This is a genomic window from Bacteroides sp. 3_2_5 (assembly GCF_000159855.2).
Lineage (GTDB): Bacteria > Bacteroidota > Bacteroidia > Bacteroidales > Bacteroidaceae > Bacteroides > Bacteroides fragilis.
Map to the genome: position 1 here is coordinate 1682426 of NZ_JH636044.1, position 115343 is coordinate 1797768.

At 43.2% G+C, this 115343-nt stretch carries 104 protein-coding genes, 1 tRNA gene and 1 pseudogene (1 of these 106 cut by a window edge); 78 read left to right on the forward strand and 28 right to left on the reverse strand.

Translation table 11 applies throughout. From position 1 onward, the window contains the following. A partial coding sequence (locus tag BSHG_RS11145) for a sugar transferase (RefSeq protein WP_008659167.1) occupies window positions 1-217 on the forward strand: 217 nt, incomplete at its 5' end. A 151-nt stretch (window positions 218-368) separates the two neighbouring features. Here BSHG_RS11145 and BSHG_RS11140 read toward each other — a convergent pair. After that, window positions 369-442 (reverse strand) — tRNA-Thr (locus BSHG_RS11140). 140 nt (window positions 443-582) lie between these two features. Between BSHG_RS11140 and BSHG_RS11135 the strand changes: the two genes are divergently transcribed. Together BSHG_RS11135 and BSHG_RS11130 are read left to right on the forward strand one after the other, a co-directional pair. Beyond that, window positions 583-1179 (forward strand): TlpA family protein disulfide reductase, encoded by a 597-nt coding sequence (locus tag BSHG_RS11135; RefSeq protein WP_008659169.1) that lies wholly within the window; start codon window positions 583-585, stop codon window positions 1177-1179. Between the two features lie 59 nt (window positions 1180-1238). Continuing rightward, window positions 1239-3104 (forward strand): SLC13 family permease, encoded by a 1866-nt coding sequence (locus BSHG_RS11130; protein WP_005795334.1) that lies wholly within the window; start codon window positions 1239-1241, stop codon window positions 3102-3104. 42 nt (window positions 3105-3146) lie between these two features. Here BSHG_RS11130 and BSHG_RS11125 read toward each other — a convergent pair whose 3' ends face one another. Continuing rightward, a complete protein-coding gene (locus BSHG_RS11125; protein ID WP_008659171.1) occupies window positions 3147-3881 on the reverse strand; it encodes a class I SAM-dependent methyltransferase in 735 nt (244 codons plus the stop codon). A 97-nt stretch (window positions 3882-3978) separates the two neighbouring features. On the opposite strand from BSHG_RS11125, the gene BSHG_RS23250 reads away from it, so the two are divergent. Then, window positions 3979-4167: a hypothetical protein gene (locus BSHG_RS23250; protein WP_005776115.1), complete on the forward strand. Its 189-nt coding sequence runs from the start codon at window positions 3979-3981 to the stop codon at window positions 4165-4167. A gap of 75 nt (window positions 4168-4242) precedes the next feature. Here BSHG_RS23250 and BSHG_RS11115 read toward each other — a convergent pair whose 3' ends face one another. The 5 genes from BSHG_RS11115 to BSHG_RS11095 all read right to left on the reverse strand — a co-directional run bounded on the left by BSHG_RS11115 (window position 4243) and on the right by BSHG_RS11095 (window position 8067). After that, window positions 4243-4623 (reverse strand): VOC family protein, encoded by a 381-nt coding sequence (locus BSHG_RS11115; protein WP_005786184.1) that lies wholly within the window; start codon window positions 4621-4623, stop codon window positions 4243-4245. A gap of 121 nt (window positions 4624-4744) precedes the next feature. Then, the gene (locus BSHG_RS11110) at window positions 4745-5821 is read right to left on the reverse strand and encodes a DUF4468 domain-containing protein (RefSeq protein ID WP_005786186.1); all 1077 of its coding nucleotides are present in this window, start codon (window positions 5819-5821) and stop codon (window positions 4745-4747) included. Between the two features lie 19 nt (window positions 5822-5840). Continuing rightward, entirely contained in the window at window positions 5841-6566 is a 726-nt protein-coding gene (locus BSHG_RS11105; protein ID WP_005816586.1) for an MBL fold metallo-hydrolase, read from the reverse strand. Between the two features lie 71 nt (window positions 6567-6637). Continuing rightward, window positions 6638-7345 carry a pyridoxamine 5'-phosphate oxidase gene (gene pdxH, locus BSHG_RS11100; RefSeq protein WP_008659177.1) on the reverse strand — a complete coding sequence of 236 codons (708 nt, stop codon included), beginning with the start codon at window positions 7343-7345 and terminating at the stop codon, window positions 6638-6640. Between the two features lie 17 nt (window positions 7346-7362). Continuing rightward, window positions 7363-8067 carry a pirin family protein gene (locus BSHG_RS11095; protein ID WP_005795331.1) on the reverse strand — a complete coding sequence of 235 codons (705 nt, stop codon included), beginning with the start codon at window positions 8065-8067 and terminating at the stop codon, window positions 7363-7365. Between the two features lie 252 nt (window positions 8068-8319). Between BSHG_RS11095 and BSHG_RS11090 the strand changes: the two genes are divergently transcribed. After that, a complete protein-coding gene (locus BSHG_RS11090) occupies window positions 8320-10137 on the forward strand; it encodes a helix-turn-helix domain-containing protein (protein WP_008659179.1) in 1818 nt (605 codons plus the stop codon). Between the two features lie 236 nt (window positions 10138-10373). Next, window positions 10374-10916 (forward strand): protease inhibitor I42 family protein, encoded by a 543-nt coding sequence (locus BSHG_RS11085; protein ID WP_005795329.1) that lies wholly within the window; start codon window positions 10374-10376, stop codon window positions 10914-10916. A gap of 218 nt (window positions 10917-11134) precedes the next feature. Here BSHG_RS11085 and BSHG_RS11080 read toward each other — a convergent pair whose 3' ends face one another. Next, entirely contained in the window at window positions 11135-12145 is a 1011-nt protein-coding gene (locus BSHG_RS11080) for a 2-hydroxyacid dehydrogenase (RefSeq protein WP_005795327.1), read from the reverse strand. 220 nt (window positions 12146-12365) lie between these two features. Between BSHG_RS11080 and BSHG_RS11075 the strand changes: the two genes are divergently transcribed. Next, window positions 12366-13871, forward strand: coding sequence for an OmpP1/FadL family transporter (locus tag BSHG_RS11075; RefSeq protein WP_005795325.1), 1506 nt, complete (start codon window positions 12366-12368; stop codon window positions 13869-13871). A gap of 130 nt (window positions 13872-14001) precedes the next feature. Next, the gene (locus tag BSHG_RS11070) at window positions 14002-15153 is read left to right on the forward strand and encodes a 6-bladed beta-propeller (RefSeq protein ID WP_005816589.1); all 1152 of its coding nucleotides are present in this window, start codon (window positions 14002-14004) and stop codon (window positions 15151-15153) included. Between the two features lie 88 nt (window positions 15154-15241). On the opposite strand, the gene BSHG_RS11065 is transcribed toward BSHG_RS11070, so the two are convergent. Next, complete coding sequence (locus BSHG_RS11065) at window positions 15242-16531, reverse strand: DcaP family trimeric outer membrane transporter (RefSeq protein WP_005786201.1); 1290 nt, start codon at window positions 16529-16531, stop codon at window positions 15242-15244. Window positions 16532-16694: 163 nt separating this feature from the next. Here BSHG_RS11065 and BSHG_RS11060 point away from each other — a divergent pair, with 163 nt between their 5' ends. From BSHG_RS11060 to queF, 4 genes are all read left to right on the forward strand, one after another. Next, window positions 16695-17198, forward strand: coding sequence for an RNA polymerase sigma factor (locus tag BSHG_RS11060; protein ID WP_005786203.1), 504 nt, complete (start codon window positions 16695-16697; stop codon window positions 17196-17198). 219 nt (window positions 17199-17417) lie between these two features. Beyond that, window positions 17418-18098, forward strand: coding sequence for a queuosine precursor transporter (locus tag BSHG_RS11055; protein WP_005786205.1), 681 nt, complete (start codon window positions 17418-17420; stop codon window positions 18096-18098). 38 nt (window positions 18099-18136) lie between these two features. Further along, a complete protein-coding gene (gene queC / locus BSHG_RS11050; RefSeq protein ID WP_005786207.1) occupies window positions 18137-18796 on the forward strand; it encodes a 7-cyano-7-deazaguanine synthase QueC in 660 nt (219 codons plus the stop codon). Between the two features lie 13 nt (window positions 18797-18809). Beyond that, on the forward strand, window positions 18810-19265 hold the full coding sequence (gene queF / locus BSHG_RS11045) for a preQ(1) synthase (RefSeq protein WP_005786209.1): 456 nt from the start codon (window positions 18810-18812) through the stop codon (window positions 19263-19265). A gap of 9 nt (window positions 19266-19274) precedes the next feature. Here the strand turns inward: queF and rlmH are convergent, their stop codons facing one another. Continuing rightward, window positions 19275-19748: a 23S rRNA (pseudouridine(1915)-N(3))-methyltransferase RlmH gene (gene rlmH / locus BSHG_RS11040; RefSeq protein ID WP_005786211.1), complete on the reverse strand. Its 474-nt coding sequence runs from the start codon at window positions 19746-19748 to the stop codon at window positions 19275-19277. A 96-nt stretch (window positions 19749-19844) separates the two neighbouring features. Here rlmH and BSHG_RS11035 point away from each other — a divergent pair, with 96 nt between their 5' ends. The 7 genes from BSHG_RS11035 (at window position 19845) to BSHG_RS11005 (ending at window position 25184) form a co-directional block, all read left to right on the forward strand. Further along, entirely contained in the window at window positions 19845-20237 is a 393-nt protein-coding gene (locus BSHG_RS11035; RefSeq protein ID WP_008659187.1) for a DUF4783 domain-containing protein, read from the forward strand. Then, window positions 20230-21069: a carboxylating nicotinate-nucleotide diphosphorylase gene (gene nadC, locus BSHG_RS11030; RefSeq protein ID WP_005786213.1), complete on the forward strand. Its 840-nt coding sequence runs from the start codon at window positions 20230-20232 to the stop codon at window positions 21067-21069. Before BSHG_RS11035 ends, nadC begins: the two co-directional genes overlap by 8 nt. Window positions 21070-21339: 270 nt before the next feature. Beyond that, the gene (locus BSHG_RS11025; protein ID WP_005786214.1) at window positions 21340-21891 is read left to right on the forward strand and encodes an RNA polymerase sigma factor; all 552 of its coding nucleotides are present in this window, start codon (window positions 21340-21342) and stop codon (window positions 21889-21891) included. Next, window positions 21875-22915, forward strand: a complete 1041-nt coding sequence (locus BSHG_RS11020; protein WP_008659189.1) for an outer membrane beta-barrel protein — start codon at window positions 21875-21877, stop codon at window positions 22913-22915. Before BSHG_RS11025 ends, BSHG_RS11020 begins: the two co-directional genes overlap by 17 nt. Window positions 22916-22951: 36 nt before the next feature. Continuing rightward, complete coding sequence (locus BSHG_RS11015) at window positions 22952-23464, forward strand: DUF4943 family protein (RefSeq protein WP_005795312.1); 513 nt, start codon at window positions 22952-22954, stop codon at window positions 23462-23464. Window positions 23465-23477: 13 nt separating this feature from the next. Beyond that, complete coding sequence (locus tag BSHG_RS11010) at window positions 23478-24182, forward strand: DUF4858 domain-containing protein (RefSeq protein WP_005786220.1); 705 nt, start codon at window positions 23478-23480, stop codon at window positions 24180-24182. 57 nt (window positions 24183-24239) lie between these two features. Next, the gene (locus BSHG_RS11005) at window positions 24240-25184 is read left to right on the forward strand and encodes an NAD(P)H-dependent flavin oxidoreductase (protein ID WP_008659193.1); all 945 of its coding nucleotides are present in this window, start codon (window positions 24240-24242) and stop codon (window positions 25182-25184) included. Between the two features lie 95 nt (window positions 25185-25279). Here BSHG_RS11005 and ald read toward each other — a convergent pair whose 3' ends face one another. Continuing rightward, window positions 25280-26389, reverse strand: a complete 1110-nt coding sequence (gene ald, locus BSHG_RS11000; RefSeq protein WP_005795308.1) for an alanine dehydrogenase — start codon at window positions 26387-26389, stop codon at window positions 25280-25282. Window positions 26390-26576: 187 nt separating this feature from the next. Here ald and BSHG_RS10995 point away from each other — a divergent pair, with 187 nt between their 5' ends. The 10 genes from BSHG_RS10995 (at window position 26577) to BSHG_RS10950 (ending at window position 43025) form a co-directional block, all read left to right on the forward strand. Continuing rightward, window positions 26577-28229 carry a M23 family metallopeptidase gene (locus BSHG_RS10995; RefSeq protein ID WP_008659194.1) on the forward strand — a complete coding sequence of 551 codons (1653 nt, stop codon included), beginning with the start codon at window positions 26577-26579 and terminating at the stop codon, window positions 28227-28229. A 48-nt stretch (window positions 28230-28277) separates the two neighbouring features. Beyond that, the gene (locus BSHG_RS10990; protein ID WP_008659196.1) at window positions 28278-29915 is read left to right on the forward strand and encodes a C69 family dipeptidase; all 1638 of its coding nucleotides are present in this window, start codon (window positions 28278-28280) and stop codon (window positions 29913-29915) included. Window positions 29916-30022: 107 nt separating this feature from the next. Continuing rightward, the gene (locus BSHG_RS10985) at window positions 30023-31768 is read left to right on the forward strand and encodes a phospho-sugar mutase (RefSeq protein ID WP_005786230.1); all 1746 of its coding nucleotides are present in this window, start codon (window positions 30023-30025) and stop codon (window positions 31766-31768) included. Between the two features lie 890 nt (window positions 31769-32658). Further along, window positions 32659-33237: an RNA polymerase sigma-70 factor gene (locus BSHG_RS10980; protein ID WP_005795301.1), complete on the forward strand. Its 579-nt coding sequence runs from the start codon at window positions 32659-32661 to the stop codon at window positions 33235-33237. Window positions 33238-33289: 52 nt separating this feature from the next. Then, on the forward strand, window positions 33290-34225 hold the full coding sequence (locus tag BSHG_RS10975; RefSeq protein WP_032497378.1) for a FecR family protein: 936 nt from the start codon (window positions 33290-33292) through the stop codon (window positions 34223-34225). 148 nt (window positions 34226-34373) lie between these two features. Beyond that, the gene (locus BSHG_RS10970; protein WP_008659202.1) at window positions 34374-37769 is read left to right on the forward strand and encodes a TonB-dependent receptor; all 3396 of its coding nucleotides are present in this window, start codon (window positions 34374-34376) and stop codon (window positions 37767-37769) included. 15 nt (window positions 37770-37784) lie between these two features. Beyond that, window positions 37785-39482, forward strand: a complete 1698-nt coding sequence (locus tag BSHG_RS10965) for a RagB/SusD family nutrient uptake outer membrane protein (protein WP_008659205.1) — start codon at window positions 37785-37787, stop codon at window positions 39480-39482. Between the two features lie 41 nt (window positions 39483-39523). Then, window positions 39524-39982, forward strand: a complete 459-nt coding sequence (locus BSHG_RS10960) for a DUF5018-related domain-containing protein (RefSeq protein ID WP_005800770.1) — start codon at window positions 39524-39526, stop codon at window positions 39980-39982. Between the two features lie 114 nt (window positions 39983-40096). Next, window positions 40097-41599: a putative Ig domain-containing protein gene (locus BSHG_RS10955; RefSeq protein ID WP_008659207.1), complete on the forward strand. Its 1503-nt coding sequence runs from the start codon at window positions 40097-40099 to the stop codon at window positions 41597-41599. A 529-nt stretch (window positions 41600-42128) separates the two neighbouring features. Continuing rightward, window positions 42129-43025, forward strand: a complete 897-nt coding sequence (locus tag BSHG_RS10950) for a histidine decarboxylase, pyruvoyl type (protein ID WP_008659210.1) — start codon at window positions 42129-42131, stop codon at window positions 43023-43025. Window positions 43026-43152: 127 nt separating this feature from the next. Here BSHG_RS10950 and nudC read toward each other — a convergent pair whose 3' ends face one another. The 6 genes from nudC to cdd all read right to left on the reverse strand — a co-directional run bounded on the left by nudC (window position 43153) and on the right by cdd (window position 49320). Next, window positions 43153-43935: an NAD(+) diphosphatase gene (nudC, locus tag BSHG_RS10945; RefSeq protein WP_005800766.1), complete on the reverse strand. Its 783-nt coding sequence runs from the start codon at window positions 43933-43935 to the stop codon at window positions 43153-43155. Window positions 43936-43966: 31 nt separating this feature from the next. Beyond that, window positions 43967-45556 (reverse strand): ABC-F family ATP-binding cassette domain-containing protein, encoded by a 1590-nt coding sequence (locus BSHG_RS10940; RefSeq protein ID WP_008659212.1) that lies wholly within the window; start codon window positions 45554-45556, stop codon window positions 43967-43969. A 316-nt stretch (window positions 45557-45872) separates the two neighbouring features. Next, window positions 45873-47249 carry an FAD-dependent oxidoreductase gene (locus BSHG_RS10935; protein WP_008659213.1) on the reverse strand — a complete coding sequence of 459 codons (1377 nt, stop codon included), beginning with the start codon at window positions 47247-47249 and terminating at the stop codon, window positions 45873-45875. Between the two features lie 56 nt (window positions 47250-47305). Beyond that, window positions 47306-47908, reverse strand: a complete 603-nt coding sequence (locus BSHG_RS10930; RefSeq protein ID WP_005786253.1) for a DUF417 family protein — start codon at window positions 47906-47908, stop codon at window positions 47306-47308. Between the two features lie 87 nt (window positions 47909-47995). Continuing rightward, a complete protein-coding gene (locus BSHG_RS10925; protein ID WP_008768221.1) occupies window positions 47996-48835 on the reverse strand; it encodes an AraC family transcriptional regulator in 840 nt (279 codons plus the stop codon). A gap of 2 nt (window positions 48836-48837) precedes the next feature. After that, window positions 48838-49320: a cytidine deaminase gene (gene cdd / locus BSHG_RS10920; protein WP_005786257.1), complete on the reverse strand. Its 483-nt coding sequence runs from the start codon at window positions 49318-49320 to the stop codon at window positions 48838-48840. Between the two features lie 115 nt (window positions 49321-49435). On the opposite strand from cdd, the gene BSHG_RS10915 reads away from it, so the two are divergent. From BSHG_RS10915 to BSHG_RS10880, 8 genes are all read left to right on the forward strand, one after another. Beyond that, entirely contained in the window at window positions 49436-50335 is a 900-nt protein-coding gene (locus BSHG_RS10915) for a glucosaminidase domain-containing protein (protein WP_005786259.1), read from the forward strand. A 324-nt stretch (window positions 50336-50659) separates the two neighbouring features. Further along, window positions 50660-51907: an efflux RND transporter periplasmic adaptor subunit gene (locus BSHG_RS10910; protein ID WP_008659217.1), complete on the forward strand. Its 1248-nt coding sequence runs from the start codon at window positions 50660-50662 to the stop codon at window positions 51905-51907. 120 nt (window positions 51908-52027) lie between these two features. Next, entirely contained in the window at window positions 52028-53293 is a 1266-nt protein-coding gene (locus BSHG_RS10905) for an ABC transporter permease (protein ID WP_008659218.1), read from the forward strand. 19 nt (window positions 53294-53312) lie between these two features. Further along, window positions 53313-54581, forward strand: a complete 1269-nt coding sequence (locus BSHG_RS10900; protein WP_005795282.1) for an ABC transporter permease — start codon at window positions 53313-53315, stop codon at window positions 54579-54581. Window positions 54582-54599: 18 nt separating this feature from the next. Further along, a complete protein-coding gene (locus BSHG_RS10895; protein WP_005816631.1) occupies window positions 54600-55907 on the forward strand; it encodes an ABC transporter permease in 1308 nt (435 codons plus the stop codon). 3 nt (window positions 55908-55910) lie between these two features. Beyond that, a complete protein-coding gene (locus tag BSHG_RS10890) occupies window positions 55911-57197 on the forward strand; it encodes an ABC transporter permease (protein WP_005786271.1) in 1287 nt (428 codons plus the stop codon). Window positions 57198-57221: 24 nt separating this feature from the next. Next, window positions 57222-58529 carry an ABC transporter permease gene (locus BSHG_RS10885; RefSeq protein ID WP_008659219.1) on the forward strand — a complete coding sequence of 436 codons (1308 nt, stop codon included), beginning with the start codon at window positions 57222-57224 and terminating at the stop codon, window positions 58527-58529. 6 nt (window positions 58530-58535) lie between these two features. Further along, window positions 58536-59807 (forward strand): ABC transporter permease, encoded by a 1272-nt coding sequence (locus tag BSHG_RS10880; RefSeq protein WP_008659220.1) that lies wholly within the window; start codon window positions 58536-58538, stop codon window positions 59805-59807. 147 nt (window positions 59808-59954) lie between these two features. Here BSHG_RS10880 and BSHG_RS10875 read toward each other — a convergent pair whose 3' ends face one another. Beyond that, window positions 59955-60854, reverse strand: a complete 900-nt coding sequence (locus BSHG_RS10875; RefSeq protein WP_005786279.1) for a helix-turn-helix domain-containing protein — start codon at window positions 60852-60854, stop codon at window positions 59955-59957. 316 nt (window positions 60855-61170) lie between these two features. Between BSHG_RS10875 and BSHG_RS10870 the strand changes: the two genes are divergently transcribed. The 11 genes from BSHG_RS10870 to BSHG_RS10820 all read left to right on the forward strand — a co-directional run bounded on the left by BSHG_RS10870 (window position 61171) and on the right by BSHG_RS10820 (window position 75937). Beyond that, a complete protein-coding gene (locus tag BSHG_RS10870) occupies window positions 61171-61836 on the forward strand; it encodes an ABC transporter ATP-binding protein (RefSeq protein ID WP_005786282.1) in 666 nt (221 codons plus the stop codon). Between the two features lie 41 nt (window positions 61837-61877). Further along, window positions 61878-63152, forward strand: a complete 1275-nt coding sequence (locus tag BSHG_RS10865; protein WP_008659224.1) for an ABC transporter permease — start codon at window positions 61878-61880, stop codon at window positions 63150-63152. Window positions 63153-63160: 8 nt separating this feature from the next. Continuing rightward, window positions 63161-64411 (forward strand): FtsX-like permease family protein, encoded by a 1251-nt coding sequence (locus tag BSHG_RS10860; protein ID WP_005795277.1) that lies wholly within the window; start codon window positions 63161-63163, stop codon window positions 64409-64411. Window positions 64412-64570: 159 nt separating this feature from the next. Continuing rightward, window positions 64571-65236, forward strand: a complete 666-nt coding sequence (locus BSHG_RS10855; RefSeq protein WP_005786290.1) for an ABC transporter ATP-binding protein — start codon at window positions 64571-64573, stop codon at window positions 65234-65236. A gap of 15 nt (window positions 65237-65251) precedes the next feature. Beyond that, complete coding sequence (locus BSHG_RS10850; protein WP_008659227.1) at window positions 65252-65896, forward strand: head GIN domain-containing protein; 645 nt, start codon at window positions 65252-65254, stop codon at window positions 65894-65896. 13 nt (window positions 65897-65909) lie between these two features. Next, a complete protein-coding gene (locus tag BSHG_RS10845) occupies window positions 65910-67208 on the forward strand; it encodes an ABC transporter permease (RefSeq protein WP_005816640.1) in 1299 nt (432 codons plus the stop codon). A 14-nt stretch (window positions 67209-67222) separates the two neighbouring features. Next, the gene (locus BSHG_RS10840; protein ID WP_005816642.1) at window positions 67223-68467 is read left to right on the forward strand and encodes an FtsX-like permease family protein; all 1245 of its coding nucleotides are present in this window, start codon (window positions 67223-67225) and stop codon (window positions 68465-68467) included. A gap of 95 nt (window positions 68468-68562) precedes the next feature. Further along, window positions 68563-71175, forward strand: coding sequence for an ATP-binding protein (locus tag BSHG_RS10835; RefSeq protein WP_005795272.1), 2613 nt, complete (start codon window positions 68563-68565; stop codon window positions 71173-71175). 454 nt (window positions 71176-71629) lie between these two features. Continuing rightward, window positions 71630-73102, forward strand: coding sequence for a TolC family protein (locus BSHG_RS10830; RefSeq protein ID WP_005795271.1), 1473 nt, complete (start codon window positions 71630-71632; stop codon window positions 73100-73102). A 149-nt stretch (window positions 73103-73251) separates the two neighbouring features. Next, window positions 73252-74601: a sigma-54-dependent transcriptional regulator gene (locus BSHG_RS10825; protein ID WP_005786303.1), complete on the forward strand. Its 1350-nt coding sequence runs from the start codon at window positions 73252-73254 to the stop codon at window positions 74599-74601. Between the two features lie 43 nt (window positions 74602-74644). Then, window positions 74645-75937, forward strand: a complete 1293-nt coding sequence (locus BSHG_RS10820) for a sensor histidine kinase (RefSeq protein WP_005786305.1) — start codon at window positions 74645-74647, stop codon at window positions 75935-75937. On the opposite strand, the gene aspD is transcribed toward BSHG_RS10820, so the two are convergent. Both aspD and aspT read right to left on the reverse strand, forming a co-directional pair. Continuing rightward, window positions 75926-77572, reverse strand: coding sequence for an aspartate 4-decarboxylase (gene aspD / locus BSHG_RS10815; RefSeq protein WP_005795269.1), 1647 nt, complete (start codon window positions 77570-77572; stop codon window positions 75926-75928). The two genes, BSHG_RS10820 and aspD, sit on opposite strands and share 12 nt — an antisense overlap. A 41-nt stretch (window positions 77573-77613) precedes the next feature. After that, window positions 77614-79311, reverse strand: coding sequence for an aspartate-alanine antiporter (gene aspT / locus BSHG_RS10810; protein ID WP_008659241.1), 1698 nt, complete (start codon window positions 79309-79311; stop codon window positions 77614-77616). Window positions 79312-79442: 131 nt separating this feature from the next. Between aspT and BSHG_RS10805 the strand changes: the two genes are divergently transcribed. After that, window positions 79443-80432: a lysylphosphatidylglycerol synthase transmembrane domain-containing protein gene (locus tag BSHG_RS10805; RefSeq protein WP_005786309.1), complete on the forward strand. Its 990-nt coding sequence runs from the start codon at window positions 79443-79445 to the stop codon at window positions 80430-80432. 330 nt (window positions 80433-80762) lie between these two features. After that, window positions 80763-81164, forward strand: a complete 402-nt coding sequence (locus BSHG_RS10800) for a helix-turn-helix domain-containing protein (protein ID WP_008659243.1) — start codon at window positions 80763-80765, stop codon at window positions 81162-81164. Window positions 81165-81362: 198 nt separating this feature from the next. Here the strand turns inward: BSHG_RS10800 and BSHG_RS10795 are convergent, their stop codons facing one another. The 4 genes from BSHG_RS10795 to BSHG_RS10785 form a co-directional block, all read right to left on the reverse strand. Next, window positions 81363-81815, reverse strand: a complete 453-nt coding sequence (locus BSHG_RS10795; protein WP_032496531.1) for a hypothetical protein — start codon at window positions 81813-81815, stop codon at window positions 81363-81365. Further along, window positions 81781-82779 carry a DUF6973 domain-containing protein gene (locus tag BSHG_RS23465; protein WP_008659247.1) on the reverse strand — a complete coding sequence of 333 codons (999 nt, stop codon included), beginning with the start codon at window positions 82777-82779 and terminating at the stop codon, window positions 81781-81783. The genes BSHG_RS10795 and BSHG_RS23465 overlap by 35 nt, the downstream gene beginning before the upstream one ends. Before the next feature lie 466 nt (window positions 82780-83245). Further along, entirely contained in the window at window positions 83246-84160 is a 915-nt protein-coding gene (locus BSHG_RS10790; protein ID WP_008659249.1) for a DUF4373 domain-containing protein, read from the reverse strand. Window positions 84161-84302: 142 nt separating this feature from the next. Next, a complete protein-coding gene (locus BSHG_RS10785; RefSeq protein WP_008659252.1) occupies window positions 84303-84650 on the reverse strand; it encodes an SH3 beta-barrel fold-containing protein in 348 nt (115 codons plus the stop codon). Window positions 84651-85738: 1088 nt separating this feature from the next. Here BSHG_RS10785 and upfY point away from each other — a divergent pair. From upfY to BSHG_RS10690, 21 genes and pseudogenes are all read left to right on the forward strand, one after another. Beyond that, window positions 85739-86299 (forward strand): capsular polysaccharide transcription antiterminator UpfY, encoded by a 561-nt coding sequence (upfY, locus tag BSHG_RS10780; RefSeq protein ID WP_080690151.1) that lies wholly within the window; start codon window positions 85739-85741, stop codon window positions 86297-86299. 11 nt (window positions 86300-86310) lie between these two features. Continuing rightward, on the forward strand, window positions 86311-86793 hold the full coding sequence (locus BSHG_RS10775) for a UpxZ family transcription anti-terminator antagonist (protein ID WP_008659255.1): 483 nt from the start codon (window positions 86311-86313) through the stop codon (window positions 86791-86793). A 36-nt stretch (window positions 86794-86829) separates the two neighbouring features. Continuing rightward, the gene (gene rfbA, locus BSHG_RS10770) at window positions 86830-87720 is read left to right on the forward strand and encodes a glucose-1-phosphate thymidylyltransferase RfbA (protein WP_008659257.1); all 891 of its coding nucleotides are present in this window, start codon (window positions 86830-86832) and stop codon (window positions 87718-87720) included. Next, window positions 87720-88295 (forward strand): dTDP-4-dehydrorhamnose 3,5-epimerase, encoded by a 576-nt coding sequence (gene rfbC, locus BSHG_RS10765; protein ID WP_005809399.1) that lies wholly within the window; start codon window positions 87720-87722, stop codon window positions 88293-88295. The genes rfbA and rfbC overlap by 1 nt, the downstream gene beginning before the upstream one ends. Window positions 88296-88315: 20 nt before the next feature. Then, window positions 88316-88705, forward strand: a complete 390-nt coding sequence (locus BSHG_RS10760; RefSeq protein WP_008659260.1) for a hypothetical protein — start codon at window positions 88316-88318, stop codon at window positions 88703-88705. A gap of 19 nt (window positions 88706-88724) precedes the next feature. Next, a complete protein-coding gene (locus tag BSHG_RS10755; RefSeq protein ID WP_008659262.1) occupies window positions 88725-90041 on the forward strand; it encodes a UDP-glucose dehydrogenase family protein in 1317 nt (438 codons plus the stop codon). 7 nt (window positions 90042-90048) lie between these two features. Beyond that, window positions 90049-90984, forward strand: coding sequence for a UDP-glucuronic acid decarboxylase family protein (locus BSHG_RS10750; protein WP_008659264.1), 936 nt, complete (start codon window positions 90049-90051; stop codon window positions 90982-90984). Window positions 90985-92065: 1081 nt separating this feature from the next. Then, window positions 92066-92912: pseudogene (locus BSHG_RS23470) on the forward strand (oligosaccharide flippase family protein); the annotation flags it as partial. A gap of 105 nt (window positions 92913-93017) precedes the next feature. Continuing rightward, entirely contained in the window at window positions 93018-93434 is a 417-nt protein-coding gene (locus BSHG_RS23475; RefSeq protein ID WP_229065562.1) for a polysaccharide biosynthesis C-terminal domain-containing protein, read from the forward strand. A gap of 4 nt (window positions 93435-93438) precedes the next feature. Further along, window positions 93439-94371 (forward strand): glycosyltransferase family 8 protein, encoded by a 933-nt coding sequence (locus BSHG_RS10745; RefSeq protein WP_008659269.1) that lies wholly within the window; start codon window positions 93439-93441, stop codon window positions 94369-94371. Continuing rightward, on the forward strand, window positions 94359-95219 hold the full coding sequence (locus BSHG_RS10740; protein WP_008659272.1) for an alpha-1,2-fucosyltransferase: 861 nt from the start codon (window positions 94359-94361) through the stop codon (window positions 95217-95219). The genes BSHG_RS10745 and BSHG_RS10740 overlap by 13 nt, the downstream gene beginning before the upstream one ends. A gap of 13 nt (window positions 95220-95232) precedes the next feature. Then, window positions 95233-95661: a hypothetical protein gene (locus tag BSHG_RS10735; RefSeq protein ID WP_008659273.1), complete on the forward strand. Its 429-nt coding sequence runs from the start codon at window positions 95233-95235 to the stop codon at window positions 95659-95661. Beyond that, complete coding sequence (locus BSHG_RS10730) at window positions 95658-96167, forward strand: hypothetical protein (RefSeq protein ID WP_008659274.1); 510 nt, start codon at window positions 95658-95660, stop codon at window positions 96165-96167. Before BSHG_RS10735 ends, BSHG_RS10730 begins: the two co-directional genes overlap by 4 nt. Then, the gene (locus BSHG_RS10725; protein ID WP_008659275.1) at window positions 96164-97180 is read left to right on the forward strand and encodes a glycosyltransferase family 10 domain-containing protein; all 1017 of its coding nucleotides are present in this window, start codon (window positions 96164-96166) and stop codon (window positions 97178-97180) included. The genes BSHG_RS10730 and BSHG_RS10725 overlap by 4 nt, the downstream gene beginning before the upstream one ends. A gap of 26 nt (window positions 97181-97206) precedes the next feature. Beyond that, on the forward strand, window positions 97207-98244 hold the full coding sequence (locus tag BSHG_RS10720; RefSeq protein WP_008659276.1) for a glycosyltransferase family 2 protein: 1038 nt from the start codon (window positions 97207-97209) through the stop codon (window positions 98242-98244). A 16-nt stretch (window positions 98245-98260) separates the two neighbouring features. Next, the gene (locus tag BSHG_RS10715) at window positions 98261-98980 is read left to right on the forward strand and encodes a glycosyltransferase family 32 protein (protein WP_008659277.1); all 720 of its coding nucleotides are present in this window, start codon (window positions 98261-98263) and stop codon (window positions 98978-98980) included. A gap of 4 nt (window positions 98981-98984) precedes the next feature. Further along, complete coding sequence (locus tag BSHG_RS10710; protein WP_008659278.1) at window positions 98985-100040, forward strand: EpsG family protein; 1056 nt, start codon at window positions 98985-98987, stop codon at window positions 100038-100040. Next, window positions 100040-101095, forward strand: coding sequence for a glycosyltransferase family 4 protein (locus BSHG_RS10705; protein WP_225550609.1), 1056 nt, complete (start codon window positions 100040-100042; stop codon window positions 101093-101095). Before BSHG_RS10710 ends, BSHG_RS10705 begins: the two co-directional genes overlap by 1 nt. Before the next feature lie 12 nt (window positions 101096-101107). Then, on the forward strand, window positions 101108-101929 hold the full coding sequence (locus BSHG_RS10700) for a glycosyltransferase family 2 protein (protein WP_008659280.1): 822 nt from the start codon (window positions 101108-101110) through the stop codon (window positions 101927-101929). An 11-nt stretch (window positions 101930-101940) separates the two neighbouring features. Beyond that, window positions 101941-102837, forward strand: coding sequence for an NAD-dependent epimerase/dehydratase family protein (locus BSHG_RS10695; RefSeq protein WP_008659283.1), 897 nt, complete (start codon window positions 101941-101943; stop codon window positions 102835-102837). A 118-nt stretch (window positions 102838-102955) separates the two neighbouring features. Further along, a complete protein-coding gene (locus BSHG_RS10690) occupies window positions 102956-103903 on the forward strand; it encodes an MraY family glycosyltransferase (RefSeq protein ID WP_008659284.1) in 948 nt (315 codons plus the stop codon). 58 nt (window positions 103904-103961) lie between these two features. Here the strand turns inward: BSHG_RS10690 and BSHG_RS10685 are convergent, their stop codons facing one another. Further along, window positions 103962-105536 (reverse strand): ribonuclease E/G, encoded by a 1575-nt coding sequence (locus BSHG_RS10685; protein ID WP_005786352.1) that lies wholly within the window; start codon window positions 105534-105536, stop codon window positions 103962-103964. A gap of 278 nt (window positions 105537-105814) precedes the next feature. Beyond that, a complete protein-coding gene (locus tag BSHG_RS10680; protein WP_005776335.1) occupies window positions 105815-106090 on the reverse strand; it encodes an HU family DNA-binding protein in 276 nt (91 codons plus the stop codon). 205 nt (window positions 106091-106295) lie between these two features. Here BSHG_RS10680 and mutY point away from each other — a divergent pair, with 205 nt between their 5' ends. The 6 genes from mutY (at window position 106296) to BSHG_RS10650 (ending at window position 113997) form a co-directional block, all read left to right on the forward strand. After that, window positions 106296-107342, forward strand: a complete 1047-nt coding sequence (gene mutY / locus BSHG_RS10675; protein WP_008659285.1) for an A/G-specific adenine glycosylase — start codon at window positions 106296-106298, stop codon at window positions 107340-107342. Between the two features lie 45 nt (window positions 107343-107387). After that, on the forward strand, window positions 107388-108956 hold the full coding sequence (locus BSHG_RS10670; RefSeq protein ID WP_005795196.1) for a sulfatase family protein: 1569 nt from the start codon (window positions 107388-107390) through the stop codon (window positions 108954-108956). An 87-nt stretch (window positions 108957-109043) separates the two neighbouring features. Then, window positions 109044-109502 (forward strand): single-stranded DNA-binding protein, encoded by a 459-nt coding sequence (locus BSHG_RS10665; RefSeq protein ID WP_008659286.1) that lies wholly within the window; start codon window positions 109044-109046, stop codon window positions 109500-109502. A gap of 135 nt (window positions 109503-109637) precedes the next feature. Continuing rightward, window positions 109638-110984, forward strand: coding sequence for a gliding motility-associated protein GldE (locus BSHG_RS10660; protein ID WP_005786361.1), 1347 nt, complete (start codon window positions 109638-109640; stop codon window positions 110982-110984). A 14-nt stretch (window positions 110985-110998) separates the two neighbouring features. Then, window positions 110999-111673, forward strand: coding sequence for a 4'-phosphopantetheinyl transferase family protein (locus BSHG_RS10655; RefSeq protein WP_008659288.1), 675 nt, complete (start codon window positions 110999-111001; stop codon window positions 111671-111673). Next, window positions 111670-113997 (forward strand): hypothetical protein, encoded by a 2328-nt coding sequence (locus tag BSHG_RS10650; protein WP_008659289.1) that lies wholly within the window; start codon window positions 111670-111672, stop codon window positions 113995-113997. Before BSHG_RS10655 ends, BSHG_RS10650 begins: the two co-directional genes overlap by 4 nt. Before the next feature lie 84 nt (window positions 113998-114081). Here the strand turns inward: BSHG_RS10650 and BSHG_RS10645 are convergent, their stop codons facing one another. After that, on the reverse strand, window positions 114082-114297 hold the full coding sequence (locus tag BSHG_RS10645; protein ID WP_008659290.1) for a (4Fe-4S)-binding protein: 216 nt from the start codon (window positions 114295-114297) through the stop codon (window positions 114082-114084). A 13-nt stretch (window positions 114298-114310) separates the two neighbouring features. Next, window positions 114311-114613 carry a GNAT family N-acetyltransferase gene (locus BSHG_RS10640; protein WP_005786368.1) on the reverse strand — a complete coding sequence of 101 codons (303 nt, stop codon included), beginning with the start codon at window positions 114611-114613 and terminating at the stop codon, window positions 114311-114313. A gap of 289 nt (window positions 114614-114902) precedes the next feature. Between BSHG_RS10640 and BSHG_RS10635 the strand changes: the two genes are divergently transcribed. Further along, window positions 114903-115343 carry the 5' portion of a FimB/Mfa2 family fimbrial subunit gene (locus BSHG_RS10635; protein WP_008659291.1) on the forward strand. 423 nt of this gene lie beyond the right edge of the window, so 441 of the gene's 864 nt are visible here — the first part of the coding sequence; it begins with the start codon at window positions 114903-114905; its stop codon lies beyond the right edge, outside the window.

Below are 115343 nucleotides of genomic sequence, written 5' to 3' on the forward strand. Positions count from 1 at the left end.
AAAAGTATTGAGTGTACGTCCGGGGATTACGGATTATGCTTCTATTGAGTATGTAGATGAAAATATGATTCTTGGAGAGGCTTCGGATCCTGACAGAGCATATATAGAACAGATTATGCCCGATAAGATACGGTATAATATGAAATATATCTGTAATCGTTCGGTGAAGGAATATTTTAAAATTATATTTCTGACATTTTGGAGCATCATTCGTTAGGTATGTTTTTAAGGAAACTGGGGGAAGTTCTTCTTTTTGTTTTCGTACCCTATTATGTGAGAAAGAATAAGGAGTAGACGGAAGTTTCGAAGAGAAGTTAATTCAATAAAAAAGAAAGGATCGGCAATTGCCGATCCTTTCTTTTTTATTGAGCCTCTTGTCGGATTCGAACCAACGACCCCGAGATTACAAATCACGTGCTCTGGCCAACTGAGCTAAAGAGGCGTCATTTCTGTTTTGCGGGTGCAAAGGTAGGAAAAACTTTTAAACTTGCAAATACTTTGAAAAAAAATGCTTCATAAAAATAGTGTTTGATAAGTCGGATTCTTTGTTTACTTTTGCAAATCAATTAATTATAGGAAAGTATGAAGAAAAACTTTTTTTATGCAGGTGGTCTGTCATTGCTTCTTTGGGGTATGGCAGCATGTTCCGGACAAGGAAAAGCGGATAAAGCAGCTGTTGTTGCGGATAGTGTAGTGGTGAAAACGGATAGTGTTGCGGCAGACAGCACAGGATATATTGTGAAAGTAGGAGAGTCAGCTCCCGATTTTACCATTACTCTGACCGACGGAAAGCAGATGAAACTCTCCGAACTTCGCGGTAAAGTGGTGATGTTGCAGTTCACAGCCAGCTGGTGCGGAGTATGCCGTAAAGAGATGCCTTTTATAGAGAAAGATATCTGGCTGAAGCATAAAAACAATCCTGAGTTTGCTTTGATAGGCATTGACCGTGACGAACCTCTCGATAAGGTGATCGCATTTGGAAAGTCGGTAGGGGTGACGTATCCGTTGGGATTGGATCCGGGAGCGGATATCTTTGCGAAGTATGCATTGCGTGAATCGGGCATCACCCGGAATGTCCTGATAGACCGGGAGGGTAAGATTGTGAAGCTGACTCGTTTATATAACGAAGAGGAGTTTGCCTCACTGGTGGATCAAATAGATGAAATGCTGAAAAAATAAGTTGAACAAGCAGGGGTGATTTTCTGTTTTTAACATAGATCACCCCATCTTTTTATTTTATGGCTATAACGATTATCATTCTCGTACTGTCGGCTGTCTTTTTTATGAGTGGAAAGGTACGTTCCGACTTAGTGGCGTTGTGTGCGCTGGTATTATTAATCCTTTTCAATATCCTCACTCCGGAGGAGGCGCTTTCAGGATTTTCTAATTCTGTTGTTATTATGATGGTCGGCCTGTTTGTTGTAGGTGGTGCCATCTTTCAGACGGGGCTGGCAAAGATGATCAGCAGCCGTATCCTGAAATTTGCCGGGACAAGCGAACTAAAACTTTTTATCCTGATTATATTGGTGACGGCTGCCATCGGCGCTTTTGTCAGCAATACGGGAACGGTGGCGTTGATGCTGCCTATTGTGGTCAGTATGGCCATGAGTGCCAATATCAATGTAAGCCGTTTGCTGATGCCTCTTGCTTTTGCCAGTAGTATGGGTGGGATGATGACATTGATTGGTACACCGCCCAACCTTGTGATACAAAATGCCTTGATTGAAGCCGGCTATGAACGTCTCTCTTTCTTCACTTTTACTCCTGTAGGCTTGGTGTGTGTCACTGTCGGGCTGATTGTGCTGATTCCGCTGAGTAAGATCTTCCTGACGAAGAAAAGTGATAAAGAGGCACGGGGAAAGCGCAAGAATAAGTCGCTTCAGGAGTTGGCGGGTGAATACCAGTTATCACAGAACCTTTATCGGGTGGAGGTTGAAGAGTCTTCCGGTTTTGTAGGTAAGACCATACAGGAGCTAGGGATTCCGCAGAGGTATCATGTGACGATTTTGGAGGTTCGCCGCCGTTCGGTTTCGTCCCGGCACTTCTTCAAGACAAAAAAGCAGGAGATGGCAGAAGCCGGAACCCTGATTGAGGCGGAAGATATTCTTTATGTATTAGGAGAATTTGAAAATGTGAAACGCTTTGCAGGTGAGAACCGTCTGTCTTTATTGGATACACATAAGACCGAGGGGAGTCTGCATGATACGGACGAGGGATTCGATTTTCAGGAGATAGGCATTGCTGAAATTCTGTTACTGCCTACCGCCAATCTGATAAACAAACCGGTGAAAGCTTCCGGATTCAGGGAGAATTATAGCATCAATATATTGGGTATTCAGCGTAAGCGTGACTATCTGCTGAAGAATCTGAAGGATGAAAAGATGCATTCGGGAGATATCTTGCTGGTGCAGGGAAGTTGGGCAAACATAGCCAGGCTTGGTGAGGATCAGTCACAGTGGGTCGTTCTGGGGCAGCCGTTGGCTGAAGCGGCCAAAGTAACCCTGAATCATAAAGCACCGGTAGCGGCACTGATCATGTTGGGTATGATTGTAACCATGATGTTTGACTTTATTCCGGTGGCTCCTGTGACGGCCGTAATTATAGCGGCACTGCTGATGGTACTGACCGGATGTTTCCGCAATGTGGAAGAAGCTTATAAAACAATCAACTGGGAGAGTATTGTGCTGATAGCGGGTATGCTGCCCATGTCATTGGCATTGGAGAAAACCGGAGCTTCGGAGGTGGTGTCGCAATCGTTGGTGAATGGGCTGGGGGCCTATGGGCCTTTTGCTTTGTTGGCAGGTATTTACTTCACAACTTCGCTGATGACAATGTTTATCAGCAATACGGCCACTGCTGTGCTGCTTGCTCCTATCGCTCTTCACTCGGCCGTACAGTTGGGGCTGAGCCCTTATCCGTTCCTGTTTGCCGTGACAGTGGCGGCAAGTATGTGTTTTGCTTCACCTTTCTCCACGCCGCCTAATGCGTTGGTGATGCCGGCAGGACGCTATACGTTTATGGATTACGTAAAAGTAGGTCTGCCGCTTCAGATCATTATGGGCGTGGTAATGGTGTTCGTATTGCCGCTACTGTTTCCGTTTTAGTCTTTTAGGGAGGGACGGTTTGTTGGAAACATTCCCTCCTGTTTATAAGGCAACAGTCAGCCGGGCCAGATAGTCATAGTGCTTACCCTCTTTTATCATTTCGGCCTTGAAGCCATTGTCGGCAGCATAGGCGCTGAGGGTCTGGAAGTCGATATACAGCCAGTCGAAGGGATCGCCTTGAATATCTTTATATTGCATGCGGAAGTCGATTTCTCCATAATAATCTCCTGCCAGGTCGATCAGGAAGCTGCCGTCTTCATCTTCGAACAGATAGCGGAGGTCACTCGAATCCATCAGGATGCAACCATCCGGGCGGAGTAATTGTTTCATCTTGCGGAAGAAGAGAGGCATATTCTCCAAACGTCCGATAATGCCGGAACCGTTCATCAACATAAGGATGGTATCGAAAGTCTCGGCAAAGCGTTCGTCGAACAGATTGACTTGGCGGGCATCTTTCACTCCCCGCAGTTTCATCACTTCGACGGATAAAGGGGAGATGTCGATGGCGGAAACTTCTTTACCGCTCTCTTGAAGGGCAAGAGCGTGGCAACCGCTTCCGGCACCTACGTCGAGTATTGTTCCGGTAGCCATTGCGAGGGCTGTGCGTTCGAGTAGAGGCATTTGTCCGGCTTTGCGGAAAAGTTGCTTGATGGGTATTTCGTCTTCATCGAACTGAGAAGAAAATACGCGTAATCTGTCTGCTTTTTGGCGATGATAAAAATCGGCTATGGCAGCACCCATCGGGTCTTTTTCTGCCGGGAGCAGGGATGTATTCATTGATTGGTTTTTAGTTGTTACAGCGGGCAAAGATAGGGAATTCACAGAAAAAGAGTATCTTTGTCCACGGAAAATATAGAATAAGAAAGGAAAGATTATGAGCTTAGAAGATGCGATTATGGGTGGGATTGTCTTTAAAGGAAAGAAAGAAGGCCCGAAGAAAGATGAAAATAAAGTGAAAACAAAAGCGAAGAAAACAACCTATATAAAGGGAACTCACGGTTCCGGAGCTGCCAAGATGAAAGCTGAGATCCGGAGAAAGAGGGCGAACAGACATAAACGGTAAATAACGAATAACGATGAACGATAAACTCACTGCGATATCAACGCACAGCCTGTTTATCGTTCATCGTTATTCGTTTTAAAGTCGTTCCGGTAATATTTCAATCCAGTAGTCATCCGGATCATTGATGAAATAGAGCCCCATGGAAGTATTCTCAAAGCATACGCAGTCCATTTCTTTGTGATATTGGCGTACGGCATCATAATCTCCCGCTACACGGAAGCAAAGATGACTTTCGTTCTCTCCCAATTCATAGGCTTCGGTATGGTCTCGCAGCCAGGTGAGTTCCAATAAAAAACCGGTGGTGTTATCTGTGAGATATACCAGGATAAAAGAGCCGTCGGCTGCCTCTTTCCGGTGATGTTCTTTCAATCCCAATGCTTTTTCGTAGAAAGCAATGCTACGTTCCAGATCAGTCACATTGATATTGAAGTGGTCAAATCTACTTTTTATTTCCATTGTTTCTAAGTTTGTTTTTTAGATTAAAATAGAGCTTATAAAGTTTACACCACAGGTTACACGGATGATTTATGGCAATGATCCGGTCAAAACTCAATCTGTATAACCTGTGGTGACTGATTTATTTCATAAATGCTTTGGTTATTTTACCTGCATAAGTTCTGGGCTGTCCTTCCATAGGTGTCGGGGCCGGTAGTTTCTGACATTCCAGTATGACGGACGGTTCTTTTTGTCCGGTAGGATAGAAGCGTATGCTGTATGTTTCTGCTTTCTCCAACTGTTCGTAAGGCTGGTCGGGAGAAAGGATACTGAATACAACAGGACTTCCCGAAATTTTTCCTATGGATCCTCCGGCGTTGGCTGTCATCATGGTCATATTGAAAGGATCGGAACCGATAGCAATCACCAGTCGGCCTGCACCCATCTGAATGGCATTGGCAGGAACCTGGTCGGGGGCTACTTCTTTATAACCCGGCATCGTGCTTGGAGAGGTAACGGGAATTGCAGGGGTAAGTTCTGCTGCTTTTTCTACTTTTCCAGTCTCTTGATTATCACCGATAACCACGACTTTCGGAGCGGTTACCACGGCAGGCTTTTTCGGAGTGGCTTCTGCTTTTGCTTCCATAGGTTTCTGACTCAGTGCCTTTGCAGCTTCTTCAAAGAGGTTGTCGGCAAAGTTGACTGTCTTTCTGCGCCATTTGGCTAGGCCACGTACCATTTTCGTTTTCGCTTTGTTTAGAGCGTATTTATCGGTGATCCATTCTTCGGCCGCATATTTTTCTTTTTCACGATAGGTGTACCGGATTTTCTCTACCTCCATTGTACACTTTTGGGGCTGGCAGTTTACGGTGACTTGGTATGTCAGCCAGGTGCGGTCCAGAGAAAGGGCGGTAGAACTGAATACCAACCACTCTTCACCGGCTGCGGCGATGACTCCTTTTTCTTTATATACCACCCGGCTATTGTTTTTGTTCTGGGCCATGCGTCCGTCAAGCCACTTGAGCATCCGTTCATAGATTTCGTCTTGCGACATACCGGGGATACTGAATTCGCGGCTGAAAACTACCCGTCCGTCAACTTCGGGCACGGCGCCCGCAAGGTATCTGCTGTCATCATCATCTTTGTCATTGTCTGCCCAAAGTGTCACGGGCAGGCAAATCATAAATAACACGAGGAAAATTTGTGTCAGTTTGTTCATAATTGTATGTTTTATTTAGTTATATATCAAAGCTTTCGCCCCGGTGGGTGATGGTTATGAAACGGCATCCGCCGGCTTCGGCTATAGATCGGAAGGCATTGCCTCCTTCGTAGTCTTCGCTAAAGTGCATGGGTACAAATATAGTAGTTTTTATTCGTTCGATGAATTGTTGGGCTCCTTTCATGTAATCTTTTCCCATTCGGCGGTCTACGGGAAACATTACCAGGTCGATGGCCGGAACTGCTGCCTGAAGATATTTTATCTCTGCCAGGAAGTCTCCTTCTGCTTTGCGTATCTCCTGTTCGGTAGATTCTTCGCTCCAATGCCAGTTGTTCAGGTCACCGGCATGAAAAATGCTCTTGCCTTGCAGATGGATCAGAAAGGAGATGCCCACATCCGTAGAACCGAATGCCTGAATACGTAGCATATCATCTTCGTATTCCTCACCTTTATTAATATAGATCGCATCTTCTTTCTGTGCCCGATGGTGTTTCAGAATGTCTTTTGAGAAGATATAGATGATATCCGGACGTTGCTCTTTCCATGTCAGCACTTCCCGGTTGAAGTGGTCGGGATGGAAATGTGAGGCAAGCACATACAGTTTTCCGGGACGTTGGAGCAGACGGTCGTGCACGATTCCTTTATTCAGTTCCGTTTCTGAAGAGTCTTTGTAATAATCAATGATAAGGGTTACACCTTCTGCTTCGATGGCGAACCCACTGTGGTATATATAATCCAGAATCATAGGCGGATGTATTTTATGGATGCAATATTACGTATTATTTGTTGGTTGCGCAAGTACAATAACCGGAAATATCAGGGAGCAAGCCTCTCTTTCTGCCAGCTTCCGTCCGGTTGAAGGGAATATAGAAAGCGATCGTGAAGCCGGTTTGCCCTACCTTGCCAGAACTCGATCCGATGCGGAGTGACGGTATATCCTCCCCAGTGTGCGGGGCGCTCTACTTCTCTGCCTACCCATCGGGCTGCTTCTGCAACGAAATTGCGAATCAGTTGCATCCGGCTTTTCAACGGACGGCTTTGAGGAGAGATGCGTGCTCCTATACGGCTTTTGTAGGGACGTTGGCGGAAATAGGTATCAGACTCTCCGGCAGGAACTTTTGAGGCAATGCCTTCAATGTGTACCTGCCTTTCCAGCGCGTGCCAAACGAAAGAGAGGGAAATATACGGATTCTTTGCCAGATGGGTACCTTTCCGGCTTTCGTAATTGGTATAAAAGATAAACTTTCCATCATGCAAATCCTTTAGCAGTACGGTACGGGTCGATGGTTGCCCTTCGGGAGATACGGTGCCTACCAGCATGGCAGTAGGTTCGTCTACCTGTGCATCGATAGCTTCGTGGAGCCATCGGTTGAAAAGAGAAAGCGGGTTGTCGGGAAGATCTCCTTCCTTCAGCCCGCCTTTGGTGTACTCCTGCCGGATGGCAGCGAGGTTGATAGCCTCACTCCCGATCCCGTTTCCGTGAAGAGGGGAGTCGGGATGTGTGGATATATGATCGGTTGACATAAGCGATTACTTTAAATTTACATCGGTACTTCTATCAGTAGTATTTTAGAGTCTTTCAGAGTTTCTATCTCAAAATTCTTGATTTCGGATATTCCCAATCCGTCGCGGCGAGTCAGGATCACATCATCTATCTTTACTTCTCCTTCGATCAGGAAAACGTAGACTCCCATATCCGTCCCATGCAGTGTATATTCAACTGTCTTTCCGGCTCCTATCTCACCCATCGAGAACCAGGTGTCCTGCAATAGTTTGGCAGGTGTACTTCCGTCAGGTGATAGTATGAAGGCCAGTTCGTCTTTTTTCAGTAATCCCCGGATGTCATAATCCTGATAGAGGGGATGAGTGTTCCGTTCTTTCGGTATGATCCATATTTGCAGAAATTCCACCGGTTCCGATTTGCTGCCGTTCATCTCGCTATGATAAATGCCTGTACCGGCACTCATCACCTGAATATCGCCTACTGTAATGGTACGACTGTTCTTTTTACTGTCGCCATGTGCCAGAAGACCCTTTAAAGGTATGGAGACGATTTCCATATTTTTATGGGGATGGGTCTGAAAACCTTCACCCGGGGCTACCCGGTCATCGTTCAGTACCCTCAGAGCACCGAAATGAACCCGTTCGGGATTGTAATATTCGTCAAAGCTGAAACTGTGATGGCTGTCGAGCCAGTCATATACGGATCGTCCGCGGGTATCTGAGCGGTGAACTACTTTTTTCATGATGTATATCCTTTCTTTTATAAATAGATTTTATAAATCAAACAATCGGGGGATGTAAATGGTTTGAGACGTTCACTTTTTATAGGAATCAGAAGCTATAATAAGGAAATAGAAAAGAAATGGACAACTCTCTGAAAGCCGGCAAACAGAAAAGAGTTGAATACGTTCGGTAAATAAGAGATAGGAAAAATTTTGTTGTCAATATCATTGTCTTATTTTTGTGCTTCTAAAATTAGCCAATAGATAAGAGATATGAGAAAGTTATTGTATGTTATTCTGTTACTACTTTTCCGTTTATTGATGTTTCCGGGGGCTGTTTGTGCCGAAATACTCTCTTTGCCGGACAGCTTGATAACGGATGATAACGTATATAAATATACTTTCTCCGATTTTGATAAGGCACAGCAGGTTATGGAACAATTGAGAAAGCGGAAATCTCTTTCCATGTTCCGGATGGATGTGGTGGAAGGTGATTTATATTTCAATGTCGGCCAATATTATAAGGCGTTGAAGTTCTATAAGCGTGCTTTGGACAGTGACTCGGTGCGCAATAATGATAAGAACTATATGGAACAGGTGCATCGCATGATCTCTTGTTACGACTGTTTGCATAATGAAAATAAAAAATCGCTGTATGTCTATTTACTTTTAAAAAGGGCAGAGCAGTGCGGGGATAAAGCCATGCAGTCCGTTGCTTTGTTCAATATGGGTAAAATGCTGTATTATCAGGGTAATAAGGAGAAGGGATATGAATATCTGGAACAGGCGATTGAAATGATGTCAAAGACGGACTATCGGTATAAATACGATAATCTGCGTTATGATTACAACACTTTACTGATATTCCAGAAGTCGGACAGGCGTAATGAGGAGGCTCTCAGGACACTGGCTGCGTTGGAAAAGGTGGTGACCGAAGAGACCGGCAGTGAAACTCCGATGGAGGGGTTGAGTGCAAAGGAGAAAAAAGCAATGTATGCCCATTATGCTGTCGTTCTTTTTCGGTTGGGGCAGGCGGAAGAGGCCGAACGTTACTACCGGAAATTCCTGGCGGCAAGTGAGGAATATGACCGTGACGATTACCTGATTATGCCTTATTTGTTCGACAGGAAGATGTATGACCAAGTGATCCGGATGAATGCCGCCCGTGAGAAGATGTATATCATGCGGGGGGATACGGTGAACTATTACATGACTACGATAAAGAGATCTCTTGGATGGGCTTATCGTGATAAGGGCGATTACCGTACTGCTGCAAGATATTTTGAGCAGTTGGCTGTGTTGCGCGACAGCATTAAGAATCGTGAACAAAAAAGTGCGGCATTGGAATTGGCAGCTGTTTATGAAACGAATGAAAAGGATTTGTTCATCCAGCAACAGGCGGCTGATATGCAAAAGAGGAACCTCTTATTGGCATTTATCCTCTGTATCGTTTTTCTGTTAGGTGTGCTTTTGTGGCGGACGATACGGCATAACCGGATTATACGTCGCAAAAATAAGGCGATGGTAGGTACTATAGAAGATTTGCTGATACATAAAGAAGAATTGTATCGGAAAAAGGAGGAGAATCTTATTCTAAAAGAGCAATTGGAGAGGGAGCAGAATTTAAGGATGTCCGCAGGTGGGGGATCGCTATCAACCGATAAGGACGGGAAAGCGGAAACAACTGTTGTTCCGGCACCTGAAGCCGGAGATGGAAATGACATACACGATAGGATATTGTTCGACAAGTTGGAACATGAGATCATTAGCCGTCAGCTCTATCTTCAGCCGGACTTTTCGAGGGAGGAACTGATCAAGACAATCTATATTCCCAAAAATAAATTTGCTCCTCTTTTCAAGCAGTATGCGGGAATGAGCTTTTCGAAGTATATTAATAATCTTCGTTTGGAGTATGCGGCTAAGATGTTAAAGAACCACCCCGATTATACAGTAGATACGATAGCCCAGGAGTGTGGCATGTCGACTCAATCTCTTTATCGCCTCTTTTCGGGAAAGTATGGAGTGACTCCGACAGATTTTCAGGTGGGGGTACAACATATTAATAATAAGAATATTACTGAGGATAAGTGAAAAAATGAGAGACTCAAAGTGAAAAAATGAGAGAATAACCTACTCGAAATGTTTTGATTTGAAAATCCTTCCTTCTACCTTTGAACCACATCAACGAAACTGGTTTAGGTGATGTACAGTACCCAATCTGCCGGGAGGTCTCTCTCGGCAGATTATTCTCGATAAGGCTGATCGGCATATCAGACCATTAGAAAACCTTTCTTAATGAATTAATCTTTCAAAAAACACGTATTGTTATGATTGAAAAAGTATTCAAAGTGGGTGATACAATCACCATCAAACGTACCTCACAAGCAGGTACTGGTTATCGTTACGCTTTAGTACGCCTGACCGGCGGAGTTGCCCTTGTAGAGGAATTGTCAGAAGATGCTGATACTCCGGGAGGAACGTCTGTACAGTCTTTTATCTTCCGGTTTTTACAGCCGGGGCAGGTAGAGATTCAGTTTGCCTATTACCGTGACTCTGAAGAAGTGCTTTACGAAGATATATTCTCTTATGGGGTGGTTACTTCGGAGAAAGCGAACCCGATAATAGGGGGCTTTGGAGAATTCAGACCGTTGACGGATCAGGAGAAAGAGATATTCCGTACTTGCATGACATTGAAGGGTGTGGACTATACTCCGCTTCTGGTTGCCGAGCAATTGGTAAGCGGATATAACTACCGCTTCATCTGTATGACTGAATCACTAATCCGCGAGCCCAAGTATGGTTTTGCCAAAGTCACTATTTATGCTCCGCTGAGAGGAGAACCCATATTAGAGAGTATTATAGAGTGTTGACTCTGAACAGAGGAACCGAAAATTCATAATAGAGTAGGAACTTGATTTAAAAAGAAATAGTTATGAGTCAATTATATTTTTCGTCTAAGAAAAGGAATGATTGATGAACAGCCATCCCGGATATTATACGTTAAAGTCCGGGCAAACCTAATAAGGTCTGCCGCTTCTTTCGCAGGAAGCGGTGGCACTATTGCAACCGAAGCTTCTTTTTGATGCCTTTAGGCATTGCTCAACTTGACTTCGTTCACCAAAGGCTTCTGATTTTTGAAATCCCGTATATTCTCCAGAGTCGTTGCTGCGATGTTGGCCAGCGCTTCACGGGTAAAGAAAGCCTGATGGGAGGTTACGATTACATTATTGAACGACAGCAAGCGTGCCAGTACATCGTCGTCGATGATACGGTCCGATTTGTCTTCATAGAAGTACTCGCTCTCCTCTTCATATACATCCAGTCCGGCCGAACCGATCTTTTTATTTTTCAGTCCCTCGATCAGTGCATTGGTGTGGATCAGTTGTCCACGGCCGGTGTTGATGATCATTACGCCGTCTTTCATCTTACTGATGGAGTAGTCGTTGATCAGATACTTGGTCTGCTCCGTGAGGGGGCAGTGTAGTGAGATGATGTCCGAACTGTGATACAACTCGTCGAGTGTGGTGTATACTATTTGATTCTCTCTGGCAAAGTTGTAATCCGGATAAAGGTCATACGCCAGTATGTTCATGCCGAACCCTTTTAATATATGTATCAGTATTTTGGCTATCTTTCCCGTACCGATGATACCGGCTGTCTTTCCATGCATATCGAAGCCTAACAGTCCGTGCAGTGAAAAGTTTCCATCCCGGGTGCGCCATGATGCCCGTGGAATTTTCCGGTTGAGCGAGAGCATCAGTGCCACTGTATATTCGGCTACTGCGTATGGAGAATAGGCAGGAACACGAACAACGGTTACACCGTTGTCGGCTGCAGCTTTCAAGTCTACATTATTATAACCAGCACAACGAAGGGCGAGTAGTTTTACTCCGTTGGCAGCCATTGTTCTGATTACTTCGGCATCTGCGGTATCGTTGACAAAGATGCAGACGGCATCCACTCCCTGAGTCAGCAATACGTTGTGTCGGTTCAGATGACCTTTGAAAAATCGGAGTTCGAATCCGAATTCCTTGTTTTTCTCGTTGAAGGAAGCTTCATCATAAGGTTTGGTACCAAAAAATGCGATTGTATATGCCATAATTTTCTTATTTACATTCTATAATAATAGAACGTTTATGGGGGGAGTAATGTTTGTGTCCGGGGGGGCATTTCTTTCTCCGGATTCTTATTCGTTTCAGTAGAAACAGTTTGTGTTTTCAATTAATTTGTTTGTGAAATGGAAATTAGGTGCACAAAAATATTCGTCATGTGCAATATTATTGTACCTTTGCGCCCGAAATAACTTAAAAAAGATTTAGATGAGAAAATTATTCTTGATTAGCATCGGGTTGCTAATCGTTTCAACTTCAACTTTTGCGGGAGGTCTCCTGACGAATACCAATCAGCACGTATTGTTTTTGAGAATGTTGGCTCGTGATGCTTCTACACAAATTGACGCGGTATATTCCAATCCGGCGGGTGTAGCTTTCATGGAAAACGGCTTTCACTTGTCACTCAACGGACAGAGTGCGTTCCAGACAAGAACTATCACTTCTACTTTCGCTCCGTTTGCAGGGTTTGGAGGAAACGCTACCAAAGTATATAAAGGAGAAGCTTCGGCTCCGTTCATTCCCAGTGTATTTGCAGTATATAAGAAGGATAAGTGGGCATTTTCGGGGAATTTTGCGGTAACCGGTGGTGGCGGTAAGGCTACTTTTAATGAAGGGCTGGGTTCATTTGAGTCATTGGTATCTGTAGTACCCGGCATGTTGGTAGCTGCGGGCAATGAAATGGTGGATAAAGGTGTTCTGCCGATTAACATTTTTAATGGAACCAATAAATACTCTGTTGACAGCTACATGCGTGGTAAGCAAATGATTTTTGGCCTTCAGCTGGGTGCCACATATAGAATCACAGATTACTTGTCTGCATTTGCCGGTGTGCGTATGAACTACGTAAGCAATGGTTACGAAGGACACATTCGTAACATTGAGGCTAACATCGGTGGTGGAGAAATGGTAAACGTGAATAAGTATTTCAGTGATTATGCCAAGCAGGCCAGAACAGCCGCAGATGCTTATCTGGCTGCAAATGATCTGGCTAATTATGCAAAATATGATGCCATTGCAAAAGAAGCAACCAAGGTTGCCGGACTGACGGCCGATAAAGAATTGGATTGTGACCAAACCGGTTGGGGAGTAACTCCTATTCTGGGTCTGGACTTTAAGATGAATAAATGGAACATCGGTGTGAAATACGAGTTTAACACCAAATTGAATGTAGAGAACAAGACCCGTATAGATAATACAGGACTGTTTGCGAATGGGGTAAATACTCCGCATGACATTCCGGCTCTGCTGACAGTAGGTGTTTCTTATGAAATTCTTCCTGTACTTCGTGCTTCAGTTGGCTATCATCATTTCTTCGATACCAATGCACGTATGGCCGATGCTAAAGATCCTGTGACCGGTCAGACTATGGGCAAACAGCATTTCATCAAACAGGGTACCAACGAGTATCTGGGAGGTATCGAATGGGATGTGTGTAAATGGGCTCAGGTAAGTGCCGGTATGCAACGTACCAAATATGGTGTGGGTGATAATTATCAGAGTGATATGAGTTTTGCAGTCAGCTCTTATTCATACGGTTTCGGTGCCGGATTCGATATTGCGAAGAACCTGAAATTGAATGTCGCTTATTTCTGGACCGATTACGATAAATATACAAAAGAGACTCCTAACTATGGGGGTACCGGAATCGCCGGAAAAGATGTCTTCACCCGTACCAACAAAGTGTTCGGTATCGGTCTCGACTATAAGTTCTGATGCAACCCTTATAGGCTAATCTTTATTTATATAAACCTCAAAAAGGGATCGGATAGACTAAATTATCCGGTCCCTTTTTTTGATATACTGCTTAATTAAATTTATCTTTGTTTTTCTAATCCCGCAAGATATGAAAAACACATTTATTCTTTTCCTCGTTGCTCTGAGCTTTGTTTGCAGCTCTTGTAATCGGACTCCCTCTGTGGAAGAGCCCGATGTTCTGAAAGTAGAGTTGAAGGAAACTCCTGTTTCTGTTTCCGATTTCTTTTCTAAAGTTGAAGTGATTCCGTTGGAAACTTCGGACAGTTGTCTGCTGGCCAGAATCTTGAGAGTACGGGTTTCCGGGGATACTACTTATATATTGACTCAGGATTATCCCACCTTCAGGCATATCACGTTGATGGCTTTTGACAAGAAGGGGAACTACCTTCGTTCTATCGGGCGAGTAGGACAGGGTCCCGGTGAATATTCACAGGTTTATGATGCCGTTATCAGTGAGCAGCGGAACCGGGTATATATGTTATCTCCTTTCGGATCGATGTATACCTATCGTTTGGATGGTTCGTTTATAGACAGAAAGATATTGCCGCAGAAAATGAACTTTCAGGAGATTGGACTGACTCCGGATGGCGATCTGCTGACGTGGTCGGCGCAGAACAAGGATGACGGGGCTTGTATCATGCGGTTGGATGCCGATTCGGCGAAGTTGATCAATGAGTTCTGGTCCGATGATTTCTGGTTGAACTGGGCTTGTAGGGATATGTTCTATTCCTATCAGGGCAAAGCTTACTTTGCTCCCGCTTTTTATGAAGAGGTCTACGAACTTACGAGCGATAGCTTCCGTGTAGCCTATCGCTGGGATATGGGAGAACAGAATATAAATATAGCACAATATCATTTCAATTCGAATCCGGACACACGCAGGGAGGAGGACAGGCGGCTGAACGAATATCGTGAAACCGGTAAAATAGCCTTTAATTTCACCAATCAGTACCAAAACGGAAAGTACTATTATGCTCAATTGCTCAGCTTGGCATCCAAGCCCAAATGGAAATACACAAATCTTTTTTATCGCAAAAAGGATGGAGCTGTCTTCTATTTTGAGAAGACACGAGAGGGTATCCGAATCGATCCGGAAGTGTTAACCGAGGATTTTATGCTTTGCATCGTTCCGACAGAAGAGCTGGAGAATTATAAGAGTATCCTTCCCGAGGAAGAATATCGGGTGCTGAGTAAAAGGGTGGAAGATGATAATCCCTGTGTGGTGAAATTTTATTTTTAGCCCCATCTCCGTAGGGTAACAACAGAGACGGGGCAGGGTTCGTCCTTAGACTTTTTTTACGTTAGAGTTCGGAGAGATTTATAAAAAGTTAGAACGAATATTGTACCAATGCATTCATACGGTTGGCATGGCGGGTATTGCTGCTGAAGTCTGTGCGCCAGCCCCTTAGATATTCGGCACCTACCTGCAAGTTGCTGGTTACATTCCAGAACAGGTTGGCTACCAGGTATTGGCCTTTCCGGTACATATCGGGCTCGTCGCTCGGATAGGTATGTTCCGAGTAAAGACGTGACAGACTGTAAGTGCCCGATACAAAGACGTTTTTGCTGATGTTATATTGCAGCCCGGCGAACCATCCCAACATGGGGAGCGTCTGCATACGTCCTTCTTTCTCCGGGTTGGGAACGATATCCACATTCAGGTTACTCAAATCATTCAGATATTGTCCGATTCCTTTTCCGTAATTCACCTGTCCGTATACCTGCCATTTCGGAGTTACGTTGAAGGAAGTCGAAGCCTGAAGGCCGTATCCGGCTTTTGAATGTGCCTTGTTGTCCACAGAACTCGAGTAAGTCATGCTGCGTACGATAGCAGCCAGTTTCAAGTGGCTGTTGGCATTCCAGTTATACTGTGCTGAAGCGGTAAAGTCCGGCATACGCTGGGTGTTGATGGTAAGATACTGGTTCGTGGTACCGTCTACCGAAGGCATTTCGACACCGACGCCGAATTTCCAATTTTTCAGTTTGTCACACATGTAGCTCAATTGGGTGGTACGATAGAAAGCTGAGCCGTTAGGGCCGGCGAAGTCGATGGTGGGCGGTAGGGCGGCCAGGTCCATAAAGTTACCATAACTGTATCCCAGGGTAAAGCCGAGGAAGGTGGCATAAGCATTTTGCAGTTCGAAGGTTTTTCCGTCTCCACGGAAGTTTGCAGCGGTGTAAACAACGAAATCCCCTAAACGTTTGGTATGTCCCACCAGCTTCAGGAAGAGGGTGGAAGTGCTGATATCCATCTGGAACTGGTTGCGGGCACGGTCGGCAGAACCTTTGTTGGGGATCAGTGCCGGATAGAAATCCACATCCTTCACAATACCTCCGAAGTCATATTCGGCAGTTGCCCGGACATATCCACCAATACCCAGTGCGAATTTTCCTTGTCGGTCGGTCAGTACAAAGCGTGGAGCCTTCGGTTCGTGGAAACGCGGGAGGCGTGTTTCGTTCATTATCCGGATAATCTCGTCTCCGGCTTTGTTTGTCGATACAAACATCACGGAGTTCGGTTCTTCATCTTCGATGATTACTTTTTTCTGGGCATGTGCCGCTACAGGCAAGAGTCCCAGTCCGAGTAGCATAGCTACAGATCTAAAAAATGTTTTCATTATAAGTTAAGTTTTAGGTGAATTGCCCTATTGAACAACTTAAATGGGAAATGGTTGAGGGGGCGAGGGAAAAATCGCCAAATTATGCGGAAGAATTGCTATAGCATAGACCGTTTAAAATGCGAATCTTTGCATATTCGATAATTAGAAAGGAAAAAGAGCAATGGAAAAGATGAATATTACCCATAAGATAGTGGCTATGCAGCCCGAACTGGAGCATTTTGCGTATAAATTGACTGCCGACAGGGAGTCGGCCAATGATCTGGTACAGGATTGTCTGTTGAAGGCATTGGACAACAAAGAGAAATTTGTGCATACCCAGAATTTCAAGGGATGGATGTACACCATCATGCGCAATATCTTTATCAATAATTACCGTAAGTCATTGCGCGAAGTAGACATGACCGACTCTACTTATAATCTCTATGCGCAAACCATGACGGAAGGCGAGGAGGGGAACCGGTTTGAGACGATCTACGACCTGAAGGAGCTCTACAAAGTGATCAATGCCGTTCCCGAAGACCTGAAGAAGCCTTTTATGATGTTCGTGGCCGGGTTCAAGTATCGTGAGATAGCCGAGAAGATGGATTTACCGGTAGGGACTATCAAGAGCCGTCTGTTCCTGATCCGTAAAAGATTGCAGCAGGATTTGAAAGATTTCTCGTAAAGGATAACGGTTTAGGCACGTTAAGTGATCATTGTATGATGTCCTATTCTGACGGGGCATTACATTATATGTTATTCCGATAACAATATATGTAATGCCCCGTTACATATATTGTTATTTTGTCGATTAAAAAAGAATTGTTACCTTTGCCGCCCGAAAACGTATGATGCCGTGAATAACGGTCGTGTATTCTAGAACACCACGTAAAAAACAGGAATTATGAAAGAAAAAGTATCCGTACCCTTCATGTTGCTCGGCATTCTGTTCAATGTTTGCCTGATTGCAGCCAATCTTCTTGAAACCAAAGTTATTCAGGTAGGCAGTATCACTGTTACTGCCGGATTATTGGTATTTCCCATCTCTTACATTATCAACGACTGTATAGCCGAAGTATGGGGGTTCAAAAAAGCCCGTTTGATTATCTGGAGTGGCTTTGCCATGAACTTCTTTGTAGTAGCCCTCGGACTGATCGCCGTGGCATTGCCGGCGGCCCCTTTCTGGGAAGGCGAACAGCATTTTGATTTTGTATTCGGCATGGCCCCCCGTATCGTAGTAGCCAGTCTGCTGGCTTTTCTGGTCGGTTCGTTCCTCAATGCCTACGTCATGAGTAAAATGAAAGTGGCCAGTGGCGGACGTAACTTTTCCGCCCGTGCCATTTGGTCGACGGTGGTGGGAGAAACTGCCGACTCACTGATTTTCTTCCCCATAGCATTCGGAGGGCTGATTGCCTGGCCGGAACTGCTGGTGATGATGGGTACTCAAATCGTACTGAAGTCTCTCTACGAAGTGATTATTCTTCCGATTACCATCCGTGTCGTGAAAGCCGTTAAGCGAATTGACGGAAGCGATGTCTACGATACGGACATCTCCTACAATGTACTGAAGGTAAAGGATATCTGATAGGAGAATTTAAAACAACATTTTCAAGAATATAAATGATGAAAAATGATTCAGCAGTAGTCCTGTTCAGTGGTGGACAGGATTCGACAACGTGTCTCTTCTGGGCGAAGAAACACTTTAAGAAAGTATATGCGCTCAGTTTCCTGTACGGGCAGAAGCATGCACACGAAGTGGAGTTGGCCCGGGGAATAGCCGAAAGGGCAGGAGTGGAATTTCATGTAATGGATACCTCTTTTATCGGAAGCCTTGGCAGCAATTCATTGACAGATACCAGTATCTCGATGGACGAAGACAAGCCCAAAGATTCATTTCCGAATACTTTTGTGCCGGGACGCAACCTGTTTTTCCTGAGCATTGCCGCTGTCTTTGCCCGTGAGCAGGGAGCTTTCCATCTGGTTACGGGAGTTTCACAGACCGATTATAGCGGTTATCCCGATTGCCGGGATTCGTTCATCAAGTCGCTGAATGTCACCTTGAACCTGGCGATGGATGAACAGTTCGTCATTCACACTCCGTTGATGTGGATCGATAAAGCCGAAACCTGGGCGCTGGCGGACGAACTCGGTGTGTTCGATCTTGTGCGGAACGAGACACTGACCTGTTACAACGGGATTCCCGCCGACGGATGCGGACATTGTCCGGCATGTAAGTTACGCAAGCAGGGACTGGAAGAGTATTTAAGTAAAAGAAACCGTTAATTATTAATAGATTATGACCGAATTGAAAGAGCAGCTTTCTTTGTTGGGAAGAAAGACCGAATATAAGCAGGATTATGCTCCCGAGGTATTGGAAGCCTTCGATAACAAACATCCTGAGAATGATTACTGGGTACGTTTCAACTGTCCGGAGTTTACCAGCCTATGCCCCATAACCGGACAGCCGGATTTTGCGGAAATACGTATCAGCTACCTGCCCGATGTGAAGATGGTGGAGAGTAAGAGCCTCAAACTTTATCTGTTCAGTTTCCGCAATCACGGTGCCTTTCACGAAGACTGCGTAAACATAATCATGAAAGATCTGATCCGCCTGATGGATCCTAAATACATTGAAGTGACCGGCATCTTCACCCCTCGTGGCGGCATTTCGATTTATCCGTATGCCAATTACGGTCGTCCGGGGACGAAATACGAAGAGATGGCAACCCACCGGTTGATGAATCATGAATAGGGGATGACCCTATTCATGGTGATAGGGTCCGCCGTTCAGTATGGTCATGGCCCTGTATATCTGTTCTACAAAGATCAGGCGGATCATCTGGTGCGAAAAAGTCATTTTCGACATGGATATCTTTTCGTGTGCCGCGTCATATACCTTTTGTGAAAAGCCATAAGGTCCTCCTATAATAAATACCAGGCGTTTGTTGACGTTTACCAACTTTTTCTCCATCCAGCGGGCAAACTCCACCGACCGCATCTCTTTTCCGTGTTCGTCCAGCAACACAACCACGTCTCCCGGCTGAAGGGCTTTGGCTATCAGTTCGCCTTCCTTCTCTTTCTGTTGCTCGGGTGTCAGGCTTTTCGTATTTTTCAATTCTGGAATCACCTCCATATCGAAAGAAATGAAGTGTTTGGTACGCTCTATGTAATCGTTGATTGCAGTGATATAATGCTGCTCTACAGTCCGTCCTACGACGATAAGGGTTGTTTTCATTCAAGTGCAAACTCTTGTTTATTGCACAAAAATAAGAAAAAAATATTGTTTTTAGCATTAAATACTTACCTTTGCGTATCGATAATACTTGTGATTATGAAAAAACGGGTACTTTTATGGATGGCCGGACTCGTATTCGCTGTAACTTCGCTCTTCGCACAGGACATACCGGTGGGCGTGGTCGTTGCGTTTAAGAAAGGAAACTCCCAAGAGCTGAACAGGTATTTGGGAGAGAAGGTGAATCTGGTGATTCAGAATCACTCGGAGAGTGTAGACAGGCAGGCAGCTGAAGGAACACTTGCCGCTTTTTTCAGTAGCAATAAGGTCAGTGGTTTTAATGTAAACCATGAAGGTAAGCGGGATGAATCGAGTTTTATTATCGGTACCCTGACCACTGCCAACGGCAATTTCCGGATAAACTGCTTCTTCCGCAGAGTACAGAACAAATATTTAATAAATCAAATAAGAATAGATAAAACCAATGAATGAGTTAATAGACAGACTGATCGATCTGGCCTTTGCCGAAGACATAGGTGATGGCGACCACACAACACTTTCCTGTATTCCCGCCACTGCAATGGGAAAATCGAAACTTTTAATCAAAGAAGCAGGCGTGTTGGCCGGCATCGAAATTGCCAAAGAAATATTCCACCGTTTCGACCCGACGATGAAAGTCGAGGTATTTATTAACGATGGTGCCGAAGTGAAACCGGGTGATGTGGCAATGATTGTGGAAGGTAAGATTCAGTCTCTGCTCCAGACAGAACGTCTGATGCTGAACGTGATGCAGCGCATGAGCGGTATTGCCACTATGACACGCAAATACGTGAAGCAGTTGGAAGGCACGAAAACACGTGTGCTGGATACCCGCAAGACTACTCCCGGACTCCGTATGCTTGAAAAAGCGGCGGTAAAGATTGGCGGCGGCGTGAATCACCGTATCGGACTTTTCGATATGATTCTCTTGAAAGACAATCATGTGGACTTTGCCGGTGGCATTGACAAAGCTATCAACCGTGCCAAAGAGTATTGCAAGGAGAAAGGAAAAGATCTCAAGATCGAAATCGAGGTGCGCAACTTCGATGAACTCCGGCAAGTATTGAGCATCGGCGGAGTAGACCGCATCATGCTCGATAACTTTACTCCCGAAAATACAAAGAAGGCTGTTGAGATGATCGGCGGAAAGTATGAAACCGAATCGTCGGGCGGCATCACGTTCGATACGCTTCGCGACTATGCCGAGTGTGGTGTAGACTTTATTTCAGTTGGTGCCCTTACCCATTCGGTGAAAGGACTCGATATGAGTTTCAAGGCATGCTGATTTCCAAACGATGAATGATCTTTAACAAGTAATGATGAACGGTGGACAATTTGTGCGTTGAGGCTGCAAGTTGTTCATCGTTTATTCTTTGAAGAAAACACTTCATCGCAGATCACATTCATCGTTCACGGTCGATCGTTTGAGGACCTTGATCGTTAAAACGATTATTTTAACTTCTTTTTTCATTTTCGTTTGCAGCATTCGCTGCATCCTTGCGTCTAATAGACAAACGACGCAGACATACGTTCGATTTTAAAAAGGCAATTGACATTGGAAAACGAGATAGAACTGATAAAGGGCTGTCGGGCAGGAAAGGATTCGGCTCGGAAGGAACTTTATACCCTATACTCGAGGCAAATGCTGGCGGTATGTTTCCGCTATACGGGCGATATGGAAGCGGCGCACGATGTACTGCATGACGGTTTCATCAAAATATTCACCAACTTTTCGTTTCGTGGCGAGGCTTCTCTCGGAACGTGGGTGACCCGGGTGATGGTGACTCAGGCACTGGATTACCTGCGAAGGCAAAAGCGGGTTAGTCAGTTGGAGGTACACGAGGAACAGCTACCTGACATCCCCGACCTTCCGGAAGGAGGGGAGGCAGGGCGAATTTCCGAAGAACAGTTGATGAAGTTTGTCGCAGATCTGCCCGATGGGTGCCGGACGGTTTTCAACCTTTATGTGTTTGAAGAGAAGTCGCACAAAGAGATAGCCGATATGCTGGGTATCAAAGAGCATTCATCCACTTCGCAGTTGCACCGGGCCAAGTTTTTATTAGCAAAAAGGATTAAAGAATATAGAAACCATGAAGAAAGAAAATGATGAAATAACCGATCTGTTCCGTTCCCGTCTGGGAAATGCCGAAATGACCGTGCGGGACGGTTTCTGGGAAGAACTGAATTCTGAGATGATGGTGCGCAGCCATCACCGGAAAGTAGTTTTCTTTCGTGTAGCGGCAGCAGCTTCCGTACTGCTGGTATTGGCTGCTTCGTCGGCTGCTTTCTGGTTCTTCTCTCCGAAAGCGGAGATAGAAGAAGCTTTTACCCAAGTGGCGGTTGTCAGCGGAAATACAACACATCTGGATGGAGACGTGGTGAAACAGGATTTTACCCCTATGCGCTCCGAACCGGTTTTGGGTAAACCGGCTCCCAAGCGTTCCGGTGTTTTGGCACAATCATCGGGAGAGGAAGATGATTCGGTATCGGTTACAGTCTCCATGTCATTCAGTTTCTCTTCTACGACTACACGCAGGAGACAAAATAATTATCCGGACAAAAGTTATTGGCAAGCTGGTGGAGAAGGTGGGGCTTTGGCAAGTTCTGCTGATGGACCCCGGCCGGACGATCACACAGTTGTGGCGGACAAATCGAGGACATGGGCTGTGAAAGCTGCTGTGGGTACCGCTTTGCCTGCCGCTAACGGTAAGTACAAGATGCCCGTAACTGCCGGACTGACGGTAGAGAAAAAAATAAATAAACATTTAGCTGTCGAAACCGGTTTATTGTATTCAAACCTGCGTGCCGAACAGAATCTGCATTATCTGGGAATTCCCGTAAAACTGAATGTGATGCTGGCGGAAACTCCCAAATTTGATCTATATGCTTCGGTAGGCGGAGTTGCAGATAAGTGCATAGCGGGAGCGCCGGATAACAGTTTTAAGAATGAACCTGTGCAGCTGGCTCTGACTGCGGGCGTAGGAATGAATTATAAGATTAATGATAAACTGGCTTTATTTGCCGAACCGGGAGTAACGCACCATTTCAAGACAGACTCCAAACTGGAAACAGTACGTTCGGCGAGGCCTACGAATTTTAACCTGATTTGCGGTCTGCGTATGACCTATTAACCATTTAGTACGGATGTTATGAAAAAAACATTTTTAATGCTGCTCACACTTGTTCTGTCATTGCTTACTTGCGTAAGTTGCAGCGAAGAGACATTAGATTACAACAACCCCGATGTAGACCTTTTCGTAAGGCAACTCAAAGCGGGAAATTATAATACCAAGAGTCCGAAGGGCTTTGTAGAAGTACCTAAATTTACGGAGAAGGATATTCCGACATTGCTCAATTATGCCGAAGATCTGACTTTGATCACTTCTTTTCCGCTGCCGCCGGTGTCTGCTTATTATAGTGGCAAGGTCCGCTTGGGTGAATGTATGTTGTGGGTTGTGGAAACCATCCGGTTAGGTCATTATGCTTCGTTTGGCTGCAAAATGGTGAGAGCCAATGCCGAGAACTATGAAGGTATCTATTTCCTGACTGATGAAGAGTTGCTCGATGCTGCTGCCCGATACCGTCGCTGGTGGGAAAACAGACAGTATCCTCGTACGGCATGGACCATCGACGCATGCTTTGACGAGCCCCTTTGCGGAAGCGGATACCGTTGGTGGTAAAAAATTAAATCAGATGAAACGTATTGTCTTTCTGATGCTGTCTTTAGGGATGGCAGTGACCCTTCATGCCCAATGGACCGCGAAAGATTCGGTGAATCTGCAGCGCATCCTGAATGGCAAAGAGGATATTAAGCTGAATATGGATGCTGTGAAACAGATTGATTTCAACAGTTCGCCGACTGTTCCTAAAATGTCGAAGGAACGGCCCGGTCTGAGATTGGATGAAACGCTTCCGCAGGTACTTGAAAAGAAGAAGGTGGTGCTGACCCTCCGTCCCTATACGGCCAATACCAAATATAATTGGGATCCTATTTATCAAAAGAAGATTCGGGTAGATGCCGATACATGGAGGGGAGATCCGTTTGTCGAGTTGTATCAGACGGTTCCTTCCAACTGGGCTAAGAATGTATATGATAAAGGTATACGCAGTTCATACGAAGAGATACGTTCCAGTGGATTGAGGCATAATCTGTTTGGCGAACGTGCCAATGGAATGATGGTGCCTACGCAGAGCATGGTACATACCTCTGCCATGAAACTTGGAAAAAGCGGCGTGACCGTGAATGGAGGTACGATTGGCGGACTTGATTTAATGACCATTTTTACAAAGGACTTCTGGGACAAGAAGGGACGCAACCGGAGATCGCGCACGTTGGAGGTGCTGAAGGCTTATGGCGATTCAACAACAGTGCTGCTTCCTGAACCGATTGTGCACTGAATTTGTTAAAAGATAAACAAAGACATCCTTGTTCCTTTTTCAAAAAACGATATAACTATGAACAGAATTTCTTCTCTTTTCGGTATTCAGTATCCCATTATTCAGGGAGGTATGGTGTGGTGTAGCGGCTGGAAACTTGCTTCGGCTGTCAGTAATGCCGGTGGTCTGGGACTGATAGGCTCCGGTTCGATGTATCCCGACGTTTTGCGTGAACATATTCGTAAATGCCGGGCGGCTACCGACAAACCTTTCGGGGTAAATATTCCGTTGATGTACCCACAGATAGAGGAAATCATGAACATCGTGGTGGAGGAAGGCGTCAAAATCGTATTTACCTCCGCCGGAAATCCGAAAACGTGGACCGGATGGCTGAAAGAGCGCGGCATCACAGTGGCACATGTCGTTTCTTCCTCCAAATTTGCCATGAAATGTGAAGAGGCGGGAGTCGATGCCATAGTGGCTGAAGGATTTGAAGCCGGCGGACATAACGGGCGGGAAGAGACTACAACTCTTTGCCTGATTCCGGCAGTGCGTGAAGCCACCACTTTACCTTTGATTGCAGCCGGAGGCATTGGTACGGGAGAGGCGATTTTTGCCCTGATGGCGTTGGGAGCCGAAGGAGTTCAGATGGGCACCCGCTTTGCTTTGACGGATGAAAGTTCGGCAAGCGACATTTTTAAAGAGTATTGCTTGCGGCTGAACGAAGGCGATACCAAATTATTGCTCAAAAAACTCGCACCGACCCGGCTTGTGACCAATTCGTTTCGTGATAGGGTAGAGTCCGCTGAAGGACGGGGGGCTTCTGCCGAGGAACTTCGTGAACTGTTGGGTAGAGGTCGTGCCAAGAAAGGAATCTTTGAAGGAGACCTGGAGGAAGGAGAACTCGAGATAGGACAGGTTGCTGCCCTGTTCCGCCGTAGACAAAGTGTGGACGAAGTGATGAAAGAACTTTTAGAAGGATACCGGAGGGCTTCGGACAAGATACGTTCTGCCGGGCTATAAACAGTGCCGGGAGAAGCACTGCGGATTTCACCACGGGGTAATCACAGGGTAGAATAATGACGCTTAACCCTCTGTTACTCCGTGGTGAAACTCTTTTATTCTAAGTTCAATTGCTCGTATTTCAGGCCGAATACATCGGCTATCGCTCGATATACCACTTTCCCTTCTACCACATTCAGACCTAAAGCCAGCGCCGGATCTTCCTTGCATGCCTTTCTCCATCCTTTGTTTGCCAATGCTATGACATAGGGCAGAGTGGCGTTGGTCAATGCCAATGTAGAGGTGTAAGGCACTGCCCCCGGAATATTGGCTACAGCATAATGTACGATTCCATCGACTACATACGTCGGTTCGCTATGAGTTGTGGGATGCGAAGTCTCGAAACATCCTCCCTGGTCGATGGCTACATCTACCAATACCGTACCCGGTTGCATCATTTTCAGCATATCACGGGTGATCAGGTGCGGAGCCTTGTCTCCCGGAATCAGTACCGAACCTACTACAAGATCCACGTCCGGCAACTCTTTTTTCAGCCTCACTTCCGAGGCATATAGTGTTTTTACATTTTTCGGTAACGTCTCGCTCAGGTAGCGAAGACGGCTCAGGTTGATGTCTGCAATTGTGACATCGGCTCCCAATCCGGCTGCCATCTGGGCCGCATTACTACCTACGATCCCTCCACCCAGGATTAACACTTTTGCCGGCTTTACCCCCGGTACACCACCCGGCAAAATGCCTTTTCCACCTTGTGGCTTTTCCAGAAAACGGGCACCTTCCTGTATGGCCATGCGTCCTGCTACTTCACTCATAGGTATCAGCAGCGGGAGAGAATGGTCGGCTTTTTCCACTGTTTCGTAAGCCAGGCAGACCGAGCCGTTCTCTATCATGGCAAGAGTCAACTCTCTATCGGAAGCGAAATGGAAATAAGTGAACAACAACTGTCCTTTGCGGATCAGTCTGTACTCCGGTGCGATAGGTTCTTTTACTTTTACTATCATCTGGGCCATAGCGTATGTCTCTTCCATGGTGGGCAGTATTTGTGCTCCTACGGCTGTATATGCCTCGTCCTGAAAACCACTGTTCTCTCCTGCGGTGTGCTGTATGTATACAGTATGCCCGCGTTTCACTAACTCGGCGACTCCCGAGGGCGTCATGCCCACACGGTTCTCGTTGTTCTTAATCTCCTTAGGTACTCCGATAATCATAACGTTCTCTATTAAGGGTTAAACATGGCACAATGTAGGAAAATTCTGCTTACGTTGTTATCCATGTAGGGATGTTTTACAGCAGAATGATAGTAGGGTGGCGGATAGGAATAAAATCCACCCTTCTGTTTTCTAATATGGCAGGAATGATGTATTTTTGCAAAGATTCCATTTTTAAGCAAACTACATGAAACAGTATATAGTTGCCTTGATGCTTGCCTGCAGCATTCAGGGACATTCACAAGATGTGAAGCAGGCTACTTTTGTTCCTCCATTTGACTTTACACTGACTCTGAGCGGCAACTTCGGAGAAATCCGGGCTAACCATTTTCATGGAGGGCTCGATTTCAAGACTCAGGGTGTCATTGGCAAACCGGTACGTGCGCTCGCCGACGGATATATTTCCCGTATTCGCGTCACCAATGGGTCGGGACATGTACTCGATGTGGTGTATAACAACGGTTATACGACAATCAACCGGCACTTGAGCGGTTTCATGCCCGATATTGCCCGGAGAGTGGAGAAACTGCAATATGAAAAAGAAGATTGGGAAGTCGAGATTGTTCCCGAGCCGGGTGAATATCCGGTGAAGGCCGGGCAGCAAATAGCCTGGAGCGGTAATACCGGTTATTCATTCGGTCCGCATCTGCATCTGGATGTGATGGAGACCGCTACCGGTGAATCGATTGATCCGATGCCCTTTTTCAAGTCGAAAATAAAAGATAACACTGCTCCCCGGGCAGAAGGAATCATGCTGTTTCCACAGCCGGGAAGTGGGGTAGTGGGAGGGAGCCCGGAACGGCAGAGCTTCCCGATAAACACAGCGCGTCCCATCGAGGCATGGGGGGTGATCGGGTCGGGCATCAAGGCCTACGATTATATGGATGGTGTGCACAACCGTTATGGAGTGCATACCGTTGTGCTTAGAGTGGACGGTACGGAAGTGTTCCGCAGTGTGGTCGACCGTTTTTCACAGGATGAAAACCGGATGATAAACTCTTGGACCTGCGGACAATATATGAAGTCGTTTATTGATCCGGGCAATACGCTCCGCATGCTTCGGGCTTCGAACGACAACCGGGGACTGATCACCATTGATGAAGAGCGGGATTATAAGTTTGAATACGAATTGAAGGATGCTTTCGGCAATACTTCCCGCTACCGTTTTACGGTGCGTGGAAAGAGACAGCCGATTCAGCCGCTCGGGCATCGGGAGAAATATTTTTTTGCCTGGGATAAGACGAACTTTCTGCAAGAACCCGGATTGACCCTTACCGTTCCCCGGGGAATGTTATACGATAATGTGCCTCTCAACTACGAAGTGCATTCCGATAGTGGGGCGATAGCCTATACTTATCAGTTGAATGACGAGAAAGTGCCGTTGCACGGGGAATGTGAGTTGCGTATTGGTCTCCGACGTCAGCCGGTTGCCGACAGCACCAAGTATTATGTGGCACGTGTCACTCCCAAAGGAAGTATGTACAGTGTCGGAGGTACTTACGAGGATGGATTTATGAAGACCCGAATCCGTGAATTGGGAACTTATACGGTTGCTGTAGACACAGTGCCCCCCGAAATTACCCCGGTAGGTAAGAATACCTGGGGCCGTAATGGGAAGGTCGTTTACAGGTTGAAGGACAAAGAAACCGGCATCCGTGCCTATCGTGGAACTATCGATGGAAAATTTGCCTTGTTCGGACGTCCCAACTTGACCAAATCCCATTGGGAGTGTAAGCTCGATCCTAAGCATGTCAAAAAAGGGGTACGTCACACCGTAGTAATGACTACGACAGACGATTGCGGAAACGAAACAACGGTTCGAGACACCTTTGTCTGGTAGCTTTCCGGATAAAGACAGAATAAAGACAATGTATTAATAATTTATTATATGAAAAGAATCTTTCTCTTTGCCGCTCTTCTGACTGCGGCAGTGGCGGAAACCTTCGCCTGTACTAACTTAATTGTCGGCAAGAATGCATCTACTGACGGTTCAACCATCGTTTCCTATTCGGCCGACTCGTACGGACTCTTTGGCGAGCTGTATCACTATCCGGCAGCCACATATCCCAAAGGCACCATGATGGATATTCACGAATGGGATACCGGCAAGTATCTGGGACAGATCGAACAGGCACGCCAGACTTATAATGTAATCGGTAATATGAACGAGTTTCAGGTAACCATCGGTGAGACGACTTTTGGAGGCCGTCCCGAATTGGTGGATACGTTGGGAATTATCGATTACGGAAGCCTGATTTACGTGGGTTTGCAACGTTCGCGTACTGCCCGTGAAGCCATCAAGGTGATGACTGAACTGGTGCAGGAATACGGATATTACAGCAGTGGCGAGTCGTTCACCATTGCCGATCCCAATGAAATATGGATTATGGAGATGATAGGTAAAGGTCCCGGCATCCGGGGAGCCGTATGGGTAGCTGTCCGAGTGCCGGACGACTGCATTTCGGCACATGCCAACCAGTCGCGCATCCATCAGTTCGATATGGCTGACAAGGCCAACTGCATGTATTCTAATGACGTTATTTCTTTTGCCCGCGAAAAAGGATATTTCAGCGGTGTGAACAAAGACTTCAGCTTTGCCGATGCTTATGCACCGCTCGATTTCGGTGCCCGCCGTTTCTGTGAAGCCCGTGTGTGGAGCTACTTCAATATGTTTACCGACCAAGGTGAAGCCTATCTGCCTTATATCCAAGGAAAGACCAATGACCCTATGCCTCTGTTCGTAAAGCCGAAACGCAAACTCTCCGTTCAGGATGTAAAGAATGCCATGCGCGACCATTATGAAGGAACTGCCCTCGACATCAGCAATGATTTTGGTGCCGGGCCTTATAAAACACCTTACCGTCTCTCTCCGCTGACTTTCAAGGTAGGCGACCAGGAGTATTTCAATGAGCGTCCCATCTCTACACAACAGAGCGGTTTCGTTTTTGTGGCTCAGATGCGTGCCAATCTTCCCGATGCTGTAGGCGGTGTGCTTTGGTTTGGTACGGATGATGCCAACATGACTGTTTTCACTCCCGTATATTGTTGTACTACCAAAGCTCCGGTATGCTATACGCGTGTAGACGGTGCCGATTACATCACCTTCTCCTGGAACTCCGCTTTTTGGATTTTCAACTGGGTGGCCAACATGGTATATCCCCGCTACGATTTGATGATCGGCGATGTACGTGCTACGCAGAACGAACTTGAAACCACCTTCAACGAGGCACAGGAAGGTATTGAAGCAGTTGCTGTTAAGTTGTACGAGAAGAATCCGGAAACGGCTGTGAAGTTTCTGACCAACTATACCGACATGACAGCGCAAAGCACTTTCGATACTTGGAAACGTTTGGGCGAATTTATCATTGTGAAGTACAATGATGGTGTCATCCGTAAGATGAAGGACGGCAAGTTCGAGCGTAATGCCATTGGTCAACCTGCAGGCGTGGTACGTCCGGGCTATTCAAAGGAATTCCTCGAAGAGTATGTGAAGCAAACAGGAGAACGCTATAAGGTAACCGAATAATCGCTTCCAAAGAGTTTTCTGACTAAAAGATAGGAATTTCAAACTTATTCTTTTACATTTGTATTTTAAATAAACTAATTATTAATCTCTAAAATATAGATAGAACCATGGGGAATGAAGAACTAATCAAACAGGTGACTGAGAAAGCCGAAAAGTGGCTGACCCCGGCGTATGATGCCGAAACTCAGGCTGAAGTGAAACGCATGCTGGAGAACGAAGATAAGACAGAATTGATCGAGGCCTTTTACAAAGATCTCGAGTTTGGTACGGGCGGACTCCGTGGGATCATGGGCGTAGGTACCAATCGTATGAACATCTATACTGTCGGAGCTGCTACCCAGGGACTCTCTAACTATCTGAACGCAAACTTTAAAGATATGAAACAGATTTCGGTTGTAGTCGGATACGATTGTCGTAACAACAGTTCTCTGTTTGCCAAGATCTCTGCGGATATTTTCTCGGCCAATGGCATTAAGGTATATTTGTTCGAAGAGATGCGTCCCACTCCGGAGATGTCTTTTGCCATCCGTCATCTCGGTTGCCAGAGCGGCATTATCCTGACTGCTTCACACAACCCGAAAGAATACAACGGTTATAAGGCTTATTGGGACGACGGTGCGCAAGTACTGGCTCCGCACGATAAGGGCATTATCGATGAAGTGAATAAGATTGCTTCTGCTGCCGATATCAAGTTCCAAGGTAACCCGGATCTGATTCAGATCATCGGAGAAGATGTCGATAAGATATATCTGGATATGGTGAAGACTGTTTCTATCGATCCTGAAGCGATCGCCCGCCATAAAGATATGAAGATTGTATACACTCCGATCCACGGTACAGGCATGATGCTGATTCCGCGTGCACTGAAGATGTGGGGATTCGAGAACGTATATACCGTGCCCGAGCAGATGATTAAGGACGGTAACTTCCCGACAGTTGTCTCTCCGAATCCGGAGAATGCGGAAGCTTTGACGATGGCTCTTAATCTGGCTAAAGAAATTGATGCCGACCTTGTAATGGCTTCCGACCCGGATGCCGACCGCGTAGGTATCGCTTGTAAGAACGATAAAGGCGAATGGGTATTGATTAATGGTAACCAGACTTGTCTGATGTATCTTTATTACATCATCACTCAATATAACAAACTGGGCAAAATGACCGGTAATGAATTTTGTGTGAAAACTATCGTTACTACCGAACTGATCAAGAAGATTGCCGATAAGAATCACATTGAGATGCTCGATTGCTACACCGGTTTCAAATGGATTGCCCGTGAAATTCGTTTGCGTGAAGGCAAGAAGAAATACATCGGCGGTGGTGAAGAAAGCTATGGCTTCCTGGCTGAGGACTTTGTTCGTGATAAAGACGCTGTTTCTGCTTGCTGCCTGATTGCCGAAGTGGCTGCTTGGGCCAAGGATAACGGAAAGACTCTGTATCAGTTGCTGATGGACATCTACGTTGAATATGGATTCTCTAAGGAATTTACTGTAAACGTTGTGAAACCGGGTAAGAGCGGTGCGGAAGAGATTAAAGCCATGATGGAGAATTTCCGTGCTAACCCTCCGAAAGAGTTGGGTGGTTCGAAAGTGGTTCTGTCGAAAGATTACAAGACTCTGAAACAAACCGACGCAGCGGGCCATGTGACTGACATCGATATGCCGGAACCATCGAATGTACTGCAATATTTCACAGAAGACGGTGGAAAAGTATCTGTTCGTCCGTCAGGAACGGAGCCGAAGATCAAATTCTATATCGAAGTGAAAGGTGAGATGGGATGCCGCAACTGTTTTGCTACTGCCGATGCAGAAGCTACTGAAAAAGTAGAAGCAGTGAAGAAGTCACTGGGTATTTAAAGGAGCTATTTTAAATACTCTTTTGACGGATACTTAGCATCGTATAAATGTATCCATAATATTATTGGAATGCCTTGTCCTTCATTGGATGGGGCATTTCTTTTGGGACTATTCTCTAAAAAGCCGAGGACTTGTGCAGTGCCTTCCACTCGGACAATGTCTCCTATCCGCGTGCTGATTTTTCCCGTTTCTACAATGATAGGGAGAGTGACAGGGAAACGATCACTGTCGTTTTCCTGGATAAATAGTTCTCAGGACCTGGCGAGAACTTATTTTTTCCATCGAATGCAAACCGACAGTCAATTACTTGGGTACTGTCATAGAGGGATGTGCTGTGAATTGTTTTTTAATTATACTTTCTTCTTTGTATTTTATTTATTCGGCTGAAGTTCTATTTCTATATTTTTACGGTACTTTTAGTCGTAGTCCAAAGGTCTTTAACTTAGAGATATTGCCTGAGACACTTATATAACTTTGCGACTTGAGGTGCTGATATATTCATAACATTACTTTAGAATATGAACTCTTATTTGCACTTTATCCTTGATGCTGAATCAGTCTAGGTTCAGAAGATCTATTAGAATATAACTAATAGAAGTATGGCCTTCTCCGTCAGTGAGTATAAATCTGTTTTTTCACGAGTATGTATCCTCCATCCTAAAAAAGTGGTTAATGTGTTGATAGTATATAAGTAAAGTTTTTTTGCAAATTATAAATGATAATTAGCCATTTTACTATCATAATATATAATATTATATATTAAAATCCTTTTAAATGTTCTTTGTTTAATAATTAATTTGTGACCTTCGCACGTCAAAGATACACAACGAAATGAAGAAGTCTTGTGCGATGTTTATGAAAATATTTTTAGAACCTTTTAATCCTATGTAATGCATATTAAGACTAATCCGAAAGATAAAATATCTTTTAATCAGCTATATAATGATTATCAGACACGTTTTTTGAATTTTGCTAATACCTATGTCAGAGATTGGGATGTAGCGGAAGATATAACAACAGAGGCGTTAATTTATTATTGGGAAAACAGAAATACTTTATCTGAAGTATCCAATATTCCTGCATATATACTTACCATCATAAAAAACAAAAGTCTTAATTATCTTCGTCATTTGCAGATACGGGAAGAACATTCTGAAAATATTAGAAAATATATTGAGTGGGAACTCAATGCACGTATCGTTTCTTTAGATGCTTGCGAACCTTATGAACTTTTAGTCAAAGAGATGCAAGAGCTGATTCAGCAAACTTTGGATAAACTGCCGGAGCGTACACGCAAAATATTTATTTTAAGCCGTTATGAAAACAAATCGTATAAGGAGATTGCTGCTCTAATGAATATGACAACCAAAGGTGTAGACTTTCATATTTGTAAAGCTTTAAAGGCATTACAGATTAACCTAAAAGATTATTTTCCATTATTTCTTTATTTTTTGATGAAATTTCACTAGGATACCTTTCCCATGAAGTGCCTTATACATAAAGGGACATTAATACATTGTCATGGACAAAGATTTACTATATAATTTTTATAAAGGAAAGGTTTCCATGGAAGAAGGACAAAGGGTCAAGGCTTGGGTAGAAGCATCAGACGAAAACGAGCGCGCTTTCTATAGGGAACGTAAAATTTTTGATGCCTTGATGCTTAATAATCCGCTTCCGGTAAAGAAAACCTCTTTTTTCAATTTTACACATTATAAAAAAATAGAGTGGCTGAAAATTGCCATGGCTGTAATATTAACATTTCTGCTTAGTTATTTCTATCAGGAGTATAAAGCCGGTCTGGATTCAGTGGCAATGAGTACGATTTCTGTTCCTGAAGGACAAAGAACCAATGTCACATTACCCGATGGTAGTAATGTTTGGTTAAATGCATGTACAACGATACAATATCCGACTTCTTTTAACAGCCGGGAGCGTTTCGTTATACTAAAAGGAGAAGCTTATTTTGATGTGAAAAAGAATAAAAGCAGACCGTTTATAGTGCACACAGATGCTTATAGCATCGAAGTATTAGGTACGAAGTTTAATGTGGATGCATATCCGGAAACAGAAAAATTTGAAACTACATTGATGCATGGCAGTGTTAAGGTCACTTTGAAAGCAGATTCATCGCAAACAGTAATATTAAAGCCTGATCATAAATTGTCATTAGAAAAAGGACGGTTTGTAATGACTAAAGTGGAAGATTATAATCCTTATCGATGGAAAGAAGGGCTTATCTGTTTCTCTGACGAATCTTTTCCTAATATTATGAAAGACTTTGAAAAGTATTACGGAGTGAAAATAGTGATAGAGAATAAAAATGTATTGCAGATTAATTTTACGGGGAAATTCAGACAAACCGACGGAATAGATTATGCGCTTCGTATCTTACAAAAAAATATAGATTTCCAATATGAGAAAGATAATGAAAAACAAATTATCTATATAAAATAAAGTATTAATTCTTAAAAGCGAAATGCCTATGAAAAATGATCTAAGTTAACCTATTGAGAATGCCGATAGGTGTTCCCGCACCTACCGGCATAAGAAATCAACACAATTTTTTATTAAAAATGTATCAATTTAAAATCTATACAAAGGTATGAAAAATAACACTTTGTCGGGGTCATATTACCCTAAAAATCCCCAAATAAAACATTTTTTTAGAATTATGAGAATTACATTGTTCCTATTGATGGCATGTGTTTTTTCTTTATATGCCGGAAATTCCTATTCTCAAAATACAAGAGTTAGTTTTGCCGTGGATAATGTAGGACTCAATAAGGTCCTAGAGGAGATAGAGAGTCAGACGGATTATCTTTTTATTTATAATAGTCAGATAAATGTAAATAAGCTAGTTACTATTAAGGCAAATAAGCAGACGGTTTCAAAGGTATTGGATCAAATATTACAGAACACTGGTATTGAATATAAATTGGAAGGCTCGCATATTATATTAGAAAAAAAAGTAGAAGAAGTTCACAATAGCTCGTCCGCCGTTCAGCAACAGCAAACTAAAAAGATAACCGGAAAAGTTGTCGATAAGACAGGAGAGGCTATTATTGGAGCGAATGTCAAAATACAAGGTACAGATAAAGGAACTATTACTGATCTCGATGGTAATTTTATCTTGGAGGTTGCTCCAAAGGATGTGCTTGCTATCAGTTACATAGGCTATTTGGATACGAAAGTTCCCATGACCGGGCAAAAACAGATCCATGTGGTGTTGTCTGAGGATAATAAAATGTTGGACGAAGTCGTTGTAATTGGTTATGGTACTACTTCTACACGCAAGATGGCGTCTGCTGTTACAGCCGTGAAAGGTGAGAAACTACAGGACTTGCCATTTAATAGTGTAGCAGCTTCACTGGCCGGACGTGCAACAGGTGTTATTGTACAATCATCAGGTGGTGAACCGGGATCTGCCCCTTCCATCTCGATCCGTGGCGGTGGCGCACCTGTCTATGTCATAGATGGTGTTATTTCCGATGCTTGGGATTTCAATACGTTGAATCCGAATGATATCGAAAGCCTTTCAATTCTAAAGGATGCAGCATCTCTGGCTGTTTATGGTTCACGGGCTGCCAATGGTATCGTGATGGTGAAAACCAAACAGGGAGGTAAGGGAAAGACAGCGGTGAATTATACGTTTAATGCTGAATTCAGCCAACCTACCAAATTACTGAAAAAGACTCGTGGTTATGACTATGCTTACAACCAAATGCTTGCCGGTATCAATGATGGTTTGGACGAGGCAGATTTACCTTTTAATCAGGAAGTATTGGATATCATTAAAAATCAGTCAGATCCTTATACATCCGGACACGCCGATACAGATTGGCTGGGAGAAGGATTGAAAACTGTTGCTCCTCAATACAAGCATACGGTATCATTGAGTGGAAGTGGCAATAAGGTGAATTACTATATTTCTCTGGGTATGCTCAATCAAGGTAGTATCTATACTTCGAATGCATTGAACTATGACCGTTATACAGTTCGCAGTAATGTTAACACGACTTTTGATAAGATTGGTTTGAAGGTCAGCCTGAATCTGAACGGAGCTTATGAAAAAAAGGAATACCCCTCTTTCTCAGCGGCAAAGATCTGGGAAGATCTTTATAACCAGTCTCCGCTGAATCCGGCTTACAATAAGGATGGTACTTATGCCGCAGTTACCGACCATCCGTTGGCGGAAATGGACAAGCGTTCGGGATATAACAGGAACTATGGCAAATTCATAAATACCCAAGTGGCTGCAGACTGGACATTGCCTTGGTTAAAGGAGTTAACCTTGGGTGCTATGTTCAACTATCGTCTGAACGACTCACATGTGAAGAAATTCAGTACCAAGGCTCCTCAGTATTACGCAGATGGAGCTGTATATCCAATAGGTAAACCGACATTGAATGAAGAAGGCTATTGGGGAGAGTCCTACAATTTCGAAGTAAGTGCCGCTTATGTGAAAACTTTTGCCGAAAAGCATACGATTGATGCTAAATTCGTTTATAATGTTGCAGAAAATACTGGATGGAATTTTAATGCATATCGTGGGGAATACTTATCTACGGTTGTGGACCAGCTATTTGCCGGTGCAGCAGATACGCAGCAGAATGGCGGCAATTCGGATGAAGGAGGACGTATGGGATTGGTAGGCCGTTTGAAATATGACTTTATGAATCGGTATATCGTGGAAGGTAGTTTCCGTTACGATGGATCGGATAACTTCACTCCAGGACATCGTTGGGGATTCTTCCCCTCCGGAGCGGTGGCGTGGGCCATCAGTGAAGAACCTTTCTTCAAAGAGTGGGATCAACATGTATTCGATTTGCTCAAGCTACGCGCTTCTTATGGACAGACCGGTACGGAAAATGGAGTAAATCGTTTCGGCTATCTTTCTACCTATAGTCTGGATGAGAAAAAAATAGTGATCGGGGGAAAACTGCAATCAGGATTTAGTGAAGGGGCTTTGGTGTCTCCGGAACTGCTGAGCTGGTATCAGGTGAATTCCTTTAACCTGGGATTGGATATGGCTTTCTTCAACAATCGCTTGAAAGGTACCTTTGATTATTTCTATTACGTAACCAAAGGTGGTTTGATGAGTCCGGGAGACCGTTATACAACTCCTTTGGGTAAACCTTTACCACAAATAAAATCGAATAGCGAACAACGTCGCGAAGGTGTGGAGTTGACAATGCGCTGGTCAGATACGACTCCGCGTAAATTCACTTATGAAGTAGGGTTCAATATGACCTACTTTAATAGCCTGTGGAAAGTGAAAGCGGATGAAGCATTATCTGACTTGATGAATCCTTACAAACGTCAAACACATCAGACCGATTACTATGGGTTGGGATACATAGATACAGGACTTTATCAAAACAAAGAGGATATCCTGAACTCTCCCCGAAGATTGGGATCTACCCAAACTAAGCTCGGAGACATTGGTTATACGGATGTGAACGGTGATGGTAAAATAGACGGTGAAGACCAGGTACGTATCGGAAAGCCGACAATGCCTCACTTTACTTATGCCTTTGATTTTTCTTTGGGTTATGAAGGATTCACTTTGTCCGGTTTACTTTATGGGACAGGTGAACGCTACATGACTTTTGGCAATCGTTATCAGTCAGGTGAAGGAAAATACCTGTATTATGAAAACCAGTTGAATTATTGGAGACCGGACAATACAGGTGCGGATTTTCCTAGAATTTCGATCAGTTCCGGTGTAAACGGAAATAATAATAAGGCAGGATCGACTTTCTGGATGCGGAATGCATCATATCTTCGTCTGAAGGATTTGCAGTTGAGCTATGACTTTAAATATAAATACCTGAAAAAATGTGACTGGTTGCAGACGTGTCGTGTGAATCTGAGTGGTAGTAATCTTTTCACTATTTCAGGTGTTAGCAAATTTTTCGATCCGGAAACATCAAGTACCAGCGGCGACGGCTATCCTGTACAAAGAGTTTATTCAATTGGTGTAACAATAGGTTTTTAATAGGGAGGAATACATATGAATAAGATAAAGAATTTATTTGTAATTATACTATTTGCCTTGGTCGCCTTTTCCTGCAGTGATATATTGGACAAGGGACCGCTTGACAAATATTCGGAAAATGATGTGTGGAAAAGTACTGACCTGACACAAGCATTCATTTATACTGCGTTGGCAAATGCTACGAATATGATGGTTTGGAAAGACAATTGGACGGATAATGAAGCTATCATGGAAGATGGGCGGGATGTGAATGCAGAATTGATAGACCGTTATTATGATGCCGGATGGAATAAGTATGAAGATATCCGTCGTTGCAATATGGTGTTGGCACGTGTTCCGGAAGCACCCTTTACGAATGCGGAAAAGGCTAATTTTATAGCACAGGCTAAGACGATACGTGCTATGATTTATTTTACGCGTGCCCGCTTGTTCGGTAAACTAATGTTAGTAAAAGAACTTATTGATCCGGAAGCGGATATGAAATTCCCTCGTACGGCTACAGTGAAAGAAACTTATGATTTCATACTGAACGACCTCAGGGAGGCTGCTCCTGATCTGCCTGTAGATGCTCCGTCCGGTGCATTGTCACGCGGTGTTGCCTACGCATTGTTGGGAGAAGCAGCTTTGCATGGGGCTGCATATATTGAGAATGGACAGGAGGAGTATTACCGGATAGCGGCAAAGGCCTGTGAAGATCTGTTTGCACTGGACAAATACTCACTGGATGGTAACTACGCCGGTATGTTCAATGATTACGATCATTCATTGGCTTCGAGCGAGATAATCCTGGCACAATGGAGAAGTGCTGAAAATACGAACTTTTCAGATACGTGGATGCAGAGATTGGTACCTAATATTGATCCCTCTAAATTGATTGCCAATGTGCAGGCAAAGTATCCCTTGGTAGAGGAGATGGCAGGTTGGCCGCAAAGATTTCCTTCTGTTGATTTGGTAAATGATTATCTTGTAGTTGATGAGGATGGAAAAGCCAAAGAGTGGGACCAGACTTCTTATTATAAGAAATTCCTGGTTGACGGAGGGACGGTTGAAGATGCTATTTACAAGAATCGTGATAAACGATTCAAAGCTTCTATCGTTTACGACGGATGTTCTTATTTCGCTAATAGGGTGTGGCTTCGTGAGGGAGGTAATCTTTATTATACTTCTAAAACGACAGAATTCTGGGGAATGCCGGTATCAGGATATGTTTATCGGAAATGCGTTTATGAAGCCAAACGTTTGCTGAACTCGGAAAAAACGGATTATCATTATACTTTGTTACGTTTGGGACGCTCTTATCTGAATTATGCGGAAATAAAGTTGCGCCAAGGTGATAAGGAAACGGCTATTGACTATATCAATAGGACGAGGGTAACTCATGGCGGTTTGCCGGAATTGCCAAAATCCTTATCACTGGAAGATACCTGGAAAGAGTATAAACGTGAACGCCGTATAGAACTGGTCAGTGAAGGCGACCGATACTGGAGTGTACTTCGTTGGGGTAAGGCCGACGGTCTGGAGGTTGTTCCGGAACTGACAGTTGAACAGAAGTTCATGAAAATAGCTCCTGATGGAAAATCTTTTGAGATAATTCCGATACCCATTTACCAAAGTGATAATGAGCGTACTTTTACCAAGAAACATTATTTGTTCCCTGTACCTCAAGGACAACGTGATCTGAATCCAAATCTGGACCAGAACGAGGGGTGGTAGTAGAAAAATGCTGGACGTCTAATAATTAAAGTATTACGAATATGAAGAAACTTATAAATACTGTTTTGTTACTATTTCTAATAGGTACCGTTTCATCGTGCCTGAAATCAGGATTGGATGATTTAGAGGCCTATAATGAGGCTGAAATTACTAATTTGAACTTTGAATACCGTTGGTGGGATGAGGCTAAGGATCAGATGGCTGTTAAAACACTCAACATTGAAAAACAAATTTCGAAAGACGACAATCTGATTACCTGTAAGCTGACGGTTCCAACGGCCAGTGGCAGTTTTACAGATGCTGTCAGGCAAAATGTATCATTAAGTAATCTTATTGCTTATATAGATCTTTCTACTGCTGCTAGAATTATGCCCTTAAACGGAGCGCCTAAGTTGGGTAGTCCTGGCGATTTTTCAGCTAAGGAGTTTAAATATCAGGTGACTGCTGCCGACGGTACGAAAAGAGAGTGGACAATAAAGATTACGGATTTTGTGAAATAAGAATAACGATTGAGGTTATTCGGATTACTGATTGAAATGATGAAGGAAGATATTTGAGAATATTTTCCTTCATCTGTTATTATATTATTTAGTGAAATTAATAAAAGAAGAACTATGAACAAACCCTATTTTATTGCATTTTTACTCTCTTTAGCTTTATGGACAGTCATTCCTTCTGTTTTTGCCGGAGATGTTGTTTTAAAAGTATTTGAAGGGAAACCACGTATCAATTCTCCTCATATCATAGGTAATTATCCTTCAACTCCATTTATCTTTTATATTCCGACTTCCGGTCAGCGACCGATGCAGTGGAGTGCGGAAAAACTCCCCGAAGGACTGGAATTGGATTCCAAGACTGGCATTATTAGTGGAGTCATGACTTCCAAAGGAGATTATACTGTAACCCTGAAGGCTGAGAATGCATTAGGTGTAAGTGTGAAACAATTGGTCATCCGCATTGGTGATGAATTATTATTAACTCCTCCAATGGGCTGGAACAGTTGGAATACTTTCGGACAGCATCTGACTGAAGAATTGGTCTTGCAAACCGCGGATGCGATGATAACGAACGGAATGCGTGATTTAGGATATTCCTATATCAATATAGATGACTTTTGGCAGTTGCCGGAACGGGGGGCTGACGGACATCTGCAGATTGATAAAACTAAGTTTCCACGTGGGATAAAATATGTAGCTGATTATCTGCACGAGCGTGGGTTTAAATTGGGAATTTATTCGGATGCCGCCGAAAAAACTTGTGGCGGCGTTTGCGGTAGCTACGGATATGAAGAAACAGATGCAAAAGATTTTGCCTCTTGGGGAGTTGACTTGTTGAAATATGACTATTGCAATGCTCCTGTAGATAGGGTAGAAGCCATGGAGCGATATGCGAAAATGGGAAGGGCACTACGGGCTACCAATCGTTCGATTGTCTATTCAGTGTGTGAGTGGGGACAGCGTGAACCTTGGAAATGGGCGAAGCAAGTGGGTGGACATTTATGGAGAGTATCAGGAGATATCGGTGACATTTGGTATCGAGATGGAAATCGTGTTGGTGGATTACATGGTATATTGAATATCCTTGAAATCAATGCTCCTCTGAGTGAATATGCCGGTCCATCCGGTTGGAATGATCCGGATATGTTAGTGGTCGGAATAGATGGAAAGAGTATGAGTATTGGTTATGAGTCGGAAGGATGTACTCAGGAACAATATAAATCCCATTTTAGCCTGTGGTGTATGATGGCTTCTCCTTTACTTTCCGGAAACGATGTACGGAATATGAATGATAGTACATTAAAAATCTTGTTGGATCCTGATTTAATAGCCATTAATCAGGATGTGTTAGGTAGGCAGGCAGAACGCAGCATTCGTTCGGATCATTATGATATTTGGGTAAAGCCGTTGGCAGATGGACGTAAAGCTGTGGCTTGCTTTAACCGGACAAGCTCTCCGCAAACTGTGATATTGAATGAAAATACGATTGCCGATTTATCATTCGAGCAGATATACTGTTTGGACAGCCATTTGACAAAGAGTGGTAGTGATTCAAAGGAACTGATAGTAAAACTGGCCCCATATCAATGTAAGGTCTATATTTTCGGTAAAACAGATTGAAATTATCCTGGTTCATTAAATATTTAACAGGCACTTATGCCGCAAATTTAATTCTGTCTTTCCATTGCTTTCGATTTATTTCCTAAACAGGGCTGAATGTCCAATACGGAAATAAATCGTTGCAGGAGAAAGCAGTTGTGCAAAAGTTCTTTCACAGAAACTTTTTAATTCCGTGTCGGTTGAGAAATACAACTTGCGCATTTTCTCCTTTTTACCTTTCCCTGATCCATAATGATAAAGAACGATTTGAACCGGATGGTCCCGATTTGTTTGCTTTTTAATCAGCTTCAATCTTAATGTGATATTATCTATAGGACAAACTATCGGTTTTTAAGCTGATCATTGCGTGGAACGTACTCTTTGAATAACAGACAGGTTAATGGGATATCTGTTTGCACTTGCCCAATTGGTAACCTCACCTCTTTTAACATTTTATCTTCTTCGTCTTCTTTTGCTTTCTTTAGGGAGTAGGGGTCAATCATTCTTGAGGATATATTGTTCTTACTGCAACATCTAAACTTAAAAACGTATGAAAGATCTTGTGTCCGGCATCCGGTATGATGCCTCTAATGTGATTAGTCAGGCTGTAGGGCCAAGTAAAGAATTTTGCATGGGATATTTAAATCCCGGCGTTGTGGGTGGTGAAGGATATATTTCGACTATGAAATTGTCAGTCGGCACAGTCGACGTGAAAGACCTCGATGCAATAACCGAAAGGATTGTAGCGAAGGATCGTTGTGAGAAGAACGATGCGTATCTCGGGCAAGTCAACCTGATGAAAGCCTCGTCTTTTTGCGGACAGAATGGAGCCATCTGGGGATTTGACCTGGCGATGCACGATGACATTGCCAAAAGGAAAGAGATGCCTATCTACATGCAGGCGCAACCCGAAGGAGCGGACATCCCTGTTTATAATATCCGTCCGTTGCTGGAGGCAACCGAACGTCTGTTCGGCCGTGCCAAGGAGCGCCGTTTCCCTGTGCTTCCGGGAGCTTACGTACCGGGAGGTAGCAGAAAAGTTGTGGCATGCGGTCCTGTATGGGTATGGTCTGTAATCGGCCTGGCCATTCTGAAAGACCGTAGTAAAGGAGCTTGCCTGTTTGTAAAGGATGCAGGTACTTATGGAGACGATTCGACAACAGAAGGTGAAGCCATCGGTTTTCTGGAAGGTATACTTCGCAAAGCGACCAACAGTATTGCCCTTTGCGGTGAAGATCAGGATGTGATCTACGACCGTATTTACATCGGTTATAAATATACATTTGTAGAACCCGGTCAGGTAGGTTGTGCCCTGTCGTGCACTCCTGCCGTTTATATGGCGCAAAATGCTATTCCTGCCGATATGAAACCGGCCGATCTTTGCCAGATGACTATCAGTGACTGGGAAGAGAAGCTGGGGCTGGAAGAGTTGACGATCTTTGAATAGAAGTTTTGTAATCAAATACAAGCTACGGACAGGTACACAGGTTTATGATCCTGAGGACGGGTTTCTTTTCGATTCGTCCCTGGTTGTTCGTTTGTGGTAGGTGTACCTTCCGTAGCTTGTTCTGTTTTTACTGTTGTGCGATCCACCAGTCGATCATCTTACGTGCCAGGCTGAGTTTGCGGGGAAGTTCCGGCAAGTGATCCCTGGTATAGAAGTTCCCGGAGCTGAGTTCGTCATCTTGCAGGTGGATGTCACCACCGGCGTAGTCGGCGATAAATCCCACCATCAGTCCGCTCGGATAAGGCCAGGGCTGACTGCCGAAATAACGGATGTTTTTCACATCGAGCCCGGTTTCTTCTTTTACTTCCCTTGCCACACACTCTTCCAATGTCTCGCCTGTTTCGAGGAATCCGGCTACCAGGCTATTGAAAGTACCTTTAAAGTTGCGGGCATGTACCAATAACAGGGAGTCTTCTTTCCGCACCAATACCAGGATGGCTGTTGAGATGACCGGATAGATTTCTCTGCCACAATTCGGGCATTTCTTCATAATGGGTTCTTTCTGTACCAGCGGAGTTCCACAAGTGGGGCAGAAACGGTTGCTGCGGTCCCAGTAGAGAATTTCGTGAACCTTGCCTGCGGCCTGATAGTGTTCCGGCGACAAGTAATCATAAGAAGCGCGCAATCCTATCTGCACGTATTCCGGAGTTTCGGCTATCGGAGAGTCTGTGTAGAAAGCTTTGCATACCATGCCCGTTGCCGTGGTGATGGTGTGTACAGTTATTCCTTCCGAAGTGGTGACAGGGGCATTCTTGCCCGTGGGGATGGAAAAAGCATTGTCGTTCTTTTCCAACAGTAACTGATCTTGGTAAAAGATGAACCACCGGTAGTTGGTTTCTGTATTTATCATTTTGGGATTATTCTTTTTAAACGGTGCAAAATTATAAAAAGATACTCTTTCTGATGCCGGTTTCCTTTACAAAATATTCATCATGTGATACAAGCAGTACACTGCCCGTATAGTTCCGAACGGTAGCTGTGATGATTTCGATACTTTGTATATCCAGATTGTTGGTAGGCTCGTCCAGGATAAAGAGGTCGGGCGTGTTGTTACTAATCATCAGGCAGCAGAAAGCGAGTCGCATTTTTTCGCCTCCACTGAGTTGGATGCAAGGTTGATCCCAGCTCGTTGCCGGGAAGAGAAATCGATTCAACCTGATTTTTATTTCGTGCTCCGGCAGGGCACGTACATTGAATGATTCTGCTTGTTGAAGCACCGTCAGCTGGTTGCAGATGATGGAATATTCCTGATTCAGATAGACATAACTGAACCCGGCGCGTTCCAGTGTACCCGATGTTGGCAATAGGTCACCCGTAACCAATTTCAATAAAGTCGTTTTGCCGCTTCCATTGTCTCCTTCGATTCGTATCCGGTCGCCACTCTTCAGTTGAAAGCAGAGTGGAACCTCCCATAAAGGCGAATTTCCATAAGAAAAGTTTATTTCATGGGCAGTCAGCAATGTTTTTCCCGTATGTAAGGCGGAAGCATGGAAGTCGGTTTTAAGCAAAGTATTTTCGGCCAGCCTGTTGCGTATCAGGCTACGTTCGCTGGTCAGTTTCTCTGACTTATTCTGATGGATGTCCGCCAGTTTGGTGGTGCTTTTTTCTGCCCGGTCCTTCAGGGTGTGAACCGCCATGCGGGAGATGCCTTTTTTAGGCACTGCTTTTTCGCTCCGTATATTCTGCTTTTCTTTTCGTTCGGCTACTTCGCGTGCCAGTTTTCGTATTTGGCGGAGTTCTTTTTCTTTCTCGTCCAGTTGTTGTTGCAGGGCGTTCTGTTGCAGTTCTTTCTGCTGCTTGTAGAATTCGTAATTGCCTCCGTAACACACAAGTGCGTTCCGGCTCAGTTCACAGGTTTCGGGAAACCTGTTGAGCAGAGTGCGGTCGTGACTGACAACGATCAGGGTGGAACGGCATTTCTTTACCCATTCGTACAGTCGGTTGCGTCCTTGGTTGTCAAGGTGATTGGTCGGTTCGTCCATCAATACGGCGGAAGGCTCTTGCAGTTCCAGGCCAGCCAGGAAGACCCGCGTCTTTTCTCCACCGCTCAGTGTGTGCATGGATTCGGAAAGGGACCTGTTTCCGAGTCCCCAGCCGTTGAGGGCGGCTAAGGCTTTTTCTTCGATATTCCAGTCGTCATCGAGGATGTTGAAATGATCGATGGAGGCATTTCCGTTCAAAATTTCATGAAGTGCTTTCTGCTTCCGGTCTATTCCGAGGGCTTGGGCAATGCTCATTTCATCATATTGCCCGAAGTGTTGAGGCACATAATAGAGGTCGTCGGGGCGGAGCACGTTCCCCGAAGACGGTTGTAATTTTCCGGCCATGATTTGCAGCAATGTCGATTTGCCGCACCCATTGTTGCCGATCAGGGCCAATTGCCGGCCTTTACCGACGGTGAAACTGAGATTCCGGAAGAGAACTTCTTTGTCTGGATGGATATAGGTGATTTGTTGTACTTGAATACACATAACGGTCTATTGTTTTGAAAGTAAATACTTGCTGTTGATTTTGTGGGAAGCAGGGAGGGGACAGACAAACACAATAGAGGCTGAACAACACGGATTCGTGATGCTTAACAGTGAATGAAAAGAAGCATATTGAGAAAAGTGATGTTTACCGGAAGTGTTGTCTTACTTAGATATTCTCATGGGTATAAGTATGAAATTAGGTCGCAAAGATAGAGGATATTCCGGTAACTGCAAAAAAGAGAGGGAAGAAATCGGATATTTCTCCCCTCTCCAAATGAAAAGGTTGTCCTGAATCGTGTAAAACAGAGGTTTTAAACTAATCTATTGAAAACAAATCGTTCAGTCCCTCGCCCATACTCGGATGGGTAAAGATGAAATCGCGAAGGAAAGTATAATGCTGTCCTGTCTTCATTGCCATGTTTACCACATTGATGACTTCGGAAGATTCGGCACAGAACAGTGTACAACCCATAATACGTCCCGAATGGCTGTCGACGATGGCTTTCAGTATGCCGTCAGTCTGTTGCAGCGTGCGTGCACGCGGCAGTGCGGAGGCCGGAAGGCGTGACACCTTGAAGGAATATCCTCGTTTGATGGCTTCTTCCTCAGTCAGTCCGACGTGTGAGAGAGGCGGGTCTATAAATACCGAGTATGCCACCGGATTGCGGTCGTCGGCCGTGCGTTCTTTGTTGCCGAAAAGGTCATCCCGGATAATCCGGTAATCATCCAGCGAAATATAAGTAAACTGCAATCCGCCTTTTACATCACCCATTGCCCAGATGTTCGGGGCAGTGGTATGCAGATAACCGTTTACGACGATAGCTCCGTGACTGTCTACTTCGACTCCGGCCGCCTGAAGATTCAGACCTTCGGTCATCGGTTTGCGTCCTGTGGCTACCAGGATGGCGTCGCCTTCTATAGTGACGGGGTTTCCGTCGGCTGTATCCGTGTAAGTCAGCGTCACGCCGTCGGCTGTGTCTTGTATGGATTGGGCACGGGCATTGAGGCGGATTTCTATCCCTTTCTTTTCGAGTGTCTCCTTAACGGCATCCGCTATATCACGGTCTTCGCGGGCAATAAACTTATTGCCTCCTTCGAGTACGGTCACTTTACTGCCGAAGCTTGCGTACATCGAGGCAAACTCCAGGCCGATGTAGCCGCCGCCCACAATGATCAGATGGCGTGGCAATACGTCCAGTTCCATCAGTGAGGTGCTGGTATATACCCGCTTGCTGTCTTTCAGCCCGTCAATGGCCGGTATAATGCTGGTAGAGCCGGTATTAATGAAAATCTTCTTTCCCTGAAGTTCGATCACTTCGTCGGGGAGGGTTACTTTCACTACATCCTTTGAAACGAACGATGCCATTCCGGTATAGATGGTCACGTTGGGAAGGCTGCTCAGTTTATTGAACATATTGGCCCTTGAAGCTGCTGTCATCTCGTTCTTGCGTGCTATGGCAGCTTTGTAAGCCTCAGCCTGCTTCTCGTAATCGGTAGGATAGAGCCAACTCACCTTTTCGGCTTCGTGGATAAGCCGCTTGGTGGGTACGCAAGCTATATTGGGACAAGTACCTCCATACATCATGGCGGAACGTTCAATCAGTGCGACCTTCCAGCCGCGTTTGGCTAATTCGGCAGTCAGCGTTTTGCCTCCTTTGCCGAAACCGATAATAATGGCATCATATTGTTTCATAATTCTTATTACTTTTAGGATGTATCTTTATGTAAGTTTATAACATTCCGCAACCCTTATTTGTTTCGCTTTTCCCAGTCGGCTTTCTTCAATGAATTCAGTACACGCTGTGAGGAGTCGGAGAGTAGGGTAACGGCGCTCGCCAGAATTACGATATCTTTAATAACCAGACGTCCGGCACCGGACAGCAAGGGGAAGCCGTATTCTCCGCTTCCCAGGTTCGGAACCCAGACTTCGGGAGTAGTCACCAGGAAGGAGAGAGTGCCAAGCGTCATGATGATGGCCAGTGTGTCGCCTACAAGTGCCACTTTGGGGAAGAAGATGCCTAAGAAAACCAGAATTCCGATGGACATAATCAGAGCTCCCAGTCCGTAAGAGAACGTGTAGGTCCTGTTCGCTTCGTGCCATTCACGGTTGGCGGGGACATAGGCGCCTTCGGGGTTTTTGTGCTCTTTATACTCGGGTGCGTCTTTGGCATAGAAGAAACTCATAAACGGACTGTTGGCTACGAACGGAACAATGCCGTCGGCTTCGTAATGAAAATACTTCAAACCGCCGATCCATACGAAAACAACGAGGATGGCTACGCGGATAAACTTTAGTCCGAAACCTTTCAGACCGGATGCTACTGTGAGCAGAGTGATAAATTTCTCTTTCATGCTATTTCTTTTTATGGGTTTAACTTTCTGATGCAAAGATCAGGGTTTTCCCATCGGTGCGAAATAGCAATATCGCCGTATGAATTGTCAATTCTTCCCTTCTACCGAATTTCGGTATTGTACGGGGCTTTCTCCGGTCATATTTTTAAAGAAACGGCTGAAGGAAGATTGGTCTTCGAATCCCAGGATGTCGGCAATCTCCTTCGAACTCTTATTACTATATAAAAGGAGTCGCTTGGCTTCCGCTTCCACCCGTTCGTGGATGACTCGCAGAGGTGACGGCAATTTGCAGGAAGAAAAGATGTTTGAAAGGGTTTTGGGCGATTTGTGCAACAAGTCGGCATAGTCCTGTACCTGCTTCTTGGTCCGGAAGTGTTCGTCCACCAGGTTATAATACTGGCGGATGATTTCGAAGCTGTATTCTTTTTCCTGGGTAATGTTCAGTCGTTGGCGGGCAATACGCGTGCTTTGGATAATGAAACGTTTGAGCAGGATGCGGAGCATTTCTTCCTGAAGGTTGTCCGATACGGTGAATTCACGGTCCAGCAATCCCACTACGTCTTCCATCGACCTCCGTTCCGATTCGTTGAGCATGAAACGAACGACATGCGAAGAACCGTTGAACAGGAATCCGCTGCATGACACTTCGTGGTCATTGCCGTAAATGCAATAGAAGTTACTGTTGAACAGAACCGTCAGGTACTCTCCGTCGATCGAAAGAAATTCCAGGTGCTGGAGGTTGGAAAGGGAGATGACCTCGTTCTCGGCCAGTATCACTTCCTGATGGTCTATCTCGAGGGTGATGCTTCCTTTGCGTACCCAGATGAATTTATATAAACTCTTTTCTTTCTGCAGGCTCTTTTCGGTGTGATAGCTGGTAGTCAGTGCCAGCATACCTTTCAGTTTGGTCTGGTAAGTTCTTATCATAATCAATCCTCCATGGCTGATGCGTCAAATGACAGGGGTAATAAATGTCCGATGCTTTGTACTTCGTAGATACACTTCTTGCCATAAAGCAATATACGGATGGGCTGTTTATATCGTTTCTCTGTTTCCAGAATCACTTGGCGACAAGCACCGCAGGGCGGGATAGGAGTGTCGATAAAGTCCTTCTCGGTACGTGCAGCGATGGCAAGTGTCATCACAGCTTGGTCGGGATACTGCGAGTTGGCATAAAATAGCGTGGTGCGTTCGGCACAGAGTCCGGACGGATAGGCCGCATTCTCCTGATTGGTTCCTGTCACTACCACACCGTTGGCCAGCAGTGCTGCCGCTCCTACCGAAAAGTGCGAGTAAGGTGCGTAGCTGCGCCGGGTTGCCTCGATGGCGTCATCCAATAAGGCACGGTCTGTATCATTGAGTTCATCATATTCATATACTTTGATTACAGAGGTAATAGTCAGGTCTTTCATGTGCGTAGGTGGTTTATAGTTCTACAAATCATGTTACAAAGTTAGAAAAGAGATTGATAATCCCAATTATTTTTATGATTTTTGTGCCGCATAACTTAAGATACACAAATAATAGATGAATAGTAAACTCCTCAGGCTGATTGCCATAGTTACAGTCCTTGCTTTTGCTGCAGGTGCCCAGGCGCAGCGCAGGAATTCCCGTTACGTAGATTATATAAATAAGTATAGTGCCCTGGCCGTGCAGCAAATGAAAGAGCATAAGATACCTGCCAGTATCACACTGGCTCAGGGATTGCTTGAGAGTGGTGCGGGCATGAGTACGTTGGCTCGTAAAAGTAATAATCACTTCGGCATCAAGTGTGGCAGCAATTGGAATGGGCGTACCGTTCGTCATGACGACGATGCCCGTAACGAGTGTTTTCGTGCGTACCGCAATCCCCGCGACTCGTACGAGGACCATTCTGCATTCCTGAAGCGCGGAGCCCGCTATGCATTCCTTTTTAAACTGAAGATAACCGATTATAAGGGGTGGGCGCGTGGTTTGAAAAAGGCCGGATATGCCACCGATCCTTCGTATGCCAACCGTCTGATAACGATCATTGAAGATTACGACCTCTATAAATATGACCGTAAGGGGGGATGGAGTTCGTCGAAGAGTGAACCGACGGTGCTCAATCCGCATCAGGTTTACATAGCAAACGGCATCGCTTATATCGTAGCCCGTGACGGGGATACCTTTAAGTCGCTGGCCAAAGAGTTCGATATCCGCTGGAAGAAGCTGGTGAAGTACAACGATCTGCAGCGTGACTATACTTTGATGAGCGGTGACATTATCTATCTGAAAGAGAAGAAAAAGCGGGCATCCAAACCTTATACGGTCTATATCGTAAAAGACGGAGACTCCATGCATACCATTTCGCAGAAATTTGCCATCCGGCTGAAGAACCTGTACAAGATGAACCGCAAGGACGGAGATTATATTCCTGAAGTGGGAGACAGGCTGAGGCTGAGATAGGCTTCACTTCCGGCTGCGGAGCATATCGGAAATGCGTTGACAATAAAAGGGTGTAGCCTTCCCTCACGGATGGTTACACCCTTTTGCCGTTGGGGCTACACCCTTTCCGTCGGATGGCTACACCCGGATCATGGTCTTTTCTTGCCGGACTTACAATCGGTTATCGGAAAAAGGGAGTACTGCTTTGTTACGAAACTGTACAGGGTGTTCATTATCGGACACCCTCTTTCTTTTTTTTCCCTTGAAACTCAATGCTTTCCTTTTTTGGCACAAGGTTTGAATATAGAGGCATAAAGAACAGTGCAAATTTATAATTAACTATATATGGACAGAGAAATTCCTAAAGAGGTGCGCAATAAAGAGCGTAATAAAAAGATTATCCGTTTTTCGGCTATCGGTATCGTCGGGATAATAGGTATCAGCGTGCTGATTTCGTTGTTGCGTACAGGCGTGCAGAAAAAGGACCTTGTGTTTTCTACCGTCGATAAGGGTACGATTGAAGTCAGTGTCAGTGCTTCGGGCAAAGTGGTGCCTGCTTTTGAAGAGATCATCAATTCACCGATCAATACCCGCATCGTGGAGGTGTATAGAAAAGGCGGTGATAGTGTAGATGTAGGTACGCCCATCTTGAAACTCGACTTGCAGAGTACGGAAACTGACTATAAAAAGCTGTTGGACGAAGAAGAAATGAAACGTTATAAGCTCGATCAGGCAAAAGTGAACAGCCAGACCAAACTGAGCGATATGGCGATGCAGATCAAAGTGTCGGAAATGAAACTTGCCCGGATGAAAGTGGAACTTCGCAATGAACAGTATCTGGACAGCCTTGGAGCCGGTACGACCGACAAGGTGCGCCAGGCCGAACTGAGCTACAATACTTCCCGCCTTGAACTGGAACAGCTTAAACAGCAATATGCCAACGAAAAGCAAATAGCAGCCGCTGACCTGAAGGTTCTTGAACTCGATCTCAATATGTTCCGTAAAGGACTTGCCGAAATGAAGCGTACCCTGGACGATGCCCAGATTCGTTCGCCGCGCAAAGCCATCCTTACTTACATCAACAACCAGATCGGAGCCCAGATTCCGCAAGGCGGACAGGTAGCCATTATTTCCGACCTGAGCCATTTCAAAGTGGATGGTGAAATAGCCGATACTTATGGTGACCGTGTGGCAGCCGGTGGCAAAGCCATTGTAAAGATAGGCAGCGAGAAACTCGAGGGAATCGTGAGCAGTGTCACCCCGCTTTCGAAGAATGGGGTTATTTCATTCTCCGTGCAATTGAAAGAGGACAACAACAAGCGGTTGCGTTCGGGACTTAAGACCGATGTATACGTGATGAATGCCGTGAAGGAAGATGTGCTGCGCATAGCCAATGCTTCTTATTACGTAGGCCGGGGCGAGTACGATCTGTTTGTGATGACTTCGGATGATGAAATCGTAAAACGTAAAATCCAGTTGGGCGACTCCAACTTTGAATTTGTAGAAGTGGTGAGCGGATTGAACCCGGGCGACAAGGTAGTGGTCAGCGACATGACGAACTACAAAAATAAGAATAAACTGAAAGTGAAATAATACTCCTGAAATATCTTTTGAATGAAGCCCCCTTAGATTTTAAACTAAAGGCCTGTTGGTTTTAAACCAACGAGGTCTTGGTTTAAAAGGTAAGCCGTGTGCCTTTTAATATGCAAAATTATGATAACAATTTATCTCAAACAATCCTATAACTTGCTGAAGGAGAACCGTTTCGTAAATGGTATCTCTATTGCGGGTACAGCTTTGTCGGTGGCGGCCGTGATGCTTATTTATCTTGTCTACCAAGTAAATTTTTCTGCGTATGCACCCGAGTCTAACCGATATCGGATTCTGTTTGTGAGCAGTCTGCAGGCATGTGGGAGTGACGGTCATCCCATCAACAACGGTGGTATGAGCCATAAGGTTGTGCGCGAATGCCTTTATCCTTTGCAGACTCCCGAGGCAGTGACTGCTTTTACTTCCGGAGATCTTCCGGTCAACGTACACGGACAGCAGTTTTACGATAAATATGCTATCAAGTTTACCGATGACGGTTTTTGGAAGGTTTTCGATTTTACTTTCTTGGCCGGCGGTCCTTTTACACATACCGATTGGGAGTCGGGCATACGCAAGGCAGTCATTTCTGACAAGCTGGCGCGCAGACTGTTCGGTACTGTTGAGGCAGTGGGACAAACTTTGCGTATGAATTATGCCGATTACCGAATATGTGGTGTGGTGAAAGAGGTCAGTCAGGCTGCCGAAAGTTCCTATGGTGATGTGTGGATACCCTATACCGCCAACGCTTCTTTATTGAAAGACAATATCTCTTATTGTGAAGGTACTACCGGAGAGTTTCAGGCTTGCATTCTATCGCGTTCCCGGTCCGACTTTGAGGCCATCCGCCGTGAGATGTTGAAGTTACAGTCAACTTTCAATGCTTCGCTCACCGGTACGAAGCTGGATTATATGCATTCTCCTTTCACTCAATGGCAGGCTGTATTGGGCACGAATGGCTTCAGTGAGGGAACCGTGGGCGAATGGTTGAAATCGACCGGTGCGGTGATCCTTTTTCTTTTGTTGTTGCCAGCCCTTAATATAATAGGTATAACCCTGACACAGTTTCGCAAACGCCGTAGCGAGATTGGAGTTCGTAAAGCGTTTGGCGCATGTTCGTTCTCGTTGGTAGAACAAGTGGTGATCGAAAATTTACTGACCTCTTGCATGGGTGGCCTGATCGGGTTGCTGCTGTCATTCGGCTTGCTGTCACTCTGCAAATCGCTTTTCTTTTCGGGAGATGTTTCGCTGACGCACGACATGCTGATACAGCCTCTCACTTTTGTGGCAGCTTTCTTTTTTACGTTGATATTGAATCTGCTGAGTGCTGCGATTCCTGCCTGGCGAGCTTCGCGGATGCCTATTACGGAAGCGTTGCATGATATGGAATAATTTTTAAAAGCAAAGACCCATGATGATAAAGCAAATATTTAAAATGATATGGAACCAACGTCGCTTGAACGGCTGGATATGGATGGAACTTCTGGTCGTATTCGTGGCACTGTGGTACCTGGTAGATATGTTTGTGGTACAGTTGTATTCTTATACCCGTCCGATGGGATATGATATCACGAACTGCTGGAAGCTTTCGTTCGATGTGTATCCCGAGGATGCCGACGAGTATGTCAATGACACCACCCGGACCCAAACCGAAGGGGAGGCATTGGCCAAAATCCTTGAACGCCTGCGTCGTGCACCGGAGGTGGATAATGCTTGCGTTGCTTTCTACTCTTCACCCTATTCCGGTGGCAACTCCTGGACACAGATCATGCCCTGTACAGCCGACAGCAGCAAGTTCAAAGAGCAATCTTATCATCAATATATCGTTTCTGCCGAATTCTATGATGTATTCCGCATCAAGAGCCGTGAGGGGAAACCGCTTAGCGAACTGCTGACTCAGAAACAGTTGTCGTATTTTATAACTCCTGCGTTGGAGAAAGATTTTTTCGGCTCACAATCGGCAGTAGGACAGAAGGTGCGTTATCCGGGCAGTACGCGGGAGATTCATATTGCGGCGGTAACAGCTCCGGTGCGCATTACAGAATTTGTAAAGCCGGAACCCGAACTTTTCTTTACGATGTGGCCCAAGGAACTGGAACGCCAGGTAAATGCTACCGGAGCATCTAATATGGAGGTTACCGTCCGAATGAAAGAAGAACTGACATCGGAACAGATGGGACATTTTCTCAACCGTATGAAGAATCAGTTGACGGAAAACAATCTCTACATAACCGGCATGGAAGATATGAAGCAACAGCGCAGTGATCGTCTGCAATACGAATGGCGAAAGATCAGTATCAACCTCCTGCTGTCTGTCTTCATCCTGCTCAATGTACTTTTCGGTATAACGGGAACATTCTGGCTGCGCATCGAGCAACGGCGCTGCGAGACCGGCCTGCGGATGGCACTCGGCAGTACGCGCCGGCGGGTAGGGTGGTTCTTTACTGCCGAGGGGTGGCTATTGCTCACCACGGTGGTTCCGTTGGTATTGGTTGTCATATTCAATATGGTACACATGGAGATTCCCGATTTATACAATCTCTCTTTCACTTGGTGGCGCTTTGCGGTCAGTTTTGGTGGGGTGCTGCTGCTTATGGGACTGATCATTGCACTGGGCACCTGGTTGCCTGCCCGCCGGGCCATGAAGTTGCAGCCGGCCGAAGCGTTGCATTATGAATAATTGTTAAAATTACATATTATGATAAAACTTTATTTAAAACAATCGTGGATGCTGATCCGGCAGAACAAACTGTTCAGTAGCCTCTATGTGCTGGGCACGGGGCTTGCCATTGCCATGACAATGATCATTGCCATCGTGTATTATATTAAAATAGCTCCTATCTATCCGGAAGTGAACCGTTCGCTGACGATGCGGATGAAAGGGGTAAGCGCCATGCATGTCAAAGGAGGGGGAAATTCATATTCCTGTTCTTATGAAATGCTGAAAGACTGGTTCTATCCATTGCAATCGGCGGAGCTGGTTACCGCTGTAAACGAACACTTTCTGACCCGGAAGGGATCTTATATACAACCGGCCGGGGGAGGCGAGCAAATACCGGCTCTGGTAAAGTATACCGATCCTAATTTTTTTCGGTTGTTCGAGTTTGAATTTCTGGATGGGAAGCCTTTCTCGGAGGCCGATTTAGCCAGTGGGATTCGTAATGTAGTACTTTCTGACCGGATGGCCCGCCGCATTTTCGGCAGGACCGATGTGGTAGGGCAGACGTTTAAGCAAGACTTTAAGGAATCCAAAGTGGTCGGTGTGGTACGTGAGGGTAGTTATCTGTTGCCGGCATCTTACGGACAAATCTATATGCCGTATTCTTGTTTGCCGGGATACGACAAAAACAATGATGGAAGTCATAAGGTCGGTACTTATGTCGTTTACTTCAAGGTTCGTCAGAAAGAAGATATGCCGAAACTTTATGCGGAAGTCAACGAACTGGTGCGTAAATACAATACTTCCCAGAAAGAGTATACAGTAGATATCTTTCATCAACCGGATCCGTATTGGCAGACATGGTTCAGAGAGGGCAATACGAACGAGATTGACTGGGCATCGGTCATTAAACTGTATGGAGGGGCGCTTTTGGCGTTGTTGCTGGTGCCTGCCATCAACCTGAGTGGCATGATATCCAGCCGTATGGACGATCGCCTGGCGGAAATGGGGATACGAAAAGCGTTTGGAGCCAACCGGAAACAATTGTTGAACCAGGTGTTATGGGAGAATCTGCTTCTTACCTGTATCGGTGGATTGATGGGACTTATTGTTTCGTGGGGACTGCTTGTGCTGGGGCGCAATTGGGTGTTTAGTCTGTTTGACAAATATCCGACAGTCATATCCGACGGAGTCGATGTGGCTATCAATCCGCAAATGCTGTTCAGTCCTTTGATGTTTTGCGTAACGTTTGCTTTTTGTTTGATACTGAACCTGCTTTCCGCATGGTGGCCCACATGGCGTTCGTTACACAAAGATATTATTGATTCACTAAACGAAAAGAAATAAAACATGATACGACTAATAATGAAAAACCTCTGGGCCCGCCGCCGGAAGAACGGATGGTTGCTGGCCGAATTAATATTGGTATCGATTGTCACATGGGTGATTGTTGATCCGTTGGTGGTGCTGACACATGACCGGAATTTGCCGGAAGGCTATCGTCCCGATCACCTTTTCCTGCTTCAGTTGGCTTCATACCCTGCCGGGTCGGAGCAATTCCGTGCCGAAGAGAATGATACATTGGCGCGTAAAGCCAATTTCGAACGGTTGCTCAATAAACTCAAACACTACGAGGGAGTCAAGTATACTACTTTCATCTTGAACGAACAGTATCCTTCGGCACTTTCCATAAGCAACGGCAACACGATGTTCGATACCATTCCGGTCCGCACTCTCCGTCTTGCCTTTATACCTCATACCGATTATTTCCGGACCATGGGGATGGAGGGAGCCGAGGGTATGACGGCCGAACAATTGGATAACCGTGATTTCCTGTGGACCGAATCGGTGCTGACAGCGGATATCTCACAACGGCTGAAAGACGGAAAACCGCTTTACGGACGCCGCCTTGGAAACGGGGACGAGGAAGACTACCGGGTGGGGGGAGTGATAGCTCCTGTTCGCTACCGGAGTTATATGCAGCCCATGCCCATAGAGTTATATGTGTATGAAGAGTTTCCTGATTATATGTACTATTATATTCCGCTGATAGCTTTGCGTATAGACGATCATTTGTCGGAGAAGGTTTTCTTGCATCACTTCCGTGAGTGGATGAATAAGGAGTTGACAGTCGGTAACTATTATGTGAAGTCAGTGCAGTCGTTTAGCGACATTCAGGAGCAGCATGAATTTTCCGAGGGTATCACCAATCAGTATCGTCTGAACCTGGCTTTGGGTATCTTCTTTTTAGTGAACCTTTGCCTGGGAGTAGCAGGAACTTTCTGGATGCAGACCCGTTCACGCCGTGAAGAGGTGGGCATCATGCTTTCTTTCGGCGGTACTCCTTCACACATCACCCGCCTGCTGTTATACGAGGGTTGGATACTGACCACATTGGGTACGTTGACCGGCTGTTTACTCTATTTGCAATACGCATTGAGGGACGGACTTTATACTACCTGTAACAGTGCGGAAGAGGCAATGCCTGCTTACTGGATCAACCACTTCGGCCTGCATTTTACGGCAGTTACTCTGATCGTATATCTCTTGCTGCTGATTGTAGTTTCCATCGGAATCTGGATGCCGGCACATAAACTTAGCCGTATCAGTCCGGTAGATGCGCTGCGTGACGAATGATCACTCGTTAAACCCATAGACAGTATGATTAAACTTTATTTCAAACAAGCCTGGCAACTGCTGAAACAAAATCCTTTGTTCAGCAGTGTGTACGTGCTTGGTACAGGATTAGGCATTGCCATGACCATGAGCTTGGTGATCATTTATTACATCAAGATGGCACCGGTCTACCCCGAAGAGAACCGGAACCGAATCCTGGTGAGTAAAGGGATGACTGCGATAGAGCAAGGCAATGAAAATAACTGGTTCAGTTCGAATGTATCTTTTCAGACGGTGAAACGCTTCTATTATCCGCTGAAGAGTGCCGAGGCTGTGGGGTGTTCTTTGGACGGGCATACTACATCGCTGCTTGAACTGCCGGAGAGTAAAGATCTGAAAGAGGTACAGGTGAAACTGGTAGATGCCGGATTCTGGAAAGTTTTCAGCTTCGCTTTTGTAGACGGTAAGCCGTTCACCCGGGCTGATTTTGATTCCGGATTGCGCAAAGCCGTTATTTCCGTAACGTTGGCTCGCCGGCTTTACGGAGATAATGCTCCGGTGGGCCGTACCTTTGTTCTCGACTCGGACGAATATCAAGTGTGTGGCGTGGTTAAAGATGTGTCCTTCATTACTCCTGCTACGTATGCCGACATCTGGTTGCCGCTGACGGTAGATGCTGAGGTCGTAGAGGAGCAAGAGGGCAGTTATGAGTTGATTGGAAATCTGAGTGTTTATATGTTGGCACCCTCTGTCGGTTCGAAAGATAAGGTTGCCGGGGAAGTGCGGGATGCGTTCCGTAAATACAATTTCTCTCAGAAAAAATACAAGGTCGATTTATATGGACAGCCCGTATCTTATTGGAAAAGCACTTTTTATGAATATTGTAATTCGGCACCCGATTGGGGAAAACTGATACGGACGTATGGGACTATCCTGCTGGCTTTGCTTTTTGTTCCTGCACTGAATCTGGCAGGAATGATCGCTTCGCGGATGAAACGTCAGCTTTCTGAAATGGGTATACGTAAGGCTTTCGGGGCCTCCAAAGCTTCGCTCCTGATGCAGGTCTTTTGGGAGAATCTGTTTCTTACGGGGCTTGGAGGGTTGTTGGGCTTATTACTTTCGTATCTGATTGTCTATTGCGGGCGTAATTGGTTACCCGACCTGCTAAGTGCATATTCGGATGTGATACCCGAGGGAGTTGACAGTTTCTTAACTCCCGGTATGTTGCTGAATCCTGTGGTGATAGGCATTACATTTCTGGTCAGCTTGATACTGAATGTGCTGTCGGCTTTGATTCCGGCCCTGCATGCTTTGAAGAAAGATATTGTATATTCGCTTAACGATAAAAGATAAATAGCTATGAACCTGATGATGATACTCCGCCAACTGTGGAACCAGCGTGCTGCCAACGGATGGATTCTGGGCGAACTGGTGGTTGTGACTTATTTCTTATGGGGAGTAGTCGACCCTGTGTACGTATTATTGTCCGACAAGGCATTGCCCGACAATTACGACCTCACTGATACTTACTTGCTGAGCATAGGTGCATACTCTGCCAATCATACCAGATATAATCCGGAGTTGGATTCGGACTCATTGAAACAGGTTGATTTTATGCGTATTGTAGATCAGGTACGCCGCTATCCGGGAGTCTCTGATGTGACTGTCAGCTTTTTCAATTCATATCCGCAAAGCGGTACCTGGAATGGAGGACAGCTTTTCAATGATACGATCTTTGCAAATATACAGCAGATGACATTTCTGTCCGGCACCGACTATTTTGGAGTCTTCCGGATACATGATGCCCGGACGGGAGAAATACCTCCGGTGCTTGCGGAAGGAGAACAGGGAATCTATCTGACTCCTGACGTTGCCGAAAAACTGTTCGGTGAAAAGTATCCGCAGAACAAATGGATACATTGGGGAGACAGTACCCGTAAATCTCCGTTGACTGCTGTAATCGATCCCTTGCAAATCAGGAGTATCAGTCAGCCCGGTCCGTTGGTATTCAAAGCTACTTCTGAATTAATCCATCTTCCGGGAGCGGCCCGCATCTGCTTCCGCGTACGTGACGGACTGGCATCACCAGCTTTCACCGAGACTTTTAAGCGTGAGATGCGTCCGCGGATGCAGATTGGAAACTATTATCTGGTGTCACTCACGGATTTTAAAACGGTGAGTAAACACTTTGAGTATTATATGGGAACTACGGGCACTATCCGTTTGCAGATCATCCTTGCTGCATTTTTTCTACTCTGTGTGTTCTTGGGGATGGGCGGCACTTTTTGGTTACGTTGCAACTCACGGCGGGAGGAAATGGGAATTTACATGACGATGGGGTCTACTCACCATCGGTTGATCCGGCAATTTCTTCTGGAGGCCTGGTGGATGGTTACTATTGCATTTGTAATAGGAGCCTTGGCGCAATTCCAAATTGTATATCTCAATGGTTTTGCATTTGCGCCGGATGATCCGAATCCGGATTATATACAGAATCGTCCGGTGTTACACTTCCTTATTGTATCAGCCATTTCATATATTTTGATCCTGGCTGTTTCGTTTGTGGCTACTTACATCCCGGTGTCGAAAGCTGCCCGGATGAATCCTGCGGATGCTTTGCGGGACGAGTAATCAAACTTAAAATTCACCACGGATCGGCAGATTGCACCGATATATCATGTAGACGATCTATCATTTCTTCTCCGTGCAATCTGCCGATCCGTAGTGAAAGACGTTTTCGGTATATTTAGAAATACGTTTCATAGCCCGGTGGAGTTGTCATACCTGAATGACCCTATATTCTGTCGGTGTACAGCCGACCACCTTTTTAAATATCCGTGTGAAATGTTGCGGATATTGGAATCCCAGTTCATAAGCGATTTCACTGACAGTTTTTTCCGAAGCCAATATCCTTTCTTTGGCTATATTGATTATTTTTCCCTGAATGTATTCCTGAGCGGTCTTTCCGGTTTCCTTTTTAATCAGATCGCCGAAATAGTTGGATGACAGGTTTACCTTGTCTGCGAAATATTTAACTGTGGGCAATTTTTCGTTTGGCGATTGTTCGCTTTGGAAATAGACATCGAGTAGGTCTTCGAACTTCATCAATACATCTTTGTTCACTTTCGAACGTGTCACGAACTGACGTTCGTAGAAACGCATGCAATAATCCAATAACAATTCGATATTTCTTGCGATCAGGCGCTTGCTATGCTTGTCTATCGGACGGGACAACTCCTGTTGTACCTTGTCAAGGCAATCCTGAAAAATCTTTTTCTCGTCGTCCGAAAGATGCAGGGCTTCATTCGATGCGTATGAAAAGAACGAGTAGTGCTTGATTTCCTGTCCCAAAGATGTGCCGCGGATAAGGTCGGGATGGAAAAGTATCCCGTGTGACATCGGGCGTACACCATCGTTTAGCTTTACTTCGACTACTTGTCCCGGTGCGAAACTTGTCACTGTGCCTTCCTGATAGTCATACATTTGCCGTCCGTAACGCAGATCGCCACACTTTGTCTGTTTCAGGAACAGAGCGTATAATCCATAATTGAGAGTGAAATGTGTGGGAAACACTGTGGCTTTCGACAAGTCGACTACCGTTACCAAAGGGTGCAATGTCTCGAGACCATACATTTTATTATACTGGTCTACCGAGTTGAGCTTGATTACTTCTTCCATAGGACATCTGGTTGTTTATTCTGTGACAAATGTAAGAATTTTCATTATATGTAGTATGGGTGAGGAGATTAAAACAGGAATAGGGGTAAAAATATCCGTAATTAGGGTTGTATCGTCGGCGTTTTTCCTGCCAATGTACCCGAGATTAATAGAACTTTTAGTTCACCAACGGGCAGTATGTTCATTTTCGGACACCCAACTCTCCGCTTAATATACGATTTATGAGGAAGTTATCTGTTTGGCATACCATTTGATTCTATCTCGTCTGTGTGGAATCGATATAGAACAAAATGAAACATCTAAATAAACTAAAGTTATGATTACATTAACCTCTCTTTCTAAAATCTATCGTACAAACGAGATTGAAACAGTAGCCCTTGAGAATGTCAACCTGAAAGTTGATCGTGGTGAATTCCTTAGCATTATGGGACCTTCCGGTTGTGGCAAATCGACTTTACTGAACATTATGGGTTTGCTTGATGCCCCTACCGCAGGGACAATAGAGATAAACGGTACACATACAGAGGGTATGAAAGATAAAGAGCTGGCCGCTTTCCGTAATAAAACGCTTGGTTTTGTATTCCAGTCCTTCCATCTGATAAATTCACTTAACGTAATGGATAATGTGGAACTTCCCTTGTTGTATCGCCATATAGCTTCTTCCGAACGTCGTAAACTGGCACAAGAGGTTCTTGAGAAGGTCGGTTTGAGTCATCGCATGCGTCATTTTCCGACACAGCTTTCCGGCGGTCAGTGCCAGCGCGTTGCCATTGCCCGTGCCATTATCGGTAATCCTGAGATCATCCTTGCCGACGAACCTACCGGTAACCTGGACTCTAAGATGGGTGCCGAGGTGATGGAATTGCTTCATCGCCTGAATAAAGAAGACGGACGTACCATCGTAATGGTAACTCACAATGAGGAACAGGCCGGACAGACTTCACGTACCGTCCGGTTTTTCGACGGACGTCAGGTACAGTAAGCAATAAAGGAATGCAAAATACAATCTAATAAAAAGAGCTTATGATTAAGCAATACTTTAAGCAGTCACTTGTTCTTCTTCAGCAGAATAAGTTGCTGAGTGTTATTGCCATTATTGGTACGGCACTGGCCATTGCCATGATAATGTGCATTGTACTTATCTATCAGGCAAGAACAGCCAACTATGAACCGGAGATAAATCGCGACCGTACCTTATCGATCGAGATGACGATTGCTCAGAAAATTGATGATAAAGGATGGAATATGGGGAATCAGTTATCACTGCGTACCATTAAAGAATGTTTCTATCCAATGACTACGGCGGAAGCGGTGAGCGCCGTGCACTACAGCATGACGTCTTTGGCGGCTACTCCCGACGGAACCCGGGAAGTGAAGTGTGCGGTCAGTTATACGGATGATAATTTTTGGCGTGTATTTGGTTTCCGCTTTTTGCATGGTAAACCTTACGGGCAGGAATTTGTGTCCGGCGAGAAGAAACTGGTAGTGACCCGCTCGTTGGCTCGTCGTCTGTTTGGCATCGACAATGCGGTGGGACGTATCATTTCATTAGGATTTGTCGATTATACCGTCTGTGGAGTAGTGACCGATGTGTCGGTACTGGCCGAGGCTGCTTATGCCGAGGCTTGGGCTCCTTATACGGCATTGCCGGATTATGAACGTAGTGTCAGCGAGGGTCTGCAAGGAGGATATTCATGTTATATCCTGGTACCCAAGGGGGGCGATCCGGATGTAGTTCGAGCCGAGGCACAACAGAATGTAGACCGTATGAACGCCAATCAGAAAGAACTGAAATTGCTGCTTGGAGGTGCGCCCGACACCCGCCTGATGTCTTTGGCCCGTGATAATCCGTTTGATGATCCGGATACATCGCGGTTGGTTCTGATTTATATCGTAGTGATTACCATCCTGTTGTTGGTGCCTGCCATTAACCTGAGCGGTATCACACTTTCGCGTATGCGCCGGCGGATGGAAGAGATCGGTGTGCGACGTGCTTTCGGTGCCACTCGTGGAGAACTTCTCCGGCAGGTGCTCGCCGAGAATTTGGTTGTTACATTGATGGGAGGTGTATTGGGACTGATCTTGTCGTACATAGCCGTGCTATGCATGCGTGACTGGTTACTCAATACTTCTATGTCGGGGTATTATGGAGTGGACACTCAGGTATCCGCAGGTATGGTCATTCAACCGTTTGTATTTGTTTGTGCGTTATTGTTCTGCTTGTTGATGAATCTGCTGAGTGCGGGAATTCCAGCCATTCGTGTATCGCGCACCAACATTGTCAATGCCATTAAATAGAAGAAATCATGATAAAACATTTATTGAAACAGATATGGGCCCAGCGCTCTGTCAACGCTTGGTTGTGGTTTGAACTGATGATTGTCTCAGTCTGCCTGTTCTATGTAATGGACTATCTGTACGTAACCGGAAGATTATATGCCACTCCGCTCGGTTTTGATACCGAACACGTTTATCGGGTAAAACTAGCTTCGATACCTCCCGGAGGAAAGGAATATAAACCCGGTGATACTGATAGCTTGAAGATAGAACAATGGTTCTCCATCCTTTCGCGCCTCAGGGCTTATCCGGGAGTAGAGGCCGTATCGCTGAGTATTGGTTCGCATCCTTACAATCAAAGCAGTTCCAGCGGTTCAAGGGGGATAGATACCACTTGGGTACACGGATATGTGTATAATGTATCACCCGATTATTTCCGGGTATTCCGCATCACTGACAAGCAGGGAAAAACCGAGTCACTTGTACAGGCGGCTACTCAGGAAAACACATGGATCATTTCTGCCGAAACCGAACGTGAGTTTTCCGCTAAGGGAACCGATGCACTGGGTAAAGGAGTGAAGAATTGGGGCGAGACAGAACCGACACATACCATTCGCGGTATATGCAATACCATCCGCTTTGATGATTTTTATCCGCTTTACCCTACTTATATCGAATGTCATTCGGAGGCTGCTTTGTTAGGGTGGAGGGGGAATAATGCGGAGTTTTGTGTGCGTGTCCGTCCGGATGCGGATGGTGTGGACTTTCCGTCCCGTTTCCGTAAAGATATGAAGGTACAGCTTCGGGTCGGTAATTTTTATCTTCTGGATATTACCTCTTTTGACGATCTTCGTGAGAACTATTACCGCAGCAACGGGAAGATAAATGATGTGAAAACCCGGATTGCCGCTTTAGGCTTCTTCTTGCTGAACATTCTGATGGGAGTGATCGGTACATTTTGGATACGGACACAGCAACGGCGTTCGGAGATGGGACTTCGGCTGGCTTTGGGATCTACCCGTGCGAACCTCAGAAGTTTGCTGATCGGTGAAGGGGTTTTATTATTAATACTGGCCACGGTGCCGGCTGCTGTCATAAGTCTGAATCTTGCCTTTATGGATTTGCTGACCGATACGATGCCGGTTGTTACCGTCACCCGTTTCCTGATTGTGCAGGCTATGACGTTTGTGTCGATAGTTGTCATGATCGTCATCGGGATTTGTATACCTGCCCGTCAGGTCATGCGCATTCAGCCTGCAGAAGCATTGCACGAAGAATAAGCATGTCTGTTGGGGGACACTCCCGAGTTCATTTACGGGCAGAGTGTTCATTATCGGACACCTTGTTTGGAACATAAGCGGTTGTATTTAAAGGAATTAATTTTTTGGCATATCATTTGAACAAGAATCTAATAAAAGAAATATTTAAAACTATAAGTGATGATTACATTAACTTCTCTTTCTAAAATCTATCGTACAAACGAGATTGAAACAGTAGCGCTCGAAAACGTGAATCTGACAGTCGACCGTGGTGAGTTTCTGAGTATCATGGGCCCTTCGGGTTGTGGTAAATCTACTTTGTTGAACATCATGGGATTGCTGGATGCTCCTACGACGGGTACGATCGAAATAAACGGTACACATACAGAAGGCATGAAAGATAAAGAATTGGCTGCTTTCCGTAATAAGACACTGGGTTTCGTTTTCCAGTCTTTCCACTTGATCAACTCACTCAACGTACTGGATAATGTGGAGCTTCCGTTACTCTACCGTCGTGTCAGTTCGTCCGAGCGTAGAAAGTTGGCGCAGGAGGTTCTCGAGAAGGTGGGGTTGAGCCATCGTATGCGTCATTTCCCGACACAGCTTTCCGGTGGTCAGTGCCAGCGTGTTGCCATTGCCCGTGCCATCATCGGTAATCCCGAGATTATCCTTGCCGACGAACCTACCGGTAACCTGGATTCTAAGATGGGTGCCGAAGTAATGGAACTGCTTCATCGCCTGAATAAGGAAGACGGACGTACCATCGTAATGGTTACTCACAATGAAGAACAGGCCAAACAAACCTCTCGCACCATCCGCTTCTTCGACGGACGTCAAGTGCAATAAATAATACAAAGTACAATGAAAGCAAAAATTATACTCGTAGCTTTGGCTCTTTTCCTGGGAGCCATCGGTTATACGGTGCAAGCTCAATGCAGTGCCGATTGCCAATGTGGTAAAACTACCGAAGATAAAACCTTGGCTGTCGGTAACCGTAAAGTTGCCGATTTCTCCATGATCCGGCTGGAGGCTGTCGGAGATATTTTTTTCACTCAGTCCGACCGTTGTTCCGTCCGGATAGAGGGGCCGCAAGAATACGTATCCAAAACTACTACAGTTGTGAAAAATGGTGTTTTAGTGATCGGATATCAAAAAAACAACAATAATTCCAAACACATAAAATTGTATATTACGGCTCCCAATTTGGACAATGTGAAGTTGCAAGGCGTGGGTAGCTTTAATTGCCGGGAACCACTTCGGTCAAGGCGCTTCGACCTGATCCTTTCAGGAGTGGGAGATGTTAATATCGACAATTTGAAGTGTAAGGATTTCACGGTGAAACTGGATGGAGTGGGCTGTGTAAATGTCAAGGTTGATTGTGACGCATTGGAAGCCCAAGCCAATGGAGTGGGAAGCATGACCCTGAATGGTAAAGCCGGTACCGCAAAAATATCAAGAAACGGGGTTGGCGGTGTCAATACCGATGGACTGAAAATAGGAAAATAGTAACAAGCACAAAATGATTAAACAATATTTCAAGCAGGCCCTTGCACAACTCAGACAGCAGCCCTTGCTGACTACGATTAGTGTGTTGGGCACTGCTTTGACCATTTGCCTGATTATGGTAGTGGTCATGCAACAGCAAATAAAAACCACCCCTTTTGCTCCGGAGAGTAACCGTAACCGGCTATTGCATGTCAAACAGATGAGCACGAGCAACAAAAACTGGAGTGATGACGGATCGAGTAACGGTCCGATGGGGCTGCAGACAGCAAAAGGATGTTTTGAAGGATTAACGACGGCCGAGGAAGTCAGTATCTATACGATACCCGAAACTATGCAGGTAGCTTTGCCCCGTGGTGTACGTACGGGGATCGATGCCCTCGAGACCGATGGAGCTTTCTGGAGGATATTCGACTTTTCGTTTATAGACGGTAAGCCTTATTCGGATGCGGAAGTAAAATCCGGGCTTCCGGTAGCTGTTATAACAGAGAGTGTCGCACGTCTTCTTTTCGGTACGTCCCATCAGGTGTCCGGTAAGGAGATCTTGGTGAATGATGCGGTCTACCGGATAAGCGGAGTGGTGAAAGATGTGTCTTCAATGGCTTCGACAGCCTATGCACAGATTTGGGTTCCATATTCATCGACCCATATTACGGGAGGAGACAATACCTGGTGTGACGGGATTATGGGAGTGATGCGGGTTGTGATCCTGGCCCGCAGTTCTTCCGACTTCGAAGCTATCCGTGCAGAGTGCGAACGTCGCCGCTTGGCTTATAACGCCGGGTTGGGTGATTATTTTGTTTTCTACCGTGGGCAGCCGGATGACCAACTGACGATGTCGCAGCATAAGTGGGCAAATGTGCAGCCGGATATGGCAGCCTATTTTCGTCAGCAAGTCATTATATTTTTGATTCTGTTACTGGTACCTGCCATCAATCTGAGCTCGATGACCCATAGCCGTTTGAGACAACGCGTTGCCGAGATCGGTGTACGGCGTTCGTTCGGAGCTACCCGTGGGGGAGTGATGGGGCAAATTGTTGCCGAGAATCTGGTACTGACTTTGATGGCCGGAGTGGTCGGACTGTTGTTCTGTCTGATCATATCTTATTGTTGGGGAGGTACGCTTTTTGCCGATAGCAGATTGATGTACCTTAACACGGCTCCGGTTATCGAGTGGAAAATGCTTTTTAAATTTTCTACTTTTATTTATGCATTACTTTTCTGTTTGGCACTGAATCTGCTGAGTAGTGGATGGCCGGCCTGGAGGGCATCGCGGATGTCTATTATAAATGCTCTTAGCGGAAAGCTTAACTAAACACTACACAAACGATGAATAAGAAACTGTTGAAACAAATAGTAAACGAACGGCGCTCTAACTCCTGGCTGTTCATAGAACTGCTGCTGGTAAGCATTGTGCTTTGGTATGTAGTCGATTATATGTTTGTCACCCTTTATACCTATTTTGAACCTCGCGGGTTCGATATTGAGAATACCTATCGGGTGGAGTTCGATTACCTGACAGAGAAAAGTCCCGACTACATAGCCAACCGTACGGATGAGGAAGCACATGCAGATATGCGTGAGTTACTGGATCGCCTTCGTCGTCGTCCCGGAGTCGAGGCGGTGAGTATGTCGCAAAATTCTTTCCCGTACAACGGAAGTAACAGTGGGATGGACGTACGCCTGGATACCATGGAGAGCAAGTACAACATCCGTCGTTGGGTGACGCCCGACTTCTTCCGTGTTTTCCGTTATCAGGGAGCTAACGGAGAAACTCCGGAACAATTAGCTGCTCTGTTGAAGGAAGGTACTTTTATGGTATCGCGTAATGTGTTCGAGTCACGTTATAAGATCGATTTGAAAGACTATGTAGGCAAAGAGTTTTGTCTGGATCAGGACACTGCCCATTTATCCAAATTGGTGGCAGCGCTCCAAGTGGTCCGTTATGATGATTTTTCCTCCGGTGCTTATAGCCGGTCCGCAGTCATCTTGTTACCGGAGAATCGGTTGGCTTCGGGCAATGAAATCTGTTTGCGTACGAACAAAAACGAATCTGCCGCTTTTGCCGAACAACTGATGAAGGATGCCCCGTCCCAATATCGGGTAGGCAATCTTTTTCTGACCAAGGTAAGTTCATTCCGGGACATACGGCATACGTTCCAGTTGGACGATATGAATACTTTACGTAACTATCTGGTAGGTATGGGCTTTTTGCTGCTCAATATTTTTCTGGGGCTATTGGGAACATTCTGGTTCCGCACCCAGCAGCGTAAAGGTGAGATGGCGCTGATGATGGCAGTAGGAGGGAGTAAGCAAAGCGTATTCTTTCGTTTGCTGAGCGAAGGTTGGCTGATGCTTCTTCTGGTTACTCCGTTGGCTATTGGTGTCGATTTCTATATCGCAAAGAGTGAACTGACACCTTCGTGGTACTTTTCTACTTTTTCTGTCGGTCGCTTTATGTTGTGCGAAGGCATCACGTTACTGTTGATGGCACTGATGATCTTGGCAGGTATCTGGTTCCCGGCCCGTCAGTCTATGAAAATCCAGCCGGCGGAGGCATTGCACGAAGAATAAAAGCTTATCGCAATATTTTATCATCTATCTGCGTTGTTTTCAAGATTATAACGTATATTTGCGTTCACAATCCTGATACAACGCAGATTTTTGCTATGAACAAACGATTATATACTATATTTCTTATATCTGTCTTCTTATTACTCCCGGGATTTTCCACTGCTGCGGAACGTATTTATAATGTTCTCTTCGTTCAGTCGTATGCTCCGGAGACACCTTGGCATAATGACTTGGTTCGGGGGTTGAAAGACGGTTTCGGTGAATCGGGATTGAAAGTGAATATTACAACCGAATTTCTGGATGCCAATTTCTGGACTTATCAATCCGAAAAGCTGATTATGCGTCGTTTTTGCGAACGGGCCCGTGAAAGGGGAACAGACTTGATTGTTACCGTCAGTGACGAGGCTTTTCATACTTTGCTGACATGCGGAGACTCGTTAGCCTTGCAGTTGCCCGTTGTCTTTTTTAATATAAAATATCCGGAAGGCAGCCTGATCGATTCGTTACCCAATGTGTGTGGATATACGGCGAATCCCGATTTCGGAGAATTACTGAGGCAGGCGAGTCGCCTTTTCCCTACCCGGACGGAGGTGGTCTGTATCTCCGACAATAGCCTGTTGAGTTCGAAAGGGAAAGATGATTTTATGAACGAATGGGAAGGCTTTGTGGAGGAGCATCCGGAATATACGGTGACCTTTTATAATTCGCAGACCGATACAACCAATAAAATTATTGCTTCTACCTGCTATCCCCGCAATACACATAAGACATTGATCATCGCTCCTAAGTGGTCGTCTTTTATGTCCTTTATCGGTCGTAACTCAAAAGCGCCTTTCTTTTCGTGCGAGAACCTTGCGTTGACTAATGGTGCCTTTGGCGCGTATGATGCCGATTCGTATGCTTCGGCGCATGAAGTAGGGCGGACGGCCGCCGATGTGCTGCGTGGCAAATCTCCCTCGGAAGTGGGAATCATTGAATCTCCTTTGAAGTTTATGTACGATTTCAAGCAGCTTGTGTTTTTTAAGGTAGATCCCAAGCAGGCGAGTGCTATCGGCGGAACCATTATTAACGAGCCATATATGGAGAAATACCGTATGCTGTACATCTTGTTGTATAGTTCGATATTGGCTTTACTGGTGTTCCTGATAGTGTGGCTGTATCGTATAAACCGTCGTGAATCCCGCCGTCGCATCCATGCCCAGACCCGCCTGCTGATACAAAACCGGTTGGTGGCCCAACGTGATGAATTTGATAATGTGTTTCATTCCATCCGTGATGGTGTGATCACTTACGACACCGATTTCCGTATTCATTTTACCAATCGTTCTTTATTGAAGATGCTGCATTTGCCCAAAGATGAAGCCGCTCGACCTTACGAAGGCTTGCCGGCAGGCAGTATTTTTAAGATCTACAATAATGGTAAAGAGATTCTCCGTCCTATGCTCAAGCAGGTGGTGACTGAAGAAAGCAGCGTAGTCATTCCGGAAAATTCATTTATGCAAGAGGTGCACAGTGGGAGTTATTTTCCGGTTTCAGGAGAGGTTGTTCCTATCCGTGCACATGGAAAAATTACGGGAATGGCTCTCTCTGCCCGTAATATATCGGATGAAGAGATGCAGAAGCGTTTTTTCAGTATGGCGGTAGACGAGAGTTCTATCTACCCTTGGCAATATAATATCCGCACCGGCCTGTTTACTTTCCCTGCGGGCTTTCTGACACGTTTTGGTTTTGCGGAAAATAAGACTACCATTTCACGTGGCGAGATGGACCGGATGATTCATCCGGACGATCAGGAATCGGCATACGAGATTTTCAACCGGGCACTGGCGGGCCTCAGTCAGAGTACGCGTATGAGTTTCCGTCAGCTTAGTGGTGACGGTAATTATGAGTGGTGGGAATATCGGACGTCGGTGCTTGCAGGATTGACAACAGACACGCCCTACAGTATTTTGGGAGTATGCCAGAGTATACAACGCTATAAGACAACCGAAGAGGAATTAACCGCAGCGCGTGATAAAGCACTTCAGGCGGATAAATTGAAATCGGCTTTCCTTGCCAATATGAGTCATGAGATACGTACGCCGCTGAATGCGATTGTAGGTTTCTCTGATTTGTTGAGCGATACCAGCGGGTTTACCGAAGAAGAGGTTAAGCTATTTATAGAGACTATCAATAAGAATTGCGGACTGTTGCTGGCACTTATCAATGATATTCTCGATTTGTCCCGTATAGAATCCGGCACAATGGATTTTCAGTTTGCCGGTCACAATCTTCCGTTATTGATGAAGAATGTATACGATTCACAGCGTTTGAATATGCCTCCGGGAGTGCAGTTGGTGCTGAAGTTGCCGGAGAATAGCAAAAAGTATCTGGTGACGGATAATGTCCGCCTCCAACAAGTGGTAAACAACTTGATCAACAATGCCGTTAAGTTTACGACTCAAGGTTCGATTACATTCGGATATACCGAAGAAGAACCCGGCTACACTTCTCTTTTTGTCGAAGACACCGGAAAAGGTATTTCGGAAGATGGATTGAGGCATATCTTTGAACGTTTCTATAAGGTAGATAGCTTTACCCAGGGTGCGGGGCTCGGACTGAGTATTTGCCAGACTATCGTAGGACGTCTGAACGGGACGATTACCGTCACTTCAGAAGAAGGGCACGGAACCCGTTTCACTGTCCGCCTTCCGGATATTTGCGAATAATGATACCGGAGGACGTCCGTCTCCGAACAAACTGTTCATTTTCGGACAGCAGAAAGAACGATGGACGATAAGCGGTGAACGATAAACAGTGAATGATGAGTGGTGAACGATAAGCGATGAACGATGAATGAAGAGCGGTGAACGGAGGGAACGGACGGTGGATGTTCCTGATGCTAAAAGATCAGTAGCCGCGACCTTTCACCAGAGGGTGTATCCCTCTCTTTTCTGTTCATTTACAGCGTGGTTACCCGTCCGAAAGAGGCTGCTCCATTATCGTTTTTCCTATTTTGCATCCATCGTTTCTTTCCCTATACCCTTTCTCTTTTCCCGTTTATTTTCCCTTTTACTCCCTCAACCTCCCTTACTCATTGCTCTTTGTTTCGTGTTCCCGTTTCCCCGGTATTCACTTTTGGCACGGGGTTTGCTTTTCAGCCGGTAAATAAACGAATATTATATGAAACGATACTTTCTACTTTCTGCTTTTGCATTTTGCTCGTTGGCGCTGAGTGCGCAGGAAACGCAGGAAATCACCTTGAATGAAGCCATTGCACTGGCACGAACACAGTCTGTAGATGCAGCAGTAGCTCTGAATGAGCTGAAGACAGCTTATTGGGAGTACCGCACGTTTCGCGCCGATCTTCTTCCGGAAGTAAATTTCAGCGGTACATTGCCCAGTTACAGCAAGCAGTATAACAGTTATCAGAATGAAGACGGCTCTTACTCGTTTGTCCGCAGTAATAAGTTAGGATTGAACGGTGCTTTGTCTATCGACCAGAACATCTGGTTTACGGGAGGTAAAGTTTCATTGTCCTCTTCACTCGACTTTATGAAACAGTTAGGTTCCGGAGGAAGCCGGCAGTTCATGTCTGTCCCTATCGCCCTTCAACTGACTCAGCCCATTTTCGGAGTAAACAACCTGAAGTGGAACCGCCGTATCGAACCGGTGCGTTACGAAGAGGCGAAAGCCGCTTTTATTACTGCGACGGAGACGGTGACCATGAATGCGATCACTTACTTCTTCAATTTGCTGTCGGCAAAGGAGACACTGGGCACTGCCCGACAGAATCAGGTGAATGCCGACCGTTTGTACGAGGTGGCCGGGGCTAAACGAAAAATGGGTCAAATCTCAGAAAATGAACTTCTGCAACTGAAGCTTGCCGCCCTGAAAGCCCGGGCTGCCGTGACGGATGCAGAAAGCAATCTCAATGCCCATATGTTCCGTTTGCGCTCTTTCCTGGCCATAGGAAACGACCTGATACTGGAACCTGTGGTACCGGAATCGGCTCCCAACCTAAAGATGGAATACAACCAAGTGCTGAACAAAGCACTGGAACGCAATTCGTTTGCCCACAATATTCGTCGTCGTCAGTTAGAGGCCGAATATGAAGTTGCAACAGCCCGGGGAAATCTCAGGAGCGTCGATCTTTTTGCCAATGTAGGTTATACGGGACTGAATAAAGACTTATCTCCTGCCTATCACAATTTGCTAGACAATCAGGTGGTTGAGGTCGGTGTTAAAATTCCAATCCTCGACTGGGGCAAACGCCGTGGAAAAGTGAGGGTAGCCAAGAGTAACCGGGACGTTACCCTGTCCAAGATAAAGAAGGAACAGATGGATTTCGATCAGGACATCTTCCTGCTGGTCGAGCATTTCAACAATCAGGCACAGCAGCTTTCCATAGCCAATGAGGCCGATAAGATTGCGCAACAGCGCTATAAGACGAGTGTCGAAACATTCCTGATCGGTAAGATCAATACACTCGATCTGAACGACGCCCAGAACTCGAAAGACGATGCGCGCCAAAAACATATCAACGAACTGTACTGGTATTGGTATTACTATTATCAACTCCGTAGCCTGACGTTGTGGGATTTCCAAAACAATACTCCCCTGGAAGCTGATTTTGAAGATATTGTAAAAAAATAATTGTGTGTTTGTTCTTTTTAAACAGGAGGGCTGTTGGTTTCAGACCAACGCCTCTTTGGTTTTAAACCAAGAGGTCTTACCTTTTAAACCAACGTACCTTTGGTTTTAAACCAAAAAAGAGTAGTTTTGCAACTCAAAAATTGATGCCTATGCTTTTAATTATAGATGATGATAGCGGGGTCCGCTCTTCCCTGAGTTTTATGCTGAAACGCGCCGGTTATCAGGTAATTGCAGTGACCGGCCCGCGTGAGGCGATGGAAGTAGTTCGTTCGGAAGCTCCTTCTCTGATCCTGATGGATATGAATTTTACACTTTCCACTTCCGGTGAAGAAGGATTGACGCTTTTAAAACAAGTAAAGGTTTTTCGTCCCGATGTCCCGGTCATTCTGATGACTGCCTGGGGCAGTATACAGTTGGCTGTACAAGGGATGCAGGCCGGTGCATTCGACTTTATCACGAAACCCTGGAATAACGCTGCTCTGTTGCAGCGCATCGAGACGGCACTCGAACTGACTGCCACTCCCAAAGACACTCCGCAAGAGCAAAGCGGAACACTCAACCGGAGCCATATCATAGGCAAAAGCCGTGGGTTGATGGAGGTATTGAATACGGTAGCACGTATTGCTCCTACCAATGCTCCCGTATTGATCACGGGTGAAAGCGGAACGGGTAAAGAACTGATAGCCGAAGCCATCCATATCAATAGCCAACGTGTCCGCCAGCCTTTTGTAAAAGTCAATCTGGGAGGAATTTCACAGAGCCTTTTCGAAAGTGAAATGTTCGGTCATAAAAAAGGTGCGTTTACAGATGCCACTGCCGACCGTATGGGGCGTTTTGAAATGGCGAACAAAGGAACTATTTTTTTGGATGAAATCGGGGATCTCGATCCGTCGTGCCAGGTAAAGCTGCTGCGGGTATTGCAGGACCAGACCTTTGAGGTGTTGGGAGACAGTCGCCCGCGTAAGACGGATATCCGGGTGGTTTCGGCTACGAATGCCGACCTGAGTAAGATGGTGAGCGAACACACTTTTCGTGAAGACCTGTTCTATCGTATCAATCTGATAACCGTAAAACTGCCTGCACTGAGAGAACGCAGAGAAGATATACCATTGCTTGCCAGACACTTTGCCGACCGTCAGGCGGAGATTAACAATCTGCCCCGTACAGAATTCTCGTCGGATGCGTTGAACTTCCTGAGCCGTTTACCTTTTCCGGGCAATATCCGTGAATTGAAGAACCTGGTAGAACGTACGATTTTGGTCAGCGGGAAGGAAGTGTTGGATGCAATCGATTTCGAGAACCAATACCAACGTCATGACGAAAGTGTGGCAACTTCTTCTTCATTTGCGGGAATGACCTTGGATGAAATTGAAAAGCAAACGATTCTTCAGGCACTGGAACGCTATAAAGGAAATCTCAGCCAGGTGGCTACCGCATTGGGCATCAGTCGTGCAGCATTGTATCGCCGTTTGGAGAAATATGATATCGGTGATAAGTAACCCGTTGCTTATCATGGTCCGTTAATCGTTAATCATCAATCACATGTCAGTAAAGGGATTCTTCTTCATACTTGTTTTCTTCTTGGTCGCTATCATGGGTTTTCTGATTTATATATCCGAAACCGTTGTCGTGAAGTATCTCTATATTGCCGAAGCATTGATGCTGCTCCTGATGCTGTATCTTATTTTGTTTTACCGGAAAATCGTGAAACCGATGAACACCATCGGCAGTGGTATGGAACTTCTCAGAGAACAGGACTTCAGTAGCCGGTTAAGCCATGTGGGGCAGCAGGAGGCCGACCGTGTGGTAAATGTTTTCAATCGCATGATGGAACAACTGAAAAACGAACGGCTGCGCTTGCGAGAACAGAATCATTTTCTCGACCTGATGATTAATGCTTCCCCCATGGGCGTTATTATCATGACGCTGGACGAAGAGGTATCTCAACTCAACCCCATGGCGATGAAGATGATGGGAGTCCGTCCGGAAGAAGCCGAGGGCAGGAAATTGTCGGAAATCGATTCTCCGCTTGCCCTGGAATTGGCCGCCATTCCGAATGGAGAAACCAGCACCGTCCGGCTGAACGACTCGAGTATCTATAAATGCACCCACTCTTCATTTGTGGACCGCGGCTTCCAGCATCCTTTCTATCTGATGGAAGGATTGACCGATGAAGTGATGAAAGCTGAAAAGAAGGCATACGAGAAAGTGATCCGTATGATTGCGCATGAGGTGAATAATACAACAGCGGGCATCACTTCCACATTGGATACGGTAGAGCAGGCATTGTCCGAGTCGGAAGGTATGGAGGATATTTGCGATGTGATGCGCGTATGTACCGAGCGTTGTTTTTCTATGAGTCATTTCATTACCCGCTTTGCCGATGTGGTGAAGATTCCCGAGCCCCGTTTTACTCCGACCAACCTGAATGACCTTGCATTTACCTGCAAGCGTTTTATGGAAGGGATGTGCAATGACCGGAACATCCGGTTGCAACTGATATGTGACGAATCTCTGGACGATGTGAAGCTGGATGCGTCTCTGTTTGAACAAGTATTGGTAAATATTATTAAGAATGCGGCCGAGAGTATCGGACAGGACGGGCAGATCATCATTCGTACTTCATTGCCTACAGCTATCGAAGTGGTGGATAACGGACCCGGTATATCAAAAGAGACTGAAGCAAAACTCTTCAGTCCCTTCTTTTCTACCAAACCCAACGGACAAGGTATCGGTTTGATTTTTATTCGCGAAGTTCTGAGCCGTCATGGCTGCACGTTTTCATTGCGTACATACGCCGACGGACTGACAAGATTCAGGATTCTATTTCCGTGATTCTTGCCATTTCACGGCATATTCATCCAGTATCCGTTTGATTCCCTGACCTATTTTCACATAATCCTTTTCATTCAGGTTAGCCAGTGATACACGTACGCTCCATTCCGGTCCGGCAAAACCCCCTCCGTTAAGCAATACTAGTGAGGTTTCGTTGGCCAGGCGGAAAACAACATCCAGCGGGCTGTAAGTTTTCTTCAGATAACTGACAAATTCTTCTCCATAGAATATCTTGGCCCATACCAGCATATCTATTTCGCTGTAGTAACCTACACGCAGCGGATCGTCTACGAGTGAGAATCCGGTGTTATCCCACAGGGCTTTCAAGCGACGCCGGATAATCTCCTGCATTTTGTTTTTATACCGGTTTTCCTTATCCAGAATGGCGAAAGAAGCAAACAGGCTCATTTGCGTCTGTTGTGGCAGTGATAATCCGGCGGTGTGGTTCAGAGCTACCTGGCGGCTGTCAGCCACCATGCGGTCGATGAATTTCAGTTTCTCGGGTGTAAGAGTCAGACTGGAGTAACGCTTATTGAGAATTGTCTTCTGCTCTTCCGGCAGGTGGGCTATCATCCGGTCGAAGATATTCTCTTCGTGCAGAGCGATCACGGCATCCCTCCATCCCGTGGCTCCGAAATATTTGGAGAAAGAGTAGACACACAAAGTGTTTTGTGGTAATTCGGCCATCAGTGAGCGGAAATGCGGACTGAATGTCCCGTATACGTCATCTGTAATAATCATCAGGTTCGGATTGTCTTTTTTCACGATATCTACAATCCGTGCGGCAGTCTCGGGACTCAGTGTATAACTGGGCGGGTTACTGGGATTGGTAATGAAGAGTGCCTTGATCTGCGGGTTCCTCAGGCGGTCTATATCTTCGTCTTTGTATTGCCAGGTGTGCAATCCGTCTGTCGTCATCTGATCCGCAGATATTTCCGTAACGTTAAATTCATAGCGTCTCAATTGAGGAATTTCAATATAAGGAGTGAAGACAGGTACCATCAAGGCGATTCCATCCCCTTTATTGAGCAGGAAGTTTTCTTGCAGAGAGTCGAAAACGTAGCACATGGCTGCTGTTCCGCCTTCGGTGGCAAACAAATCGTATTTGCCTTTCGGCGGACGACGGTCGCACATCTCCTGTGCCAGATAGTCTTGCACAATCATTTCGGTAAATTGCAGAATGCGGTCCGGCACCGGATACTGATCGCCTACCACTCCTTCCGCCCATTCGTGGACAAGGGTATCCGGGTCGGCGGCATGTTCCAGCAACATGTATTGATAAGTCCCTTTCAACAGCTCTGCCCCCGGCTGGCTGTGGTTGGTCTTGAGGAAAGTCTCAAAGCGGGCGGCAATTCCGTCTTTTTGCGGAATACCGGCTATTCCTTCCGGCAGGTACATCACACGCCTACACTCTTCCAATCCGAATTTACCTAAAAGGAAGAACGCTTCGCGCGGAGTGGTAGCAATCCAGTTCGGATTTCCACGTCCGGCATTCAGCATGGTGTGGGCTATCTTCTTGATGCTCTCGTCAGCCATTTCAATCAGTTTGTTCTTCAATTCGAAAGGACTGATGCTCTCCATCTTTTTAGCAAAACTTTTAGTTACTGCTCCGTTGTTTTCATTACTTTTCATCATTATATCAAGAGTTATGTTTAATTAATATTAAAAATCTGTTTCTACATAAGTAATACGATCACTACTCCCCAGATAATCAGAAGAGTATTCCCGACAGCATACGTCACAGTATATCCCAAAGCAGGAGTTTCGCTTTCAACGGCTTCCTGGATGGCTCCTAATGCAGCCGTAGTGGTACGTGCGCCGGCTGTGCATCCCAATACCAGTGCCGGATGGAATTTAAAGATATATTTTGCCATCAGTATGCCTGCTATCAGAGGAATGGAAGTGGCCAGTGCGCCTACGATGAACAGGCTTAAACCCACTTCCTTGAACCCTTGCACGAAGCTGGGACCTGCAGCAATGCCCACAACGGCAATAAACATGTTCAGCCCCACGTTATCCAGTATCCAGAGAGCGGGTTCGGGAATACGTCCGAAAGTAGGGTGTTTGCTGCGTAGCCATCCGAAGAATAATCCGCCGATCAAGGCTCCTCCGCTAGTGCTGAGGCTGATGGGGACTCCTCCCATGTGAATGCTGAGTGCGCCGATCAGTCCTCCTATCAAAATACCCAGTCCGACAAAGATCATGTCTGTCTGGTTGGTCGGCCGGTCGGCATATCCCAGCTGCTTGGCTGCCGCATCCACTTCATGTTTGGTACCCACCAGTTCTACCATGTCACCGGCGTCGACCACGGTCTGGGCCAATACCGGTATGTCGATACCTGCCCGTTTGATGCGGCGAATGCTGACACCGTGCATAAATTTCAGGGCCCGGATGGTGCTGACTTTTTCTCCGGCAACCGTTTTGCGGGTGACCATAACGGGTAATACCTCGGCAGGGAAGTCCAGCAACTGCGGGTCCAATACTTCAGGACCGATCCAGTCCTCTTCACCGATCACATACTCGCGCCGGCCGCTCAGTACCACTTCGTCGCCTTTCTTCAGTACAAAAGTCGGACTAACCTCTTTTACGATGATTCCTGCCTGGCGCACCCGTTCCACAAACAGGCGTTTATCGTTTTCCTGAAAATAACTTTCAAGATCTGACACCCGTTTGCCGTCACCAAACCAGTCGTTGGCTATTTTATAAGCACGGAAAGTGACGGGGCGGGCGGCTGCCATGAATCCGGGTTGATCCGCTTCGTTATTTCCCATTTTGGCTTCCAGTTCTTTGCAGGCAGCTTTCACTTTATCGAGTCCCCCCAGCAGTCGCGGGCCGAGTGAACCCAATACCCATGCAGAGCCGGCCGTACCGAAGATGTAAGTTACGGCATACGACACCGGGATAATGTTATTATATGCTTCTTTGGTTTCCGGAGAGATGTTCAGTTCGTTAATCGTGTCTCCGGCCACGCCGATTACGGCAGAGATGGTTTGCGATCCGGCCAGTAATCCGGCAGCCTCACCTACATTATACCCCATAATCTTAGCCAGTATCCAAGGGATGATCAGGCAGAATACACACATGATGGCGGCAAACCCCATTTGAGGGAGTCCGTCCTTTTTCAGTCCGCGGAAAAACTGAGGACCGACCTTATAGCCGATAGCGAAAAGAAAAAGCAGAAAGAAAACAGATTTGATAGGTCCGTCGACGGTGATGTCGAGTTGTCCGACAAGGACTCCTACCAGCAATACGCTTGTTACAACTCCCAGGCTGAACTTTCCGATTTTGATTTTTCCAATCCAAAAGCCCATAAAAAGGGTCAGGAAGATAGCCAGCTCGGGGTGTACCCTAAGTTGATGTACAATCCAATCCATAGTTAATTTGTTTAGGTTTAATTTCTCATTAAAAACAGCCTGTGCAAGAAAGTGTTTTGTTAAACGATCTATTCTTGTATCATTGTATACATTATTAACGTTATCTTTGATGCGTTAAATTGTATATTGTTTTGAAGAATAAATTTCGTAATTTGTTTTTGGCCTTTGGCATCCTGGCCGTCATCATCATGCTGTTCACTTTCGATGTGTCCTATGATGAGCTGCTGGACAACCTGCGGCGTGCTGGATTTTATCTGCCGCTGGTTCTGGTCCTTTGGCTTTTTATTTATCTGATTAATACCCTTTCGTGGTATATCATTCTTCGTAGTAGCGGTCCGGTGAATTCATTGTCGTTCGCCCGGCTCTATAAATTCACGGTTTCCGGTTTTGCGTTGAATTATGTCACTCCTGTGGGACTTATGGGAGGGGAACCTTACCGGATTATGGAGCTTACTCCTTATGTCGGAGTGGAGCGTGCCACATCTTCGGTCATCCTGTATGTGATGATGCATATCTTTTCGCATTTCTGTTTCTGGCTCAGCTCGGTGTTGATTTATGTCTTTTTTTATCCGGTCGGTTGGGGGATGGGCATTGTCTTGGGGTTGATCACACTTTTCTGCCTTTTACTTGTCACTCTTTTTATCAAAGGCTACCGGAACGGTATGGCTGTGGCATGCATACGTCTGGGCAGTCATATCCCTTTCTTGAAGAAGCATGCAGTCCGCTTCGCGGAACTTCACAAAGAAAAACTGGAAACCATAGACAGTCAGATAGCACTGCTTCATCAACAGCGCAAAAGTACCTTTTATTCGGCATTGGGGTTAGAGTATACCGCTCGCATTGTGGGGTGTCTTGAAGTCTGGTTGATTCTGAATGTATTGACTACGGATGTCAGTTTTGTCGGTTGCATTCTGATCGTCGCTTTCTCTTCCCTACTGGCCAATCTGCTTTTCTTTCTTCCCATGCAATTAGGGGGCAGGGAAGGAGGTTTTGCCCTGGCGGTAGCCGGTTTGTCTTTATCCGGAGCATATGGGGTATTTGCCGCTCTGATTACGCGGGTGCGGGAGATGGTCTGGATTGTTATCGGGCTGGTGCTGATGAAGATAGGAAATCGGAGATAGAGTAATGATGAAAAGCTGAATTTCTGAGAAATTTCTATCATTAAGGATTATGAATGTATCTAATCACTCTCGTTTGTACGAAACCTACCAACTTCAATCTGTGAGCCCTCGCTGAAACCGGTTGGGAGGAATGCTGCTTGCCTTCAAGAAGTACTGTCAGTTCAGAAGCATTCCAATGGAATACTGTCCAATTCTCTCTTTGTGTATATACATACTTAGAATATGGTTGATGCGTCATTAAGCCATGAATAACGCCACAATATTTGCAACGAAATTAATCATTTATTGTCGTATTACCAAGCAAAATAGTGTAATGTCGCAAAAAATGCGATGATTTTAGGCGCAAAACGTCTGGTGGTTACGATTTACATCCAGTATCACTTATGCCTAAAATATGAATTTGCTTTGGTGAGAGTGAAAGAACTTCTGCCATTGGTTGATGATAATATCCCTGCGAATGATAAGAATGCAGTGGAACTCTCTGTTATGTCCGACATCGTTATTGCATATGGGAAAGAACATTATTCGATAGAAAAACCAACTGTTGCAGAATTAATAGAACTTTATCTTGAAGAAAAAGGAATGAGCCAAAAACAACTTGCCATTGAGATTGGAATAAGTCTTTCACGGGTGAATGATTATATTGCAGGACGTTCAGAACCTACTTTGAAAATAGCCCGTTTGCTTTGTCGGGTATTGAATATTCCTCCCGTTGCAATGTTGGGTTTTTAAATTGAGGGTTATGATACATGTAAATGAAAAGGCTGGATTTATGTGGCTCCGTTGAGTACATAATTATTTTAAACTGCTAACTAAAAATAATCATTTTCGACGAAAAGGGAAACACTCTTTTTATTTCAAAATGGAAAATTCAGACAGGCTCTAAGTGTGAAAAATAGCTAGTCCTTTTGTAAAACTACCCTTAAAAAATTATTTTATGTCTATAATTTTTCTTTTACTATCCATTTTCATTATTGTTGTGGGATAAAAAAGAAATATGGAGTCTAACAATGTGTCTTGAATATCAATGATAGATCTTGAAACTGTTTCTATTGATATTGATCCATCGTTATTTATAAACACAAATGTATTTATTCCATCAGAGATTGCATTTTCCTTTATTTTATTTAAATCATGCTTTCTCAACTTTATCCTATTTAATGCAGAATTGTACTGTTGATACGGTGGAATAATATAGCATTTTTGCCATTTATCATTTCTCAGAGAATCGAGTCTAAATTCGGTTTCTGGTTTTATTCCTGATAACTTTCTTTCGAAAGTTACCTTTGATACCACCTCTTTTTGGCAACTAAGTAAAGAAAATAAGATTGCTAAAAACAGATATGGCTTATGGATGTAATTTTGTTTGTAATTTTCCATCATTTTTATATTTTATTATTTCCTTAAATAAACGTTCTTCTGACCATTTATTTTGTTTTGCTAGATCTCCCAGTTGATAACCAATGGAGTTATTAAATAGATCCATATTCTTCTCTGCAATATCTTGTCCCGGATTTTGTTCATGTGCATCACCGAACTCTTTTGCCAGATTTGCATTTTCTGAAAGCGTGTTGAGAGCACTCCAATAAACATGTCTTACCGCATCGCCCTCTCCATTGTGCTGTCCTGGAAATTTTTTAGCTGCTTCACTATCTTTTCTTGCGTTATCATGAAATTTTTTAATTACTTGTGGATGTCGCATAAGGAAGCGCTTTTCTGCTTCAGTCAGCCGACTATAATCGCCACCAGATGAAGAACTATCTGAGGAACTTTCATTGCCATGTTCTTTAAGCCATTTGCTGTGTAGGAACTCAAGAAAAGCTTCATCATATGGATCTGAACAGATATGACTCATTTGTCGACATAAATCTCCAAGAATTGTAACTTCGGGAATCCACCCGGCATCTATAATACCGGCTCTGGTAATAGGAGCATTTATAATATCCCAAAAATTTTCCGGTAGCCCAATGATGGTAAATCTTATAATATTTGCTGATTTGATATTTGAAATAAACAAATAATAGGAATTGTGTTCAGGATTGTCCTGTGCTAGCAGAGGAACACATAAATGGAGTGTGTCTTGTTTCTGAAGAACCATAGAAACATTTTCCCATTTAGGGCTTAAAATCAAGTTCTTATAAAGTTCTGTATTATTAAAGTTTTCATCAAAATTGATTTTGGAATAATTAATGATGTCAGTTATTTGGTTCTTTAATAGTCCTGAGGAATCAGATTGTTCATTAGGAGTAATAATAGGGATATTATTATCCCAAGCATTGTCTTCATTGCCACAGGACATAAAAACTAAAAAAAATAGACTGAGAAAGAGTGATACAAAATACTTCATAATGTTTAGGTTATAAATGATCTAATGTATTTGCCGCAAATATATTATAATGCAACTTAATTTAAGTTCTTAATCTTACAGAAAATGTTGGGCAAGATAAAAAATACCTAATTGTAGGTATTTGTTGGAGGTGTGGAAAATGTTTTTGCAACAAGGGTATATCCTTAGGTGAGAATAATATCGTAACAATTAACATTGTTAACTCCCTTTCTCAGCCATTTTTATTCTTGTGTGCAAATAACAAGCCTTTTGCATTTAAAAGACTTGTTATTTGCATCCAAAGAATAAACTTTAACTCTGTGTTAAAACAAAGCTTTTACTGACAGATGTTTTGAACTTTGAATGGTTTGTATTTCAGCTTATTAAGTTTGATTTTTACTTCTTTGCCTCACTGAAGGTCTCTGCAGGCTGGAACCGATATACTTGCTTTTTTGTCAACTATACACAGGGGATTTGCACTATCCGTTTATTTCCTTTTTGCCCTGTTCAGTGCCGCTATCAGATACCTTCCTTTTGCCCCTATGTCACTCCAGCAAGTGTTGGCAATCAGCCGCCACACCGTCGTTCCTTTTCTTCCATAGTCCGATAGCCTGAGAATAGCGTTTACTTCGCCCACCTCGTTAATTCCCAATCTTTGGAGCGTATCCGTCAGTCCCGGATAATTGTGCGTCATCGTATTGAAAGCGTATCCCGGTATCGGGAGAGAAGCAGAATCCTCCATCCTTTCTTCCTCCTTCCCCTCGGGGGGAGCTGAGGGGGGTAATTCTTTATTTTCCTTTGCTCTACTTTTCTTTACTTTACTTTGTCCGGAATTGCATGCATTTTTTGCGTCAACGGCTACATCGTGTACTACATTTCCCGGGCTAACGGCTACATCTCCTGTGCCGACAGCTGCTTTTCCTTCTTTAAGCGGCTTGGGTTGTTCAACTTCCTGTTGTGTGGATGCATTGTCCGGTTTGCCGCTTTCCTTTTCCGGTTTATCGTTTTCCTTTTCCGTTTTCACCATCAGGTAGGGGAGTTCCGACAACTCTCTCTTTCTCCGCTTTGTCGCCTCCATCCATACCTTCTGTATGTTTTCCGAGGTCAGTATTCCGTTTTCCAGATAGCTGTTTTTGTCCATTATCCCTTTGATGAAGAGGATCTCAATGATGCCCTGCACCTCAGCGGCCTGCACTTCCCTTCCCGCCTTGTTGGCAAAGATCAGGCACTGCTCTTCATCCCAACGGATGAAGTATCCCTCCTTGTATATTTTACACAGCAGTTTCAGTACAATTGCCGAACCCTTTATTCCATATTTAGCTTCTATCACTTCCATTGCGTTCTCTTCCATGAAGTTTACGCCCACCGGGAAATAGTTGATCCCGTCATATATTGTTGCCATATTTGTTTTTTTAGATTAGTTGTTTGTACTTTCAATAATACATTTACCACAAATTACCCCGGATTCCCAAAGATGTCTTCACTTGATTCCTCAAAATAGAAATCATTCATCTGTGAAAATCCGTGTAATCTGTGGTGGCGCCCTATACGATCGGTCTCCACTCCATGAAGTTCTCCACTTGGAATGTCGTCCATCGCTGTTCGTCCACATTCCAGTAGACTACTGCGCCTTCTATTTTTGTGGGTTCATACTTCTTGTGGAATTCCGCTTCATAGTAGATCAGTGTCGCTTTCACCAATCTGAAGTCTCCGTTCTGCTTCTGATAAGCGATGGCTGCGTGCCCGTATTGCAGGTGGTCGGTCAACGCTTCCAGGCGCTCCGCCATCCATTCGGCACACATTTCAGTGTATCCTTTCTCAAAGACAATCCGTTTTTTCCATCTCAGTTTCATGGCTTCAGTTTGTGATGCCGGTCTTTTCTTCTGTTTCATACGTATATGATTTAAAGGGTTAATAGATAAATTATCGCCCCAAAGGTAAGTCGGATCGAATGTATTCCGGTTTGATAAAATTCATTGTACGTATTTCAGCGCTTTCCTTCTTGGTTCTTTTTCTTTCTTTCCATCTTATTCCAGATTTCGTTGACGTAATTCCTGATTGTGCTGAAAACTAATGGTTTGAATACTCCATTTCTCATTTTTCCAAAAAGTTCTTTTTCCTCTATGTAGCGTGCCAACGAATCTTTGCATGTCTTGATATTTTGTTCTTTTGCGTCCAATATGTAGGATTCTATCAGCGCTTTTATAACTCCTTCATTGTTGGAGATAATTCCCGGTATCTGCGCTCCTGTTTTTCTGCCTCTTGTTTCTTTAATGGGTTCTGTGATAGGATGTTGTGTTTTAGTGTTGGCGTTTTTTTACACTTTTGTTCACTGTCTGTAATAATTCATTTTCTTTGTTCATGATTTTTTTATTTAATCAATAACTAAATGTTGTTAATATGTTGCAAAGGTAGAAAGGAATCTATCGGTAGGCAAATAAAAGTGGAATTTAAGAGGGAATGAACGCTTTTGATAGGCTAATTATCTGATATATAATGTTGTATTAATGAAAAAAGTGAGTGTTTCAATAGACGTTCGTTTAATTGAACGCAAAGATAGAGGGTATTTTTAGAACTACAAAATGTTTAATAAAAAAAATGATTTTTTGCCTTTGGATATTGTTTTAATATATTGAACCATAGGTGTTTATGAATTAATAAAAAACAGTTTATTATCTGTCTGATTTTGTTTTCTGTTCTCTTCTGATTTATATACAAAAAACATGTGTTTTTAAACGAACGTCTATTGAAACACTTTTTGTTTTCAATGCCCTCGTTTAAAGGCTATTATAATAAATAACTATTTTCTGCCTCTCCTTCTGTGATAGTGGAGGGGCATTAAATAACATGGATGCACTGAATTTTTCATTAAAATCCGCATTACATAACTTGACCGGGAGGTATGCTTCGCTACTCCGGTGTCCCCAAAGAACATCCTGACGTGAACGATATGACAACATCCGCATCTATCGAAGCTTCGATGGAGCGCTCTCAATCTATCTTATCTTCTTCCGCTTTGAACTGGTATGCCTTGCGTATCACTTACGGGCGTGAACTGGCTTTGCAGGGGTACCTCAATTCGGAGGGGATCGAGAATTTCATCCCCATGCACTACGAATATACCATTAAAAACGAGCGTCGGGTTCGTAAGCTTGTTCCCGCAGTTCATAATCTGGTTTTTGTCCGTTCCTCGCGTAGTTGTATCGATGCCATCAAAGAGAGCAGGAGCGCCACGCTTCCTATCCGTTACATTATGGATCGTGAATATCATCGTCCCATCATCGTTCCTGATTCCCAAATGCGTAATTTCATGGCTGTCTCTGCGAATTATGATGAATCCCTGCTTTATTTCGAACCTTCTGAGTTGAACATCCGCAAGGGTACCCGTGTGCGTATCACCGGGGGGCTTTTCGAGGGGGTGGAGGGCGAGTTTGTCCGTGTCCGCAATGACCGTCGTGTTGTAGTCACCATCGAAGGAGTTATGGCTGTTGCTACTACCTTTGTCCATCCTTCATTGGTCGAACCTGTCACCGAAAAATAACATAACAAGATATGAATTATTTAGAATCAGAAATCTCCGCTCTTTATGCTTCTGCTCATGAACTTTGCTATCTGGGCATGGACGGTCGGCCGATCTACAGTGATCAATTCACCCGTCTGAATCGTGATGTTTTTTCTCAGGCTAATGCTTTGTACGACAAGCATGGTGATAGTGATGAAGAAGAGGCCCGGTTGTGTCTGTCGCTCTTGATGGGATATAATGCGACTCTCTATAATAACGGTGACAAGGAGGAGCGTATCCAACATATTCTGGATCGTTGCTGGGATGTACTGGAACATCTGCCCGCCTCTCTGTTGAAAGTCCAACTGCTGGTTTATTGTTACGGAGAGGTTTTCGACGAGGAATTGGCCCGGGAAGCTCAGGCTATCATCGATACGTGGCAGGACAGGGAGTTGTCGGAAGAGGAGCATGAGGTGATGGAACGCCTGAAGGATGTGCAAGAGAATCCGTATCCTTGGAGTGAGGTGGAATGATTTCGATCTAGTAATTTAATTTTAATAAGTATATTGATGAAAGGTATTGTCTTGGCCGGTGGTTCGGGCACTCGCTTATATCCGATCACCAAAGGAGTCAGTAAGCAGTTGCTTCCGATATTTGATAAGCCGATGATCTATTATCCTATCTCTGTACTCATGTTGGCGGGGATTCGTGAAATATTGATTATTTCCACTCCATACGATTTACCCGGCTTTCAACGTTTGCTGGGTGACGGTTCTGACTTTGGAGTACAATTTGAATATGCGGAACAACCTTCTCCTGATGGTTTAGCACAAGCTTTTATTATTGGTGAGAAGTTTATAGGCGGTGATTCTGTATGCCTGATTTTGGGTGATAATATTTTTCATGGCAATGGCTTTTCGGCTATGTTAAAAGAAGCGGTCCGGATTGCTGATGAAAAGCAAGAGGCAACGGTGTTTGGTTATTGGGTGAATGATCCGGAACGTTATGGTGTTGCGGAGTTTGATAAGGGAGGTAAGTGTCTTTCCATTGAAGAAAAGCCGAAAGTACCTAAAAGCAATTATGCCGTTGTTGGACTTTATTTTTATCCTAATAAGGTTGTGGAAGTTGCTAAGAACATAAAACCTTCTGCCCGTGGTGAGTTGGAAATTACAACTGTGAATCAGTATTTTCTGAAAAAAGAACAATTGAAAGTACAGACTTTGGGGCGTGGCTTTGCTTGGTTGGACACAGGTACGCACGACTCTTTGAGTGAAGCAAGTACCTTTATCGAAGTGATTGAGAAACGTCAAGGGTTGAAAATAGCATGTCTGGAAGGCATTGCACTTCGTCAAGGGTGGATTAATTCTGATAAAATGAAGAAATTGGCTCAGCCTATGTTGAAAAACCAATATGGGCAGTACCTTTTGAAAGTAATTGATGAATTAGCGGCAGACCAATAATGAATATAATAGAAACTGATATAAAGAGTGTTGTGATTATTGAACCTCGTTTGTTTCGTGATGAACGCGGTTATTTCTTTGAATCTTTTAATCAAAATGTGTTTATAGAGAAAGTTTGTAAAACGATGTTTGTCCAGGATAATGAATCTAAGTCGAGTTATGGAGTGATTCGTGGTCTGCATTTTCAGAAACCACCTTTTGCACAAAGTAAGTTGGTCCGGGTTGTGAAAGGCGCTGTTCTTGATGTAGCTGTCGATATCCGCAAAGGCTCTCCCACATTTGGAAAACATATTTCGGTTGAATTGACAGAGGATAATCATCGCCAGTTTTTTATTCCCCGTGGCTTTGCTCATGGCTTTTCTGTTTTAAGTGAAGAAGTGGTTTTTCAATATAAATGCGATAATTTTTATGCTCCTCAGTGTGAAGGAGCTATTGCTTGGGATGATCCAGATTTAGGTATTGATTGGAAAATACCAATGGAGGAAGTCATTTTGTCAGAGAAGGATTCTTGTCATTCAGCCTTAAAAGATGCCGCCTGGTTATTTGATTATTATGATAAACAAGATATGCTCTAAGGAGGACATTGACAATTAATATGTTTTTAAATGAGTTAAAAGACATAGCTTGGCAGTCTGCTCAGATTGTGGAAGAGTATAATCCTGCTCGCATTCGTAAAGATGCCTGTGGAGCTTGGATTGCCTATGCTGATTTTAATAATCGCAACAGCCTCTTTGGATGGGAATTGGATCATATTTATCCTGTTTCGCGTCTAAAGTTGCAGAATGTACCGGAGGAACTGTGGGATAATCCGTTAAATATTCGTGCTTTTCATTGGCAGAACAATCAGAGTAAAGGTAATTCTTATCCTATGTATACGGCTGTTGTTTCAGATGAAGGTGCAACCAATATGAAATGTGAAGCTGTTTATTTGGTGAATGAAGCATTACAATACAGCCTTCGCAAACTTTTTAAAATAACCGAATAATCATTATTTATTATAGCTTATGAATATTGCAATAGTAGGTACAGGCTATGTTGGGCTTGTATCAGGAACTTGCTTTTCCGAAATGGGTATCAATGTTACTTGCGTGGATGTAGATGAAAAAAAAATCCAGAAACTTCAGGATGGTGTTATGCCTATCTATGAACCGGGGTTGGATGAATTGGTGGAGCGCAATGTCAAAGCCGGACGTCTCCATTTTACCACCGATTTAACTACTTGCCTGGATGAAGTGGAAATTATTTTCAGTGCGGTAGGTACTCCGCCGGATGAAGATGGCAGTGCCGATTTGAAGTATGTTTTGGAAGTGGCCCGTACAGTAGGGCGCAATATAACAAAACATGTTGTTTTGGTTACAAAGAGTACTGTTCCAGTAGGTACAGCCAAAAAAGTTCGTGCGGTTATTCAGGAGGAGCTTGACAGGCGGGGTACGGACCTAGAGTTTGACGTGGCATCCAATCCTGAATTCTTGAAGGAAGGAGCTGCCATTAAAGATTTTATGGCCCCCGATCGGGTGGTAGTCGGTGTTGAAAGTGAAAAGGCAAAAAAAATAATGGAGAGACTTTACCGTCCATTTACCTTGAACGGTTATCCTATCCTGATGATGGATGTCGCTTCTGCTGAAATGACAAAATATGCCGCCAATGCTATGCTTGCGACACGTATCAGCTTTATGAATGATATAGCTAACCTTTGTGAACGTGTTGGTGCCAATGTGGATAATGTTCGTAAGGGTATGGGGGCAGATTCCCGTATTGGAAGTCGTTTCCTTTATGCCGGATGTGGTTATGGGGGATCTTGCTTTCCGAAAGACGTAAAGGCATTAGTTCATACCGGTATTCAGAACGGCTATCATATGCAGGTGATTGAAGCGGTTGAGGCGGTGAATGAAAAGCAAAAAAGCATTGTCTTCGATAAATTGCTGAAAGCTTTTGGAGGAAACCTGCAGGACAAAATTGTTGCTATGTGGGGATTGTCGTTTAAGCCTGAAACTGATGATATGCGTGAGGCTCCGGCGTTGGTTGTTATTGAAAAATTGTTGCAGGCTGGTGCTATCGTGAAAGTTTTTGATCCGGTTGCAATGGAAGAAACGGAACGCCGTATCGGCAAAAAGGTAATTTATTGTAAAGATATGTATGAGGCTGTGATAGATGCTGATGCCATTGCCTTGATGACGGAGTGGAAACAGTTCCGCATGCCGAGTTGGGCAATCATCCGTAAAGCGATGAAGAATTTTGTTGTAGTGGATGGTCGTAACATTTATGATGGTGAAGAGTTGAAAGAGTTAGGTTTTACATATTCTCGTATCGGACAAAAATAAAAAAATGATGAAACGAATTTTAGTAACAGGGGGTGCCGGATTCATAGGTTCCCATCTTTGTGAGCGTTTGCTCAATGAAGGTAATGATGTTATCTGTTTAGATAATTATTTTACAGGAAGTAAAGATAATATTCGTCATCTGCTTGATAATCATAATTTTGAGTTAGTCCGCCATGACGTGACTACTCCTTATTATGCGGAAGTGGATGAAATCTATAATTTGGCTTGTCCGGCTTCTCCTCCCCACTATCAATATAACCCGATTAAGACCATGAAGACTTCTATTTATGGTGCCATGAATATGTTAGGATTGGCTAAACGTACGAGGGCTAAGATTCTTCAAGCTTCTACAAGTGAAGTTTATGGTGATCCTTCCATTCATCCTCAGGTTGAGGCTTATTGGGGAAATGTGAATCCTATCGGTATCCGCTCTTGCTATGATGAAGGTAAACGTGCTTCGGAAACCTTATTCATGGATTATCATCGTCAGAATGGGGTACGTATAAAGATTATTCGTATTTTTAATACCTATGGTCCTCGAATGAACCCGAATGATGGGCGTGTGGTGTCCAACTTTATTGCTCAGGCTTTAAGGAATCAGGATATTACAATTTACGGTAATGGTAGCCAGACCCGTAGTTTTCAATATGTGGATGATTTGATTGAAGCAATGACCCGGATGATGGCTACGGATGATAGTTTTATCGGTCCGGTCAATACAGGTAATCCGGGTGAATTTACGATGCTTGAATTAGCTCAAAAAGTAATAGACTTAACTAATTCAAAATCTAAAATTGTTTTTTGTCCGTTGCCAAGTGATGATCCTAAACAGCGCAGACCGGATATAAGTCTGGCAAAAGAAAAGCTGGCAGGGTGGGAACCGCGAATAAAGCTTGAAGAAGGACTGAAGAAAACAATTGAATATTTCGCTAGTATTGTTTGAAAAAGTTTTGAATGATATGAAGAGGGAATCTAATTTTGAGATGCTAAGAGTGCCGGCTATGTTTTTTATTGTATCTTGGCGTTTTATAGTACATGGTATTATGCATGTATTAACTTCCGAGATTTTTTAATTTATTAAATGAATTTACTTCAATCTATTACTAACTAGATAATTATTGAATATATCATTTATCTTACTACTGTTGGAGTTAATTGTTACGTTTTAATAAGCGGTTATTTTTTAGTAAAGTCTGAATTTAAATTGCATAAAGTGGTGAAAATATGGTTTCAAAAGCTTTTTTATTCAATTGGAATTTATGTCATTCTCACTTGTGTAGGAATTATTAATTTTTGATATAAAAGGCTTTGTTCTGTCTAGGTTAATAATAAGAAACAATACTTATTGGTTTGTCACACAGTATACAGCCCTATTATTTTTAAGCCCGTTTTTATCAAAATTAGCATTATCTCTAACTAAAAAAAATCAGTTGTTACTATTGGTTCTGTTTATTATAAATGTAAGTTTGAATTTTGGATTTTCTTATGGAGATATTTATTCTTCTCCTGTCAATATATCATAGTTTATATTTCTATTTTATATTGCTGCATACATACGACTGTTTAATCCATTTGCACAATGGAAGATTAAATATGGAAAATATTATTTAGTATTCTGCTTCATTTTGTTGATCTGTTATTTGTTGTATGAATATCTCTTATCGAAGTTCTCCTGCTTATAATGGATACACGTTTTTCTCTTCCATTTTGTTATTTTTATGAGCAAAGCATTATTTCTTTAAAAATAACATATTGTATCGGTTTATTGTCCGGTTAACTCCTTATATATTTGGAGTATATTTAATTTATTCTTATTTATCTAACATGTACTTTTGGGGATTATTTGCGAGCAAGATTATTCTTGTTCCTTAATTTGAATGAGAAAATTTGTTTCGCATTAAAGACGTTTGAGATTAAATAATATTTGCAGTAGTTTCTAATATCCAATAAAATTATTCGTGGTTGAATCTTTAAAACATCAAGCTATAAAAGGTGTTGTATGGAGTGCTGTAGAACGTTTCTCTGTGCAAGGTATACAGTTTGTATTAAGTATTATTATTGCTCGCTTAGTTGCTCCTTCCGAATATGGATTGATAGCTATGCTTGGAATTTTTCTTGCTATAGCACAGATATTCATAGACTCAGGTTTTTCAAATGCATTGATTCAGAAGAATGATAGAACAGATATTGATTTTAATACAGTATTCTATTTTAGTTCTGTCATTTCAATAATAGTATATGGGTTATTATATCTTTTAGCTCCTTTTATAGCCTTATTTTATCATGAACCATTATTAGTAAAGTTGCTTAGATTCATTGGGTTGGGGCTAATTATTTCTAATATTTCTATCATTCAACGGACTAAAATTAGTATATCTCTTAATTTTAAACTTTTAGCCCGAGTCTCTCTTACATCTGTAGTAATAAGTGGAGCAATAGGAATATTTATGGCTATAAAAGGTTATGGTGTGTGGGCATTAGCAGTCCAATCTTTCATGAATGCAACTTTCAATACAGTATTTTTATTTTTTTTTGTTACGTTGGCATCCTTCTTGGAGCTTTTCTTTTTCTTCGTTTAAAATTCTTTTTTCGTTTGGATCAAAATTGCTTATAGGAGGGTTATTACATGTTATATATACAAATTTGTATACAATGGTTATAGGAAGAAAGTTCACATCTGCTGAGGTTGGACTTTTTAATCGCGCGCAAACCTTTTCCACTTTTCCAGCTATAAATGTTACAGATATTTCTAGTCGCCCCATTTATCCTTTAATGTGTGAAATCCAGGATGATGGTGACAAATTACGTATAGCTTTTCTCCAGTATTTACGAATGATGTCATATATTATTTTTCCTTTGATGATAGGACTTTCGGTATTATCTACGCCTTTTATTAATCTTATTTTGACCGAAACATGGAAAGGTGCAGCTCCTTTACTGTCAATTTTGTGTCTGTCTTATATGTGGTACCCTGTGATGAATATTAATTGGCAAATATTAAATGTAAAAGGAAGAAGTGACTTGTCTTTGAAATCAGAAATAATAAAAAAAACAGTTGCTTTTATTATTTTGTTTTCTACCATGCCATGGGGATTAGAAATTATGTGTTGGGGATTGGTTTTATATAGTATTATAGATATTATAATAGTAATTTATTTTGTTAGGCGTGTTATTTCAGTAGGTTATACTGCTCAAGCTACTTCAATTTTGCCAACATTTGTAGCTGCTTTATTAATGGGAGGAGGGGTTTACTTGGTGGTATCATTGTTTTCTTCTTCATTGTTACAATTAGTTATTGGGATTTTAAGTGGAATTGTCTTTTATGTATTGATTTCGATTCTATTTAATATTCCAGAATTACGCTCCATTACAAATATAATAAGTAAAAAATAGTAAGATGAATATCCTTTGTTGTTTAGATGATAATTATGTTCAGCACACCAGTGTTATGTTAACTTCGTTTTTTATAAATAACGATTTTGAACATCATAATATTTATGTGATAACTATGCAATTAAATGATGGTAATGTGGCTTATTTAAGAGAAGTAGTAAATAAATATCATTCTAATTTTTATTTGTATCAAGTGAATGAAGCAATGTTGTCAGGATTTGTGAGAAAGGAGACTGATTATGTCTCTTTAGCTGCTTATTTGAGACTTTTCTCCACTCAAGTATTACCTTTTAATTGTTCAAAGGTTCTTTATATTGATGGAGATATTGTTGTTCGTAAATCCTTAGAAGAATTATGGAAAATGGATATTGAAAATTACGCAGTGGCTGCAGTAGATGAGACAATAAAAGCAAATTGTATACGACATAATTATGATGTTACATTAGGGTATTTTAACTCTGGTTTTATGTTGATAAATTTATCTTTTTGGCGTGAAAATAGTGTTGCAGAGAAAGCAATAGATTATATGAAACGTTTTCCTGAGAGAATAAAATCTTGGGATCAAGACGCTTTGAATGGAATACTGTATGGGGGATTGTGGAAGCGTTTGGATTTAAAATATAATCTGACAACAATTTTTCTATGTAAGCAATATGTTGAAGGACAAGATTTTCCTAAAATATATACTGAAGAATATAATTCTGCCATCTCAGATCCTGCAGTTGTACATTACACGGGCCCTGATAAACCGTGGAAGTATACAGTTGTAGATCATCCGTTTAAAAAAGATTATTTGCAGTACGCAAGAATGCTGGGGATAAATCATGATTTTAATATCTCTATTTTTTTTAAGAGAATAGTAAGAAAGCTACTGTGTGCTACTGGAGTTCTAAAAAATAGTTATGTGTCTATAAATAATAGTATATGCAAGTTGTAGCAAGAATTATTGGTGGGTTAGGTAATCAAATGTTTATCTATGCCACAGCAAGAGCTTTAGCTTTAAGAATTGATGCTGATTTAATACTTGATACTCAGAGTGGATATAAAAATGATCTTTTTAAACGAAATTTTTTACTTGATTCTTTTTGTATCTCTTATCGGAAAGCAAATTGTTTTCAGAAATATGATTACTATTTAGGAGAGAAAGTAAAATCTCTTGGTAAAAAAATCCATTTTTCTGTAATACCCTTTATGAAATATATTTCCGAAAACACTTCTTGTGATTTTGTCGATGGATTACTAAAAAAACATATTCTATCTGTATACTTGGATGGGTATTGGCAAAATGAAGCTTATTTTAAAGACTATGCTTCTATTATAAAGAAAGATTTTCAATTTTGTCAGGTTAATGATTTGCGAACATTGAGTGAAGCTGAGATTATAAAAAAAAGTATCACTCCTGTGGCAATTGGAGTAAGAAGATATCAAGAACTAAATTCTCATCAAAACACAAAAGTTACAGATTTGGACTTTTATCAGAAGGCGATTAATTATATTGAATCGAAGGTGGATAACCCTACTTTTTTTATATTTTCTGAAGATCAGGAATGGGTGAAAAATAACTTGGAACAAAAGTCTAATTTTATAATGATTAGTCCGAAAGAAGGAAATTATTCAGCTTTAAATGATATGTACTTAATCAGTTTGTGTAAACATCATATTGTTTCAAATAGTTCTTTCTATTGGTGGGGAGCATGGTTAGCTAATAATAAAAATAAAATAGTAGTAGCTTCTGATTGTTTTTTAAATCCTCAGAGCATACCTGATTCTTGGATCAAATTTTAAAAAAAACTATGATATGCGGTATTTTTTAGATATAAGAGAAGTAGATAATATTTATTATGAGCGTAATTCAGACTCGAATTTTGAAGATTTGAATGAATGCCAATTCTTAATTAACTTTTTTAAAGAATTACGCTTGAAATGTATCAACTTTAATAGTTACAACTTTTATATTTATTCAACCAAAAATCCCACTTTGCCTCCCAGTAGTTTTGATTTACCCAATACGGGAAAAGATATTCTTCTTTTTTTGAGTGATGAAACGGGAGAGTTACCTTTGCATTTGAAGCAGAGATATAAATGCATTTTTAAACCATATATCAGAAAAGATTATGATAATATATACCCATTTCCTTTAGGGTATGTAAATAACGATGTTTCACTTGAATATATACCAATTAAAGACCGATGCTATAATGTCTTCTTTTCAGGAATTTTAATTTGAATCGCGTAAATTTTTATCGTAATATAACTAATGCGAGAGGGTGGATTACTAATAAACATCTTTTTTATTGGCTATATAAAAAAGGATTACTAAAACTGCCAACAAGTTATTTTACGAATAAGGATGATTGCTTTAGAAACTCCAAGATTCGTTTTACAAAAGGATTTAAGGGAGGATTTCCTATATCAGAATACCTTTTGATGTTATCACAATCTAAAATAGTTTTATGTCCCAAAGGATTTCACTCTACAGAATGTTTCAGACATTATGAAGCTCTTAAACAAGGTTGCATTGTTATTTCAGAAAAACTTTCAGATTCTTATTTGTATAATAATTCACCTATCATTCAATTAGATAATTGGAATGGAATAAGAAAAATAGTTAATGACTTGTTACAAGATGAATCTCTATTAATGAAAAAGTCGGAAGAATCTTTACGGTGGTATGAGAATGTAATGAGTGAAAAGGCAACAGCTATGTATGTCCTAAGTAAAATAGAACAATGAACGATAAAAAGATAAAAGTAAAAATATCATGTTTACATGATATGCCTCCTTTACTTCGTCAATTACCAGATAAAAGTACCATATTGGGTAATTGTGAGTTTTTAATAAATACAAACGAACGGGATTGTGACTTTTTCTTTGTGCTCCATGGAGTGGAAAGGCCAGAACTTGCTAAATGTCCTTCTGAAAATGTAGTGCTGGTAACAGGTGAACCAGAGTCAGTTTTTAGGTATCCTTCCAAATATCTAAAACAGTTTGGATGTGTACTTACTTGTCAACAGTCATTATTGAAAAAGAAAAAAACATTAAAATCAATGCCAGCGTCTCCGTGGTTTGTAGGAGCTCAAATGCTAAGTCGTAACCCTTGGGTCTGGGATGAAAATAACTATTTGGATTATAATTATTTCTGTCTGGAAACGGGAAATAATAGTATTAATAAGTTAGCTGTTGTTACATCGAATAAAGTAACTACAAAAGGACATCAAAGAAGACTTGATTTTATATATAAGTTGAAAGAACTTCTTTCCGATTTAGTGGATATTTATGGAACTGGATTTATCCCAATAAAAGATAAATATGAGATTTATTCAAAATATAAATATGCTTTAATAATAGAAAATTCAAATTATCTAGATTATTGGACAGAAAAAATTGCGGACTGTTATTTAAGTAACTGTTTTCCTTTTTATATTGGATGCCCTAATATAAAAACATACTTTCCAGATAGTAGTTTAGAGGAACTATCTTTTGATAATCTTGAATATGCTGTTAAGGCAATAAAAGAGGCAATAATGAATGATCGGTATAATCGAGTTAAACCGATATTAAAAGAAGCAAAACGAATGGTGCTTGATAAATATAATATCTTTTTTGTGATATTGCAATATATCAAGCAGTGTGATAGGCAGAATTATACATTAAAAGAAGATATAGAGATTAATCCTATTTCTTGTTTCACATCAGATTTAGGCTATAGAATAAAAAATAGAATAATTAGATTGATTGGCGAATGAATCTTCCATGTAAAGTAACATTGGCTATGCCTGTTTACAATGTTGAAAAGTATATTGAGAGGGCTTTGTTATCAGCACTAAATCAGACTTTTGAGAGTATTGAGTATCTGGTAATAGATGATAAAGGGCAAGATGAAAGTATGAATATCGTTCGACGGATTGTAACAAAGCATCCTCGTGGAAAATATGTGCGTATAATAGATCATGGAGAAAACAGAGGTACTGGAGCCACTAAAAATACTGCCATAAAAGAGGCAAAGGGAAAATATCTATATTTTATGGATAGTGATGATGAGATTATTCCGAATTGTATTGCGCTATTATATGATAAAATACATAATACGGATTTAGACTGGGTGATGGGTGCTTATTCAGAAATAACGTTTTCTACAAATAAAATAATCAATTCTATAGGTGAAAATAGACAGCTTCGAGGAAAGTATTGTTTAGTGGAGCATATATTGAAGGGGCATTTTGTATCAATAGCTACATGGAATAAACTATATGAATTAGATTTTTTGAGAAAAAATAAGATTAAATGTGTTTCTAATCATTTGAATGAGGATGCTTGGTTTTTCTTTCAACTAATGTTAATGACACGAAAATGCATTTTAATACCTGAAATTACATATTATTATTATAAAACAGAGAGTTCTATTACCGATTTTCGTTCTTATACAGAAGAGAAAAAACAAAGAATAACTTCGCAATATATTGAAATTGATTTGTTGAAAAAGAATTTACTTAACCAATATACTTTTGACAAGTCTTATCCTTTATTGTTATGCGTAACGATGCGTGAAAGTTTTAGATATGCTTATGAGGTGAGTTGTTTAAATGTTTCTGGAGAAAATATGAACATGTTTTCAAAGTTCTACATGAGATATAAAAATAACTCTTCGCGTATTGCTGTTCGCCAGTTTATGTCATATCCTGTAAGCATAGGTCAAATATTTAAAATGCCAAGAAAAAGAATAGAAATTTTTTTGTATTGGTTAATTTCTTTTATTCCTTATTTTTTTCAATACGTATTTATTGTTATTGTTCGATTTATAAGAAAATAGTCTTTTTCATTTCTTTATGATACCTAAAACAATTCATTATTGTTGGTTTGGTGGTAAACCTTTGCCACCACTTGCTATTAAATGTTTAGAATCATGGAATAAATATCTTCCGGATTATGAAATAATAGAATGGAATGAATCTAATTTTCCAGTAAACTCTATTCCATATACAAAGGAAGCAGCTGCTAAGGGAAAATGGGCATTTGTTAGCGATTATGCTCGGTTCTATATATTATATCATAATGGAGGAATTTACCTTGACACAGATGTACAAATATTGAAATCATTGAATCCTTTTTTAAAACATCATTCTTTTTCAGGTTTTGAATCAAAGGATAGGGTTGCTCCGGGGCTTATTTTGGGAGCGGAAAAGGGATGCTCTTTGATGAAAAAATTGATGAATAGTTATCATGAACGTCATTTCATTAATCAAAATGGGTTGTTAAATGAAAAAACTGTAGTCAGTTATATGACAGAAGAATTGGTTTCAGAAGGATTAATCCTGAATGGTGAATTGCAAAATATCCATGATTTTATAGTATATCCAATTGATTTCTTTTCGCCTAAATCGTTAGAAACAGGGAAGCTTAAGATAACATCCAACACATATTCTATACATCATTATGCAGGAAGTTGGATGAGTAATACATCTCGATTGAAACGCTATGTTTACTTGCTGATAGCAAAAGTTCCTTTTGTTTACAAAATGTATAATAAGATTTATAGAAAATATTAGCTGGATGCTGCCATATTATGCTATATTTACTTTTTTGGCTTTTTTGTCATTGGCCGAATCACAATCTGTAAAGCGTAAACAGAGGAGCTTGTTATTATCAGGTGTATGGCTGCTTTTGACATTATTTGCCGGATTGAGATATAATAATGCGGATTGGAATTCCTATTTTGATTTTTATAAAAATATTGCAAATGGTTCCGGAGAAGGTTCTGCTGATATTGGCTTTAATTTAATTTGCCTTTTTCTTTCCATTTTTAGTAATAGCCCCATATTGATGTTCGTAGTAGTAGCAGGTACGTCTGTCGCACTTAACCTGAACTCCTTTAAAAAATATTCGCCATTTTTTTTAATTTGTGTGCTCTACTATTTTGTTCATCTGTATGTTCTTAAAGAGATGATACAGATAAGAGGAGGTTTGGCAAGTGCAATTTGTTTGTATAGCATTCGCTTTTTATTTAATCGAAAGTATAAGTCTTTTTGGTTATTTTGGTTGTTAGCTCTTTCCATACATTTTTCTGTGATTGTTTGGGCGCTTGTTGGGCTTGTGTATAAGTATCAACCATCGTTGAAAACATTAAAATGGACTTTGTTTATATGCTTTGCAGTGGGTCTTATTTGTCCATTAGGACAATTTATAAAATTATTGGCTGTAGGTGTTGATGCGCGTCTTGGTGCATATATAGCTTATGGAGATAGTGAGTATGCTGCCGCTTTAGGTATTTTCACTAATATAAATGCTATTAAAAGCTTAATAGTTGGTATAATACTTTTATATTTCCATGATAAAATGAAAAATATTAGTCCCTATTTTTCCCCTTTATTGTATGCTTATATACTTGGAGTCTGCTGGTTGATGCTTTTTAATGATTTTGCTATTATAGGCGGGCGTATGTCTGGAGTGTTACTTTGCGTTGAACCGGTTTTAGTCTCTTATCTGACCATACTACTTTCTAAAAGAACGAAATGGTTTTTTGTTTCAATACTTATAGTTGTGACATATACCATGTTGTCGTTAAATGTTAGTCCTGACAAAATATCACCATATCAATTTTATTTTTAATGAAAATAGCCATGTTTCTCCCGAATTTATCGAATACGGGACCCAATATTGTAGCAAAAGATTTATGTACCGGATTAGTTCGTAAGGGACATGTTTGCCAAGTTTTTTATTTTGATGATATTGTTGAGTTGGATATGCCTTGTTCTATAGAGAGAATTACAAATATGAAAAGATTTGATTTTTCTAATTGGGATATTATACATAGTCACATGTTTCGTCCAGATTTATATATTAGGCTTCATACGTTATTTTCCAGGAAAAAACATCGAACTCGTTTCATATCGACTTTGCATAATCCGATTTCATATCGAGCATTAAAAATAGACTATCCTCTTGTCCATTCTCTAATTGGTTCTTTTTTATGGAAGTTTGCACTGAGGGCTTTTAATGAATTGGTAGTTTTGAATGAAGATACATATCAACAGTTATCTAAAGTTTCTAAAGAACATTTACATATAATTCATAATGGAAGAGATATAATTCCTAGTGCTGTCTCTAATGAAAAGGATTTGGAAGAAATAAGAAAACTGAAGCAAAAGTATATTATTGTGGGAACTGTATCTCGAATAATAAAACGGAAAGGGATCGAGCAGATGATACGTGCGTTAGTTTTGTTACCGAATTATGCATTTGTTGTGGTTGGAGATGGCAGTGAACTTGAAAACATTAAAATATTGGCGAAAGAACTATCTGTTTCAGAACGCTGCTATTGGGTAGGGTATCGTGAAGATGCAACATCTTATCAATCTTTGTTTGATTTGTTTGTGATGTGTTCTCGCTCTGAGGGTTTTCCGTTGGCCCTAATTGAAGCTGCTGGATATGGAGTTCCATCTATTTTATCTGATATTTCAATTTTTAAATCGATTATGACTGAGCGGGAAGTTCTTTTTTATAAATTAGATAACATCGATTCATTAGTGTCTGCCATTCATGTTGCTACCCGAAATAGAGAAAAATTTGCAAATCGTATTTATGATTATTATATAAAAAATCTGACAGTTAATTCAATGACTGATAAATATTTGGAACTTTATATTCACTCACTCAATTCTTAGTGTTTTATTGATATGCTAGATAAGATTACAGCTACTATTGTTACATATAAGAATCCTGATTCTGTTTTATTGAAAGCTATCAATAGCTTTTTGAATACAAAGATAGAAGTACGGTTATATATTATTGATAATTCTCCCACAAATTATTTAAAAGATATTTCTCATGATCCTCGGGTAGAGTATATTTTTATGAATTCGAATAATGGCTTTGGAGCCGGACATAATGTTATATTGAGAGATCCTGAAAAGATGGGAAAATATCATTTAATACTAAACCCGGATATATCATTTGAGGAAGGGACTTTGGAGAAGTTATATGATTACATGGAGGGTAAGCCGGATGTGGGAAATGTAATGCCTAAGGTTATTTATCCTAATGGGGAATTGCAATATTTATGTAAGCTTCTTCCTACGCCAAAAGATTGGATAGTTCGTATGTTTCTTCCTATTAAAAGCATCAAAAACAGAATTGACTATAATTTTGAAATGAAGTTTGCAGATTATGATAGAGAAATGAATATTCCTTATTTATCAGGTTGTTTTATGTTTCTTCGGAAATCTGTGATAGAAGGAATTGGAGTGTTTGATGAAGGTATTTTTATGTATGGAGAAGATACAGATCTAAATAGGCGTATTTATCGGAAATACAAAACGATGTATTATCCTCAAGTAACTATAACTCACCATTTTGAGAAAGGATCTCATAAAAGTTTACGTTTATTGTGGATACATGTAAAGGCTGCTATTTATTATTTAAATAAATGGGGTTGGTTCTTTGATAAAGAAAGAAGTATAATAAATATAACAGTGAAGCAACAATATATTAGAAAGTAATGATAGATAGAATGAATCTTCTTTTTACAGGTGCTTCTGGCTTCTTGGGGTATAATGTACTTCCATTATTGAAGAAAAAGTACTCAGTAGAAACTATAGGACTAACTTCTCAGGATGATTATATAGTGAATTTAGCAGCAGAGATTCCTAAGTTGGCCGGAAAATATGATGTTATATTGCATGTTGCAGGAAAAGCACACTCTTTGCCTAAGACGGAGGCAGAGAAACGACTTTTTTTTGATGTGAACCTTCAAGGGACTAAGAATTTGTGTACTGCTTTGGAACAAAGTGGCATTCCGAAGTCATTTATTTTTATTAGTACTGTTGCTGTTTATGGTTGTGATTCGGGTGAGAATATCACGGAAGAATATCCTTTGAATGGAACAACTCCTTATGCTCTGAGTAAGATCAAGGCGGAGAAATATCTGGAAGAATGGTGTGCCATGCATAATGTGAAATTAAGTATACTTCGTCCTTCTTTAATTGCCGGTCCTAATCCTCCGGGAAATCTGGGAGCAATGATCCATGGTATTGAAAATGGTAAGTACTTAAGTATTGCCGGGGGAAAAGCCCGGAAAAGTGTTCTGATGGTTCAGGATATTGCAAATCTTCTTCCTATGTTAATAGAAAAGGGTGGGATATATAATGTTTGTGACAGTTACCAGCCGAGTTTTCGTGAGTTGGAGATGGTGATATGCAAACAATTGAATAAGAAGTTACCTTTGTCTATTCCTTATTGGTTTGCTAAAAGTATGGCCGTTCTTGGTGATTGTTTTGGGGAAAATACACCAATAAACAGTTTAAAACTTCGCAAGATCACAAACTCTTTGACTTTTAGTAATGAAAAAGCAGTGCGTGAACTTGGGTGGAAGCCTATGAATGTTCTGAAAAATTTTCGGATAGAATAAGGAGGTGCTCTAAATGGAAATTTTTCTTTGGATTATAGGAATCTTAATAGGAATTCTTTTTTTTGTCTTTTTAGGACTTCAACTTTGGTTTTATTTCATTAAAAAGAACGAATAGTTTATGTACTATCTGATAATCTTAGTTCTGCTATTTCTGGCAGAACTTTTTTATTTTCATATTGCCGATAAATATAATATTATCGACAAACCGAATAAACGGAGTTCGCATACCCGGATTACACTGCGGGGTGGAGGAATTATCTTCTACTTGGGTGCATTGGCTTATTTTCTGACAAATCAGTTTGAGTACCCTTGGTTTATGTTGGCTCTCACTCTGGTGACGGTGATCAGCTTTGTAGATGATATCCGCTCCATATCACAAGGACTTCGTCTTGTTTTTCATTTTACGGCGATGGGCTTGATGTTCTATCAGTGGGAGTTGTTTACTCTTCCCTGGTGGACTGTAGTTGTGGCTTTGATCACATGTACAGGGATTATCAATGCCTATAATTTTATGGATGGAATTAATGGAATCACGGGGGGATATTCGCTGGTTGTACTTGGATCTTTGGCGTTTATCAATCATTGGGTTGTTTCGTTCGTTGAACCGGGTTTGATTTATACCATGCTGTGTGCGGTGCTGGTCTTTAATTTCTTTAATTTCCGTAAGAGGGCAAAATGCTTTGCCGGTGATGTGGGGTCGGTCAGTATTGCTTTTATTATTCTGTTTTTAATCGGTAAGCTGATAATCGATACGGAAGATTTTAGTTGGATTGTGCTTCTGGCAGTATATGGAGCAGACAGTGTGCTGACTATTGTCCATCGATTGATGTTGCATGAAAATATTGCTCTGCCCCACCGGAAACATTTGTATCAGATAATGGCTAACGAACTGAAGATACCTCATGTCGCGGTGTCATTGACCTATATGGTGGTGCAGGGCGTAGTTGTGGCGGGATACCTGGTATTACGGGAGTACGGATATGTATATTTGGCAGGAAGCATATTGCTGTTGAGTATATTATATCTGTTGTTCATGAAGAGATTCTTTCATCTGCACCAGTTTTGAGTTAGTCGGTGGTGGGAAATAAAAAGAAAGGCGACTTGATTGCAAGCCGCCTTTCTTTTTATTTAATCTCAAATTCTTCCTTCATATCAATCTCTTCTCCATGTGAATCGTAGAATACGTATTCAAGAAAAGCGAGTTTCTGACTCGGAATAATTTTAATACCAAATCCGTATTTCATCTGCCATTTGCGTTTCAGCGACATAAGTCCCTGATTCAAATAAGCAGCCACATACGGGTGGATGTGCAGTGAGAATTTCTTTATCTTCAGTTTATTGACCAGATAATCAATTTTACTCTCCAGTGTGTCCGTAAAGAGGATGGACGATTTGATGGTGCCTTTACCAAAGCAAGTCGGACAGGTTTCTGTAGTGTTCACGTCCATGGCCGGGCGAACCCGTTGGCGTGTAATTTGCATCAGTCCGAATTTGCTTAAGGGCAGAATGTTGTGACGCGCCCTGTCTTTTTGCATATTGGCACACATACGTTCGTAAAGCTTCTGACGATTTTCGGCTTCATTCATGTCGATGAAATCCACCACAATGATACCACCCATATCCCTTAGTCTTAACTGGCGTGCCAACTCATCGGCAGCTCCCAGGTTAACTTCGAGTGCATTACCTTCCTGTCCGTTGGCATTCTTGGTGCGGTTACCGCTGTTCACGTCTACTACGTGAAGCGCCTCAGTGTGCTCAATAATCAGGTAGGCACCACTCTTGTAGGATACTGTTTTACCAAAAGACGATTTAATCTGTTTGGTGATACCAAAATTGTCATAAATGGGAAGCTGACCTTTGTATAATTTGACAATGCCTGCCCGTTCGGGGGCAATCAGTGTCACATAATCCCTGATTTCGTTGAATACCGCTTCGTTGTTGACGTAGATATTTTCGAACGAGGGATTGAAAAGGTCGCGTAACAAGGCTACGGCACGGCTGGTTTCCTCATAAATCAGTGTAGGAAACTTTGTAGCCTTTTGTACCTTGGTGATACTTTCTTCCCAGTGCTTCAGCAATACTTTAAGCTCTCCGTCGAGTTCGGCAACACGTTTGCCTTCTGCCACTGTGCGTACGATCACTCCGAAGTTTTTCGGTTTGATGCTCATCAGTAACTGTTTCAGGCGCGCACGTTCTTCGCTCGATTTAATTTTTTGAGAAACGGAAACCTTATCATTAAAAGGAATCAGTACCAGATATCTTCCTGCAAACGAGATTTCGGAAGTCAGGCGTGGTCCCTTGGTAGAGATAGGTTCCTTTACGATTTGCACCACTACTTCTTGTCCTACCTTTAATGTATTGGCTACAGTGCCATCCTTGTCAAGGTCGGGAAGCAGGGTTGCTTTCGAAATGGGATTAAGCTTTTTTTTGTCGCTTAAAGTCTGCTTTACGTACTTTTCGAGTGAGTTAAATTGAGGACCCAGGTCTAAATAATGAAGGAAAGCATCTTTCTCATAACCGACATCCACGAAGCAAGCATTCAGTCCGGGCATCAATTTCTTGACACGGCCTAAATACATATTGCCCACCGAAAAAGAAATATTTCTTCCTTCGCTTTGAAGTTCCACCAGACTCTTGTCCTCAAGTAGGGCGATGGATACTTCTTTGGGCTGTACGTCTACTACTAGTTCGCTTGTCACCTCTATTTCCTATATTATTTAATTTTGTAAAAAATGAACGAATAACTCAATGGGTTTGTTCATTCAATCGGGCATTTAAACAAAGAACAAACTCGAAAGACATAGCTTCACAAGTTTGTTCTTTATTTCTGTCCAGATTCAGACTAAAAATTACTTTTTGCTTTTATGTCTGTTCTTTCTTAGTCTTTTTTTACGCTTGTGCGTAGACATTTTATGTCTTTTTTTCTTCTTTCCGCTTGGCATAGCTTCAAAATTTTATGGGTTAATACTCTTGTTTATTATTTCTTTACCGAAAGGGTGAATGTCTTAGCTGGTTTGAACGCCGGAATGTTGTGTTCCGGAATGATGATAGTCGTATTCTTAGAAATATTACGAGCGGTTTTTTGAGCTCTTTTCTTTACGACGAAGCTACCAAATCCACGGAGGTAAACATTCTCGTCCTTAGACAAAGAATCTTTCACTGCATCCATAAATGCCTCAACTGTTGTAAGTACTGTTACTTTGTCAACACCGGTGTTCTTTGCAATTTCGTTTACAATATCTGCTTTAGTCATTTTTCCTTAAAAAAAATATTATTACTATGTTCTTTCTAATTTTTTGGACTGCAAATATATAGCTTTTTAGTCTCCCAAAAAAATATATCCCGAACAATTTTCTAAAAAAGTCGCTTCATTAAGCTTTCTTAGTTCGTAATTAAACGAAAATGACTACTTTTGTGCAAGGATAAAGTTAACAAAAAGTAGAATCCGTCCAAAAAGCATGAACCGGAATTTCAGCAATGCAATAGAGAATTGGTACAAGGAATATAAACGTGAACTTCCCTGGAGGGATTCGGCAGATCCGTATGTAATATGGATATCGGAAATCATTCTTCAGCAAACGCGTGTGGTGCAGGGGTACGATTATTTCGTCCGCTTTATGAAACGTTTTCCCGATGTCGCCACTTTGGCCGAGGCGGATGAAGACGAAGTGATGAAGTATTGGCAGGGACTGGGCTATTATTCGCGTGCCCGTAATTTGCATGCCGCCGCCAAGAGCATGAATGGGGTATTTCCGAAAACTTATCCTGAGGTGCGTGCCCTCAAAGGGGTAGGGGAGTATACAGCCGCTGCCATTTGTTCTTTTGCGTATAACATGCCTTATGCGGTGGTCGATGGAAATGTATATCGAGTGCTGTCGCGTTATTTGGGCATCGATACTCCGATTGATTCTACAGAAGGGAAAAAATTGTTTGCGGCTGTGGCGGATGAATTGCTGGATAGAAAGAACCCCGCATTATACAATCAGGCTATTATGGACTTCGGAGCGATCCAATGTTCTCCTCAAACTCCCAACTGCATGTTTTGTCCATTGGCTGACAGTTGTGCGGCGCTGGCAAAGGGGACAGTGGCGGAGCTTCCGGTCAAGCAGCACAAAATAAAAACGACCAATCGTTATTTCAATTATATATATGTACGCATGGGCGTGCATACTTTCATAAATAAAAGGACGGGAAATGATATATGGAGAAATCTGTTCGAGCTTCCGTTGATTGAAACTCCGGTTGCTGTTTCGGAGGAGGAATTTTTGGCACTGCCCGAGTTAAAGGCATTGTTTGCCTCCAAGGAACTTCCGGTAGTCCGTTCGGTTTGCCGGGACGTGAAACACGTGCTTTCCCACCGGGTGATTTATGCCAATTTTTATATAGTAGATCTTCCGGAAGATAGTCATTCGTTTGCTGCTTATCAAAAAATAAAGGCTGAAGAGCTGGAACAATATGCCGTCTCAAAATTGGTGCATGCCTTTATAGAGAAATACATCGATTGAAATAGAAACTGAATATATTTTGTTGAATTATAAATATCTAAAATTATGAAACGACCTTACTTACTATTAGCCTGTCTTTCTCCCGTAGCTTGCCTGATGGCCGCAAGTGGACAAAAAGGAGGAAAAAACAAACAGAAGGTGAATGACCGACAACTGCCGAATGTGGTGTTTATCTATGCAGATGATTTGGGATATGGCGATCTGGAATGTTATGGAGCTAAAAATGTACAAACTCCTAATGTTAACCGTTTGGCATCCGAAGGTATTCGCTTTACTAATGCGCATGCTACTGCGGCTACCAGTACTCCTTCACGTTACTCCATGCTTACGGGAGAATATGCCTGGCGTCGTCCGGGAACGGATGTAGCAGCCGGAAATGCCGGAATGATTATCCGTCCGGAAGATTACACGATGGCCGATATGTTTAAAAATTCCGGTTATGTGACTGCTGCTCTCGGTAAATGGCATTTGGGACTGGGAGATAAAAGCGGAGAGCAAGACTGGAATGCTCCACTTCCCGCTGCATTGGGGGATTTGGGATTTGACTATTCATACATTATGGCTGCTACTGCCGACCGTGTGCCCTGTGTATTTATTGAAAACGGAAAAGTGGCAAACTATGACCCGAGTGCCCCTATCGAAGTCAGCTACCGCAAACCTTTTGAAGGAGAACCTTTAGGGAAAGATCATCCGGAGCTGTTGTATAACCAGAAACACAGTCATGGACATGATATGGCTATCGTAAACGGAATCGGCCGCATCGGTTATATGAAAGGGGGAGGCAAGGCTTTATGGAAAGATGAAAATATTGCCGACTCGATCACTACACATGCCATCAACTTTATTCGCGAACATAAGGATGAACCGTTTTTTATGTATTTTGCAACGAACGATGTGCACGTTCCACGCTTTCCACACGAGCGTTTCCGTGGTAAGAATCCGATGGGGTTGCGCGGAGATGCCATTGTACAGTTCGACTGGAGTGTAGGGCAAATCCTGGAAACACTTGACAAGCTGGGGCTTTCTGAAAACACATTGATTATTCTTTCCAGTGATAACGGTCCTGTTGTGGATGATGGTTATCAGGATCGTGCAGAGGAGCTGCTCAACGGGCACAGTCCGGCAGGTCCGCTGCGTGGCAACAAATATAGTGCTTTCGAAGGTGGAACCCGTATTCCCGCCATTGTGCGCTGGCCTAAGAAAATTACTCAGCCGCAGGTGTCGGATGTATTGGTTTCACAAATCGATTGGCTGGCCTCTTTAGCTTCCTTGGTTGATGCAAGGGTTCCCAAAGGAGCGGCTCCCGATAGTTTTGACCGTCTGGGCAACTGGCTGGGAACGGATTCTACCGACCGTCCTTGGGTGATTGAGCAAGCCTCTAACCACACACTGTCAGTACGTACCAAGGACTGGAAATACATTGAACCTAACGACGGTCCTCACATGATAACCTGGGGACCTAAAATAGAAACGGGTAATCTGAGCATTCCGCAATTGTATGACATGACTAAAGATTATGAACAGGAGAATCTTGCAGAGAAGAATCCAGCCAAGCTTTTTGAATTGCAAACCATTTTGAGAAAAGTGCGCAATAAAACTTATAGAGCTTTATAAAAGTTGTAACAATTCTTGCATTCTATTGTTATTCTATTTAATTTTGGCAACGAAATTCGGTATTTAGAAACATAAAATTCTGAGAATATGTCAGTAAATAAAGTGATATTGATAGGAAATGTCGGAAAAGACCCTGAAGTGAGATATTTGGATACAGGTATTGCTGTAGCCAGTTTTCCTCTGGCTACGACCGACCGCGCATATACTTTGTCGAATGGTACACAAGTGCCCGAACGGACCGAATGGCACAATCTTGTCCTTTGGCGCGGACTGGCAGAAACTGCCGAAAAGTATGTACATAAAGGTGATAAGCTCTATGTGGAGGGGAAAATAAGAACCCGTTCTTATGATGACCAGAATGGGGCTAAACGCTATGTTACCGAGATTTTTGTGGATAATATGGAAATGCTCACTCCGAAAGGTACCGGTTCGGGATCGTATGCTCCGGCACAGCAGCAGACTGCTGCTCCCGTGAGACCTCAATCGCAACAACCGCAGCAACCGGTGTCTTCGCAAGATAATTCGGCGGATGACCTGCCGTTTTAATGGTTAATGGCTACAAGTTAAGAGTTAGAATTGCCATCCGGCATCTAACCTTAACTTGTAGTGATAACTTTTAGCTGACAACTTGTGGCACATGATTTGCATGTAGCTACTTATTATTAACTTAAAACCAATATTTTGGACCCAGACGCTTATTTATGCCAATTGGCAGAAATTTTTAACGGAATATCCGTAAACACACCTTCATTATCGGCAATAATAGCCATTATTCTGGCAGGTTTGCTCCTGCTCGCCTCGGGCTTTGCTTCGGCATCCGAAATCGCTTTCTTCTCACTTTCGCCTTCCGATCTGAATGATATAGAAGAAGGCAATCATCCTTCTGATGGGAAAATCAGCAATCTGCTCGCAGACTCCGAACGTTTGTTGGCAACCATTCTTATCACAAACAACTTTGTGAATGTTACCATTATCATGCTCTGTAACTTCTTCTTCATGAATGTCTTTGTCTTTCATTCGCCTCTTGCAGAGTTTTTGATACTGACTGTTATCCTGACTTTCCTCTTGTTGCTTTTCGGAGAGATTATGCCTAAGATCTATTCGGCCCAGAAGACATTGGCTTTCTGCCGTTTCTCCGCTCCGGTCATCTATATGTTGCGTAAAGTATTTGCTCCTATCTCTGCTGTGTTAGTACATTCTACGGCTTTCTTGAATAAACATTTTGCCAAAAAGAATCACAATATATCGGTTGACGAACTTTCTCATGCCCTTGAACTGACCGACAAGGCCGAACTTACGGAAGAAAATAATATACTGGAAGGCATCATTCGTTTTGGTGGCGAAACAGCCAAGGAGGTTATGACTTCCCGCCTCGACGTGGTCGATCTTGATATACGTACTCCTTTTAAAGATGTAATTCAATGTATTATCGACAATGCGTATTCCCGTATCCCCATCTATTCGGGCACACGTGATAATATCAAGGGGGTACTTTATATCAAGGATTTGTTGCCCCACCTTAATAAGGGTGACAATTTCCGTTGGCAGTCACTGATCCGTCCGGCGTATTTTGTGCCGGAAACTAAAATGATCGATGATCTTTTACGCGATTTTCAGGCAAATAAGATTCATATTGCCATTGTTGTGGATGAATTCGGGGGTACATCGGGAATTGTGACAATGGAGGATATCATTGAAGAGATCGTTGGGGAGATTCATGATGAATATGATGATGAAGAGCGTACCTATACGGTGATTAACGATCATACCTGGGTGTTTGAGGCTAAAACGCAGTTGACCGATTTTTATAAGATTACGAAGGTCGACGAAGATGATTTTGACAAAGTAGATGGAGATGCCGATACACTGGCCGGACTGTTGCTCGAGATAAAGGGAGAATTTCCGGCACTCCATGAGAAGGTTCTCTATCATCGATACGAATTTGAAGTGCTGGCTATGGATAGCCGGAGAATCCTGAAAGTGAAGTTTACCGTTAACGAGCCTTCCACAGAGGAAGAAGCTTCCTGATATCAGCTTTTGCCATGGCTTTGTTACGGGAATATAAAGAAATTGCTTATCAGTGGGGAATCTGGAAAACAGAAGAGTCCCCGGAAGAACTTTTGGCACTGTTGCCCGATCCGGAAAGATATGAGCAACAGTTGACGCTCTTTTCTTCACCTCATCGTAAATTGGAATGGCTTTCCGTACGTGTATTGCTATATCAGTTGCTGGGGGAGGAAAAGACAATTGAATATGCTCCCAGTGGCAAACCCCATTTGGCGGATTCTTCTTATTTCATCAGCATTTCTCACACTCGCGGCTATGTCGCAGTTATACTGAGTGCCGTGTCCGAAGTGGGAATCGATATCGAGCAATACGGGCAGCGGGTGCACAAGGTCGCTCATAAATATATGCGTCCGGACGAGTTGATTTCTGAATATCAGGGAGAAGATACCTGGTCTTTACTTTTACATTGGTCAGCAAAAGAAGTGATGTTTAAGTGTATGGATACTTCAGAGGTCGATTTTAGGGAGCATCTTCGCATCATGCCGTTCCAGGTATGTGAACACGGGGAGTTTCCGGCGGAAGAATACCGTACGGAACATAAGAAGAAGTTCATGATCCGCTATTTGCTGCATCCGGACTTTGTGATGACGTGGCAAGTGACATCTGCGTATTCCGTGAATGAATGTGATATTATGAAGAAAATGCAATGATAAAGCGTATCCTATTATTGGCGATCGTTATTGGGGGTGGTATGACAACCGTTGCTCAAAACAGCATAGATACTTTGTTTATGTCTGTCAGTCAACGTTTGTCCGGGCATCCCTCTGAACTCATCTATTTGCAGACCGGCAAAGATATATATGAAACGGGAGAAGATTTATGGTTTAAGGCCTATCAATTGGATGCCAAATCGTTCGCGCTGTCGGAACAAAGCGAAACGCTCTACTTGCAGATGCTTAATGATAAGGATAGTGTGGTTTGGGCCGAAAAGTATCCCATAGAGAAGGGGATTGCTGAGGGCCATGTATATATAGATACAAAATTATCGGAGGGCAATTATCGGTTGGGAACCTATACCCGCCACTCATATTATAATGATACGACCGGAATATCTCCGGAACGTAAAATCAGGATAGTCAGGAATATCGCTCTTGATTCTTTGCCGGAGCATCGAGAGAAGCCGGGTGAGTTCCGGTTCAATCTTTTTCCCGAAGGAGGAAATCTGGTCTCAGGTTTACCGTTCCGTTTGGCGTTTAAAGCGACGGGCAGCGGAGGATGTCCGGTCGATGTGGAAGGAACATTGTATCAGGATGAAATTCCTGTTTTGTCTTTTAAAAGTAGCCACGATGGGATGGGAGTCATACCTTTTACTCCTTCCTCCGGCAAAGAATACCGGATAGAGCTGGCGAACGGGTATAGTTATGCTTTACCTGAAATCTATCGGCAGGGGATGGGGCTCCGGTTATCCGGGCGGGACGGGAAACAGCTTGAATTCCTTATTTCCCAAACGGAAGGATTGTCCGATCAGGAGGTATATCTCGTAGGACAGATGCGAGGAACCGTCTGCTGTGTGGCAAAAGGGTTGCTGAAAGATCGTTTGAAAATGAAGATACCTCTTTCGGAGTTTCCTTATCAGGGTATAGCGGAGTTTACCTTGTTCAATGCGGCTATGCAGCCTGTGGCGGAAAGGTTGGTATATGTGCATCCGGAAAAGAAGCTTCATATTGATATTGTAACGGAGAAAGAGAGCTATGTTCTTCGGGAAAAAGCTACATTGAAAGTAAAAGTGACAGATGATAATGGACAGCCCGTGAAAGCCGATTTGGGTATCAGTGTGTTTGACAAAGCATACAGCAATCCGGATGACCGGGTGAACATGCTGGCTTATTGTTATTTGTCATCACAGATACGTGGTGCTGTCTGCCGGCCGGCTTATTACTTTGACGAGAAGAATGCTGATCGTATGCAGGCAATGGATCTGTTGTTGCTGACTCAGGGGTGGAGGCGATACGTCTGGGAACTTAACGGAACGGTCCGTCATGGCGAGATGTTTTTGAGGGATGATGTAACGGGAATTCAGACCTTGGGCAGTAAGAAGAAAAGTAAAGGAACGGGAGGTGCTAAACAACTTATTCAGGTTTCGGGCGCCGAAGGAAATTCCACCTATCTGATGACGGATTCCTTGGGGCGTTTTACGGTCGATACTGATTTGATGAAGACACTTCGTGGCGGGTATGTGTATCTGAAACCCATGTTGTCGAAAGAGTTTAAACCTGAATTGGAGATTCAGGATTACTTCCCTGCCATCGATAGCATACGGAGAAAGAAGTCTTTTGACTGCTCGCTGATAAATTGTACACAGAGACCCAAAGAGGAGATTTACGATGCACCGGTCGTGAGTGGTGACAGTACCATTCTGCTGGATGAAGTGGTCATTGCCCGCAAGGCTCGTAAGCCGTTCAGAGATAAGCTTATGGGACGTCTGGATAGTTTGGCTCAAATGAATCTGAATAGTGTCTATGTTTGTACTTCGTGTGGGCTTTTATTGAATTATAATCCGGATTATCAGGGACATCATGCACTGGTGGGAGAAGGTGGATGTCCGGCTAAAGGTAGGAAACAACCGGTTGACGGAGAAACTTATAGGATAGCCAAGTATAAATATTATGGGGACGCAAAAGGTGGGGGAGTCTATTTTAGTGTGGTCGATGCACATTCCGTGGTTTATCATGCTACTGAATTTACCGAAGAGGAACTGCTCCGTATGAATAATATGTGGCGAGTGAAAGGGTATTACGGTAAGCGTGAGTTTTACCAACCGGATGAAATAGATATGCAGTTGCCTGTACCTGATGCCCGCAATACATTGCTATGGGCTCCGTCCGTAGTGACTGACGAAAAAGGTGAGGCTACCGTTTCTTTTTATTGCTCCGACATTAATACCGGTTTTATTGGAGTGGCAGAGGGAGTAGATGGAACAGGACTTTTAGGGACTGATCAATGTGAGTTTAGAGTGATCAGGAGAGCAGACTAAATCTTATAACCGCAGTTTGTGGACGGAGAGGAAATATAAAAGTCGCCGGGAATATCGTTTGAAAGATGTTTCCGGCGATTTATCTTATTTCTTTAGTTTATAACTCAACGCTCCCGACGGACACATTTTGATTTGGGCAATCAGTTCTTCCGTGGTAGCATTCTCCATCTTTATCCACGGACGTTCTTGCGGGTGATATACGTTAGGCAGTGTCTTTACGCAGATTCCGGCATGCCGGCAGAGTTCCGGTTGCCATACAATGGTCAGTTCGCCATTGCTGTATTCTATTTGTTTTCCCATAACTGTTTTTATATTATTGAATGTGAATACCACGAAGTACAATACGCTTCCATTCCGGATGCTTATGTATATATCCCGCAACGAACGGACAGAGAGGAACCAGGCGCAATCCCTGCCGTTCAATGTCAGTGAGAACTTTCTCTGCAAGTTGTGAACCTATTCCGTGTCCTCCCAAGGCGGCCGGTACTTCGGTATGTGTCAGATAGATCTCGCCATTTAAGGATTTTATGTATTCTATCCGGGGAACATAACCTTCAACATGAAATTCATATTGATGTTTTTCTTCATTATCTATCAGTTCATAATTTTCAGTCATAATCTTCTTACTTTTAAATCTTGTTTTATTCTACAACATTTAGAGGATAAACTTTGTTTCCTCCTCTTGTTTATTTATGAATCATTTAAACAATTGGATGACGGGATATAACTTTAACAGATAATAATGATTCATGGCAAAACAAATGTATAATCTTTCTGTTGATATTTGACTTATGCGGAGCAACGGTGCCTCGCTTAAAAAACTACCATAGGGAAAGTATCTCGGTTTTAGGATACTGATTTCTGAGTGATTGAACGAATTGTTTTATATTTAAACTTTAGAGGTTATGAATAGAAGAGTAATACAGATCTTCTGCATGGTAGTTGGCATGGTACTTGCTTCCTCTTGCGGAGACGAATGTCCGGTAGAACAACCTTACTCGGTTAGGGTATCTGTTAAGGACAAGAACTATTTGAATATATCGCAGTTTCCACAGTTGAGCCAGATAGACGAAAATCTGCCTTTCCGGACTTATGCGGGAACTCTCTATTACGCCTTGTACGATGCATCTACCGGAGCATTGATCAGAGAGTCGGCGGTCGTCTCTACGGAAGGTGAAGAAAAGGAATACACCCTTACTTTTCCGGGCGTACCCGACGGTGACTACAAATTGGCCGTATGGGGAAATCTGACCACGGACTATCCCGCCGGTATCTTGCATCAGGATGGGAAGGAACATACGGATATTTATGTGACAAGCGGGGACTTGCATTTCTCTCCCGATTAT

Excerpts from the sequence above, each read along its gene's own strand:
- BSHG_RS10880 (WP_008659220.1), top strand. The coding sequence starts at position 58,536 with ATGAACCTGATGATGATACTCCGCCAACTGTGGAACCAGCGTGCTGCC.
- BSHG_RS10975 (WP_032497378.1), top strand. The coding sequence starts at position 33,290 with ATGGACAAAGATTTACTATATAATTTTTATAAAGGAAAGGTTTCCATG.
- BSHG_RS11085 (WP_005795329.1), top strand. The coding sequence starts at position 10,374 with ATGATTGAAAAAGTATTCAAAGTGGGTGATACAATCACCATCAAACGT.
- BSHG_RS11035 (WP_008659187.1), top strand. The coding sequence starts at position 19,845 with ATGAAAAAACGGGTACTTTTATGGATGGCCGGACTCGTATTCGCTGTA.
- BSHG_RS11130 (WP_005795334.1), top strand. The coding sequence starts at position 1,239 with ATGGCTATAACGATTATCATTCTCGTACTGTCGGCTGTCTTTTTTATG.
- BSHG_RS11105 (WP_005816586.1), bottom strand. The coding sequence starts at position 6,566 with ATGATTCTGGATTATATATACCACAGTGGGTTCGCCATCGAAGCAGAA.
- BSHG_RS10775 (WP_008659255.1), top strand. The coding sequence starts at position 86,311 with ATGAATTATTTAGAATCAGAAATCTCCGCTCTTTATGCTTCTGCTCAT.
- BSHG_RS10820 (WP_005786305.1), top strand. The coding sequence starts at position 74,645 with ATGTCAGTAAAGGGATTCTTCTTCATACTTGTTTTCTTCTTGGTCGCT.
- mutY (WP_008659285.1), top strand. The coding sequence starts at position 106,296 with ATGAACCGGAATTTCAGCAATGCAATAGAGAATTGGTACAAGGAATAT.
- BSHG_RS10825 (WP_005786303.1), top strand. The coding sequence starts at position 73,252 with ATGCTTTTAATTATAGATGATGATAGCGGGGTCCGCTCTTCCCTGAGT.
- BSHG_RS10790 (WP_008659249.1), bottom strand. The coding sequence starts at position 84,160 with ATGGCAACAATATATGACGGGATCAACTATTTCCCGGTGGGCGTAAAC.
- BSHG_RS10980 (WP_005795301.1), top strand. The coding sequence starts at position 32,659 with ATGCATATTAAGACTAATCCGAAAGATAAAATATCTTTTAATCAGCTA.
- BSHG_RS10910 (WP_008659217.1), top strand. The coding sequence starts at position 50,660 with ATGGACAGAGAAATTCCTAAAGAGGTGCGCAATAAAGAGCGTAATAAA.
- BSHG_RS10670 (WP_005795196.1), top strand. The coding sequence starts at position 107,388 with ATGAAACGACCTTACTTACTATTAGCCTGTCTTTCTCCCGTAGCTTGC.
- BSHG_RS23250 (WP_005776115.1), top strand. The coding sequence starts at position 3,979 with ATGAGCTTAGAAGATGCGATTATGGGTGGGATTGTCTTTAAAGGAAAG.
- upfY (WP_080690151.1), top strand. The coding sequence starts at position 85,739 with ATGGAGCGCTCTCAATCTATCTTATCTTCTTCCGCTTTGAACTGGTAT.
- BSHG_RS11075 (WP_005795325.1), top strand. The coding sequence starts at position 12,366 with ATGAGAAAATTATTCTTGATTAGCATCGGGTTGCTAATCGTTTCAACT.
- BSHG_RS10940 (WP_008659212.1), bottom strand. The coding sequence starts at position 45,556 with ATGTGTATTCAAGTACAACAAATCACCTATATCCATCCAGACAAAGAA.
- BSHG_RS10855 (WP_005786290.1), top strand. The coding sequence starts at position 64,571 with ATGATTACATTAACTTCTCTTTCTAAAATCTATCGTACAAACGAGATT.
- BSHG_RS10895 (WP_005816631.1), top strand. The coding sequence starts at position 54,600 with ATGATAAAACTTTATTTAAAACAATCGTGGATGCTGATCCGGCAGAAC.
- aspD (WP_005795269.1), bottom strand. The coding sequence starts at position 77,572 with ATGATGAAAAGTAATGAAAACAACGGAGCAGTAACTAAAAGTTTTGCT.
- BSHG_RS11110 (WP_005786186.1), bottom strand. The coding sequence starts at position 5,821 with ATGAACAAACTGACACAAATTTTCCTCGTGTTATTTATGATTTGCCTG.
- BSHG_RS10690 (WP_008659284.1), top strand. The coding sequence starts at position 102,956 with ATGTACTATCTGATAATCTTAGTTCTGCTATTTCTGGCAGAACTTTTT.
- BSHG_RS10955 (WP_008659207.1), top strand. The coding sequence starts at position 40,097 with ATGAACAAACCCTATTTTATTGCATTTTTACTCTCTTTAGCTTTATGG.
- BSHG_RS10850 (WP_008659227.1), top strand. The coding sequence starts at position 65,252 with ATGAAAGCAAAAATTATACTCGTAGCTTTGGCTCTTTTCCTGGGAGCC.
- BSHG_RS10885 (WP_008659219.1), top strand. The coding sequence starts at position 57,222 with ATGATTAAACTTTATTTCAAACAAGCCTGGCAACTGCTGAAACAAAAT.
- BSHG_RS10720 (WP_008659276.1), top strand. The coding sequence starts at position 97,207 with ATGCCTGTTTACAATGTTGAAAAGTATATTGAGAGGGCTTTGTTATCA.
- BSHG_RS10695 (WP_008659283.1), top strand. The coding sequence starts at position 101,941 with ATGAATCTTCTTTTTACAGGTGCTTCTGGCTTCTTGGGGTATAATGTA.
- BSHG_RS23475 (WP_229065562.1), top strand. The coding sequence starts at position 93,018 with ATGAATATTAATTGGCAAATATTAAATGTAAAAGGAAGAAGTGACTTG.
- queF (WP_005786209.1), top strand. The coding sequence starts at position 18,810 with ATGACCGAATTGAAAGAGCAGCTTTCTTTGTTGGGAAGAAAGACCGAA.
- nudC (WP_005800766.1), bottom strand. The coding sequence starts at position 43,935 with ATGATAAATACAGAAACCAACTACCGGTGGTTCATCTTTTACCAAGAT.
- BSHG_RS10760 (WP_008659260.1), top strand. The coding sequence starts at position 88,316 with ATGTTTTTAAATGAGTTAAAAGACATAGCTTGGCAGTCTGCTCAGATT.
- BSHG_RS10755 (WP_008659262.1), top strand. The coding sequence starts at position 88,725 with ATGAATATTGCAATAGTAGGTACAGGCTATGTTGGGCTTGTATCAGGA.
- BSHG_RS11005 (WP_008659193.1), top strand. The coding sequence starts at position 24,240 with ATGAACAGAATTTCTTCTCTTTTCGGTATTCAGTATCCCATTATTCAG.
- rlmH (WP_005786211.1), bottom strand. The coding sequence starts at position 19,748 with ATGAAAACAACCCTTATCGTCGTAGGACGGACTGTAGAGCAGCATTAT.
- BSHG_RS10640 (WP_005786368.1), bottom strand. The coding sequence starts at position 114,613 with ATGACTGAAAATTATGAACTGATAGATAATGAAGAAAAACATCAATAT.
- BSHG_RS10845 (WP_005816640.1), top strand. The coding sequence starts at position 65,910 with ATGATTAAACAATATTTCAAGCAGGCCCTTGCACAACTCAGACAGCAG.
- BSHG_RS10970 (WP_008659202.1), top strand. The coding sequence starts at position 34,374 with ATGAAAAATAACACTTTGTCGGGGTCATATTACCCTAAAAATCCCCAA.
- BSHG_RS10960 (WP_005800770.1), top strand. The coding sequence starts at position 39,524 with ATGAAGAAACTTATAAATACTGTTTTGTTACTATTTCTAATAGGTACC.
- BSHG_RS10800 (WP_008659243.1), top strand. The coding sequence starts at position 80,763 with ATGATTTTAGGCGCAAAACGTCTGGTGGTTACGATTTACATCCAGTAT.
- BSHG_RS10900 (WP_005795282.1), top strand. The coding sequence starts at position 53,313 with ATGATGATAAAGCAAATATTTAAAATGATATGGAACCAACGTCGCTTG.
- BSHG_RS11010 (WP_005786220.1), top strand. The coding sequence starts at position 23,478 with ATGAAACGTATTGTCTTTCTGATGCTGTCTTTAGGGATGGCAGTGACC.
- BSHG_RS10665 (WP_008659286.1), top strand. The coding sequence starts at position 109,044 with ATGTCAGTAAATAAAGTGATATTGATAGGAAATGTCGGAAAAGACCCT.
- BSHG_RS11080 (WP_005795327.1), bottom strand. The coding sequence starts at position 12,145 with ATGGCATATACAATCGCATTTTTTGGTACCAAACCTTATGATGAAGCT.
- BSHG_RS10860 (WP_005795277.1), top strand. The coding sequence starts at position 63,161 with ATGATAAAACATTTATTGAAACAGATATGGGCCCAGCGCTCTGTCAAC.
- BSHG_RS11135 (WP_008659169.1), top strand. The coding sequence starts at position 583 with ATGAAGAAAAACTTTTTTTATGCAGGTGGTCTGTCATTGCTTCTTTGG.
- rfbC (WP_005809399.1), top strand. The coding sequence starts at position 87,720 with ATGAATATAATAGAAACTGATATAAAGAGTGTTGTGATTATTGAACCT.
- BSHG_RS11015 (WP_005795312.1), top strand. The coding sequence starts at position 22,952 with ATGCTGCTCACACTTGTTCTGTCATTGCTTACTTGCGTAAGTTGCAGC.
- BSHG_RS10745 (WP_008659269.1), top strand. The coding sequence starts at position 93,439 with ATGAATATCCTTTGTTGTTTAGATGATAATTATGTTCAGCACACCAGT.
- BSHG_RS10785 (WP_008659252.1), bottom strand. The coding sequence starts at position 84,650 with ATGAAACAGAAGAAAAGACCGGCATCACAAACTGAAGCCATGAAACTG.
- BSHG_RS11115 (WP_005786184.1), bottom strand. The coding sequence starts at position 4,623 with ATGGAAATAAAAAGTAGATTTGACCACTTCAATATCAATGTGACTGAT.
- BSHG_RS10925 (WP_008768221.1), bottom strand. The coding sequence starts at position 48,835 with ATGATAAGAACTTACCAGACCAAACTGAAAGGTATGCTGGCACTGACT.
- BSHG_RS10715 (WP_008659277.1), top strand. The coding sequence starts at position 98,261 with ATGATACCTAAAACAATTCATTATTGTTGGTTTGGTGGTAAACCTTTG.
- BSHG_RS10700 (WP_008659280.1), top strand. The coding sequence starts at position 101,108 with ATGCTAGATAAGATTACAGCTACTATTGTTACATATAAGAATCCTGAT.
- BSHG_RS10830 (WP_005795271.1), top strand. The coding sequence starts at position 71,630 with ATGAAACGATACTTTCTACTTTCTGCTTTTGCATTTTGCTCGTTGGCG.
- ald (WP_005795308.1), bottom strand. The coding sequence starts at position 26,389 with ATGATTATCGGAGTACCTAAGGAGATTAAGAACAACGAGAACCGTGTG.
- BSHG_RS10875 (WP_005786279.1), bottom strand. The coding sequence starts at position 60,854 with ATGGAAGAAGTAATCAAGCTCAACTCGGTAGACCAGTATAATAAAATG.
- BSHG_RS11020 (WP_008659189.1), top strand. The coding sequence starts at position 21,875 with ATGAAGAAAGAAAATGATGAAATAACCGATCTGTTCCGTTCCCGTCTG.
- queC (WP_005786207.1), top strand. The coding sequence starts at position 18,137 with ATGAAAAATGATTCAGCAGTAGTCCTGTTCAGTGGTGGACAGGATTCG.
- BSHG_RS11065 (WP_005786201.1), bottom strand. The coding sequence starts at position 16,531 with ATGAAAACATTTTTTAGATCTGTAGCTATGCTACTCGGACTGGGACTC.
- BSHG_RS10965 (WP_008659205.1), top strand. The coding sequence starts at position 37,785 with ATGAATAAGATAAAGAATTTATTTGTAATTATACTATTTGCCTTGGTC.
- BSHG_RS11060 (WP_005786203.1), top strand. The coding sequence starts at position 16,695 with ATGGAAAAGATGAATATTACCCATAAGATAGTGGCTATGCAGCCCGAA.
- BSHG_RS10750 (WP_008659264.1), top strand. The coding sequence starts at position 90,049 with ATGAAACGAATTTTAGTAACAGGGGGTGCCGGATTCATAGGTTCCCAT.
- aspT (WP_008659241.1), bottom strand. The coding sequence starts at position 79,311 with ATGGATTGGATTGTACATCAACTTAGGGTACACCCCGAGCTGGCTATC.
- BSHG_RS23465 (WP_008659247.1), bottom strand. The coding sequence starts at position 82,779 with ATGAAGTATTTTGTATCACTCTTTCTCAGTCTATTTTTTTTAGTTTTT.
- BSHG_RS10645 (WP_008659290.1), bottom strand. The coding sequence starts at position 114,297 with ATGGGAAAACAAATAGAATACAGCAATGGCGAACTGACCATTGTATGG.
- BSHG_RS10865 (WP_008659224.1), top strand. The coding sequence starts at position 61,878 with ATGATTAAGCAATACTTTAAGCAGTCACTTGTTCTTCTTCAGCAGAAT.
- BSHG_RS10840 (WP_005816642.1), top strand. The coding sequence starts at position 67,223 with ATGAATAAGAAACTGTTGAAACAAATAGTAAACGAACGGCGCTCTAAC.
- BSHG_RS10985 (WP_005786230.1), top strand. The coding sequence starts at position 30,023 with ATGGGGAATGAAGAACTAATCAAACAGGTGACTGAGAAAGCCGAAAAG.
- BSHG_RS11125 (WP_008659171.1), bottom strand. The coding sequence starts at position 3,881 with ATGAATACATCCCTGCTCCCGGCAGAAAAAGACCCGATGGGTGCTGCC.
- BSHG_RS10740 (WP_008659272.1), top strand. The coding sequence starts at position 94,359 with ATGCAAGTTGTAGCAAGAATTATTGGTGGGTTAGGTAATCAAATGTTT.
- BSHG_RS10995 (WP_008659194.1), top strand. The coding sequence starts at position 26,577 with ATGAAACAGTATATAGTTGCCTTGATGCTTGCCTGCAGCATTCAGGGA.
- BSHG_RS10835 (WP_005795272.1), top strand. The coding sequence starts at position 68,563 with ATGAACAAACGATTATATACTATATTTCTTATATCTGTCTTCTTATTA.
- BSHG_RS10905 (WP_008659218.1), top strand. The coding sequence starts at position 52,028 with ATGATAACAATTTATCTCAAACAATCCTATAACTTGCTGAAGGAGAAC.
- BSHG_RS11070 (WP_005816589.1), top strand. The coding sequence starts at position 14,002 with ATGAAAAACACATTTATTCTTTTCCTCGTTGCTCTGAGCTTTGTTTGC.
- rfbA (WP_008659257.1), top strand. The coding sequence starts at position 86,830 with ATGAAAGGTATTGTCTTGGCCGGTGGTTCGGGCACTCGCTTATATCCG.
- BSHG_RS10680 (WP_005776335.1), bottom strand. The coding sequence starts at position 106,090 with ATGACTAAAGCAGATATTGTAAACGAAATTGCAAAGAACACCGGTGTT.
- BSHG_RS10935 (WP_008659213.1), bottom strand. The coding sequence starts at position 47,249 with ATGAAACAATATGATGCCATTATTATCGGTTTCGGCAAAGGAGGCAAA.
- BSHG_RS11090 (WP_008659179.1), top strand. The coding sequence starts at position 8,320 with ATGAGAAAGTTATTGTATGTTATTCTGTTACTACTTTTCCGTTTATTG.
- BSHG_RS11055 (WP_005786205.1), top strand. The coding sequence starts at position 17,418 with ATGAAAGAAAAAGTATCCGTACCCTTCATGTTGCTCGGCATTCTGTTC.
- BSHG_RS10870 (WP_005786282.1), top strand. The coding sequence starts at position 61,171 with ATGATTACATTAACCTCTCTTTCTAAAATCTATCGTACAAACGAGATT.
- BSHG_RS11095 (WP_005795331.1), bottom strand. The coding sequence starts at position 8,067 with ATGAAAAAAGTAGTTCACCGCTCAGATACCCGCGGACGATCCGTATAT.
- nadC (WP_005786213.1), top strand. The coding sequence starts at position 20,230 with ATGAATGAGTTAATAGACAGACTGATCGATCTGGCCTTTGCCGAAGAC.
- cdd (WP_005786257.1), bottom strand. The coding sequence starts at position 49,320 with ATGAAAGACCTGACTATTACCTCTGTAATCAAAGTATATGAATATGAT.
- BSHG_RS10655 (WP_008659288.1), top strand. The coding sequence starts at position 110,999 with ATGGCTTTGTTACGGGAATATAAAGAAATTGCTTATCAGTGGGGAATC.
- BSHG_RS10710 (WP_008659278.1), top strand. The coding sequence starts at position 98,985 with ATGCTGCCATATTATGCTATATTTACTTTTTTGGCTTTTTTGTCATTG.
- BSHG_RS10725 (WP_008659275.1), top strand. The coding sequence starts at position 96,164 with ATGAACGATAAAAAGATAAAAGTAAAAATATCATGTTTACATGATATG.
- BSHG_RS10705 (WP_225550609.1), top strand. The coding sequence starts at position 100,040 with ATGAAAATAGCCATGTTTCTCCCGAATTTATCGAATACGGGACCCAAT.
- BSHG_RS10890 (WP_005786271.1), top strand. The coding sequence starts at position 55,911 with ATGATACGACTAATAATGAAAAACCTCTGGGCCCGCCGCCGGAAGAAC.
- BSHG_RS10735 (WP_008659273.1), top strand. The coding sequence starts at position 95,233 with ATGCGGTATTTTTTAGATATAAGAGAAGTAGATAATATTTATTATGAG.
- BSHG_RS10930 (WP_005786253.1), bottom strand. The coding sequence starts at position 47,908 with ATGAAAGAGAAATTTATCACTCTGCTCACAGTAGCATCCGGTCTGAAA.
- pdxH (WP_008659177.1), bottom strand. The coding sequence starts at position 7,345 with ATGTCAACCGATCATATATCCACACATCCCGACTCCCCTCTTCACGGA.
- BSHG_RS10650 (WP_008659289.1), top strand. The coding sequence starts at position 111,670 with ATGATAAAGCGTATCCTATTATTGGCGATCGTTATTGGGGGTGGTATG.
- BSHG_RS10795 (WP_032496531.1), bottom strand. The coding sequence starts at position 81,815 with ATGATGGAAAATTACAAACAAAATTACATCCATAAGCCATATCTGTTT.
- BSHG_RS10915 (WP_005786259.1), top strand. The coding sequence starts at position 49,436 with ATGAATAGTAAACTCCTCAGGCTGATTGCCATAGTTACAGTCCTTGCT.
- BSHG_RS10990 (WP_008659196.1), top strand. The coding sequence starts at position 28,278 with ATGAAAAGAATCTTTCTCTTTGCCGCTCTTCTGACTGCGGCAGTGGCG.
- BSHG_RS10950 (WP_008659210.1), top strand. The coding sequence starts at position 42,129 with ATGAAAGATCTTGTGTCCGGCATCCGGTATGATGCCTCTAATGTGATT.